Origin of the sequence: Mycobacterium sp. SMC-14 (assembly GCF_046250075.1) — a bacterium.
Classification (GTDB): domain Bacteria; phylum Actinomycetota; class Actinomycetes; order Mycobacteriales; family Mycobacteriaceae; genus Mycobacterium.
The window spans coordinates 3354316-3466639 of sequence record NZ_CP176429.1 but is presented as its reverse complement, the minus strand read 5'-3'; the positions used below and the strand labels follow the sequence as shown (position 1 = coordinate 3466639).

At 67.4% G+C, this 112324-nt stretch carries 118 protein-coding genes (2 of these 118 running past the window's edge); 75 read left to right on the top strand and 43 right to left on the bottom strand.

Going from position 1 to position 112324, the window contains the following annotated elements:
• Together ACKY0W_RS16470 and ACKY0W_RS16465 are read right to left on the bottom strand one after the other, a co-directional pair.
• Positions 1-506 carry the 5' portion of an LGFP repeat-containing protein gene (locus tag ACKY0W_RS16470; RefSeq protein ID WP_409434937.1) on the bottom strand. It extends 61 nt beyond the left edge of the window, so 506 of the gene's 567 nt are visible here — the first part of the coding sequence; the start codon lies at positions 504-506; its stop codon lies beyond the left edge, outside the window.
• A 183-nt stretch (positions 507-689) separates the two neighbouring features.
• Positions 690-1964 (bottom strand): primosomal protein, encoded by a 1275-nt coding sequence (locus ACKY0W_RS16465; protein WP_409434936.1) that lies wholly within the window; start codon positions 1962-1964, stop codon positions 690-692.
• 191 nt (positions 1965-2155) lie between these two features.
• Here ACKY0W_RS16465 and ACKY0W_RS16460 point away from each other — a divergent pair, with 191 nt between their 5' ends.
• The 5 genes from ACKY0W_RS16460 to ACKY0W_RS16440 all read left to right on the top strand — a co-directional run bounded on the left by ACKY0W_RS16460 (position 2156) and on the right by ACKY0W_RS16440 (position 8622).
• A complete protein-coding gene (locus ACKY0W_RS16460; RefSeq protein WP_409434935.1) occupies positions 2156-3634 on the top strand; it encodes a PE-PPE domain-containing protein in 1479 nt (492 codons plus the stop codon).
• A 166-nt stretch (positions 3635-3800) separates the two neighbouring features.
• Entirely contained in the window at positions 3801-5216 is a 1416-nt protein-coding gene (locus ACKY0W_RS16455; RefSeq protein WP_409434934.1) for a PE-PPE domain-containing protein, read from the top strand.
• Positions 5217-5220: 4 nt separating this feature from the next.
• Entirely contained in the window at positions 5221-6618 is a 1398-nt protein-coding gene (locus ACKY0W_RS16450) for a PE-PPE domain-containing protein (RefSeq protein WP_409434933.1), read from the top strand.
• Positions 6619-6635: 17 nt separating this feature from the next.
• Complete coding sequence (gene upp, locus ACKY0W_RS16445; protein WP_409434932.1) at positions 6636-7259, top strand: uracil phosphoribosyltransferase; 624 nt, start codon at positions 6636-6638, stop codon at positions 7257-7259.
• A gap of 292 nt (positions 7260-7551) precedes the next feature.
• On the top strand, positions 7552-8622 hold the full coding sequence (locus tag ACKY0W_RS16440) for an IS110 family transposase (RefSeq protein WP_409434931.1): 1071 nt from the start codon (positions 7552-7554) through the stop codon (positions 8620-8622).
• A 150-nt stretch (positions 8623-8772) separates the two neighbouring features.
• On the opposite strand, the gene ACKY0W_RS16435 is transcribed toward ACKY0W_RS16440, so the two are convergent.
• Positions 8773-10383: a phospho-sugar mutase gene (locus tag ACKY0W_RS16435; RefSeq protein ID WP_409434930.1), complete on the bottom strand. Its 1611-nt coding sequence runs from the start codon at positions 10381-10383 to the stop codon at positions 8773-8775.
• Positions 10384-10519: 136 nt separating this feature from the next.
• On the opposite strand from ACKY0W_RS16435, the gene ACKY0W_RS16430 reads away from it, so the two are divergent.
• Complete coding sequence (locus ACKY0W_RS16430; protein ID WP_409434929.1) at positions 10520-11974, top strand: glycosyltransferase family 39 protein; 1455 nt, start codon at positions 10520-10522, stop codon at positions 11972-11974.
• Here ACKY0W_RS16430 and ACKY0W_RS16425 read toward each other — a convergent pair.
• A complete protein-coding gene (locus tag ACKY0W_RS16425) occupies positions 11968-12780 on the bottom strand; it encodes a purine-nucleoside phosphorylase (protein WP_409434928.1) in 813 nt (270 codons plus the stop codon). The two genes, ACKY0W_RS16430 and ACKY0W_RS16425, sit on opposite strands and share 7 nt — an antisense overlap.
• Before the next feature lie 37 nt (positions 12781-12817).
• On the opposite strand from ACKY0W_RS16425, the gene ACKY0W_RS16420 reads away from it, so the two are divergent.
• Complete coding sequence (locus ACKY0W_RS16420) at positions 12818-13996, top strand: M20 family metallopeptidase (RefSeq protein WP_406782421.1); 1179 nt, start codon at positions 12818-12820, stop codon at positions 13994-13996.
• Between the two features lie 531 nt (positions 13997-14527).
• On the opposite strand, the gene ACKY0W_RS16415 is transcribed toward ACKY0W_RS16420, so the two are convergent.
• A complete protein-coding gene (locus ACKY0W_RS16415) occupies positions 14528-15019 on the bottom strand; it encodes a gamma-glutamylcyclotransferase (RefSeq protein WP_406758017.1) in 492 nt (163 codons plus the stop codon).
• Between the two features lie 42 nt (positions 15020-15061).
• On the opposite strand from ACKY0W_RS16415, the gene ACKY0W_RS16410 reads away from it, so the two are divergent.
• From ACKY0W_RS16410 to ACKY0W_RS16375, 8 genes are all read left to right on the top strand, one after another.
• Entirely contained in the window at positions 15062-16486 is a 1425-nt protein-coding gene (locus ACKY0W_RS16410) for an NAD(P)H-quinone dehydrogenase (protein WP_409434927.1), read from the top strand.
• A gap of 61 nt (positions 16487-16547) precedes the next feature.
• Positions 16548-18260, top strand: coding sequence for a glycerol-3-phosphate dehydrogenase/oxidase (locus tag ACKY0W_RS16405; protein WP_409434926.1), 1713 nt, complete (start codon positions 16548-16550; stop codon positions 18258-18260).
• Positions 18261-18420: 160 nt separating this feature from the next.
• The gene (locus ACKY0W_RS16400) at positions 18421-19503 is read left to right on the top strand and encodes a hypothetical protein (RefSeq protein ID WP_409434925.1); all 1083 of its coding nucleotides are present in this window, start codon (positions 18421-18423) and stop codon (positions 19501-19503) included.
• A gap of 502 nt (positions 19504-20005) precedes the next feature.
• Complete coding sequence (locus ACKY0W_RS16395; protein WP_409434924.1) at positions 20006-20902, top strand: hypothetical protein; 897 nt, start codon at positions 20006-20008, stop codon at positions 20900-20902.
• 153 nt (positions 20903-21055) lie between these two features.
• Positions 21056-21205 (top strand): hypothetical protein, encoded by a 150-nt coding sequence (locus ACKY0W_RS16390; RefSeq protein WP_409434923.1) that lies wholly within the window; start codon positions 21056-21058, stop codon positions 21203-21205.
• A gap of 69 nt (positions 21206-21274) precedes the next feature.
• Entirely contained in the window at positions 21275-22543 is a 1269-nt protein-coding gene (gene nhaA, locus ACKY0W_RS16385) for a Na+/H+ antiporter NhaA (protein WP_409434922.1), read from the top strand.
• Positions 22540-23412 (top strand): pseudouridine synthase, encoded by an 873-nt coding sequence (locus ACKY0W_RS16380; RefSeq protein ID WP_409434921.1) that lies wholly within the window; start codon positions 22540-22542, stop codon positions 23410-23412. The genes nhaA and ACKY0W_RS16380 overlap by 4 nt, the downstream gene beginning before the upstream one ends.
• A gap of 78 nt (positions 23413-23490) precedes the next feature.
• Entirely contained in the window at positions 23491-23925 is a 435-nt protein-coding gene (locus tag ACKY0W_RS16375) for a hypothetical protein (RefSeq protein WP_406758024.1), read from the top strand.
• A gap of 92 nt (positions 23926-24017) precedes the next feature.
• Here the strand turns inward: ACKY0W_RS16375 and nei2 are convergent, their stop codons facing one another.
• Together nei2 and ACKY0W_RS16365 are read right to left on the bottom strand one after the other, a co-directional pair.
• The gene (nei2, locus tag ACKY0W_RS16370) at positions 24018-24782 is read right to left on the bottom strand and encodes an endonuclease VIII Nei2 (RefSeq protein WP_409434920.1); all 765 of its coding nucleotides are present in this window, start codon (positions 24780-24782) and stop codon (positions 24018-24020) included.
• The gene (locus ACKY0W_RS16365) at positions 24782-29245 is read right to left on the bottom strand and encodes an ATP-dependent helicase (RefSeq protein ID WP_409434919.1); all 4464 of its coding nucleotides are present in this window, start codon (positions 29243-29245) and stop codon (positions 24782-24784) included. The genes nei2 and ACKY0W_RS16365 overlap by 1 nt, the downstream gene beginning before the upstream one ends.
• A 106-nt stretch (positions 29246-29351) precedes the next feature.
• Here ACKY0W_RS16365 and ACKY0W_RS16360 point away from each other — a divergent pair, with 106 nt between their 5' ends.
• Positions 29352-29747, top strand: coding sequence for a hypothetical protein (locus ACKY0W_RS16360; protein WP_406758027.1), 396 nt, complete (start codon positions 29352-29354; stop codon positions 29745-29747).
• A 35-nt stretch (positions 29748-29782) separates the two neighbouring features.
• Positions 29783-30118, top strand: a complete 336-nt coding sequence (locus tag ACKY0W_RS16355) for a hemophore-related protein (RefSeq protein ID WP_409434918.1) — start codon at positions 29783-29785, stop codon at positions 30116-30118.
• Positions 30119-30120: 2 nt separating this feature from the next.
• Here ACKY0W_RS16355 and ACKY0W_RS16350 read toward each other — a convergent pair whose 3' ends face one another.
• The 3 genes from ACKY0W_RS16350 to ACKY0W_RS16340 all read right to left on the bottom strand — a co-directional run bounded on the left by ACKY0W_RS16350 (position 30121) and on the right by ACKY0W_RS16340 (position 31493).
• Positions 30121-30435 carry a hypothetical protein gene (locus tag ACKY0W_RS16350; protein WP_409434917.1) on the bottom strand — a complete coding sequence of 105 codons (315 nt, stop codon included), beginning with the start codon at positions 30433-30435 and terminating at the stop codon, positions 30121-30123.
• A 14-nt stretch (positions 30436-30449) separates the two neighbouring features.
• Positions 30450-31124 carry a winged helix-turn-helix domain-containing protein gene (locus ACKY0W_RS16345; protein ID WP_409434916.1) on the bottom strand — a complete coding sequence of 225 codons (675 nt, stop codon included), beginning with the start codon at positions 31122-31124 and terminating at the stop codon, positions 30450-30452.
• Positions 31125-31253: 129 nt separating this feature from the next.
• Positions 31254-31493: a CsbD family protein gene (locus tag ACKY0W_RS16340; RefSeq protein WP_406758031.1), complete on the bottom strand. Its 240-nt coding sequence runs from the start codon at positions 31491-31493 to the stop codon at positions 31254-31256.
• 150 nt (positions 31494-31643) lie between these two features.
• On the opposite strand from ACKY0W_RS16340, the gene ACKY0W_RS16335 reads away from it, so the two are divergent.
• The 4 genes from ACKY0W_RS16335 to ACKY0W_RS16320 all read left to right on the top strand — a co-directional run bounded on the left by ACKY0W_RS16335 (position 31644) and on the right by ACKY0W_RS16320 (position 33976).
• Positions 31644-32024, top strand: coding sequence for a hypothetical protein (locus ACKY0W_RS16335; protein WP_409434915.1), 381 nt, complete (start codon positions 31644-31646; stop codon positions 32022-32024).
• Between the two features lie 171 nt (positions 32025-32195).
• Positions 32196-32507, top strand: a complete 312-nt coding sequence (usfY, locus tag ACKY0W_RS16330) for a protein UsfY (RefSeq protein WP_409434914.1) — start codon at positions 32196-32198, stop codon at positions 32505-32507.
• Positions 32508-32753: 246 nt separating this feature from the next.
• Positions 32754-33191, top strand: coding sequence for an ATP-binding protein (locus ACKY0W_RS16325; protein WP_409434913.1), 438 nt, complete (start codon positions 32754-32756; stop codon positions 33189-33191).
• Positions 33188-33976, top strand: coding sequence for an RNA polymerase sigma factor SigF (locus ACKY0W_RS16320; RefSeq protein WP_409434912.1), 789 nt, complete (start codon positions 33188-33190; stop codon positions 33974-33976). The genes ACKY0W_RS16325 and ACKY0W_RS16320 overlap by 4 nt, the downstream gene beginning before the upstream one ends.
• Before the next feature lie 6 nt (positions 33977-33982).
• Here ACKY0W_RS16320 and ACKY0W_RS16315 read toward each other — a convergent pair whose 3' ends face one another.
• Both ACKY0W_RS16315 and ACKY0W_RS16310 read right to left on the bottom strand, forming a co-directional pair.
• Positions 33983-34438 (bottom strand): pyridoxamine 5'-phosphate oxidase family protein, encoded by a 456-nt coding sequence (locus ACKY0W_RS16315; RefSeq protein ID WP_409434911.1) that lies wholly within the window; start codon positions 34436-34438, stop codon positions 33983-33985.
• Between the two features lie 88 nt (positions 34439-34526).
• On the bottom strand, positions 34527-36032 hold the full coding sequence (locus ACKY0W_RS16310; protein WP_409434910.1) for an FAD-dependent oxidoreductase: 1506 nt from the start codon (positions 36030-36032) through the stop codon (positions 34527-34529).
• 126 nt (positions 36033-36158) lie between these two features.
• On the opposite strand from ACKY0W_RS16310, the gene ACKY0W_RS16305 reads away from it, so the two are divergent.
• Positions 36159-37337, top strand: a complete 1179-nt coding sequence (locus ACKY0W_RS16305; protein WP_409434909.1) for an alcohol dehydrogenase catalytic domain-containing protein — start codon at positions 36159-36161, stop codon at positions 37335-37337.
• A gap of 1 nt (position 37338) precedes the next feature.
• Here the strand turns inward: ACKY0W_RS16305 and ACKY0W_RS16300 are convergent, their stop codons facing one another.
• A complete protein-coding gene (locus tag ACKY0W_RS16300; RefSeq protein ID WP_409434908.1) occupies positions 37339-39099 on the bottom strand; it encodes a glycoside hydrolase family 15 protein in 1761 nt (586 codons plus the stop codon).
• A gap of 43 nt (positions 39100-39142) precedes the next feature.
• Here ACKY0W_RS16300 and ACKY0W_RS16295 point away from each other — a divergent pair, with 43 nt between their 5' ends.
• The gene (locus tag ACKY0W_RS16295) at positions 39143-40255 is read left to right on the top strand and encodes an enolase C-terminal domain-like protein (RefSeq protein ID WP_409434907.1); all 1113 of its coding nucleotides are present in this window, start codon (positions 39143-39145) and stop codon (positions 40253-40255) included.
• Here the strand turns inward: ACKY0W_RS16295 and ACKY0W_RS16290 are convergent.
• Positions 40218-40862, bottom strand: coding sequence for a cutinase family protein (locus tag ACKY0W_RS16290; protein ID WP_409437823.1), 645 nt, complete (start codon positions 40860-40862; stop codon positions 40218-40220). The genes ACKY0W_RS16295 and ACKY0W_RS16290 overlap by 38 nt on opposite strands.
• 170 nt (positions 40863-41032) lie before the next feature.
• On the opposite strand from ACKY0W_RS16290, the gene ACKY0W_RS16285 reads away from it, so the two are divergent.
• The 5 genes from ACKY0W_RS16285 (at position 41033) to ACKY0W_RS16265 (ending at position 44287) form a co-directional block, all read left to right on the top strand.
• Positions 41033-41455, top strand: a complete 423-nt coding sequence (locus ACKY0W_RS16285; protein WP_409437822.1) for a hemophore-related protein — start codon at positions 41033-41035, stop codon at positions 41453-41455.
• A gap of 3 nt (positions 41456-41458) precedes the next feature.
• Positions 41459-41995 (top strand): DUF1360 domain-containing protein, encoded by a 537-nt coding sequence (locus ACKY0W_RS16280; protein WP_409434906.1) that lies wholly within the window; start codon positions 41459-41461, stop codon positions 41993-41995.
• Between the two features lie 108 nt (positions 41996-42103).
• Positions 42104-42532, top strand: coding sequence for an oxidoreductase (locus tag ACKY0W_RS16275; protein ID WP_409434905.1), 429 nt, complete (start codon positions 42104-42106; stop codon positions 42530-42532).
• Positions 42529-44019, top strand: coding sequence for a molybdopterin-dependent oxidoreductase (locus ACKY0W_RS16270; protein WP_409437821.1), 1491 nt, complete (start codon positions 42529-42531; stop codon positions 44017-44019). The genes ACKY0W_RS16275 and ACKY0W_RS16270 overlap by 4 nt, the downstream gene beginning before the upstream one ends.
• 1 nt (position 44020) lies before the next feature.
• Complete coding sequence (locus tag ACKY0W_RS16265) at positions 44021-44287, top strand: hypothetical protein (RefSeq protein WP_409434904.1); 267 nt, start codon at positions 44021-44023, stop codon at positions 44285-44287.
• Positions 44288-44356: 69 nt separating this feature from the next.
• Here ACKY0W_RS16265 and ACKY0W_RS16260 read toward each other — a convergent pair whose 3' ends face one another.
• Both ACKY0W_RS16260 and ACKY0W_RS16255 read right to left on the bottom strand, forming a co-directional pair.
• Complete coding sequence (locus ACKY0W_RS16260; RefSeq protein WP_409434903.1) at positions 44357-44641, bottom strand: hypothetical protein; 285 nt, start codon at positions 44639-44641, stop codon at positions 44357-44359.
• The gene (locus ACKY0W_RS16255; RefSeq protein ID WP_409434902.1) at positions 44638-45669 is read right to left on the bottom strand and encodes a hypothetical protein; all 1032 of its coding nucleotides are present in this window, start codon (positions 45667-45669) and stop codon (positions 44638-44640) included. The genes ACKY0W_RS16260 and ACKY0W_RS16255 overlap by 4 nt, the downstream gene beginning before the upstream one ends.
• Positions 45670-45803: 134 nt before the next feature.
• Here ACKY0W_RS16255 and ACKY0W_RS16250 point away from each other — a divergent pair, with 134 nt between their 5' ends.
• The 5 genes from ACKY0W_RS16250 to ACKY0W_RS16230 are packed head-to-tail and all read left to right on the top strand — an operon-like array spanning position 45804 to position 48963.
• Positions 45804-46373 carry a type 1 glutamine amidotransferase domain-containing protein gene (locus ACKY0W_RS16250; RefSeq protein ID WP_409434901.1) on the top strand — a complete coding sequence of 190 codons (570 nt, stop codon included), beginning with the start codon at positions 45804-45806 and terminating at the stop codon, positions 46371-46373.
• The gene (locus tag ACKY0W_RS16245; RefSeq protein ID WP_409434900.1) at positions 46373-46720 is read left to right on the top strand and encodes a hypothetical protein; all 348 of its coding nucleotides are present in this window, start codon (positions 46373-46375) and stop codon (positions 46718-46720) included. Before ACKY0W_RS16250 ends, ACKY0W_RS16245 begins: the two co-directional genes overlap by 1 nt.
• 18 nt (positions 46721-46738) lie before the next feature.
• Positions 46739-48199, top strand: a complete 1461-nt coding sequence (locus ACKY0W_RS16240) for an aminotransferase class I/II-fold pyridoxal phosphate-dependent enzyme (protein ID WP_409434899.1) — start codon at positions 46739-46741, stop codon at positions 48197-48199.
• 48 nt (positions 48200-48247) lie between these two features.
• A complete protein-coding gene (locus ACKY0W_RS16235) occupies positions 48248-48811 on the top strand; it encodes a hemerythrin domain-containing protein (protein ID WP_409434898.1) in 564 nt (187 codons plus the stop codon).
• Positions 48808-48963, top strand: coding sequence for a hypothetical protein (locus ACKY0W_RS16230; protein WP_409434897.1), 156 nt, complete (start codon positions 48808-48810; stop codon positions 48961-48963). Before ACKY0W_RS16235 ends, ACKY0W_RS16230 begins: the two co-directional genes overlap by 4 nt.
• Positions 48964-48998: 35 nt before the next feature.
• Here the strand turns inward: ACKY0W_RS16230 and ACKY0W_RS16225 are convergent, their stop codons facing one another.
• Positions 48999-49940 carry an esterase family protein gene (locus ACKY0W_RS16225; protein WP_409434896.1) on the bottom strand — a complete coding sequence of 314 codons (942 nt, stop codon included), beginning with the start codon at positions 49938-49940 and terminating at the stop codon, positions 48999-49001.
• Between the two features lie 275 nt (positions 49941-50215).
• Between ACKY0W_RS16225 and ACKY0W_RS16220 the strand changes: the two genes are divergently transcribed.
• On the top strand, positions 50216-50917 hold the full coding sequence (locus tag ACKY0W_RS16220; protein ID WP_409434895.1) for a cutinase family protein: 702 nt from the start codon (positions 50216-50218) through the stop codon (positions 50915-50917).
• Between the two features lie 112 nt (positions 50918-51029).
• Positions 51030-52316: an MFS transporter gene (locus tag ACKY0W_RS16215; RefSeq protein ID WP_409434894.1), complete on the top strand. Its 1287-nt coding sequence runs from the start codon at positions 51030-51032 to the stop codon at positions 52314-52316.
• Here the strand turns inward: ACKY0W_RS16215 and ACKY0W_RS16210 are convergent.
• Positions 52313-52615 (bottom strand): STAS domain-containing protein, encoded by a 303-nt coding sequence (locus ACKY0W_RS16210; RefSeq protein WP_409434893.1) that lies wholly within the window; start codon positions 52613-52615, stop codon positions 52313-52315. The two genes, ACKY0W_RS16215 and ACKY0W_RS16210, sit on opposite strands and share 4 nt — an antisense overlap.
• A gap of 411 nt (positions 52616-53026) precedes the next feature.
• Between ACKY0W_RS16210 and ACKY0W_RS16205 the strand changes: the two genes are divergently transcribed.
• The 4 genes from ACKY0W_RS16205 (at position 53027) to ACKY0W_RS16190 (ending at position 56108) form a co-directional block, all read left to right on the top strand.
• Positions 53027-54034, top strand: a complete 1008-nt coding sequence (locus ACKY0W_RS16205) for a glycosyltransferase (RefSeq protein ID WP_409434892.1) — start codon at positions 53027-53029, stop codon at positions 54032-54034.
• Complete coding sequence (locus tag ACKY0W_RS16200; RefSeq protein WP_409434891.1) at positions 54031-55257, top strand: glycosyltransferase; 1227 nt, start codon at positions 54031-54033, stop codon at positions 55255-55257. Before ACKY0W_RS16205 ends, ACKY0W_RS16200 begins: the two co-directional genes overlap by 4 nt.
• A 150-nt stretch (positions 55258-55407) precedes the next feature.
• On the top strand, positions 55408-55983 hold the full coding sequence (locus ACKY0W_RS16195) for a GAF domain-containing protein (protein WP_409434890.1): 576 nt from the start codon (positions 55408-55410) through the stop codon (positions 55981-55983).
• Complete coding sequence (locus tag ACKY0W_RS16190; RefSeq protein ID WP_409434889.1) at positions 55983-56108, top strand: ANTAR domain-containing protein; 126 nt, start codon at positions 55983-55985, stop codon at positions 56106-56108. Before ACKY0W_RS16195 ends, ACKY0W_RS16190 begins: the two co-directional genes overlap by 1 nt.
• Positions 56109-56117: 9 nt before the next feature.
• On the opposite strand, the gene ACKY0W_RS16185 is transcribed toward ACKY0W_RS16190, so the two are convergent.
• Positions 56118-56846 carry a sulfate transporter gene (locus ACKY0W_RS16185; RefSeq protein WP_409434888.1) on the bottom strand — a complete coding sequence of 243 codons (729 nt, stop codon included), beginning with the start codon at positions 56844-56846 and terminating at the stop codon, positions 56118-56120.
• Positions 56847-56972: 126 nt separating this feature from the next.
• Positions 56973-57641, bottom strand: coding sequence for a PAS and ANTAR domain-containing protein (locus ACKY0W_RS16180; RefSeq protein ID WP_409434887.1), 669 nt, complete (start codon positions 57639-57641; stop codon positions 56973-56975).
• 271 nt (positions 57642-57912) lie between these two features.
• Here ACKY0W_RS16180 and ACKY0W_RS16175 point away from each other — a divergent pair, with 271 nt between their 5' ends.
• The 5 genes from ACKY0W_RS16175 (at position 57913) to ACKY0W_RS16155 (ending at position 62085) form a co-directional block, all read left to right on the top strand.
• Positions 57913-58392, top strand: a complete 480-nt coding sequence (locus ACKY0W_RS16175; protein WP_409434886.1) for an MPT63 family protein — start codon at positions 57913-57915, stop codon at positions 58390-58392.
• 216 nt (positions 58393-58608) lie between these two features.
• The gene (locus tag ACKY0W_RS16170) at positions 58609-59292 is read left to right on the top strand and encodes a UdgX family uracil-DNA binding protein (RefSeq protein ID WP_409434885.1); all 684 of its coding nucleotides are present in this window, start codon (positions 58609-58611) and stop codon (positions 59290-59292) included.
• A 46-nt stretch (positions 59293-59338) separates the two neighbouring features.
• Positions 59339-61159 (top strand): thiamine pyrophosphate-requiring protein, encoded by a 1821-nt coding sequence (locus ACKY0W_RS16165; protein WP_409434884.1) that lies wholly within the window; start codon positions 59339-59341, stop codon positions 61157-61159.
• A 6-nt stretch (positions 61160-61165) separates the two neighbouring features.
• Positions 61166-61861, top strand: coding sequence for a HemK2/MTQ2 family protein methyltransferase (locus tag ACKY0W_RS16160; protein WP_409434883.1), 696 nt, complete (start codon positions 61166-61168; stop codon positions 61859-61861).
• Positions 61858-62085, top strand: a complete 228-nt coding sequence (locus tag ACKY0W_RS16155) for a CDGSH iron-sulfur domain-containing protein (RefSeq protein ID WP_409434882.1) — start codon at positions 61858-61860, stop codon at positions 62083-62085. Before ACKY0W_RS16160 ends, ACKY0W_RS16155 begins: the two co-directional genes overlap by 4 nt.
• Positions 62086-62101: 16 nt before the next feature.
• On the opposite strand, the gene ACKY0W_RS16150 is transcribed toward ACKY0W_RS16155, so the two are convergent.
• The gene (locus tag ACKY0W_RS16150; protein WP_409434881.1) at positions 62102-62290 is read right to left on the bottom strand and encodes a hypothetical protein; all 189 of its coding nucleotides are present in this window, start codon (positions 62288-62290) and stop codon (positions 62102-62104) included.
• On the bottom strand, positions 62290-62655 hold the full coding sequence (locus ACKY0W_RS16145) for a MerR family transcriptional regulator (RefSeq protein WP_409437820.1): 366 nt from the start codon (positions 62653-62655) through the stop codon (positions 62290-62292). Before ACKY0W_RS16145 ends, ACKY0W_RS16150 begins: the two co-directional genes overlap by 1 nt.
• A 134-nt stretch (positions 62656-62789) precedes the next feature.
• Between ACKY0W_RS16145 and ACKY0W_RS16140 the strand changes: the two genes are divergently transcribed.
• Together ACKY0W_RS16140 and ACKY0W_RS16135 are read left to right on the top strand one after the other, a co-directional pair.
• Positions 62790-63212, top strand: a complete 423-nt coding sequence (locus ACKY0W_RS16140) for an Hsp20/alpha crystallin family protein (RefSeq protein ID WP_308484012.1) — start codon at positions 62790-62792, stop codon at positions 63210-63212.
• Between the two features lie 50 nt (positions 63213-63262).
• On the top strand, positions 63263-63484 hold the full coding sequence (locus ACKY0W_RS16135; protein WP_409434880.1) for a hypothetical protein: 222 nt from the start codon (positions 63263-63265) through the stop codon (positions 63482-63484).
• Positions 63485-63702: 218 nt separating this feature from the next.
• Here ACKY0W_RS16135 and ACKY0W_RS16130 read toward each other — a convergent pair whose 3' ends face one another.
• The 4 genes from ACKY0W_RS16130 to ACKY0W_RS16115 all read right to left on the bottom strand — a co-directional run bounded on the left by ACKY0W_RS16130 (position 63703) and on the right by ACKY0W_RS16115 (position 65990).
• Positions 63703-64530, bottom strand: coding sequence for an MEDS domain-containing protein (locus ACKY0W_RS16130; RefSeq protein WP_409434879.1), 828 nt, complete (start codon positions 64528-64530; stop codon positions 63703-63705).
• Positions 64531-65487, bottom strand: a complete 957-nt coding sequence (locus tag ACKY0W_RS16125; protein ID WP_409434878.1) for an anti-sigma factor RsbA family regulatory protein — start codon at positions 65485-65487, stop codon at positions 64531-64533.
• 100 nt (positions 65488-65587) lie between these two features.
• Entirely contained in the window at positions 65588-65743 is a 156-nt protein-coding gene (locus ACKY0W_RS16120; RefSeq protein ID WP_096867489.1) for a DUF6131 family protein, read from the bottom strand.
• 13 nt (positions 65744-65756) lie between these two features.
• Positions 65757-65990 carry a hypothetical protein gene (locus ACKY0W_RS16115; RefSeq protein WP_409434877.1) on the bottom strand — a complete coding sequence of 78 codons (234 nt, stop codon included), beginning with the start codon at positions 65988-65990 and terminating at the stop codon, positions 65757-65759.
• 241 nt (positions 65991-66231) lie between these two features.
• On the opposite strand from ACKY0W_RS16115, the gene ACKY0W_RS16110 reads away from it, so the two are divergent.
• The 7 genes from ACKY0W_RS16110 to ACKY0W_RS16080 all read left to right on the top strand — a co-directional run bounded on the left by ACKY0W_RS16110 (position 66232) and on the right by ACKY0W_RS16080 (position 71451).
• Positions 66232-66642 carry a hypothetical protein gene (locus ACKY0W_RS16110; RefSeq protein WP_409437819.1) on the top strand — a complete coding sequence of 137 codons (411 nt, stop codon included), beginning with the start codon at positions 66232-66234 and terminating at the stop codon, positions 66640-66642.
• 13 nt (positions 66643-66655) lie between these two features.
• Positions 66656-67402, top strand: coding sequence for a gluconate 2-dehydrogenase subunit 3 family protein (locus ACKY0W_RS16105; RefSeq protein WP_409434876.1), 747 nt, complete (start codon positions 66656-66658; stop codon positions 67400-67402).
• The gene (locus tag ACKY0W_RS16100) at positions 67402-69075 is read left to right on the top strand and encodes a GMC family oxidoreductase (RefSeq protein WP_409434875.1); all 1674 of its coding nucleotides are present in this window, start codon (positions 67402-67404) and stop codon (positions 69073-69075) included. The genes ACKY0W_RS16105 and ACKY0W_RS16100 overlap by 1 nt, the downstream gene beginning before the upstream one ends.
• Entirely contained in the window at positions 69072-70079 is a 1008-nt protein-coding gene (locus tag ACKY0W_RS16095) for an SDR family oxidoreductase (RefSeq protein ID WP_409434874.1), read from the top strand. Before ACKY0W_RS16100 ends, ACKY0W_RS16095 begins: the two co-directional genes overlap by 4 nt.
• A gap of 39 nt (positions 70080-70118) precedes the next feature.
• Positions 70119-70289 carry a hypothetical protein gene (locus ACKY0W_RS16090; RefSeq protein ID WP_406758073.1) on the top strand — a complete coding sequence of 57 codons (171 nt, stop codon included), beginning with the start codon at positions 70119-70121 and terminating at the stop codon, positions 70287-70289.
• Positions 70290-70329: 40 nt separating this feature from the next.
• Positions 70330-70827 carry a universal stress protein gene (locus ACKY0W_RS16085; protein WP_409434873.1) on the top strand — a complete coding sequence of 166 codons (498 nt, stop codon included), beginning with the start codon at positions 70330-70332 and terminating at the stop codon, positions 70825-70827.
• Between the two features lie 210 nt (positions 70828-71037).
• Positions 71038-71451: a ChaB family protein gene (locus tag ACKY0W_RS16080; protein ID WP_409434872.1), complete on the top strand. Its 414-nt coding sequence runs from the start codon at positions 71038-71040 to the stop codon at positions 71449-71451.
• Between the two features lie 16 nt (positions 71452-71467).
• On the opposite strand, the gene ACKY0W_RS16075 is transcribed toward ACKY0W_RS16080, so the two are convergent.
• Positions 71468-72148 carry an HAD family hydrolase gene (locus tag ACKY0W_RS16075; RefSeq protein ID WP_409434871.1) on the bottom strand — a complete coding sequence of 227 codons (681 nt, stop codon included), beginning with the start codon at positions 72146-72148 and terminating at the stop codon, positions 71468-71470.
• Between the two features lie 107 nt (positions 72149-72255).
• Between ACKY0W_RS16075 and ACKY0W_RS16070 the strand changes: the two genes are divergently transcribed.
• Positions 72256-74376, top strand: coding sequence for a catalase (locus ACKY0W_RS16070; RefSeq protein ID WP_409437818.1), 2121 nt, complete (start codon positions 72256-72258; stop codon positions 74374-74376).
• Between the two features lie 9 nt (positions 74377-74385).
• On the opposite strand, the gene ACKY0W_RS16065 is transcribed toward ACKY0W_RS16070, so the two are convergent.
• The gene (locus ACKY0W_RS16065) at positions 74386-74823 is read right to left on the bottom strand and encodes an STAS domain-containing protein (protein ID WP_409434870.1); all 438 of its coding nucleotides are present in this window, start codon (positions 74821-74823) and stop codon (positions 74386-74388) included.
• Between the two features lie 193 nt (positions 74824-75016).
• On the bottom strand, positions 75017-76027 hold the full coding sequence (locus tag ACKY0W_RS16060) for an iron-containing redox enzyme family protein (protein ID WP_409434869.1): 1011 nt from the start codon (positions 76025-76027) through the stop codon (positions 75017-75019).
• Between the two features lie 78 nt (positions 76028-76105).
• Here ACKY0W_RS16060 and ACKY0W_RS16055 point away from each other — a divergent pair, with 78 nt between their 5' ends.
• Both ACKY0W_RS16055 and ACKY0W_RS16050 read left to right on the top strand, forming a co-directional pair.
• On the top strand, positions 76106-77089 hold the full coding sequence (locus ACKY0W_RS16055; protein WP_409434868.1) for a TIGR03557 family F420-dependent LLM class oxidoreductase: 984 nt from the start codon (positions 76106-76108) through the stop codon (positions 77087-77089).
• Positions 77090-77207: 118 nt separating this feature from the next.
• Positions 77208-77492 (top strand): hypothetical protein, encoded by a 285-nt coding sequence (locus ACKY0W_RS16050; protein WP_406758089.1) that lies wholly within the window; start codon positions 77208-77210, stop codon positions 77490-77492.
• Here the strand turns inward: ACKY0W_RS16050 and ACKY0W_RS16045 are convergent.
• The 9 genes from ACKY0W_RS16045 to ACKY0W_RS16005 form a co-directional block, all read right to left on the bottom strand.
• On the bottom strand, positions 77406-77801 hold the full coding sequence (locus tag ACKY0W_RS16045) for a hypothetical protein (RefSeq protein WP_409437817.1): 396 nt from the start codon (positions 77799-77801) through the stop codon (positions 77406-77408). The two genes, ACKY0W_RS16050 and ACKY0W_RS16045, sit on opposite strands and share 87 nt — an antisense overlap.
• A gap of 58 nt (positions 77802-77859) precedes the next feature.
• Entirely contained in the window at positions 77860-79656 is a 1797-nt protein-coding gene (locus ACKY0W_RS16040; RefSeq protein ID WP_409434867.1) for an acetyl/propionyl/methylcrotonyl-CoA carboxylase subunit alpha, read from the bottom strand.
• A gap of 91 nt (positions 79657-79747) precedes the next feature.
• The gene (locus ACKY0W_RS16035) at positions 79748-80164 is read right to left on the bottom strand and encodes a SufE family protein (protein ID WP_409434866.1); all 417 of its coding nucleotides are present in this window, start codon (positions 80162-80164) and stop codon (positions 79748-79750) included.
• Positions 80164-81075 carry a sulfurtransferase gene (locus ACKY0W_RS16030; RefSeq protein WP_409434865.1) on the bottom strand — a complete coding sequence of 304 codons (912 nt, stop codon included), beginning with the start codon at positions 81073-81075 and terminating at the stop codon, positions 80164-80166. The genes ACKY0W_RS16035 and ACKY0W_RS16030 overlap by 1 nt, the downstream gene beginning before the upstream one ends.
• 81 nt (positions 81076-81156) lie before the next feature.
• Positions 81157-81798, bottom strand: coding sequence for a Maf family protein (locus tag ACKY0W_RS16025; RefSeq protein ID WP_409434864.1), 642 nt, complete (start codon positions 81796-81798; stop codon positions 81157-81159).
• A gap of 18 nt (positions 81799-81816) precedes the next feature.
• Positions 81817-82077, bottom strand: coding sequence for an acyl-CoA carboxylase subunit epsilon (locus ACKY0W_RS16020; protein ID WP_406758094.1), 261 nt, complete (start codon positions 82075-82077; stop codon positions 81817-81819).
• 49 nt (positions 82078-82126) lie between these two features.
• Positions 82127-83779, bottom strand: coding sequence for an acyl-CoA carboxylase subunit beta (locus tag ACKY0W_RS16015; RefSeq protein ID WP_406758095.1), 1653 nt, complete (start codon positions 83777-83779; stop codon positions 82127-82129).
• Positions 83780-83827: 48 nt separating this feature from the next.
• The gene (locus ACKY0W_RS16010; RefSeq protein WP_409434863.1) at positions 83828-85195 is read right to left on the bottom strand and encodes an HNH endonuclease signature motif containing protein; all 1368 of its coding nucleotides are present in this window, start codon (positions 85193-85195) and stop codon (positions 83828-83830) included.
• Positions 85196-85292: 97 nt separating this feature from the next.
• Positions 85293-86249, bottom strand: a complete 957-nt coding sequence (locus tag ACKY0W_RS16005) for an alpha/beta hydrolase (RefSeq protein ID WP_409437816.1) — start codon at positions 86247-86249, stop codon at positions 85293-85295.
• Positions 86250-86337: 88 nt separating this feature from the next.
• Here ACKY0W_RS16005 and ACKY0W_RS16000 point away from each other — a divergent pair, with 88 nt between their 5' ends.
• Together ACKY0W_RS16000 and ACKY0W_RS15995 are read left to right on the top strand one after the other, a co-directional pair.
• Positions 86338-87159 carry a biotin--[acetyl-CoA-carboxylase] ligase gene (locus ACKY0W_RS16000; protein ID WP_409434862.1) on the top strand — a complete coding sequence of 274 codons (822 nt, stop codon included), beginning with the start codon at positions 86338-86340 and terminating at the stop codon, positions 87157-87159.
• Positions 87160-87167: 8 nt separating this feature from the next.
• Positions 87168-87725: a PH domain-containing protein gene (locus ACKY0W_RS15995; protein ID WP_409434861.1), complete on the top strand. Its 558-nt coding sequence runs from the start codon at positions 87168-87170 to the stop codon at positions 87723-87725.
• Here ACKY0W_RS15995 and ACKY0W_RS15990 read toward each other — a convergent pair.
• Positions 87689-88336 (bottom strand): GtrA family protein, encoded by a 648-nt coding sequence (locus ACKY0W_RS15990; protein WP_409434860.1) that lies wholly within the window; start codon positions 88334-88336, stop codon positions 87689-87691. The genes ACKY0W_RS15995 and ACKY0W_RS15990 overlap by 37 nt on opposite strands.
• Before the next feature lie 128 nt (positions 88337-88464).
• On the opposite strand from ACKY0W_RS15990, the gene ACKY0W_RS15985 reads away from it, so the two are divergent.
• The 14 genes from ACKY0W_RS15985 to ACKY0W_RS15920 all read left to right on the top strand — a co-directional run bounded on the left by ACKY0W_RS15985 (position 88465) and on the right by ACKY0W_RS15920 (position 105390).
• Positions 88465-89667, top strand: coding sequence for a 5-(carboxyamino)imidazole ribonucleotide synthase (locus tag ACKY0W_RS15985; protein WP_409437815.1), 1203 nt, complete (start codon positions 88465-88467; stop codon positions 89665-89667).
• Positions 89660-90175: a 5-(carboxyamino)imidazole ribonucleotide mutase gene (gene purE, locus ACKY0W_RS15980; protein WP_406758099.1), complete on the top strand. Its 516-nt coding sequence runs from the start codon at positions 89660-89662 to the stop codon at positions 90173-90175. Before ACKY0W_RS15985 ends, purE begins: the two co-directional genes overlap by 8 nt.
• A 14-nt stretch (positions 90176-90189) precedes the next feature.
• Positions 90190-91359, top strand: a complete 1170-nt coding sequence (locus ACKY0W_RS15975; RefSeq protein ID WP_409434859.1) for an acyl-CoA dehydrogenase — start codon at positions 90190-90192, stop codon at positions 91357-91359.
• Positions 91360-91369: 10 nt separating this feature from the next.
• On the top strand, positions 91370-91936 hold the full coding sequence (locus ACKY0W_RS15970) for a maleylpyruvate isomerase family mycothiol-dependent enzyme (protein WP_409434858.1): 567 nt from the start codon (positions 91370-91372) through the stop codon (positions 91934-91936).
• Positions 91937-92022: 86 nt separating this feature from the next.
• Entirely contained in the window at positions 92023-93156 is a 1134-nt protein-coding gene (locus tag ACKY0W_RS15965; protein WP_409434857.1) for an aminotransferase class V-fold PLP-dependent enzyme, read from the top strand.
• 4 nt (positions 93157-93160) lie between these two features.
• A complete protein-coding gene (gene pta / locus ACKY0W_RS15960) occupies positions 93161-95260 on the top strand; it encodes a phosphate acetyltransferase (protein WP_409434856.1) in 2100 nt (699 codons plus the stop codon).
• A complete protein-coding gene (locus tag ACKY0W_RS15955; RefSeq protein WP_409434855.1) occupies positions 95257-96411 on the top strand; it encodes an acetate kinase in 1155 nt (384 codons plus the stop codon). Before pta ends, ACKY0W_RS15955 begins: the two co-directional genes overlap by 4 nt.
• Positions 96408-97532 carry a MacS family sensor histidine kinase gene (gene macS / locus ACKY0W_RS15950; protein WP_409434854.1) on the top strand — a complete coding sequence of 375 codons (1125 nt, stop codon included), beginning with the start codon at positions 96408-96410 and terminating at the stop codon, positions 97530-97532. Before ACKY0W_RS15955 ends, macS begins: the two co-directional genes overlap by 4 nt.
• Entirely contained in the window at positions 97508-98161 is a 654-nt protein-coding gene (locus ACKY0W_RS15945; protein WP_409434853.1) for a response regulator, read from the top strand. Before macS ends, ACKY0W_RS15945 begins: the two co-directional genes overlap by 25 nt.
• A 62-nt stretch (positions 98162-98223) precedes the next feature.
• Positions 98224-99975 carry a DUF2339 domain-containing protein gene (locus ACKY0W_RS15940; RefSeq protein ID WP_409434852.1) on the top strand — a complete coding sequence of 584 codons (1752 nt, stop codon included), beginning with the start codon at positions 98224-98226 and terminating at the stop codon, positions 99973-99975.
• A 6-nt stretch (positions 99976-99981) separates the two neighbouring features.
• Positions 99982-101301: an acyltransferase family protein gene (locus tag ACKY0W_RS15935; protein WP_409434851.1), complete on the top strand. Its 1320-nt coding sequence runs from the start codon at positions 99982-99984 to the stop codon at positions 101299-101301.
• Positions 101302-101384: 83 nt separating this feature from the next.
• Positions 101385-102503, top strand: coding sequence for a phosphate ABC transporter substrate-binding protein PstS (pstS, locus tag ACKY0W_RS15930; protein ID WP_409434850.1), 1119 nt, complete (start codon positions 101385-101387; stop codon positions 102501-102503).
• A gap of 84 nt (positions 102504-102587) precedes the next feature.
• On the top strand, positions 102588-104588 hold the full coding sequence (locus ACKY0W_RS15925) for a serine/threonine-protein kinase PknD (RefSeq protein WP_409434849.1): 2001 nt from the start codon (positions 102588-102590) through the stop codon (positions 104586-104588).
• Positions 104589-104778: 190 nt separating this feature from the next.
• Positions 104779-105390: a cation transporter gene (locus tag ACKY0W_RS15920; RefSeq protein ID WP_409437814.1), complete on the top strand. Its 612-nt coding sequence runs from the start codon at positions 104779-104781 to the stop codon at positions 105388-105390.
• 94 nt (positions 105391-105484) lie between these two features.
• On the opposite strand, the gene ctpC is transcribed toward ACKY0W_RS15920, so the two are convergent.
• The 4 genes from ctpC to ACKY0W_RS15900 all read right to left on the bottom strand — a co-directional run bounded on the left by ctpC (position 105485) and on the right by ACKY0W_RS15900 (position 110341).
• A complete protein-coding gene (ctpC, locus tag ACKY0W_RS15915; RefSeq protein ID WP_409434848.1) occupies positions 105485-107686 on the bottom strand; it encodes a manganese-exporting P-type ATPase CtpC in 2202 nt (733 codons plus the stop codon).
• 30 nt (positions 107687-107716) lie between these two features.
• A complete protein-coding gene (locus tag ACKY0W_RS15910; RefSeq protein WP_046284995.1) occupies positions 107717-107998 on the bottom strand; it encodes a DUF1490 family protein in 282 nt (93 codons plus the stop codon).
• A gap of 131 nt (positions 107999-108129) precedes the next feature.
• On the bottom strand, positions 108130-108855 hold the full coding sequence (locus ACKY0W_RS15905; protein ID WP_409434847.1) for a TIGR03089 family protein: 726 nt from the start codon (positions 108853-108855) through the stop codon (positions 108130-108132).
• Positions 108856-108865: 10 nt separating this feature from the next.
• Positions 108866-110341, bottom strand: coding sequence for an LCP family protein (locus tag ACKY0W_RS15900; protein ID WP_409434846.1), 1476 nt, complete (start codon positions 110339-110341; stop codon positions 108866-108868).
• A 106-nt stretch (positions 110342-110447) separates the two neighbouring features.
• Between ACKY0W_RS15900 and rfbD the strand changes: the two genes are divergently transcribed.
• The 3 genes in view from rfbD to ACKY0W_RS15885 are tightly spaced (at most 28 nt apart) and all read left to right on the top strand, a layout consistent with a single transcriptional unit that may run on beyond the window.
• A complete protein-coding gene (rfbD, locus tag ACKY0W_RS15895) occupies positions 110448-111320 on the top strand; it encodes a dTDP-4-dehydrorhamnose reductase (protein WP_409437813.1) in 873 nt (290 codons plus the stop codon).
• A gap of 28 nt (positions 111321-111348) precedes the next feature.
• Positions 111349-112218, top strand: coding sequence for a glycosyltransferase family 2 protein (locus ACKY0W_RS15890; RefSeq protein WP_409437812.1), 870 nt, complete (start codon positions 111349-111351; stop codon positions 112216-112218).
• Positions 112215-112324 carry the beginning of a sugar phosphate nucleotidyltransferase gene (locus ACKY0W_RS15885; RefSeq protein ID WP_406758115.1) on the top strand. It continues 964 nt past the right edge of the window, so only the first 110 of its 1074 coding nucleotides appear in the window; its start codon is at positions 112215-112217; the stop codon falls past the right edge of the window. The genes ACKY0W_RS15890 and ACKY0W_RS15885 overlap by 4 nt, the downstream gene beginning before the upstream one ends.

Here is a 112324-nt window from a genome sequence, read left to right as displayed (position 1 = left end):
AAGGTGGTCTGCTTGGACCCGTCAGCATTGGTGGTCTCGTCGCTGGTCGGGTAGCCGAGCTTGCCCTGGGAACCGCCCAGCTCGTTCCACTTGTCGCGGATCTTGCCCCACACCACGTAGGACCGGGTGGTGTGAACGATCACGCCGCCGTCGAACTGCTGGTAGATGCCGCCGTCAGGGTTCTTCTGCTCCGCGCCGGTGGGCTCGCCCAGGTCCTGCTTGGCGGTCGCGTCCAGTGAGTCGAGCTTGGCCAGGATCGGTCCGGCGACGGTGTACTCCTTGCCGTCGGCGCCGGTGATCACGGTGGAGCTGGCGGCGCTCTCGTCCTCGGAGGGGGCGCTGACCGCGGACGAGATCACCGAGCTGGCCGAGGACGCGACCGAGCTGGCCGAGCTGAGCGCTTCGCTGGTCTTCTCCTTGGCGGTGCCATTGCAACCCGTGCCGATCAGCGCGACTCCCAAAACTGCTGCGGATACTGCTGCGGCCCGCTGTGTTGCCTTGCGCATGTGTAGTCCTTTCGAATTGGAAGGCCCCCGCAAACCGCACGGCTCGGCCCGAGTGTTATCGGGCCAGATGTTAGTCGTGAATATGACCACTCGGCAGTGAAATGAGGCAAATGATTGCCGCATTTCCAGTGAATTTCCGCAGTACCGCGCACGTCGCGGTAGGCGCGGCCGGGCGGAAAATCGTTATTCGCGCCGCAGTCGCGACTGCACGAACTGTTCGAGCTGTTCCCATTCCTTGACGGCGGGTGCGTACGGGCGTTGCGGTTCGTTCACCGATTCCCGGTCGAGCACGTAGCTGACCATGCGGCCCAGCGGACGGTCCGGCTTGAGGGTGTCGGCGACCACGCCGTCCTCGGCGTAGGTGCCAACGTCCTGCAGGAATTCGACGGCCAGGTCGAGCTGCTCGCGGTCCACCGCGTCCGGCCCGTCGGTGATGTCGTCGGACATCCCGGAGAGCACGTAGACATTGTCATCGGTGATGTCGATCGTCAGGGAACCATCGGTGGCGGCGGTCCGGATGTCGTCGTAGGTGCTCAGATCCGACAGGTCGTGGTCGTGCTCGTCGGCCAGGTATCGGGCCAGAGCGCGCTCGGAACCGAACACGCTGATCCGGCCGTTGCGGCCCAGGAACACCGGCTGGTCCCCGAGATAGCAGCGCAGCGTGAAGAACGTCCCGTTGTCGGTGATGATCCGGATCGGGTCGATGCCGACCTTGGTCCAGAAGTTCGCGTCGCCGCCAAGCACCACGCGGTCTCCCGAGGCCCGCTCGGTCGCCGCGGCGGCCGATTCGTCGTCGCCGTCCTGCTCGTCGGTGTCCTCGGTGTCCTCGGTGTCCTCCGCCGGCTCTGGTTCGGCCGGGGCGTCTGCGGCCAGCTCATCGGCCGCCCGCGAGGCCGCGGCGGCGTCGACGTCGGGCGTGCTGATGATCTCTTCAACGGCGGCCAACACACCGCCCCAGTTGCGGCCGATGATCTCGGCGATCGTCTCCCAGCGCTTGCGGCCGGCCCGACCGGCGAAGTTGTCGACGCCGCCGGCCAGCCACCCCAGGTTGGGGTTGCCGTTGAAGAACTTGGTCACCGCCGGAAGGTCGCACACCGATCCGATCGCCGAGACGATCTCCATCGCCTGGGCCAGCGACTGGACTGACTGCTTGGTCGGCTTCTCGGTCAGCAGTTCTTCGACCGCGATCAGGTCATACTGCCTGCCCCGGCCCGGGTCCAGCTTGTGGGCGTTGGCCTGGACAAGCTGCGGCCAGCTGGGGTGGTCGGCCAGGTCGTTGTTGACGTTGACCCGCACGAATGCCACCAGATCGGCCACGGTGGCGAAACCGTAGAGGTCTTCGTCCCTGCCCAGGAACGCCTGCCACTCGTCACCGGAGTCGCGCCAGCTCGGCGCCCACAGGGTGTAACGGTCACCATCGGTCACCGCGAGGCGGATCGGTACGAGGTCAGCTGCCATGGCGCACAGAATAACGATGCAGCCCGCGGGGCCTGAAGGCGGGATTGCGCCGGGATTGGCGCCGGGATCGGCGCCACGCCGGCCCGCATCGCGGATGAGAGAATCCTGAATATTGCGGTGATCGGGTTGGCGGCTTCCGCCGGATGGCTAGCGTCGCTGCTGTTGGAAATCCGGGGCCGGGGGAGGTCGCCATGACGACTGGTCGGTTGCGCCCGGCGGGCGCCATGCTGCTGGCGGTGCTGTGCGCCGCGGTACTGGGCCTGACATCGGCGTTGTCCTCGGCGGTGGCCTACGGCGTGGACCAGCTGGCGATCCGCTTGCGGCTGCTGGCCGACCAGGGCTGGATCATGAGCGGCACCGGTGTGCCCGATCCCAGCGTCGGCCCCTACCTGGGGCAGATCCTCGCCGGCTACCTGCAGCCGTCGTCGCCGCTTTTCTCCGGCCAGCCGACATTTCCCGGTTACACCTTCGCGGGCCTGACCACCCCGGAGCAGTTCTGCCCGTTCGTGTGCATCCCCGGGCAGCCGGCGCTCAACTTCGGGCAGTCGCTGAACGCCGGTGTGGGCTTGCTGAATCAGGGGATCCTGCCGCAGCTGCTGGCCGGCGACAACGTGGCGGTGTTCGGTTACTCGCAGAGCGCCGCCATCGCGACCATCGAGATGAACAATCTGATCGCGGGCGCCGGGACCGCCGGTTACCCGACCCTGGATCAGCTGGACAACATGCACGTCGTGCTGATCGGTGACCCGAACAATCCGATCGGTGGGATCCTCGATCGCTTCCAATTCCCCGACGACCAACACCTGCCGTTCGTCAACATTCCGCTCAGCCTGGGCGCCACCCCGACCGACCACATCGCGTCGGACATCTACACCGGTGAGTACGACGGCTGGGCCAACTTCCCGCAGGACCCGACCAACATCCTGGCCGTCATCAACGCCCTCATCGGCATCCGCACCGTGCACCCGTACTACCCGGACTACACCGCAGAGCAGTTGGCCAGCGCCATCAACGTCGGCACGATCGGCGACGCGAACTTCTACATGATTCCGCAGAACCTGCCGATCCTGCAGTTCATGTTCAACGGGGGGACTGCTGGGCAGTTCTTCGGCGACTTCTTCTCACCGTGGGCCAGGCTGGTCATCGACTGGGGCTATGGCAATGCCGGCGACCCGGCCGTCAACGGGCTTTACCAGATCCCGGCCGGTGACTTCATCAGCGGCAGCGCCTACCAGCAGGCGTTCGGGGTGGCCGGCGGCCCGTGGGCGATGACACCGACCGGTGAGCTGTACGACGGCTCCAGCGTGATGGGCCTGTTCGAGCGGATGGACCCGCTGCAGATGCTGGCCGGTGTCCAGAATGCGTTGATCCAGAGCCTCGTCGGCCCGTGGGCTGACGTCGCGGCTGCCGCCAACGGCGGTGCCCTCAGCGCCACTGACATCAGCACCATCACCGGCATCACCGACTTCCTGCAGACCATCACCGGCTACGACCTGATCAACTCCATCGATCAGTTCCTGATCAACGGGTGGAGCGACCTGGCCGCTTCGCTGGACCTGAGCGACGTCCTGGGCCCCGACGCCCTGCTGAGCGGGGCCGGGCTGCCCGGCGACGGGCTGCTGGATCTGATCGGTCTGGGCTTCAGCCTCTTTAACTTCTTCGGCGCGTAGACCGACCCGCCCGGAGCAAAAGCCAGGTCGATTGTCATCGATTTGACAACACGCGTTTTCTCAATGAAGGTCAACGCTGAAATCCACCTAATAGATTAATGTGATCTTGTCAGGTGGGGGAAATTGATCGCTGAGGACATATTCGATCCGGCCCGGGAGGTCTGCGATGACGATTAAGCGAGTGCATCCTTTCGGGACGGCGTTGTTGGCCGCGCTGTGCGCCGTTCTCCTGGGCGTGTCATCGCTGCTGAGTCCGGCGCTGGCGTCCCGGATCGAGAAGATGCTCGCCGACGTCACGCTGCTGGCCAGCGAGGGCTGGATCATGACCGGCACCGGTCAGTCCGACCCCACGGTGGGCAACTACATGGACGTGGTGCGGCACTTCTACCTGCAGCCCACGGCGCCGTGGTTCGCCGGGCAGTCGACGTTCGCCGGTTACAACTTTGAGGGGCTGGTCACCCCGGAGCAGTTCTGCCCGATCGTCTGCCAGCCGCTGCCGGTCCCGCAGCTGAACTTCGCGGACTCACTCGCACAGGGCGCGGCCAGCCTGGACGCTGCGATCCGCCCACAATTGGAGGCCGGCGACGACGTCACGGTGTTCGGCTACTCGCAGAGCGCGGTGGTCTCCACCCTGGCGATGCAGAAGCTGCTCGCCGACGTACCGGGCGGTGCCTACGACCCGGACAACCTGCACTTTGTGCTGATCGGCGACCCGAACAGCCCGATCGGCGGCATTCTGAGTCGGCTGCACTTCGCCGACGGACTGGACGGGGGAATGCAGCACATCCCGTTCCTGGGTATCCCGGTTGGCATCGGAGCGGGTCCGACGGACTTTTCGGCCAGCATCTACAGCACCGAGTACGACGGCTGGTCCAACTTCCCGCTGGACCCCACCAACCTGCTGGCCGTCCTCAACGCCATCATGGGGATCGGGGCGGTGCACGGTGCCTACTTCAACGACAACCTCGCCAACGTCATCGACCTCGGTTCGATCGGATCGAACGACTTCTACATGCTGCCCACTGAGCAGCTGCCGATCCTCGGCCCGCTCTACGGGCTCGGCGACATCGGCAAGTTCGCTGCTGACGCGCTGGCGCCCCTCCTGAAGACGTTCATCGACTGGTCCTACGGCAACCCCGGGGCCCCGGACGCCGGGATCACGGTGAACGGTGTCGACCCGATCGGCGCGGCCGGCGCTTGGGCGGTCACCGCGACCGGACAGCTGTCGGAGGACACCGGCGCCGCCGGGTTCCTGCTGCGGATGGACCCGCTGCAGATGCTGGCCGGCCTGCAATACGCCGGCGTGCAGAGCCTGACCAACACCATCAACAACCTGCTGGACTTCGCCGGGCAGGGCCCGCTGTCGGATTCGTTCGTCGACACGCTGCTGTCGGGCTACAACCTGACGCTCGGCCTGGACCAAGCCCTGCTCACCGGATGGCAAGACCTGGCCACCCAGTGGAACGTGCTCGACGTGCTGGGCCCCGACGCCATCTTCAACGGTGCGCCGCTGATCTCCGCTCAGCCGCTGCTGGACCTGGTCGGCGTGGGCTTCAGCTTGATCAACCTGCTCGACGCGTAACCCGATGCAGCACCGACGCTCGCTGGGAGCAGCACTGCTCGTGGCGGCGTCGGTGCTCTCGGTGACCTGCGGGCCGGGGTCGGCGCCCGGAATCGGCACGGCAGATCGGCGCGACGTCGCACTGCTGGGCAACGAAGGCTGGATCATGGGGCCGACCAGCATTCCCGACCCCACGGTCGGGGGCTACATGGACGCAGTGTTGGACCTGTTCCTGCAGCCGGCCACGCCGTGGTTTCCGGGGCAGCCGACGTTTCCCGGCTATCAGTTCGAGGGCCTGGTCACTCCCGAGCAGTTCTGTCCGCTGGTGTGCCTGCCGCCGCCGAACCCCTACCTGACGTTCGCCGAGTCAGTAGCCAGCGGCGTGCAGATCCTGCACGCCGCGCTGGCGCCACAGCTGGCCGACGGCGACCGCGTCACGGTTTTCGGCTACTCGCAGAGCGCCACCATCTCCACCCAGGAGATGATCAACCTGCTCGCGGCAGGACCCGGCGAGCTCGGTGGCGGGTATGACCCGGCCAACCTGCACTTCGTGCTGATCGGCAACCCGAACAACCCGCTCGGCGGTGTCCTGACCCGATTCCCGGCGTATCCGCTGTTGGGCGACCAGCCGGTGCACCTGCCGTTTCTGGGCATCCCGTTGAGCATCGGGCCGACTCCGACCAGCGGTTTCGACACCGACAGCTACACCGGCGAGTACGACGGCCTGGCCAACTTCCCGCAGGATCCCGCCAACCTGCTGGCCATGATCAACGCGCTGATCGGTACGGCGACCGTGCATTTCTCCTACGTCGACTTCGACAACCTGGCCGAGACCATCGATCTCGGCAGAATCGGGGACACCGACTTTTATCTGATTCCCCAGCAGTTGCCGATCCTGTGGCCGATCTACCAGCTCGGTGACGTGGGCAAGGTCATCGGGGATGCGCTGGCGCCGATGCTGAAACTGGTCATCGACTGGGGCTACGGCAATCCGGGCGACCCCTTCGTAGGGATCAACGGCACCGATGCCGTCGGGCCCTGGGCCGTCACCGCCGGCGGCCAGCTGGCCGACGGCTCCGATGTGGCCGGTTTCGTATTGCGAATGGACCCACTGCAGATGTTGGCCGGACTGCAGTATGCCGCCGTGCACAGCTTCGTCGACCCGGTCAATGACCTGCTGGGTTTCGCTGGGTTGTCCCCGCTGTCGGATTCGTTCGTTGACGCGCTGCTGACCGGCTATCACCTCACCAATGCCGTGGACGCCCATCTCCTCGACGCCTGGAACGAGCTGGCGGTGTCGCTGAACGTCGCCGATTGGCTGGGCCCCGACGCCGTCTTCAACGGCGAGCCGTTGATCTCGCTGGCGCCGATGTTGGAGATGGGTGCGGTGGCCTTCGAGATCCTCAACTTCCTCGGCGCATGACCCGTAGGGTCCCAGGCGTGGATGTGTGCGTCGTCGACCACCCGTTGGCCGCGGCGCGGTTGACCGCGCTGCGCGACGTGCGCAGCGACAACGCAGCGTTCCGGTCGGCGCTGCGCGAGCTGACCTGGATGCTGGTCTACGAAGCCACCCGTGACGTGCCCCGCGAGCACATCTCCGTGCGCACCCCGCTGACCGACACCGGCGGGGCGCGGCTGGCGCGACCGCCGCTGCTGGTGCCGGTGCTGCGCGCCGGGCTGGGAATGGTGGACGCGGCGCACGCCCTGATCCCCGAGGCCGACGTCGGTTTCGTCGGCGTGGCGCGCGACGAGGCCACCCACCAACCGGTGCCCTATCTGGCATCGCTGCCGACGGACCTGAGCACCACTCCGGTCATGGTCCTCGACCCGATGCTGGCCACCGGCGGCTCGCTGGTGCACACCCTGGGACTGCTGATCGACCGCGGCGCCACCGACATCACCGTGTTGTGCGTGGTGGCGGCACCGGAAGGCGTTGCGGCGCTGGCCCAAGCGGCTCCGGGGGTGCGGCTGTTCACCGCCACCGTTGACGACGGACTGAACGAGGACGCCTTTATCGTTCCGGGCCTCGGCGATGCCGGCGACCGCCAGTTCGGGCCGCGCTGAGATCCCCACCGTCACACCCGTAACCGGCGGGCGAGTATGTGAATGTTGCCCGTCTTTGAGCGACTGTGAAGATTTGAGTGGCTGTCGGGCGGGCTGACCCACTTGAGCGACTGACCCCGTCTTTGCGGGTGTCCTTGATTTGATCTGTCGCCTGCTCGGCAGTCGCGCCCCTGGTGCTGACCGGGCGGGCAGTGACCTCATAGGAGCCTGACCGGAATTCAGGTCCCATCACAGTCTTGTCCGGCCCGACCGGCCAGCGTCACAACCCTGCTGAAAGGTCGCGATACCAATCATGCCAACACAAGTCCCCGGTGGTCGAGTCATCGTCGGTGTCGACACCCATAAACACCTGCACGCCGCGGCGGTCCTCGATGAACGTGGCGCCCTATTGGCCACGGCCACCTTCGATGCGAACACCAGCGGATATCGCGCGTTGATCGACTGGGCCGGCACGTTCGGAACCGCATCGAGCTTCGGGATTGAAGGCACCGGCTCCTATGGCCGCGGCCTGGCCGCAGCGGTACGTCGCAGCGGCAGCGATGTGGTGGAGGTGATGCGACCCAACCGCCAAGACCGCCATCGCCGCGGCAAATCCGATCTGCTCGACGCCGAAAATGCCGCTCGCGCGGTGCTAGCCGGCCACACCGAGGCGATCCCCAAGACCGACGACGGCACGGTGGAGATGATCCGGCACATCAAAGTCGCCAAGAACGCCGCAGTCAAAGCCCGCACCACAGCCATGCAGTCACTCAAGGCCGTGCTGATCACCGCACCGGCCGAGTTACGCGAAACCCTCCAACCCCTGCCCAACATGGCCCTGCTGCGCCGCTGCGCCAGCCTCCGGCCGGGCCCGACCACCTCGGTGACCGCAGCAGCCAAATACAGTCTGCGGGCCATCGCCCAACGCTGGCTGGCCCTCAACGACGAAGTCACCGAGCACGAAAAGCTACTGGGCACCCTCATTAAACAGATCGCCCCGCAGCTGACCGCCGCGGTCGGGATCGGCCCCGACAACGCCTCAGAGCTGCTGATGGCACTCGGTGACAACGCCGAACGTATCCGCAACGAAGCCGCCTTGGCCAAACTCTGCGGCACCTGCCCGATCCCGGCCTCCAGCGGCAAAACCCTCCGCTACCGGCTCAACCGAGGCGGGCATCGCCGCGCCAACGCCGCACTGCACCGCATCGTCGTCGTCCGCATGAAATACCACGAACCCACCCGCGCCTACGTCGCCCGACGTATCACCGAAGGCAAAACCAAACCCGAAATCATGCGCTGCCTCAAACGCCACCTCATCCGAGAAATCTGGACCCTCACCAAACACCTACGCCAACAACCCACCACCCACCAAACCGCGGCTTGACGTCTATAGGAGCATCAAACGTTGTTGCGTTGGCGGAGTCAGCCCACTCGACGCCCGCTGTCGCTCAAAGGCGGGCAATCATCACACCCTGCCGAGCTGGTGGCGGCTGAGTCGGGTGCCGCGGCTGGTAACGAATGGGGCGAATGGGTGCTACCAGGAACGGACCGCATCGGCGACGGCCGCACACACCCGCTGCGCCTCGGCGCGGTCCCCGGCAAGGTCATCCGACGGCGGCCGAGCTACCTCGAGATAGCACTTGAGCTTCGGCTCGGTCCCCGACGGTCGCACCACCACCCGCACCGAGCTACCGGCGCGCTCGCCGGTGAACTCCAGCGCGTCGGTTACCGGTCCGCCGCGGTGCAGCAGATCGTTTGCGGTGACGGCGAATCCGGCCAGCGAACCCGGTGGGTCTGTACGTAGCCGGGCCATCACCGCGGCCGCCTCGGCGGGGCTGGCGACCCGGCGCGACACCGCGTCGGTGACGTGCACACCGTGCCGACGGGCCAGCACGTCGAGTGCTTCGGGAATCGAGCTGCCTCGATCCCGCAGCGCCGCTACCAGATCGCAGACCAGCACCGCGGTGCTGATGCCGTCTTTGTCGCGCACCGCTTCCGGGTCGACGCAGTAGCCGATCGCCTCCTCGTAGGCGTAAGCCAAAGTGGCGCCCGGCAGACCGTTATCGGCGCGTGCCAGCCACTTGAAGCCGGTCAGCGTCTCCACATGGCGGGCGCCGTAGCGCTGCGCGATCCGCACCAGCATCCGCGACGACACCACGCTGCTGGCCACCACGGTGCCGGCCGCCCGGCTCGCCGGCAGTCGTGACAGCAGGTAATCGCCCAACAGCCAACCGGTTTCGTTGCCGGTCAGCATCCGCCAGCCGCGCGGGCCGCAGATGCCGACCGCGCAGCGGTCGGCATCTGGGTCCAATGCGATCGCGACGTCGGCGTCGACCTCGGCGGCCAGCTTCAGCAGCGCGTCGGTTGCCCCCGGCTCTTCCGGGTTGGGGAACGCCACCGTGGGAAAATCCGGATCCGGATCGAACTGGGCTGCCACCGTATGGATATCGGCAATCCCCGCGGCGCGTAGGACCTCGACCGCCACCTTGCCGCCTACGCCGTGCAGCGGCGTCAGAGCTACCCGAACCCGACCGCCGTGCCGCCGCACCATGGCGGCCCGCCCGATGTAGCGCGTGACCAACTCATCTCCGGCCGGCGTAACGGGTCGGCGGGCAATTGCGTCGGCCGGAGGGGCGTCGGCCATCGCCGCCTCGATCTCGGTGTCGGTCGGCGAAACGATCTGCACGCCGCCGTGGAAGTACACCTTGTAGCCGTTGTCTGCGGCCGGGTTGTGTGAGGCGGTGATCTGGATGCCGGCCGCGGCGCCGGTGTTGCGCACCGCGAACGCCACCACCGGCGTTGGGCACGGCTGGGGGAGAACCAATACCGAGAATCCGGCCGCAGCAAACACTTCGGCTGTCGCGGTCGCGAATTCCGCAGAACCGTGACGTGCGTCGCCGCCGACTACCACCGTCGAGCCGCTGCGCCGATGTGCGGACAACACCCGGGCCACCGCCCAGCTGGCGCGCAGCACTACAGCCAGATTCATCGCGTCCGGTCCGCCTCGCACCGGCCCGCGCAGCCCGGCGGTGCCGAACCGCAACGGTGCGGCGAACCGGGCGGCCAGCTCGCTGGGGCTGCAGGCGCGGAGTTCCGCGGCGGTCGCGGGGTCGGGGTCGTGGGCGATCCAGTCCTCGGGGGTCACCCGTTGATTGTGGCAAGCGGTAACTCGACATGTGTCAACTACTTGCTACGATGCCGGGGTTTGTGCCCAACGTGACAATGGAGTGCCGGTGGCTGGTTCGACATCCTCGCTGGTGAGTCGTTCAACTGCCCCGTCGGTGAGTCGACGAACGCTGGTGCCGGTAGCCATCGTGGTTGCCGTAGCGGCGGCCGTCCACGGCGCCTTCGCCCTGAATTACGGCTGGCACCCCGACGAGTTCTACTACGTGATCTGCGGCCAACACCCGGCCTGGGGATACTTCGACCATCCTCCGCTGGTGCCGCTGCTGGCCCGGGTTGCCGCCTTGGGTGGCTTGTTGGGGCTTCGCTTGTTGGCCATCGCGGTTCACCTGGGCTGCATCGTGTTGGCGGCCCTGCTGGCCGCCGAATTCGGTGGACGGCGCATCGCCCAGGTCATCACGGCGGCGGCCGTCGCGGCCAGCCCGCTGTTCATGGGTGCGGCGATGTTTTTCGGCACCACTGTGGTCGACCAGCTGATCTGGATCGCGGTGTTGCTGCTGGTGACGCGGGCGTTGCGGATCGCAACGGTGCTGGCCTGGCTGCCGGCCGGTGTGGTGGCCGGTATCGGGCTGGAAACAAAGCAGACGGTCGCGTTGCTGCTCATCGGTATCGCCGTAGGTCTGGCGATGTTCCGCCGCGACGCGCTGCGCACGGCCGGACCCTGGCTGGCCGGCGCCGTGGCGGTGGCCCTGGCGGTCCCCAACCTGATCTGGCAGGCCGGGAATGGTTGGCCGAGTCTGACGTTCGCCCACGCGATGTCGGTGCGGATGGGTGGCCCGGCGGGATCGCTGACCCAGCTGCCGCTGCTGCTGCTGTTGTACGCGGGCCCGCTACTGGTGCTGCTGTGGGCGATCGGTGCCCACTGGCTGGCTTCCGACGAGGCCCGGAAGTACCGCTGGGTCCTGGTGGTGCCGGTGGTGGCATTGGTGCTGTGCATCGTCACCGGCGGTCGCTGTTACTACGCCGGGCCGGCGCTCGCGGCGCTGTTCGCCGCCGGGGCAGTGCGTATTGAATCCCAGGATCGTGACCGGCCTCCGCGAGGCTGGGCGATTGCACTGGTCGCACTGTTCGCCGGCGCGGTGGTGTTCTGCTTACCGGTGTTGCCGCCGGCGAACGCCACCACATTGCGCAAGGTCAATCCGATCCCGATGGAGACCTACGGATGGCCGCGATTCGTCGAGGATGTGGCGGCTGCCGCGGCTCCGCTGCCCGATGACGTGCCGATCTTCACCAGCAACTACGGCGAAGCCTCGGCGCTGCGCGTCCTCGGGCCGGCGGCCGGCATCAACCGTCCGGTGGTCAGCGGTGACAGCAGTTACGCCCAGTGGGGTCCGCCGGCCGGCAGCGCCGACACCGTGCTGTGCGTCGGGCGATTTCCCGTGGTGAAGTTGACCCAGTACTGGCGGCACGTCACCTACCTGACGTCGATCCGGTTCCCCACCGGGGTGCGCAACGGGGAGAGCGCCGCGAAGATCTACCTGTGCGAGCAGCCGGTGGGCAGCTGGGCAACCATGTGGCCGCGGATGCGGCACAGCTCGGGCGTGAGCTACTGACCTGAGGGCGCCGGCAGCAGGGTGATGACGTCGGCCAGCAGCGCGCCCATGCGGGCCGCCGACTCCCGACCCGCGGCCAGCACCTCGGCGTGGCTGAGCGGCTCACCGGTGATGCCGGCCGCCAGGTTGGTCACCAGCGACAGGCCCAGGACCTGGGCCCCGGCCGCCCGGGCGGCGATCGCCTCGTGCACGGTCGACATGCCCACCAGGTCAGCGCCCAGGGTGCGCAGCATCCGGATTTCGGCGGGGGTCTCGTACTGGGGGCCGGCCATCCCGGCATAGACGCCCTCGGCCAGCGACGGGTCGACTTGGTGAGCCAGCGCGCGCAGCGACGGGGTGTAGGCATCGACCATGTCGACGAAGTGTGCGCCCTCCAGGGGGGAGCGCCCGGTCATGTTCAGGTGGTCGCTGATCAGCACCGGTTGGCCGACGTGGTAGCTGGTCCGCAGGCCGCCGGCCGCGTTGGTCAGCACCACGGTGTTGGCCCCGGCCGCGACGGCCGTGCGTACCGGGCGCACGACGTCGACGAGCTGATGACCCTCATAGGCGTGGATCCGGCCGACCAGGACCAGCACCCGATGCGTGCCGATCTGCATGGACACCAGCTCGCCGGTGTGGCCCGCCGCGGTCGGCGTGCTGAACCCGGGCAGGTCGGCCATCGGCAGGCTCGCAGTCGCGGTGCCGAGGGCTGCCACCGCGGGCGCCCAACCGGAACCGAGCACGACCGCCACGTCATGCGTCTGCACGCCGGTGCGCCGGGCTACGACCGCGGCCGCCTGAGTTGCCAGCGGTACCGTCACAGCCACTGAGTTTAATAGCGCGCCGCGATGGGATACTGCCTGAATGTCTCCAACTCCCGTGTCGCACGCCGTCGAGGCGTGGCTGGCCGCCCATGCCGAGGAATTGGTGGCGTGGCGACGGCATCTGCACCGGCACCCGGAGCTGAGTCGCCAAGAGTTCGCCACCACTCAGTTCATCGCCGAACGCCTCGCCAGCGCCGGACTCAACCCCAAGGTGTTGCCCAGTGGAACCGGTCTGACCTGCGATTTTGGTCCAGAGGATGGGCCGCGCGTCGCATTGCGAGCCGATATCGACGCGTTGCCGATGACCGAACAGACCGGGGCGCCGTACGCCTCGCTGGTGCCGGGGGTGACGCACGCCTGCGGCCACGACGCGCATACCGCGATCCTGTTGGGTGCGGCGCTGGCGCTGGCTTCGGCGCCAGAATTACCGGTCGGTGTGCGGCTGGTGTTCCAGGCCGCGGAAGAACTGATGCCCGGTGGCGCGATCGATGCGATCGCCGCGGGCGTGTTGAGCGGGGTCAGCCGGATCTTCGCGCTGCACTGCGATCCGCGGCTGGAGGTCGGCCGGGTGGCCACGATTCCTGGGCCGATCACCTCGGCGGCCGACACCATCGAGATCACCGTCAGCGGTCCCGGCGGACACACCTCGCGACCGCATCTGACCGCAGACCTGGTCTACGGGTTGGGCACGCTGATCACCGGGCTGCCCGGTGTGTTGTCCCGGCGCATCGACCCGCGTAACAGCACGGTGATGGTCTGGGGCGCGGTGAATTCCGGCGCCGCGGCCAATGCCATACCGCAGTCGGGGCGCCTGGCCGGAACGGTGCGCACGGCCAGCCGGGACACCTGGGTGGCGATGGAGGGCATCGTCGAGGAGGCGGTCGCGTCCCTGCTGGAGCCGCTGAACATCGAGCACACGCTGAACTACCACCGCGGAGTGCCGCCGGTGGTCAACGAAGCGGTGTCGACGCGGATGCTGACCCACGCGATCGAGGCCATCGGGCCCGAGGTGCTGGCGGAGACCCAGCAGTCCGGCGGCGGGGAGGACTTCTCCTGGTATCTGGAGCAGGTGCCCGGTGCCATGGGCCGACTCGGCGTGTGGCCGGGCAGCGGGCCGCAGCTGGACCTGCACCAGCCGACGTTCGATCTCGACGAGCGGGCGCTGGCAGTCGGCGTGCGGGTGATGGCCGGCGTCGTCGACCAGACCGATCTGCTCTAGGCCTCCTTTGGCGCGCCCCCTTTTGGCGCGAGGGTGCGTGTTTGCACGCCGACACGCCGCAGATTGCGTACAACGATGCACCCTCGCGGGGTGGAGAAACTGCACAGTCCGGCCGTTGTCCACAGTTGGGGCCGGCCGGGCCGAATGGGGGAGCCGGCTTTCGTTGCCGGCGTCGACGATCGGCCGCATGGATCAACGACTGCACCAACTACTCGATCGCCAGGGCGGCGTGGTTACGTCCGCCCAGGCGCTGACCTTCCTGACCCGCCGCGGATTTGACGCAGAGCTGAGACACGGCCCTCTGCAAAAGATTTGGTACGGAATCTATGGCTAGGGACGAATCACGACCGAGCTCCGGTTACGTGGGCTGGACCTGGCGACAGGCACCCACGTTGCGGTCTGCTTGGGGACCGCGGTGGCGCGCTGCCGCCTGACCCGGGCTGCCGTGTGCGAGGGTGCACAGTTGGACAACCACGGCGGCGTGTCGCGGTACAAACACGCACACTCGCGCCAAAACCACATAGAGAGGCGCTAGGACCCGGGGCCGATGTTGCGGGCCGGACGGGTCCGCAGGTTTCGCACGTATTCGTCTGGGGCACCGGCGATCTGGGCGGCCTCGGCCACCACGCCCAGATATCTCGCCGACGGTAGCCCGCGCTCCCAGGCATCAACGACATACAGCCACGCCAACACGGGCGCGGGCTCGCTGTCGACCGGATCTGAGGTGATCCCGTCCACCCGGTCCACCCGGAGGCGGATCTTCTTGTGGATCCCGAACTCCGAGCCTTCCCAGCTGTCCATGTTCTTCTCGTCCTCGGGAGTCACGTCGTAGAGGACGACGAAAACACTCGAGTCCGGGTCCTCGACCACGGTCGCCAGGGCGCCCTCCCAGCCGATGTCTTCGCCGGCGAACGTCAGGCGCCAGCCGTGCAACCAGCCGGTGCCGGTCATCGGGGAGTGCGGAGCCCGCTGCAGCATCTGTTCGGGATGCATGTTCGACCCGTAGGCGGCGTAGAGCGGCACGGCAGAAATCTTAAACGCAGCGCTGCAGATAGGTTAGTCGCTGTGACTTCTCCCTCGACGCGCATCGTGATCGTCGGCGGTGGCCCGGCCGGCTACGAGGCGGCGCTGGTGGCGGCGGCCAAGGGGCCCGATGCGGTATCGGTGATGGTGGTCGACGCCGACGGCCTCGGCGGCGCCTGCGTGTTGTGGGACTGCGTGCCGTCCAAGACGTTCATCGCCTCGTCCGGGGTCCGTACCGAGCTGCGGCGCGCCCCGCACCTGGGTTTCGACATCCACTTCACCGATGCCGAGATCGAGCTGGACAAGATCCACGAGCGAGTGAAATCCCTGGCCGCGGCGCAGTCCGCCGACATCCGCACCCAGCTGCTCAACTCCGGCGTCGAGGTCATCGCCGGGCACGGGGAGCTGATCGACCCCGAACCCGGCCTGGCGCATCACCGAGTCCGGGTCACCGAGCACGACGGTGCGCAACGGGTGCTCGACGCCGACGTGGTGTTGATCGCCACCGGCGCCAGCCCGCGCATCGTGGCCGGTGCGGAGCCGGACGGCGAACGGATTCTGACCTGGCGCCAGCTCTATGACCTGCACACGCTGCCCGAGCACTTGGTGGTGGTGGGCTCGGGGGTCACCGGCGCGGAGTTCGCCAACGCCTATACCGAACTCGGGGTCAAGGTGACGGTGGTGGCCAGCCGCGACCGGGTGCTGCCGCACGAGGATCCCGACGCGGCGCGGGTGCTCGAGAGTGTGTTCGCCGAACGCGGCGTCACGCTGGTCAAGAACGCCCGGGCCGCCTCGGTGACCCGCTCCGGCGACGGCGTGCTGGTCACCATGACCGACGGCCGCACCGTGGCGGCAAGCCATGCGCTGATGACGGTCGGGTCGGTGCCCAACACCTCCGGACTGGGCCTGGAGCGGGTTGGGATCGAGCTCGGACCTGGTAACTACCTACAGGTGGACCGGGTGTCGCGCACGTCGGTGCCCGGCATCTACGCCGCCGGTGACTGCACCGGACTGCTGCCGCTGGCTTCCGTCGCGGCCATGCAGGGACGGATCGCGATGTATCACGCGCTGGGCGATGCGGTGGCCCCGATCCGGCTGCGCACGGTGGCCGCCGCGGTGTTCACCCGCCCCGAGATCGCCGCGGTGGGGGTGCCGCAGTCTCAGATCGATGACGGCACGGTGCCCGCCCGCACCGTCATGCTCCCGTTGCAGACCAACGCGCGGGCCAAGATGAGCCGGATGCGCTACGGGTTCCTCAAGCTGTTCTGCCGGCCGGCCACCGGCACGGTGATCGGTGGGGTGGTGGTGGCCCCGATCGCCTCGGAGCTGATCCTGCCGATCGCGCTGGCGGTGCAGAACCGGATCACCGTCGCCGACCTGGCCCAGACGCTGGCGGTGTATCCGTCGCTGTCGGGCTCGCTCACCGAAGCGGCCCGCCGGCTGATGACGCACGACGACCTCGACTGAGCGCGGTGCTGAAGCGAGCGTCACAGCGTGTTCGGCCGGGCAGCCACGTAGCCTGGCACACGTGAGCACGCTGGGACCGGACCAACGAGCACGAGCCTGGGAACGACTGGGCAGTGAGCAGTTCGACGTAGTGGTGATCGGCGCTGGTGTGGTGGGCGCCGGCTGCGCGCTCGATGCTGCTACGCGCGGCCTCAAGGTGGCGCTGGTCGAGGCGCGTGACTTCGCCGCCGGGACGTCGAGCCGAAGCTCCAAGATGTTCCACGGTGGCCTGCGCTACCTCGAGCAGCTGGAGTTCGGGCTGGTGCGCGAGGCGCTGCATGAACGCGAGCTGTCGCTGACCACCCTGGCACCACACCTGGTCAAGCCACTGCCGTTCCTGTATCCCCTGACCCGGCGGTGGTGGGAGCGGCCATACGTGGCCAGCGGGATCTTCCTCTACGACCAATTGGGCGGCGCGAAATCGGTTCCCGCTCAACGGCATCTGACTCGCGCTGGAGCCCTGCGCCTGTGCCCGGGACTCAAGCGCAGCGCCTTGATCGGCGGCATCCGCTACTACGACACCGTCGTCGACGACGCCCGCCACACCCTGACCGTCGCACGCACCGCGGCGCACTACGGGGCGGTCATCCGCACTTCCAGCCAAGTCGTCGCGCTGCTGCGCGAAGGCGACCGGGTGACCGGGGTGCGGGTCCGCGACTCCGAGGACGGCGCAGTCACCGAGGTCCGTGGACACGTCGTGGTCAACGCCACCGGGGTGTGGACCGATGAGATCCAGGCGCTCTCGCGCCAGCGTGGCCGGTTCCATGTCCGGGCCTCCAAGGGCGTGCACATCGTGGTGCCGCGGGACCGGATCGTGTCGGAAGCGGCGATCATTCTGCGGACCGAGAAGTCGGTGCTGTTCGTCATTCCGTGGGGCACCCACTGGATCATCGGCACCACCGACACCGACTGGAATCTGGACCTGGCCCATCCCGCGGCCACCAAGGCCGACATCGACTACATCCTGACCAACGTCAACACCGCGTTGGCCACGCCACTGACCCACGCCGACATCGAGGGTGTGTACGCCGGCCTGCGGCCGCTGCTGGCGGGGGAGAACGACGACACCTCGAAGCTGTCGCGCGAGCATGCGGTCGCCGTTCCCTCGCCGGGCCTGGTGGCCATCGCCGGCGGCAAGTACACCACCTACCGGGTGATGGCCGCCGACGCTATCGACGCCGCCGCTGAGTACATCCCGACGCGGGTGGCGCCCTCGATCACCGAGAAGGTGCCGCTGTTGGGCGCCGACGGCTACTTCGCGCTGGTCAACCAGGCCGAGCATGTGGGCGCCCACCAGGGTCTACACCCGTATCGAGTGCGGCATCTGCTGGACCGTTACGGCTCGCTGATCCACGACGTGCTGGCGGTGGCCGACGGTCAGCCGGATCTGCTGGACCCGATCGCCGAGGCGCCCACCTACCTGAAGGTGGAAGTCGCCTATGCGGCCGTCGCGGAGGGCGCTCTGCATCTGGAGGACGTGCTGGCCCGGCGGACCCGGATCTCCATCGAGTACGCCCACCGCGGGGTGAACTGTGCGCGCGAGGTCGCCGAGGTGATGGCGGCGGTGCTCGGCTGGGACGACGCTTACGTCGACCGCGAGGTGGCCAACTACACCGCACGGGTGGAAGCCGAGATCCTCTCGCAGGAGCAGCCCGACGACGCATCGGCGGATGCGCTGCGAGTAAGCGCCCCCGAGGCGAGGGCCGAAATACTGGAGCCGATTCCGCTTACCTGAACAGGACTTCATTACTGCGGGTATGATTCAGGGAATCTTTCCGATCATTTAGGCTGATATCAGCATTCACATGTGTTTGACACACATTTCTGGCGGGGTTACTTTCTGCCCATGAGCTGGATCACATGGGGGATCCGGGCGTGGGGAAGGGGGGCGGCTCATGTCGGGTGGGATCGGGGGGTGGCACTCGCGTGAGCTGTCCGTAAGGGGCGGCGCGCTAGTCGCTTCTGCCGTCGTCGCCGGGGCGGGGCTGCTCGGTGCCGGTGCACTCGGGCCGCGGCTCTCGAGCCTGCCGACCGCGTCGGCGCAGCACGATGTGGTGTTGACGGCCTATCCGACGTTCACGCAGAGTCTGCAGGCCTTGCTAGACACGATGTCGCTAGGGGACCTCAACCAGGTGCTGGCTGCACTGGGCGATGTGCCCGGGACCACCACTCCGCTGAGTGTCAGCTCGGACGTCTCGGCGCTGCTGGCCGCCTTCAACCCCGACGCCACCACCCTGGCGGGCATCGCGGACATCTTCGGGGTCTCGCTCACCGAGCCGCTCTACAGCTCCAACGCCGCCGTGCAGTCGCTGCTGGGCGCCGGCAGCCTGTTCCTGGTGGACGGCGTGCCGATCGGCAACGTGGACCTCGGTGAGCTGGTGGATGTCGTTCTGGGCGACGGCGCCGGAACGCATTCGCTGACGGACCTGGCCAACGCGGTGGGCCTGGGAACGCTGCTCGGTCAGTTCGCGAGCATGATCAACGCGCTGGGCTTGGAAAACCTGAACGTGGAGAACTGCACTTTGGCCTGCGGCGCACTCCTCAACATCACCAGCCATCCCGATCTGACGGTCAACAGCTCGCTGGTCGATTGGTTGAGCGCGATACTGACTGTTCCCACCGCCGACGTCACCCAACACGCGTATTCGGGTCTCGGCTCGACCACGGTGGTGGCGGGTAGCGCCTACACGCTGGGCGAATATCTGCACATCCTGCCCGTCAGCTCCACCAACAGCACCACCATGGACAACGCCACCCTGGCGCTGCTGTTCACCCTGAATCCCGCCCAGACCTGGGACAAGTACCTCGACGGCCTGCCGTTCGGCGGGACGCTACTCGACCCCTCCGGCGAAACGTGGGGTGAGCAGAGCCTGGGCACCTTCCTGGCCAGCTTCCTGCCCGACGGCAGCACCCTGGCGATCACCGGCGACACGCTGGTCACCGACTTCTTGGAAGCCTTCGGTCTGCTGGCCCCGTAGCGGCCCTGCCCTTCTCGCCACGCCCGGTCTGTCCCCGCGGACCGGACGTGGCTTTTTTGCCTGGAATCGACGCGCGATAAACGCACCTGTTAATTTGCTGGGGCGAAATATATCGCCCCGTGCGCATTTCGCTCCATGCCGCAAAATAGCTCAAGTATTTTTATCCCGTAAATTCCATACCGATTGTCTGTTACGAACGGATGTTAATGTCGGTTAGGTATTGGCTGGTTGTGCGCCGCGTTCGGCTGGGCTGAAAATGCCGAGAAAAGTCTGAGCTTCTTGCTGCCGGCGGGCGACTCTCTGGCCGGCGCTGCATTACCCGTGGTCGTTGCCCACCGTGGGCCGCCAACCGGATGAACTGGAAATTTGCTGTGAGCAAGCGTTGCTGGTTCGAGGGAATCGGCTAATGAAACCGTTGACACAAGCCTGAGCCCATAATAAGTTAATGATGATGTGGGAATCGCATCGTCTTAATGTTCGATCCCAGAAGGGGGACCTATTCATGTCTACTTGTTCCACTGTTGCCGCACCGATAGGGGCGCGCGGCTTTGTGGTCAAAGTCGGCGCCCTAGCGGCCGGAACTGTTTTTGCCGGTACGGCTCTGCTGGGCGGTACGGCTGTCGCTCCGACGATTACCGCCGGCCTTACCGCGTCGGTACAACACGAGGTCATGCTGACCGCCGCTTTCCCGACGTTCAGCGAGAGCCTGCAGAGCCTGCTGAACGCCCTCGACTTCGGCAACATGGGTCAGGTCCTGGGGATATTCGGCGACAACATCTCCACCACGTCGAGCCTGGCGGCCCTGCTGGCGGCGCTGAACCCGGACGGCATGACTCTGGACGCCGCCACCTTGGGCATGCTTTCCACCGACATCACCGCCCTGCTCAACGATGTCGATTTCGGCGGGGCTCCACTGGGCTCGATCCCGATCGACACGTTGATCGGCGGCTTCATCGGTGGCGACGGCGCCGCCACGGAACTCGGCACGCTGCTGGGCTACCTCGGTCTCGGTGAGTTCGCCGGCCTGCTGAACATCCCGTTCACCGATTTCTCGCCGGAGATGACGGTGGCGCAGCTGCTCGACGTCCTGATGGGAATCGACGGCACCACCACGCTGAACGGCCTTCTGGACCAGAACGGGATGCAAGACGCCACTATTGGCGGCCTGCTGGGAATCACCCCCGAGCAGCTCGACGCGGGCTGGGACAAGTTCGTCGACGGCATGGTTGTCGGCGGCACGCTCGCCGACCCGGACGGCAGCGGCGTCCTGGGCGACGAGACGCTGGGAGCCCTGTTGACCGCCCTGCTGGGCACGGGTGCCGACCCGGTGACCGATGCCACCACGCTGACCGCCTTCCTGGACGATCTGGGCATCTTTGCGATGCTCGGCGTCAGCTGAGCGGGTAGCGACCCCGCGTCACCAAGCCACATCGGCCACAGCCCCCGACGGTTGTGGCCGATGTGTCGTTGGGGCCTTTCAATGCTGCGTGCGATCCGGTCGCGACCCCGTTGACCTGGCGCAATGTGTGTCGGGCCCGGTAGGGTGAGCGGCATGCCCGAGCCGACGTACCGCACCGTCATGCGGGAAGTGCTGCTGCCGGCCGATCGGGATCTGCGGCATCGAGGCACCAACGGCTACACCACTTCCTGGGGCAACAATGCGCACGGCAAGCTTGCCGGCTGCCCACCGGCGCACCACTGAGCGACAACGCCTTTCAACTTTGAGGCTCTAGGCCTCTGACAATCTGTCACTCGAATCAAAGGCTCCCCCTTGACCTCTGGTCGCCCCCCGCTTTTCGGCCGCGGATCGTCTGCTGAAGCCAGTCGACTCGCCGACGTGCTCCGCAAGGAGACCGTGGGCGGGGCGCTGCTGCTTGTCGCGGCTACCCTCGCGATCGCGTGGGCCAATTCGCCGTGGTCGGCCGCCTATTACCGGCTCGGTGACATCACGTTCGGTCCCCGCGCCTGGGATCTGCATCTCTCGGTGTCGGCGTGGGCCGCAGACGCCCTGCTGGCGATCTTCTTCTTCGTGGTCGGGCTGGAGCTCAAGTACGAAGTGCTTGCCGGCGACCTGCGTGACCCGCGTCGCGCAGCGCTTCCGGTGGTCGCCGCGATCGGCGGAATGGTCATGCCCGCAGCGATATTCGTCGCCGTCAACGCTCACACCGGGGGTGGAGCGCTACGCGGGTGGGCCATTCCCACCGCCACCGACATCGCTTTCGCGCTGGCCGTACTGGCCGTGATCTCCTCACACCTGCCCTCGGCGTTGCGCACCTTCCTGCTCACCTTGGCCGTGGTCGACGACCTGTTGGCGGTCACCGTGATCGCGGTGTTCTACACCGATGACCTCAACTTCACCGCTCTTGCGCTCGCGCTCGTCCCATTGGCGTTGTTCGCGGTGGCGGCCCGGCGTCTCGACAACGCTGCGGTGCTGCTCCTGTTGGCCGCAGTCACCTGGTATCTGGTCCACGAATCCGGTGTGCACGCCACCATTGCCGGCGTGCTGCTCGGCCTGACCGTTCCGGTCCGGGAGGCGGGCAGGCGCGGCACGTCAGCGCGCCGCCGGCTGAACGCTAAGGACCTCGAACACCGCATTCGCCCGCTGTCCGCCGGCCTCGCGGTGCCGGTGTTCGCGTTCTTCGCGGCCGGTGTGACCTTTGGTGGGCTCCACGGATTGGCTGCCTCACTGCGCGATCCCGTCGCCATCGGGATCGCCGCCGGCCTGGTCATCGGAAAAGCTGTGGGCATCGCCGGCGCCGCGGTGTTGACCGCTGTGTTGACCCGAGCCGAACTCGATGCCTCGCTGAAGTGGATCGACGTGGTCGCTCTGGCCTTACTCGGTGGCATCGGGTTCACCGTCGCACTGTTCATCGGCGACCTCGCCTTCGGTGATCCTGTCCGCCAACAACACGTCAAGTTGGGCGTGCTGATCGGCACCCTGACCGCGGCCGCGCTGGCGACGGTACTGCTGACCATCCGCGACCGCGCCTATGCCCGCGACGCCGACAGCGCGCGGTCATTCGACCTCAAGATGCGATGACCCGCCGACGTCCCGCCCCGCTGCCGGTCCGCGACGGCCTGGGGCCGGCCCGGCTGCGCCTGCAAGGCGGTCTGGTCGCCGCCGAGCTGCGTGCCCGGTTCGGTGCGGCTGTTGCGGCGAAAGTGGCTGCCGGCGAAGTGGTTACCGCGGGCGGTGCGGTGGTCGACGACACCACGGCGTTGCCGGCCGGGGCGCACGTGTTCCTGTATCGGGACCTGCCCGATGAGGTACCGGTACCCTTCGACATCCCGGTGCTGCACCGCGACCAGGACTTGGTGGTGGTCGACAAGCCGCACTTCCTGGCGACCATGCCGCGCGGCAGCCATGTGGCTCAGACCGCGTTGGTACGGCTGCGGCGCGAGTTGGATCTGCCGGAGCTGAGTCCGGCGCACCGGTTGGACCGACTCACCGCCGGCGTGTTGTTGTTCACCACCCGTCGAGAGCTGCGCGGGGCCTATCAGACCCTGTTCGCCCGTGGCGCGGTGCGCAAGCACTACCTGGCGCGGTCCTCCGCCGAGCCGACCGTCGCGTTCCCTCAGCTGATACGCAGCCGGATCGTCAAAGAGCGCGGCTGCCTGCAGGCTCGCGAAGAGTCCGGCGAGCCGAACGCCGAGACCCTGGTCGAATCATTGGGCGCTGGCCGCTACCGGCTCACCCCCCGCACCGGCCGTACCCACCAGTTGCGGGTGCACCTGGCCTCACTCGGTCTGCCGATCGACGGAGACCCGCTGTATCCGCAGGTCATCGATGTTGCCCCCGACGACTTCTCGCAGCCGCTGCAACTGCTGGCCCACCGGCTGGAGTTCGACGACCCGTTCACCGGACGGCCCCGCGGTTTCGTGAGCGAACGCGTCCTCGACGCGAACTGACTTCGGCTGCCGGGGTTTCGGCTGTGACAGTCCTGGGTACAGGTAGGCACGACCAGAGCAGAGGGGAGTCTGATTCTGATGAAGGCACACAGCAAGATGACGATCGCAGTGCTCGGCAGTGCAGTCGCGCTGGTAGCAGCCGGTTGCAACGGCACCAAAGAAGAGGGGCCGAGCACCACCACGACGACGACCACAACGACCACCACCACCACGAGCGAGACCACCCTCGAACCGGTTCCAGGTGGGCCGGGACCAGAAAACCCGGGCGAACCGGGCGAGCCTGGTGGCCCGACCGGCGGTGGCGGGCCTGGCGGAGGCGGTGGTCAGATTCCCGGTGGCCCGACCGGTGGCGGTGGGCCCGGCGGTGGCGGCGGCCAGATCCCCGGCGGCCCGACCGGTGGTGGTGGTCCTGGCGGGGGTAGCGGCACGATCCCCGGCGGCCCCACCGGCTGGGGCGGACCCGGCGGCGGAGGGGGCTGCGTGCCCGGTGTGGGTTGCGGCGGGTGGCCGTGATCGACCAACGCTTCGAGTAGACACAGCCGAAAGTCGGCCAGCCTGATGGCTGGCCGACTTTTGTTGTGGTCAGTAGCCGGAAGGCCGCGGCGTTACCGCTGACATGACGGGCACCAGAAGCGAATCCGCTCGCCGTTGCGGTCGGACTCCACACCGGTACCGCATCGCCGACACGGCAGTTCGGCTCGGCCATACACCCACAACTGTCGGCCCGGCCGGGTGTCGCCGGTGGTGCAGCGCGACCACCGCAACCGATTCGCCCACAACATTTCGCGGGCCCGTGACATCAGCCGACCCGGATCAGTCAGTTCCGCGACGGGTGTAGTCGGCAGCCGGCCGACGACGAAGCACAACTCGTTGCAGTAAACATTGCCGATCCCGGCCAGCACCGTCTGGTCCAACAATGCCGATGCCAGCGGGCGCTGCGGATCGGCGACCAGCCGGGCGGCGGCCACAGCCGGATCCCAATCGGGGCCCAGCAGATCCGGGCCGAGGTGCGCGACGGCATCGCCGTCATGACGGCGTTCCAGCACCTCGAGAACACCCAGATCAATACCGGTGGCGCGAACGGAGCCGGCCTCTAAGATGATTCGTGCCCGATGATCGACTGGGCTGTGTCTGGCAAGACGTCGACCCACCCGCCAACTGCCCTCCATTTTCAGGTGCGAATGGATGCTGGCCGACCCGACTCGGATGAACAGATGCTTGCCGCGGCTGATCACCTCGTCAACGCGTTGTCCGCTCAGATCCACACCGGCATATCGGGGGACCCGGATATCGCAGCGAGTCAAGGTCTTTCCCGCCAACGCGGTGGCCAGCACCGTCGCGGTGTGAAAAACCGTGTCCCCCTCGGGCATCAGCGCATTCGCAATCCGCGCGGCGTGCGGGAGAACCCGGCATCGGTCAACGCGTCCAGCGTCGGCGAATCGTGAAGCTCCAGCACCGGAACGCCGTCCACCCGCTCGACCAGAATCCCGTCAACCCGCCGGTCGGCGATCAGCCGAGCCAGTGCCCCGGCGGCGGCACGCTGCGCCTCGGCGGCATCGGCGAAGTTCAGCAGCGTCCGGCCGCCCCGCTCGACAAACCAGGCCAGTTCACCGTCGACCAGGACCACCAGCGCTCCTGCCTTGCGGCCCGGACGGGCCGTCCCCGAGTGTGCCGGCCAGCTCAGCGCCGCGCCATACGGGTTAGCCGGGTCGGCGGCGGCCAGTGCCACCGCGTGGTACTCGGGCCTGGTCGGGTCCACACTGTCGAGGTAGCCGCGCAGCCGGTCCACGGTGGAGGCCAGCGCGAACTGCGCGGCCCCCAACGACTCGATGAAATAGCCACGCTGGCATCGCCCGGCCTCCTCGAACGCGGTCAGCACCTTGTAGACGGTGGCGAAACCGCCGGGTACGGCCTCGGCGGCAACCGCGCCCCGAGTCAGCACGCCATAGCGGTGCAGCAGTAATTCGGCGGTGTGGTGCGCCCGAAGGGTGGAATCGGATTGCGGGGCAGGCAAAGCCGACCAGCGACCGGACACCGCTGGGTCGGCGGCGCGGGCGCTGGCGTGCACCACACTGTAACGACTGAGCCGGGGCGGGCGTCTGCTGCGGTGCGCCGGGGTGGCGCGACGGGTGCCGGCCAGCACCGCGCGCACCGGAGCGAAGGTATCGCCGGTGACCCATCCCGCCCAGATCAGCTCCCACAGTGCGGCTTTGCGTTCTGCCTCGCTCGCGTCACCGCACAGGTGGCGGAAGAAGAACGCACCGCCACCGCCGAGGGCATCCAGAATCGCCCGGTGCGCGTGGCCGAATTCGATCGGTGTTCCGGGCGTCAACGTCAGCGGTGCCGAATCCGCGGTGTGAAAGCTGATCCAGCCGTCGGTCGCCGGGGCGCTGCCGGCTGGGGCTCCCGCGCCCGACCACAGCACCTCTCCGGAGGCCAGCAGTTCGTCGAGCATGGCCGGTGCGTAGTCGCGCACCCTCGGGCCGAAGATCAGCGGTTCGACCGCCGACGCGGGCAGCGCCACTCCGGCCAGTTGCTCGATCACCCCGGCCAACCCGTCGACGCCGGTCGCGGCAACGTCGGAAGTGCCGATCTGCTGCCAGGCCGGCAGGAAGCGCCCGTAGGCGGCCGGCGACACCGGCTCGATCGCCGAGCGCAGCGCGGCCAGTGACCGGCGCCGCAGGATCCGCAGCACCTCGGTGTCGCACCACTGTTCACCGGGAGAGTCCGGGAAGTCGGTGAATTCGCCGCGCACCACCCGTCCGTCGGCGGCCAGTCGGCCCAGCGCATCGGCCGCCACCCGCACTCCCAGCCCGAACCGGTCCGCGGCGTGCCCGGTGGTGAACGGCCCCCGGGTGCGGGCGAATCGGCCCAGCAGCTCGCCCAACGGGTCGGCGACCGGTTCGGTGAAGCCCGTCGGCACACCGGGCGGCACCGCAACCCCGAGGCCGTCGCGCAGCCGACCGATGTCCTCGATCGCCACCCACCAGCGGTGCCCGCCGAACGCCACCGTCAGCACCCGCCGAGCGGCCAGCAGATGTTCCAGCCACCCGCCCACGTCAGCCCCCGCGGCCCGGGCGCTGATCTCTTCGGTGGTGAGCGGACCGAGCAACCGCAGCAGGTCGGCCACCCCCTCCGCGTCACGGGCGGCCTTCTCTGGCGTCAGGTGCTGCAGCTGCGCGGTGAGACCGGTGATCACCTCGGTGTCGAGCAGCTCGCGCAGCTCGACCCGGCCCAGCAGTTGCGCCAGCAGTGTGGGGTCCAGTGCCAAGGCCGCCGCGCGGCGCTCCGCCAGCGGGCTGTCGCCTTCGTACATGAACGCCCCGACGTAGCCGAACAGCAGCGACGCCGCGAACGGCGACGGGGTGGCGGTCTCGACCTGGGACACCCGCACCCGGCGTTGGGCGATCTGCGCCATCAGTGTTGTCAGCGCCGGGACGTCGTAGACGTCCTGCAGGCATTCGCGCACGGTCTCCAGCACGATCGGGAACGTCGGGTATTTGCGGGCCACGTCGAGCAATTGGGCCGCCCGCTGGCGTTGCTGCCATAACGGGGTGCGGCGGCCGGGGTGCCGGCGCGGCAACAGCAGGGCGCGCGCTGCGCATTCCCGGAACCGAGAGGCGAACAACGCTGAGCCGCCGACTTCGGCGGTGACGACCGGCTCGATCTCGTCCGGGTCGAACACGAAGAGTTCGGCGCCGGGCGCTTCCGCACCGGCGTCGGTGTCGGGCAGCCGGACCACGATGCCGTCGTCGGAGGCCGTCGGCTTCTCGTCGATGCCGTAGCGGTCGCGCAGTCGTTTGCCTACTGCCAGCGCCAAAGGCCCGTGCACGCGCAGCCCGTACGGTGAGTGCAGCACCACCCGCCAGTCCCCGAGCTCGTCACGAAACCGCTCCACCACCAGCGTGGTGTCGGTGGGCACTATTGCCGTTGCGGTGCGCTGATCGTCGAGTAGCCGCCTCAGGTTGTCGATCGCGTAGTCGTCGAAACCCAGCCCCGTGCAGCGCTTGTCGAACGCCTTAGGGGCAAGGGCGGCCAATTCGCCGGTGAATGCGCCGAGCGCGGCACCCAGCTCGGCTGGCCGCCCGACACCGTCGCCGTGCCAGAACGGCAGTCGGCCCGGCTGGCCGGGCGCCGGTGCGACCAGTACTCGGTCGTGGGTGATCTCGGTGATCCGCCACGTGGTGGCGCCCAGTGAGATCACGTCCCCGGGACGCGACTCGTACACCATCTCCTCGTCGAGTTCGCCGACGCGGGAAGGCTTCCGCGTTTCGTCAGTGCCGGCCAGATATACCGCGAACAGTCCGCGGTCCGGGATGGCGCCGCCGGAGGTGACGGCCAGCCGCTGCGCGCCGGGCCGGCCGGTCAGGGTCCCGTCGTCGCGGTCGTAGACCAAACGCGGCCGCAGCTCGGCGAATTCGGTCGACGGATACTTGCCGGAGAGCAGGTCCAGCGTTGCCTCGAAAACACCGCGCGACAAGGTCGCGAACGGAGCGCTGCGGCGTACGGTGTCGAACCAGGCTTCGGCATCCAATGGCTCCAGCGCGGCCGCGGCTACCGTGTGTTGGGCCAGGATGTCCAGCGGATTGGCCGGTACCGTCAGGGTTTCGATCTGGCCGGCGAGCATCCGTTCTACTGCGACGGCGCACCCGATCAGGTCGGTCCGGTGCTTGGGAATCAGTACGCCGGAGGAGATCTCGCCGACCTGATGACCGGCCCGACCGACGCGCTGCAGGCCGCTGGCCACCGACGGCGGCGCCTCGATCTGGATGACCAGATCTACCGCACCCATATCGATGCCCAGTTCCAGGCTGGAGGTCGCCACCACCGCGCGCAGCCGCCCGCTCTTGAGGTCCTCCTCGACGTCGGCTCGGGTCTGCAGGGAGACCGAGCCGTGGTGGGCTCGTGCCAGCGGCGCCGGCGCCTGCTCCCCGTCAACGTAGCGTTCCGCGTGAATCTCGTTGAGCCGCCCCGTCAGGCGCTCGGCGAGCCGCCGTGAGTTGGCGAACACGATCGAGGACCGGTGGGCTTCGATCAGGTCGACGATGCGTTCTTCGACCTCGGGCCAGACGGTGCCTTCGGCCGGATTGGCCATGTCGGGCACCGGAACCTGAACGGTCAGCTCGAACGTCTTGGATGCCGGGGGAGCCACGATTGTGGTGGGGGACTGCCCGGACAGAAACCGGGCTACCTCTTCGGCGGGGCGCACGGTGGCGCTCAACCCGATCCGCTGGGCGGGCCGGGTGAGCATCGCGTCGAGGCGCTCCAAAGACAGTGCCAGGTGGGCACCCCGTTTGGTTCCCGCCACCGCGTGCACCTCGTCGACGATCACCGTGCGCACCCCGGTCAAGGTCTCGCGCGCTGCCGAGGTCAGCATCAGAAACAACGACTCCGGTGTGGTGATCAGGATGTCGGGCGGCTTGGCGACCAGCTCGCGGCGCCGCGCCGGGGACGTGTCGCCGGAGCGCACTCCCACGGTGATGCCGGGAGCGGGCAGCTCGCGCTGTGCGGCCATTCGGGCGATGCCGGCCAACGGGGTACGCAGGTTTCGCTCGACGTCGATAGCCAGTGCCTTGAGCGGCGAGATGTACAGCACCCGGGTGCCGCTACCGGGCTGTGCTGCGGCCAGTTGGTCCAGTGCCCACAGGAATGCCGCCAGCGTCTTGCCGGAGCCGGTCGGAGCGACCACGAGTGTGTTGTGGCCGTCGGCGATCGCCGCCCAGGCCTGCTCCTGCGCCGGGGTCGGTGCGGTGAAGGTGCCGGCGAACCAGTCCCGGGTCAGCGCCGAGAACCGCGCCAGCGGGGCTGGGGTTGCTCGGTCGGGTGGGCTCACCCAGCCATGGTGCCAAGTTCGGAGCCGGAATGCTCCCGCGCTGCGGTTTTGTGCCCGCCGTCGCCGGGTATCCGCCAACGGTGATTTCGGTGAGCGGAGGCGGGGGATGACCATTCTGGATGACGGGGCGACGGCGGTCCGGCCGATATTCGCCGACGCCCGCCCGCGTGCGGCGGGGACGTCGGCGCCGGAAGCTTTGCCCCGCGATTGGACGTGGGCCAACTGGGCGCTGTCCCTGCTGACCGCGCCGGCTGCCGCGCTGCTGATGGCATTCGCGCTGACCAGGGTGTCCGGCTCCGCGTTGTGCAACAGGGTGGCGTGCCCGGAGCTCAAGGTGCACGGGTCCCTGTTCGGTGTGCTCTATCACGGAGCGGCCGGCGTAGCGGCTCTGACGCTGTTTCTGGCCTTTTTCCTGGCGACGCACCGCGGCGGGATCGCGGTCTGGGCGTGCGGGTGGGCCCTGCTGTTCGCTGATCTGGCGGTCTTGGTCCTGATGTTTTGACCTACCTGCGGCGGATCTACAGAGGGGAACGCGAGATGTTTGGCCTGATCAGATTGTCTGCAGCGGTGGGGGTTGCCGCCGTGGCGCTGACCGCTGGACAGGTAGTGGCTTCGGCCGACCCGGACACCGATCCGGTGGTCAACACGACCTGCACTTACGCGCAGGTGGTGTCGGCGATGAACGATCAGTCACCTGGAGACGCCGAGCAGTTCAACGCGACACCGGGGGCGCGATCCTGGTTGCAGAACTTTCTGGCTGCCCCGCCCCCACAGCGCCAGCAGATAGTCGACCGGGCGCAGGACACCCCCGATGCCGCGCACTACGTTGCGCTCCTTAGCCCGTTGGCAAACGCCTGCGACAACTACTACTGAGCTCACTCCTCGACGGCGAAGAACGAGTCGCCGTCTTCGGGACTTCCGGACACCTGCGCGCGGTGGCGCCCGCCCCCGACGGCTTCGTCGGGATCATGCTGAGGGCCGGCCACGTCGGGTTGCTCGGCGGCCAGCTTGTCATCCAATGACTCATGGGCCGTCTCGTCGTCGGCGGCCTGCCAGTGGTCCGGTGCGGTGCCTGCCGCGTCGCCGTCGTCGTTGCGCAGCTCGTCGGAGTCGGTGGCCTCACTCGGCGGTAGCGTGTCGTCGCCGGTGGTGTCGGTGGCCGCTGAATCGAAATCGGGTTGTCCAGTCATGGCATGTGACCCTCTCAGTTGGCGATGGCCCATTGCGACCGCGGCGTTTCCGGCGTCATGTACCCGACACCGCGGACCGTGTCGACGATCGAGTCATGGCCGGCGCCGAGCTTCGCGCGCAAGCGCTGCACGTGAACGTCGACTTTGCGACGGCCGCCCTCGCCGTCCCAGATCTCACGCAGCAGCCGGGCCCGGGTGAATGCTTGACCGGCGTGCTGCACCAGATAGCTGAGCAGTTTGAATTCGGTGAGTGTGAGGTCGAGATCGCGATCCGACAGTGACGCCGTGAAGCTGTCCGGGTGGATCGCCAGGGCGCCGAACTGCAACGTGTGGGGGGCGGATTCGTCCCGCCGCGCCAGGGCCAGTCGCAGCCGCGCGTTCGCCTCGGCGGGGCTTGCGGTGGCGATCAGGACATCGTCGACGTGCCAGTCGAGGCCGACCGCGGCGAGGTCTTCGGCGGCAACCACGGCGAGCACGGCAGCCGACGGCTCCCAGGCTCCGAGCTTGCGGCAGCTCTCCCGCGCTACCGGCACATCAGAACAGCCATCGACCAGAACGGCTTTCGCCCCGTGGCAGTCGGCCCGCACGGTGAGGGTGAGCGGACTACGGACGACCGAATGCCCGAAGGCAGCGACCCCCGACAATGACCGTGCGAACTCGTCGCGGTCGGTCAGTAACAGGATCTTCATCGTGTGGCTCCAACCCATGGATGCTATGCCGCCTCAAGGCTTTTACTACCCGTTGCTCCCTGGAAATAACCCGATCACGTAGCGACGGGCCCGGCCCGCCAAGCGGACCGGGCCTGCCCTCCCCTCGGGCTACTGGTGGGACTGCTCGCGCGCCTCGGCCGCCTTCGCACCCGCCCGGGCCGATTCGGCCTCGGCTTGGTGTTTGGCGGCGTCGCGCTGCGCTTCGCCCTTGTCCTGCTGCGCCCGGCCCTCGCGGGCCAGCTCGTCGTTGCCGGTCACGGCCCCCAACGCTTCCTTGGCCTTGCCCTTGACGCCCTCCACGGTGCCGCGGATGCCGTCTTCGGTCGCGCTGCTCTTGTCGTCCGACATGAGCCCTCCCTTCGTGTTCTTGTGGCAGCCCCACACGGTGTAGAGGCCCGCCACAACGGCAAGGCTTCCCGGGCTGCCGCGCGCCCAAACGTTGACGCAAATGAATGAATCGCCTTGACGCAGCGCTCATCAGCGCGGACGGTGGGAGATGTGGAATCGCGCACACCGTCGCGCTCTACTGCCGGTGGCGATCGGCTGGGTCAGGAGGACCGGGAGGTCCGCGCGGCCGCTCGGTTCGCCGGGTTGATCGTTGCCACCGCACTGGCGTTTGTCGTCATAGCCATGTTGTGGGTGGGTTCGTGCGACCCCCAGTCGGCCACGGCGGGGTGCGGACGGCCCTACCGGACCGTACTTGCCGTTGGAGCCCCGCTGATTCTGGCCGCTGGTGGGCTGCGGGCATTTGTGCGCACGTACCGGGTGTGGCGCGCCCGGGGCACCTGGTGGGGTTGGCAGGGCGCCGGGTGGTTCTTGTTGACGCTGATGCTGGTGGTCTTGCTCATGACCGCCGTGCCGATCATGGGTAGCGGCTGATCTCCCGCCGCGGCATGGGCATCGCTGTTGTATGACTGTGAACATCCTGTTAAGGAGGCGTCGTCTTCAACCTATCGGCATACGATAGTTTTGGGTCGCGGACGGGTCCACCTCATACCGGTCGACTGCTTGGGGCGGCTTCAAAATTGCTGTTCAGGAGGAGGGATTGCAATGGGTGACACTTTTCATGACCCGGTCGACCATGTCCGGACGACCCGGCCCCACGCGGGTCGCGCCATGATCGACGTCATGGGCTGGCCGGGCTATTCCTTGCTGGTGGTGGGCATGGTGGCCGGGATCGGCTGCCTCGCCGCATTCGGCACCGGGCACGATCGCCAGGGCGTGGAAGTCGCGGTCGTCGCAGTGCTCGCCGCCGCCCTGGGCACCGTGTGGCTCCTGCTCGAGCATCGCCGGATCGGCAAGGTGAACCATCAGTGGCACTTGGCGCACGCCGAGATGCGGCAGCAGCCCTCCACGAGTTAACCCGAGGGGTCAAGTCGGCCCGGCCGGTATGCCGGCCGGGCCGCGCTACGACTACGTGCCGAAATCGATGATTGAGTTCCCCGCCGATCGGGTACAGACTTCCCATGACTGATCTCCGGGCAGCCGGCGTGCGATGGTGACGGTGCCGGCTGAGGGCGAAATGCACGAGGGTGCCTGCAGGCGAGGGTGGTGAGCAGTCGATTGACACGCAGCAGTAGTCTCGGTCCGATTTCGCCGGGAGGCCTCATGACCGACATTGACAGTGACCGGGCTCAGCGATCGTGCAGCGAACGGGCCGTCGAACTGCGGGTTACGCCCAGGCTGGAAAGCCTAGCGGTGGTACGCATGTTGGTCGGTGCGATCGCCACCTACGAGGATCTTGACGTCGACACCGTCGCTGATCTGCGGCTGGCGATCGACGAGCTGTGCACCCAGCTGATCCGTAGTGCCGCGCCCGACGCGATGCTGACTGTCGTCATCGACCCACACGACGACTATGTGACGATTCAGGCGTCGGCTGCCGGCGACGGGGCCGGCGTGCTGACCCCGGGAAGCTTCAGCTGGCACGTGCTCACGTCGCTGGTCGATGACGTCCAGGCATTCCGCGATGGGCATGAATCCAACGGCGCGGGTGAGGTATTCGGGGTCACGTTGACAACCCGCCGGGCGGGCTCCGGGCGGTGAGTCCGCGTGCCGCCGGCAGCGGCTCACAGTCCGGATCCGAGTACGCCGACGTCGGCGACATGTTTCGTGAGCTCGCCCAATACGATGCCGACTCGCCTGACTTCCGTAACCGCAAAGACAAGATCGTGGAGCGGTGTCTGCCGCTGGCGGACCATATCGCTCGTCGGTTCGAGGGCCGCGGAGAGTTGCGGGACGATCTGGTCCAAGTCGCCCGGGTGGGTCTGGTCAACGCCGTAACACGCTTCGACGTCGAAACCGGCTCGGACTTCGTCTCGTTCGCGGTTCCGACGATCATGGGCGAGGTCCGTCGCCATTTCCGCGACAACAGCTGGTCGGTCAAGGTGCCCCGCCGGCTCAAAGAGCTACACCTTCGGTTGGGGGTAGCCACAGCCGAGCTGTCGCAACGCCTGGGTCGAGCGCCGACCGCCTCCGAGCTCGCGGCCGAACTCGAGTTGAGTCGCGACGAGGTGGTCGAAGGGTTGGTCGCGGGCAGCTCGTACAACACGCTATCGATTGACGGCGGCGGCAGTTCGGATGAAGACGACGTCCGTTCGATCGCTGACACCCTCGGCGAGGCCGACGCCCGGATGGACCGGATCGAGGACCGAGAGGCGTTGCGGCCCTTGCTGGATGCACTCCCGGAGCGGGAACGCACCGTGCTGGTGCTGCGGTTCTTCGAATCGATGACCCAGACTCAGATCGCTGAGCGGGTCGGCATCTCGCAGATGCACGTGTCCCGCCTGCTGGCCAAGTCGCTGGCGAAGCTACGTGATCAGCTGCAGTAGCCCTGCTCAGTGCAGCCCGTAGATGTCCGACCACAATCGGCTGAGTTCTGCTTCGTGGGCGTCGCCGAACATATAGTCCGGTGAGGCGATCGGCAGCACACGTTCGACCCGTACCAGTACGGCTTCACGACACGGAAACTGTGGTCCGTGGGTGTCGATGACCCACTGCCGCAGCCACTCGTAGACCTCGTCGCCGGGCTGTCGCAGCTGTGCGGTGCCTTTGAAGCGGTAACCGCGCCGTTTGAGGAAGTCCACCACGTTGACCTCGATGCGCGGGTCACGGCGCAGATCGGCCACCGTCGTCGGCGACGCCATGTGCATGAACACCAGGTGTTCGTCGCCGTAGACCAGCAGGGACTCCTTCGGTGACAGGTTCGGCGAGCCGTCCTCGCAGACGGTGGCCACGAACGCCAGCTTTGCGCTCTCGACGATCTGGCGCATGTCATGGTCGATGATGCACACCGCTCACCCCGTCGTTTCGCAGCCGTCCTCCACCGCCCAGCGGTCGATTACCCGCCCCGGCGTGCGGTAAACGACGGCCGCCGGCTCGTCAGCCGCCGGCGGACAGGCCGCGGGTGGCCGGGCCTTCCAGAAGGGTGCCGTCAGGGGCGAAGCGTGAGCCGTGCAGCGGGCACTCCCAAGCCCGGTCGGCGTCGTTCCAGGTGACAACGCCGCCAAGGTGAGGGCAGACCGGGGAGAGGCGATGTTCGACGCCGTCCACCCGGCACTGGGCCTGCAGGTGCCAGGGGGGTCCGCTGACCACGCCGGCGTCTTTCCCCAGATACTGCTGGCCGATGTGGGCAGTCGGAGTGATCCAGCCTTTCGCCAGATTGACGCCGACCGCAAGATTCGCCGTCAGAGCCGCCGGCAGGCCGCGAAGCTCGCGGGGACTCCAACTGGCGAACGCCCGCTCCCACCCCGGTCGCTCACCGAGTAGCCGGCCCGACAACGCCAATGCGGCGGCCGCCCCGTTGGTCATGCCCCACTTGTTGAAACCCGTTGCCACGTAGATGGCGTCGTTCTCCGGCAGGATGGGCCCGACATAGGGCAGCGCGTCGGCCGGCGCGTAGTCCTGCGCTGACCAGAGATGGGTGCGGGTTGCGCCCGGGTAATGCCTGACCGTCCATGTCTCGAGCTCGGCCAACGCATCGATGGGGTGCTTTTCGCGGCCGACGGTGTGCCCGGCTCCGCCGACCAGCAGCAGCTGCGAGCCGTTGACCGGGGCGTAGCGCAGCGATCGCGTCGGTGAATCGGTAGAGATCATCATGGGGCGGGTGATCTCGCCGGGCACGTCGAACGCCATGCAATATGACCGGCTGGGTTTGACGCGGGCGAAGTATCCGCCGCGGTCCAAGATCGGGATACCGGTCGCCAGCACCAGCTGGGTGGCCCGGAGTTCTGCATGCCTGCGCGGACCGCCTACTTCCAGTCGAAGGCCGTGACGACTGCTGGAAACACGCTGTACCCGTGTGTGTTCCAGCAGTTGTCCGCCGGTGGCGAGCAACTCGGCGCGCAGCGCGTCGAGAAACGGCATCGGGTCGAACTGCGCTTGATCACCCAGCCGTGCGCCGCCGTGGTAGGAGAACGGCACGTCGGCCTCCGCCTCCCACGTTGCCGGCAGGCCCAGGGCGCGGCAGGCCTGGTACTCGGCGCGCGCCGCCGCCACGCCACGCTCGGACTGGGCGAAGCTGTAGGCGTCCTCGCGCTGGACCGGCACCCCGGTAGCCGCGCAGAACGACAGCAACCAGTCCTGTCCGGCGCGGTTGCCGTCCACGTATGCAGCCGCCAGACTCTTGCCCTGCTTCGCCGAAATCGTCGACAGCTGAGTGCCCTGCAGCAGACTGATCTTGGCGGTGGTGTTTCCCGTCGCGCAGGCGCCGACCGTCCTGGCCTCCAGTACCAGCACTTGGCGGCCGGCGCGGGTCAGCAGCACCGCGGCCATCAGTCCGGTGATGCCGGCGCCCGCCACCACCACGTCGGCGATATCGGGCAGATCGTCGGCGGTGCCCGAGGCCGGTGATGTCGTGATCCGGTCGGCAAGCCACAACGAGGTCATGGTCGATCAGGTACCCCGCGGTACGGCCGTGAAACGTACGAGATTCGCCAGCATGCCTAAGGCGTTTGCACCGGGCTGCGGGCGGGTAGCCGGGCGGTGTTCGCGAGACACGACGGAGGCGACCCGATGCGGGCAGTCACATGGCAGGGCAAGCGCAAAGTTCAGGTCGACACGGTGCCTGATCCGGTGATCCAGAATCCGACCGACGCCGTCATCGAAGTGACGACCACCAACATCTGTGGATCCGATCTGCATCTCTACGAGGTGCTCGGTCCGTTCATGGACCCCGGCGACATCCTGGGGCACGAGCCGATCGGCATTGTGGCCGAAGTCGGTCGTTCGGTCAGCAATCTCAAACCGGGCGACCGAGTGGTCATCCCGTTCCAGATTGCCTGCGGTCATTGCTGCATGTGCCGACAGGGTCTGCCGACCCAGTGCGACACCACCCGGGTGCGCGAGCAGGACACCGGAGCCGCATTGTTTGGTTACTCCAAGCTCTACGGCCAGGTCCCGGGCGCGCAAGCGCAGTACCTGCGGGTGCCGCAGGCGCAATACACTCACATCAAAGTGCCTGAGGGCCCGCCGGATTCGCGCTTCGTGTATCTGTCCGATGTGCTACCGACCGCAATGCAGGCAGTTGACTATGCCGCGATACCCGACGGCGGGTCGGTGACCGTGCTGGGACTCGGACCGATCGGAGACATGGCGGCCCGGATCGCCACCCACCAGGGGGCCCGGGTTATCGGCGTAGATCTGGTGCCCGAGCGGCTGGGCCGGTTGGCGCGGCGAGGGATTGAAATCGTCGACCTGAGTGAGGTATCCGATATTGGCGAGGTGATTCGTGACCGCACCGACGGCCGCGGAACCGATGCGGTGATCGATGCCGTCGGCATGGAGGCCCACGGCTCCGGCGGCGCCAAGGCCGTGCAGCAGCTCAGTTCGCTGCTGCCGGACGCCGTGGCCGGACCGCTGATCAGTAAGGCTGGCATCGACCGGCTCGCCGCGCTGTACTCCGCGATCGACATCGTGCGCCGCGGCGGCACCCTGTCGATCGTCGGTGTCTACGGCGGCAAACTCGACCCGTTGCCGATGTTCACCTTGTTCGACAAGCAGATCACCCTGCGGATGGGGCAGGCCAACGTCAAACCGCGCGTCGAGCGGCTGATGCCGCTGCTGACCGACGACGACCCGCTGGGGGTCGACGCCTTCGCCACTCACGAGCTGTCGTTGGAACAGGCACCAGGGGCCTACGCGATGTTCCAGGAGAAGCGCGACGGCGCGGTGAAGATCACCCTCAGGCCGTAACTCAATCCGTGTCGGGGCGGGCCAACACGTGCGCGGCTTCGAACAGCAGCGCGTGTGCGAAGGCCTGCGGCAGATTGCCGCGCAACTGACGTTGTCCCACGTCGTATTCCTCCGAAAGCAGGCCCGGCGGTCCGCACGCGGTGCGGCCTCGCTCAAACCATTGAAGCGCGGCAAGGTCATTGCCCTGCTGGTGATCGGAGAGCGCCATGACGAAGTTGCACAACAGGAACGCCCCCTCGGCCTGGCCGAGGGCGCGCTGGTCGGGCCGGTATCGGTAGACGAAGCCGTCCTGGGTGAGGTCCCGGCGCACGGCGGCCAAGGTGGCCAGGGTGCGTGCGTCATCGGTCGCGACGGCTCCGCGCAGACCGGGCAGCAACAGAGCCGCGTCGATACCCGGGTCATCGGGTGCGCGCTGCCATCTGCCGTCTCGGTGCAGACAGTCGGCGCTGGTATCGCTGACGACCTTGTCGGCCAGCTGTTGCCAGCGTGCCCCTTCAGCCAGCGACGCCACGCCGGCGATGCGGCGCAGCCCGGCTGCGCACATCAAACGGGAATGGGCCCAGCGTTGGTCGTCGAGTTCCCAGATGCCCGCGTCCGGTTCGGTGCAACGTTTTTCGATCGCATCCACCAGGGTGTGCACCGCACCCCAATGGGTGCCGTCCAGCCGGTCAAGCCGGCCGGCGGCGGCCAGCAGCAGCAGCGCCTCGCCGAAGGTGTCGAGCTGGAACTGGTCACCCACCCAGTTGCCCGTCTTGGCCCTTGCTCCCGGGTACCCGGGCAGCGGCAGGTCGTGTTCGGGCGGTGGCGTCGTGGCATCGACGCGGTAGGCCGGTCGCAGGTCAGGTCCATCGGCCAGCACCCGCTCGGTGACGAAGCGGACGGCGTCATCGAGCAGCGGATGCGGGCCGGCCGCCGCGATCGCCTGTCCGGTGTAGCACTGGTCGCGAATCCAGCAGTAGCGGTAGTCGTAGTTGCGCCCCTCCTTGGCCCGCTCCGGCAGCGACATCGTCGCCGCTGCGACCATGCCACCGCCGGTGCTGGTCAGGCCGCGCAATACCGCATAAGACAGTTGTGCATCGACATCGGCCAGGGTGCCGTTGACTTCGGGAACTGCTTGCTTCCAAGCGCTTTCGGTGGCAGACCAGGCCTGCGCCGCGCCGGCCGGCTGCGCGGGCAGCTCGCGATCGGACAACTCCAACACCAGATCGTGGTCGCTTCCCGGTGCGACGTCGAGCACCAGACGCAGCGATCCGTCGGCGGCGGGGCGGGCCTTGGCCGCGCCCGCCCAGCGGAATCGGTGCGGCCCCGACCGGCCGGTCCAGACCCCACCTTCGCAGGAGAGTCCCGACATGGCGGTGGCGCCGAAGTCGGCGCGAACGTCGAGTGCGATCTGCATCCGCATCGGCCGATCGAGCGCGCGGATGCGACGTAGCACCACGGCGGTGTGCATGTCACCGGGGAAGGCCAGCGCCTCGCGGCACTCCACGATCCCGTCGGTGGTGACCCAGCGGGAACGCCAGATCAGCGATCGCTCCTCGTAGTGCCCGCCCCACACGTAGCGCAGCTCAGGGGTGACGGCATAGACCCCGGAACCGCCGAGCAGTGAACTGAAGACCGCTGGACTGTCCCAGCGGGGCAGGCACATCCAGCAGAAGTCGCCGCGCGGTCCGACCAGGATCCCGCGTTCGCCGTCGGCGATCAGCGTGTACTGGCGTAGCACCTGCGGAGGAAAGCGTTCAAGCAGCGAAGATCCCTCGTCCATGGCGGATGCATACCCGCGGCACAGCGCGGGTAGTCACCGGCTCATGAGCCTGCCCCGCGGCATGCCGGTTCCGGTCGACTCGGTGGAGGTCGCCGCCTACTCGATTCCCACGGACGCGCCGGAATCCGACGGCACCGCAAGGTGGGATTCCACCACGATGGTGCTGGTGAGGGTGCACGCCGCCGGACATATCGGCACCGGCTACACCTACGCCGGTACGGCGGCGGCCACGGTGGTGCGTGACGAGCTGACTGAGGTTATTACCGGTGGCGACGCCACCGTCCCGCCGGCTCGCTGGGCCGACATGGTGCACGCGGTGCGCAACCTGGGCCGGCCCGGAGTGGTGGCCGAGGCGATCGCCGCCGTCGACATCGCGCTGTGGGATCTGCGGGCCCGTCTGCTCGACGAACCGCTGACCGTCGCGCTGGGGGCGATGCACGAGGCCACCCCGATCTACGGCAGCGGGGGCTTCACCTCCTACGACGACGACGCGTTGTGCCGCCAGCTCGCCGGATGGGTGGAAGAGGGCATCGGCCGGGTCAAGATGAAAGTCGGCCGCGACCCCGCCGTGGACGCCGCACGGGTGGCGGCGGCCCGCCGCGCGATCGGCACCAGCACCGAGTTGTTCGTCGACGCCAACGGCGCCTATCAGCGCAAGCAGGCACTGGGCTGGGCGCAGCGCTTCGCCGAACATCAGGTGAGCTGGTTCGAGGAACCGGTCAGCTCCGACGACCTGGAAGGCCTGCATCTACTGCGCGACCGCAGTCCGGCGGGCATGGATATCGCCGCCGGCGAATACGGCTACGACGTTCCGTATTTCCAGCGCATGCTCGACGCTGGTGCCGTCGACTGTCTGCAGGCCGACGTCACCCGTTGCTTGGGCATCACCGGAGTGCTCAAGGTGGGAGCGCTGTGCGATGCCCGCGGTTTGGATCTGTCGTTGCATTGCGCACCCCAGATCAGCGCGCACGTCGGCACCGCACTGTGGCATCTGCGTCATTTGGAGTATTTCCACGACCATGTGCGGATCGAGCAGATGGCCTTCGACGGTGTTCTGCTCCCACAAGCGGGCGGCGTGCTGCGTCCCGACCGCAGCTCTGCCGGGCACGGACTTGCGGTCAAAGCGACTGACCTGGAACGCTTTCGGGTGGTTTGAGGCGTTCGACGGCGAAGTCCGCCGCTTGCGCGGTCATGCCGTTGGCCGCGTACGCGGCGTGCGCGGCACCGTCCCCGCCCACCGAGCAGACCGGATCGCCGGGCGCGCACAGGTCGATCGTCTTGGCTGCATAGCCTGGCCCGACCGTCACCGGCGGCGCGCCGATGGAGGTCAGGAACGCCGCTGACGGCTTTCCCAGCAGCGCCACGGCGGCGACATGCCCGGCCGCCTCGGGCGGCAGTGCGGCCCCGAGCCCACCGGCCGTCGGCTCGGTGACGTACCCCATCAGTGCAGCACCACGCGAGTATCCGCCGAGGACCAGTTGGGTGCTCGGACAACCGGTTGCCATATCGCGGATGTGGCCGGCTGCGTCGGTGACGCCGGTGGCGGACGGGCCGAATTCGGGTACTGCCGGAAAGTCGACCGGGTAGACATCCACGTTGCGGCCCCAGGTGCGCCACCGTAGTGCGTCGATGAACTGCTGGCCGATCCATCCGACCCCGGGCGCTTCGCCGGTGCCGCGCGCGAACACCACCTGGACATCGGGGCAACCGGCGGCAACCGCGTCGCCAACGGCCGGCGAACACAACAGCGTGCAGCCAGACAGGGTCGCCACGGTGAGGATCCGAGTAATCACAGCAATTCGTCCGATACCCACTACAACCGGTGGGCAAACCGTGGTTTAGCTCGGGCAAAAACGGCAAGCCTAATTCGGTGCCGTCGTCGACGGAGCATGTGTCAAACATGAATTCAAGGATTGAAGGGGAGAAACCCATGATGACAACGTCTTTGACCAGGCTTGCCGCTGCCGGCGGCATGGCGCTGGCGTTGGCGAGTGGCACCGGACTGGCAAACGCCGCCCCGGCCCAGCCGACTCAGCCGGGGCAGCCGGCCCAACCCAGCCAGCCAGCCCAGCCGGGCCAGCCGGCCCAACCGGGCCAATCAAACCAATGGTCACAGAATCCCGCGGTGAACACGACATGCAGCTATTCCCAGGTTGTGGCGGCGATGAATGCGCAATCACCTGACACCGCGGCACAATTCAACGCAACACCCATGGCGCAGTCGTTCCTGCAGAACTTCCTGGCTTCGCCGGCGCCGCAGCGTGAGCAGATGCTCGAGCAGGCCCAGGGGGTGCCGGAGGCGGCGCCGTTCGTCAACATGGTCGGCCCCATCGCCAAGACCTGTGACAAGTACTGAGTGATGGCTCAATCGACCGGGGCCGGCAGCGCTATCGCGGACGCGGCCACACGGGAAGCCGACGCGTACCGCGGCGACAACCCGCGTCCGCTGGGGGGATACGTGATGGTGCTGCTGGTTTACGGCGGGTTGGTCGCGGCGGTAACCGTGGCCGCCGCGGCCACCGGCCGCCGTCTGCCGCAGGGCTGGGCGACCGCAGATCTGCTGACGGTGACTCTCGGGGCCCACAAACTGTCCAGGACGTTGGCTAAGGACGCGGTGACCAGCCCGCTGCGCGCGCCCTTCGCCCACTACACGGGCACCGGCGGCCCCGCCGAGGTGATGGAGGAGACCAGGCATTCCAGCGCGTTGCGCCACAGCTTGGGGGAGCTGTTGACGTGTCCGTTCTGCCTGGACATGTGGGTGGTCACCGCGTTCGCCGCCGGGCTGGTATTGGCCCCGCGGCCGACCCGGCTGGTCGCGGGTACGTTCACTGCGCTCGCGGGTGCTGATTTTCTGCAGCTGGCTTACGCGAAAGCCCAGCAGATGACCCAGGAGTGAGATCGGAGATTCCTCGATGCCGAAGCAAGCTTTGGAGCGTTCCGGACGCCTTGGATCGCCCAGCGCCGCGAGGTCGCCGGTCGCATCGAAGCGCGCAGGTTAACCCCCATGACCAGCATCGCCTTCAACCTGCCGCGGACGGTGACGCTGGCCGCCGATGCTGCCCTGCTGGGTTTGGCGGCCACGCACGCCTACGTGTTGGCCACCGCCGTGCACCGTCCCGGGTACTTCGCGGTGTATTGCGTCGCGGTGATCATCGGCTGTGTCGTCGCCGCCGCGACTACCTGGATTGACGTCGCCGACGTTGTGCCGGCCGCGGGGTGGGTGGCGGGCGGCCTCCTGTGCGCGGCTTTCCTGATCGGCTATCCGATCAGCCGGTTGGTGAGTCTGCCGGGACTGTCGGCGCTGACCGGGCGATGGGATCTGGCTCCGGGAAACCTCGCGCTGGCCTGCGCGGCGGCCTTCCTGGGGCTGTATCTGACGGTGCTGTCCGGGGTCAATGTGGCGTTCGGACAGCGCAGGGGCTGGTATGACTGATGCTGCTCGACTATCCGGCCTGGCTGCGGATTGACCACTGGCTCAACGTCTTATTCCTGACCCTGCTGCTGCGCAGCGGCGTCGAGATCCTCTCCACCCATCCCAAGCTGTACTGGCACGCGGACAGCGCTCCAGGAACGGAGTGGGCTCGCTTCACCCGCAAGGTGATGCCCACCGACAAGCTTTACGACACCCTGGATGAGGAAGAGGACTACTCGCCGCTGATCGCGCTGCCTGGCCACAAGGCACTGGGCATGGGCCGGCACTGGCACTTCGCCGCGGTCATCGGCTGGATTCTGCTCGGAACCTCGTACTACATACTGCTTTTCGTGACCGGACAGTGGCACCGGTACTGGCCGTATTCCTGGTCGATCTTCGCCGAGGCCTGGAACGACATTGTCACCTATGCCAGTTTCAACCTGCCGCCGCTGCTGCCAGGCGAACCGCTGGACGCCATCCAGAAGCTGACCTATGCTGCGGTGATCTTCGTGCTGGCGCCATTTCAGATCCTCACCGGGGCCGCGCAGTCACCGGCGATCGAGGCTCGGTTCCCGCGGTATGTGCGGTTGTTCGGCGGCCGGCAGGCTGCCCGCAGCCTGCACTTCCTCGGCCTGGTCGCGTTCGTGGTGTTCATCGCGATCCACCTGGCGATGGTCTTCTGCTGGGGGTGGGGTCGGCTCACGGCGTTGATGATCTTTGGTTCGGTTCGCAACGCTGACTGGGCGACCGGGCTGTCCTTGCTCATCATCGCGGCGATCGTCGCGGTCCACATTGCGGCCACCGTGTGGAGTCGGCGCAGCCCCTCCTCGGTGCGGCGGGTACTCGGCGCACTGATCAGCGTGCCCCGTGAAGATCTGCTGCGTCGCTTGGACTCTCGGCAGAACTACCCGGTGCGCATGCTGTCGACCGAGCACCGTGTCAATGGCAAGCCGCCGACCGCCGAGTACTACAAGGTGATGGCGGTGCACAACTTCGTCGATTGGCGACTGCGGGTCGGCGGGCTGGTGGAGCAACCGACGACGCTGGACCTGGCCGGGGTGCGGGCGCTGGCCAAGCCACAGACTCAGCGGGTACTGCACAACTGCGTGCAGGGCTGGACATCGATCGGCGAGTGGTCCGGAATTCCGCTGGGATCCCTGGTGGACCTGGTGAAGCCGTTGCCGCAGGCCCGCTACATCTGCTTTATGAGCATGCAGGACAACAGCACCGACGAGCCGAGCGCGGAGGGCGGTGGGCAGTTCTACGAGGTACTCGATCTCAAGCTGGCCCATAAACCGCAGATGCTATTGGCCTATGCGATGAACGGCCGGCCGCTGCCCATCAAGCACGGGGCGCCGCTGCGACTTCGGGCCGAGACGCAGGTCGGATTCAAAATGGCCAAGTGGATCAACCAGATCGAGTTCGTCGACGACTATGCCCATATCGGGAAGGGGCGCGGGGGCTGGCGCGAGGACAACGTCTACTACGGCATGGACGGAGAGATCTGACGTGACCGCAACCGTCGATGCGCGCCCGGAACTGATCGATCTGAGCCAGGTCGCCAGCGGTCGGGTATCGGACCTGGTCACTGTGCGCGGCGGACACTGCGCAGCTTGCGGTGGAACCGATTTCGCAGTGGGGCAGGCGCTGTACCTGGGCTTCTTGTTCCACGATGAAGACGACGACGCCTTTCTCGTCGCATTGACCTGCCGTAATTCCTCTTGCCCCCAGCCGCGCGCCGCGATCCGGCTTCGGTACAAGGAATTCCTCGGCTAGCTCCCCGGCGTTGACTCTGCGTCCACGGCGGGGTGCACTCGCACTTTTGCGCCGTGGACGCAGAGTCATTCAGCGGGGCAGGTCCGGCTGCGCCAGATCGAATCGCTCCACCAGATCGGTCACGGCGCGCAGCTCGTCGCAGACCGCGGCAAAGCGACGCTCGGCGTCGTCGTCGAGCAGGCCACGGCTGTGGTAGTACACCAGTCGGCGCAGCCGCCCGGCCAGCGCGGTTCCCCACCGGATGCTCAGGTCGTAGATCCGTTCGTCGTCCACTTCGCTGCACCGCCCCAGTTCCCGTAGCGCGTGCAGCTGCTCGGTGAGCACCGCAACGTCGTCGTCGATGCTGATTGTCATAGCGGCGGCTTGGTGACACTGACCAAGACCGGCTGGCCCCGAAGGGTCAGGTATATCCGGTCGGTGCCGATCGCCATGCCGGACAGGGGAGCGGACCGGGCCGGCCCGGACGGTAGACCGGCCCGGTAGTCAAGGACGCGTAGCACCGGAATGCTGGCGTGGGGATAGCCGGTGAAAGTCGCCGACTCGAAAACGGTTACGCCGGTGTCGGTGGCGGCGTACACCCGGGTGTCGTCGGAGCCTAGGTAGCGGATCGGTGAGGAGACCGGCGAGCGGCCGATGACCTGTAGACCGTGCCCGCCGCGTGCGGGCTCGACGGCGTAGAGCGTGTCGCCGCGAGCGTCGGCCAGATAGACCCGGTCTGCCGCGGTTCCGTCACCCGTCGCCACGAAAACTCTTGCGTCGTAATGGCCGTGTTGCTCCGGCGGCGACGATTGGCCTTTGTAATACGAGAGCCCACCCGGCCCATAGACGTGGTATTCGATGGTGCGCCCGCGGTTGGCGCCGTCGATGGCACCGGTGGGGCCGGCGGACACCCGAGCGCCGGGCAGTTTCCGCAGGCCGAACTCCTCGACCGGGGTTACCGTCGCTCCGTCGGCGGACAACGCGAGCAGCACCCGCATCCCCGAGTCTTCGGCCAGGGTGGTCGGCGCCGGCCCGGCATCGATGTCACCGACTTGCCGCAGGCCGGTCAACTCGACCGCTGCTACACGCGCGCGTGCCGGCTGCGGCACGAACACGGTCCGATCATCGGCGCGGCTGATCTGCACGTTGTTCCCGGCGTCCAGCGGTTCGGACAATCGGGTGGCGACTGCATCGGGGCGGTCGGGGTGATCGACCGCCGCCAACCGCCCGTCGTCGGTAAGTGCGAGCAGCGCCCCCGTGGCATACGACCACACGGGGGCGCGCAGCGGCATCCGCACCGGCACTGAGACGGCGTCCGGCGTGTTCTGCAAGTTCGGCGTCGAGCAGCCGGCGCACGCGAATATGGCGGCCCACGCCAGCCTGCACCCGGTCCGCCACTTCATTATGGCGGGGTACCCCCGCAATTGCCTTGCTACACCGCTTCGTTTGTGTGCCCGGGCGCTCGGGTATGCGGGTCGATATTGGGGGAGCTATCCGCAGCCTGCAAAGGCCGGATTAGGACTGGAAAGGAGAGGTCATGCCCGGATCGCTGGAAGGACGACGGGTCGCATTTCTGGTGGCGAAAGAGGGTGTCGAACAGGTCGAGCTGACCGAACCGTGGCGCGCGGTCGCCGAGGCCGGTGCGCATCCGACGCTGGTGTCCACAGTCGATGGCCCGGTTCAGGCCTTCAACCATCTGGACCGTGCCGACAAATTCGACGTGGACCGGCAAGTCAAGGATGCCTCGGCGGATGACTTCGATGCGCTGGTCCTGCCCGGCGGGGTGGCCAACCCCGACCAGTTGCGCACCGACGAACGCGCGGTGTCGTTCGTGCGGGAGTTCTTCGACGTCGGCAAGCCGGTCGCTGTCATCTGCCATGGCCCGTGGACGCTGGTGGAAGCCGGAGTCATTGCCGGAAGGCGGATTACGTCGTGGCCGAGCTTGCGTACCGACATCATCAACGCGGGCGGCGATTGGGTCGACGAGGAGTTGGTGCGCTGCGACTGTGGCCCGTCGATCCTGTTGTCGAGCCGCAAACCCGACGACCTGCCGGCCTTCTGCGATGCGCTGGTGGAGGAGTTCGCGGCGCGCGGGGCGAGGTTGTGATGGCAGAGCCGATGCCCATACCGGTCGAGTCCGACAACCGCCGCGCCCGACTCTGGGTCAACTGGGCCGCTGCTCTGCTCACCGCCGCTGGGGCCGCCCTGGTGATGGTGGTCGCAACGGGCGCGGTGATGAGCACCGCAGCCTGCAGCACGGCCGAGTGCCCAGACCTCGGGCCCAGCGGAGTGGTGTTCGGGCTGCTGTATTACGGCGCGCCGGCCATTGCCGCACTGACCATCCTGGCCTCCTTCTTCACAGCGGGGCGCCGTCGTGGGTTCCTGGTGCCGATGGCCGGGTGGGGGCTGCTGGGGCTCGATCTGTTGGCGCTGGTGATCGCCTTCCGGCGCTGAAGGACAGGCGGTTGATCCATGGATCAGCGTCGAGCACCTGTGCTGGAAGCCCTGGCCGACTACCACCGCAAGGACCGGTACGGGTTCAGTCCGCCCGGACACCGCCGCGGCCGTGGCGCCGACAAGTCGGTGCTCGACGTGCTGGGGGCTGATCTGTTCGGCGCCGATGTGCTCGCCCGGGGCGGTTTGGATGACTGGGCAGCACGTGGGGAGATCCTGGCCGACGCCGAGCAGTTGATGGCTGACGCTGTCGGTGCCTCGAGGGCATTCTTCTCCACCTGTGGCAGTTCGCTTTCCGTTCGCGCCGCGATGATGGCGGTGGCCGGCGGAGCCGGCGGCGGGTTGCTGCTACCGCGCGACAGCCACAAATCGGTGGTGGGGGGCTTGATCTTCTCCGGTATCGAGCCACGCTGGATCACTCCACGCTGGGACGCCGAACGGCATCTGTGCCACCCGCCCTCACCGGAACGGGTTGCCGGTGCGTGGGAGGAGAATCCCGACGCCGCGGGTGCACTGGTGGTCAGCCCGTCTCCGTACGGGACTTGCGCGGACCTGGCCGCCATCGCCGAGATCTGTCACGAACGGGGCAAGCCGCTGATCGTCGATGAGGCCTGGGGTGCGCACCTGCCCTTCCACGAAGACCTGCCGACCTGGGCGATGGACGCCGGCGCCGATGTCTGTGTGGTGAGCGTGCACAAGATGGGAGCGGGCTTCGAACAGGGCTCGGTCTACCACATCCAGGGCGATCTCATCGATCGAGAACGACTGACAGCATGCGCCGATCTGTTGATGACCACCAGCCCCAGCGTGCCGATCTACGCGGCACTGGACGGCTGGCGTCGCCAGATGGTGCACCACGGGCATGAACTACTGGACTCCGCAATCAAATTGGCGCACGATGTGCGCGGGCGCATCGATCAGATTGCGGGAGTCGAAGTGCTCGAGCATGCGCTGTTCGGTGCGGAGGCCTCCCACGATCTGGACCGGCTGCAGGTGCTGGTCGACGTGTCGGCAACCGGGACGTCGGGCTACCAGGCCAGAGACTGGCTACGCGAACAGCGCTGCCTCGATGTGGGATTGGCCGATCACCGGCGCATCCTGATTACCATGTCCTTCGCCGATGACCACCGAACGGCTGACCGGCTGCTGGAGGCGCTGCGCGGGTGGCGCGACGCCGCAACGTCCTTCCAGCGACCGCCTGAGATCCGATTGCCTTCCCCGCAGGAATTGCAGCTGGAGACCGTGCAGTTGCCCCGAGACGCGTTCTTCGGCGCTACCGAGATGATCGCCGCGTCGAGCGCCGCCGGACGAATCGCAGCAGAGCAGCTCACGCCGTATCCGCCGGGCGTGCCGGCAGTGGTGCCCGGCGAGCGCCTCGACACCGCCGTCATTGACTATCTTCGGTCCGGGCTGGCCGCCGGGATGGCGTTGCCCGACGCCGCCGACTCGTCACTTGAGCACATCCGAGTGGTGGCCTAGGGCGGGCGCGCGGGTTTTGCCCCAACTGCGTCGGGGTAGCCCATAGCCATGGCACAGACGACTTTGCACAACCGGACCGACGTAGTCGATTTCCTCACCGAGCAGCACCAGCGCATCAAGGCGCTGTTCGACGAGACGTTGCTGGCCGCCGGAGCGGAGCGCGACGAGTCGTTCGTCCGGCTTCGCCGGCTGCTGGCGGTGCACGAAACGGCCGAAGAGGAGATCGTGCATCCTCGGGCCGCACGCGAACTCGACCACGGCGGGGAGGTGATCGGCGCGCGGCTGGAAGAGGAGAAGCAAGCCAAGACGGTGCTTGCTCATCTGGAGGACGTCGACGTCGATTCGGAGTTCTTCACCGAGAAGTTGAGGGAGCTGCGGGACGACGTGGTCGATCACGCCGAACATGAGGAACGCGAGGAATTCTCGGGTTTGCGGGCCGAACTCAGCGACGATGAGCTACAGCGCTTGGAACGGGCGGTAAGGCTCGCCGAGGCGATCGCCCCAACCAGGCCGCACGCCGGGGTGGAGGGTGCACTGGCCAATGCGTTGGTCGGGCCTTTTGCCTCGATGATGGACCGGGCAAGGGACGCGATCCTGGGGTATGACTCATGATCGGCCTCGGTTTGCTGCTGCTGATCCTGGGCCTGGTGTTCAACGTCTACGTGCTGTGGGCGATCGGGATCGTCCTGCTCGTCGTCGGTGCGGTGTTCTGGCTGTTGGGGACGGTGGGCCGGCCGGTAGCCGGCAGGCGCTACTGGTACTGATCGCCGTCGCTGGTCTTCACCGCTGGGTGCCCGCGTCAGACGCGCCCTCCGGCGCCCAGCGTGCCCTGCATGTCCGGCCTCATGGCCACCAGTTGGGCGTTCCAGTAGCCCCAGCTGTGCACCCCGTTGCTGTCGATGTTGAATGTCGCGTTGTGGCCGCCCGCACCGGTGTAGGCGTCGCGGAAGGCGACGTTGCTCTGCATGACGATCTGCTCGATCACCTGGCCGGGCAGGCTTCCCTCGCCGATCTCCGATGGGCTGCCGTTGCCGCTGTAGATCCACAGCCGGGTGCCGTTGCCCGCCAGGCGCCCGGCTTGGACTGTCGGGTCGTTGCGCTGCCAGCCCGCACTGCCCGAGGGACCCCACATGTCTTGGGGGTTGAACCCGCCCTCATCGTTCATCGCCATCCCGATGAGCGTTGGCCCGTTACCGCTGGACGGCGTCAGCAACGCCGAAAGTGATGCGGCATAAGCAAATTGCTGCGGATGATAGGCGGCCAGGGTCAGCGCCGACGACCCGGACATGGAGACGCCCACCACCGCGTTGCGGGTGGAGCGCACGCCCTTCCCGGCCAGGAAGTTCGGTAGTTCACTGGTGAGGAACGTCTCCCATTTGTAGGTCTGCCCGTTGGCCGAGCCGTACCAGTCGGTGTAGAAGCTGGAACGTCCGCCGACCGGCGCCACCACCGAAATCCCGGAACCGGCGTACTCGCTGAACGCCGGCGTCTCGATGTCCCAGCCGCTGCGATCGTCGCGAGCGCGCAACCCGTCCAATAGGTAGACAGCCGGCGCGCCGCCGCCTTGGAATTCAACGGTGATGTTGTGGCCCATGCTCGGCGACGGCACAGACAGGAATTCGGGCCCGGCGGCGCCGGCGGGCGGGGCCGATGCGCCCAGGCCGATCAATGCCGGCAGCAACGTTGCCGCCGCCGCGACCGCGCTGACCCGGCGCGGCCGGTGCGTTGCGTTGTTCCACATCGTTCTCCCCTTTCGCGCAGACCCGAGCGCCAAGGCCCGTCGGCCGGGTGTGCGAGAGGGGAGAGATCGACACAGGTCCCGAAGGCTTTGGATCCACCCATCGGTATTTGCGAGAATCCGCGGATGGCTGCCCTGCAGTCTGAAGACAGATATCTGACCTACTTGTCTTAACAAAGTGGGGCACCGTTGTCCAGAGTGTTCGTCGAAGCACTGCCGCGACAAAAATTTCCGCGCAGGCGGTTTGAGCCGAGGGCGCGGTGGGCACCTACACCGACATGTCCGCGCGTACCATCCTCGATTCCATTGGCCCGCTGACAATCGCGGTATCGGTCGCCGGTACCGCGATGCTTCTGGCCTCCGGCGCTCCCACGGCTAGGGCTGCGCCGTGTCCTGACACCGAGGTGGTCTTCGCGCGGGGAACCGGTGAGCCGCCGGGAGTGGGGCCGACCGGTCAAGCGTTCCTCAATGCGGTGAACGCTCGCTTGGGAACAAGCCCAGCCGTTTACGCGGTCAATTACCCGGCCAACGACCACTGGGACACCGGCGTCGACGGCATTCGGGACGCGGGTGCTCACGTCGTCTCCCGGGCGACCACCTGTCCCAGAACCAAGATGGTGCTGGGCGGTTACTCCCAGGGCGCGGCGGTGATGGGTTTCGTCACGTCGGCCCAAGTGCCCGACGGTGTCGATCCGGCGACCGTGCCCAAGCCGCTGGACCCCGACGTCGCCGACCACGTCGCCGCGGTCGTGTTGTTCGCCATGCCCAACGAACGGGCGATGAACTTCCTCAAAGAGCCCACGATCGCGATCGGGCCCCTGTACCAGGCCAAGACCCTGCAGGTGTGTGCCGTCGAGGATGCGGTGTGCTCCGACGGAATGAACTTCGCGGCGCACGACAGCTACGCCGGCGACGACGCGACGATGGTCCAACAGGGGGCCGACTTTGCCGCCCGCCAGCTCCAGGGCCGGGTGGGATAGCCCACTGGGCGGTCGCAGACATCGGCGCCGAGGTTGGCGGCGCGAGCAGATCCGGGTCACCGATGCTGACCAGGTCCGCCGCTCCATCCGAGGTACCGCTATCGGCAACTTCATGGAGTGGTATGACTTTGGGGTCTACGGCTACCTGGTCACCACCATCGCGCGGGTGTTCTACCCGGGTTCTGGCACCAGCAGCCTGATCGGCGCCTTCGGCACCCTGGCCGCGGCGTTCGCGGCGCGCCCGATCGGCGGATTGGTCTTCGGCCCACTCGGTGACCGGATCGGGCGGAAGCGGGTGCTGGTCACCACCCTGCTGCTGATGACGCTCGGCACCACCGTCACCGGGCTGCTTCCGAGCTACAGCGCTATCGGTGTCGCAGCACCCATCCTGCTCGTCGCGACGCGAATGGTGCAGGGCTTCTCCGCCGGCGGTGAATACGTCGGCGCGATGGTCTACGTCGGCGAACAGGCCCCGGACAACAAGCGCGGCATGATGGCCGGATTTCTGCCGCTCAGTTCGCAGGCCGGTTACGTCGCCGCCGGTGTGTTGGTCACGGTACTGCAGAGTCGGTTGACTGACGAGGCAATGCTCAGTTGGGGGTGGCGAATTCCGTTGTTGCTCAGTGCTCCGCTGGGGCTGGCCGCCCTCTACCTGCGGTTGCGGCTGGAGGAATCGCCGGCTTATGAACAGGCAGGCCGCCAGCAGGAGAGTTCCGACGACTCCGCCGTGCGGCAACTGCGGCGTACCGCCAGACAGTGGCAGCCCCTGCTGTTGTGTATCGCACTGGTGCTGACCTACAACGTCACCGACTATCTGCTCACCGGTTATCTGCCTACTTACCTCCAGACGACCGCGCAGATTCCACACACCGCCGGGCTTCTGGTGATCGTGCTGACGCTGTTGGCGTTGATGGCAACCGTGGTTCTGGTTGCTCGGTTGTCCGATCGCATCGGGGTCAAACCGGTGCTGTGGACGGGATGCGCTATGTTGCTGGCTTTTTCGATTCCGGCGTTCAGTCTGATCAGCGCCGCCCGCAACTATCCGACGGCATTCGCCGGAGTTCTGTTGATCGGGCTGATGCTGTTGTGCTTCGATGCGACATTGCCGGCGACCCTGCCCGCGTTGTTTCCCACCCCGGTGCGTTACGGGGCGCTGGCGATCGGGTTCAACCTGTCGGTCTCGGCGTTCGGAGGTACCACACCGCTGATAGCCGAGACACTGGTCTCCAGCACCGGCAATCCGATCGCCCCGGCCTACCTTTTGGTCGTAGCCGGGGCCATCGGTGCGCTCGCGCTGGTCTTCACCCCCGAGGTCGCTGGAAGGCGGCTACCCGGGTCGGGGCCGGCGGTGGAGAGCGAAGCACGGGCACGCGAGCTCGCCGGGGGATGTGAGGGCTAGTGGACGTGCCGAAACCCCTGCACGCCGGCCAGCGCGTCGGCCACCGACGCCGTCGTCGGGAAAGCGTTGCCCGGGTCGCAGATTCGCAGCAGGCGTGACACCGCGACGCCGGGCACCGTCGTGCAGTAGACCAGGGTTTCAGCGCACCGGTCGGCGATGGTCTTTAGCGCCGAAAAGCCAGCGGTACCAATGAATTCCAGGTCATTGAGGTCGAGAACCAACCACTCGCAGTAGCTCGCGCAGCGTTGCACGTAGTCGGCCAGTTGGCCGGCGTTGGCGGCATCGAGTTCCCCACCCACGCTGATCACCGCTCCGGAGCGTCCCCAGCGGGTGACGGAACGAGCGGTGCGGCTGGCCCAGGTATCGGATGGGGGAAGTGAGTGTATTCGGGTAGCCGGGAACACCGATCCGGCGGCTTTCAAAGCGGGCATTGAACTACTCCATCAGTCGAAACTCGTACTGTGGATCGCGTCGATGCGAGTTACACCTTCACGGATGAGATGCAGGGAGTGGGCCTCCCTGGCTAGCGTGGGTGACGCGTCTTCCGGGTGGCTGTGAACTCAACCTGCTATCGAACCTACGCCGATCCTCGCGGCTCTGCAACGATTCGGTAACGGTAGTTTTAGCGTCGCAGTTGAATCCCCTTGCAGCAAACCGGTTCGGGGACTTTTTCCACGTTTAGGCGCCGGTGTCGCGGGTAACAACCGATTATGGCATTTCCGCAGACCACCCCGCGTTCGCTGCTTGCCTGGCATGTGCACGGTTCGTGGATGGACTCCTTCGTCGCCGGCGAACACCGCTACCTCATTCCGGTGAACTCTCCGCGTGATCCCGATGGACGTGGTTTGGGCGGCCGGGACTGGCCGCGGGCGCGCGAAGTGCCGCTGACCGAATTGCGTGACCAAGAGATCGACCTGGTGGTGCTGCAGCGGCCACATGAATTGGAGCTGGCTGCACGCCTGCTGGGCCGCCGGCCCGGGATCGATGTTCCCGCGGTGTACGTCGAGCACAACCCCCCGCGGCCGTTCGTGGTGGAGAGCCTGCACCCGATCGCGGACCGCGGTGACATCCCGCTGATCCACGTCACCGCGTTCAACCAGCTGATGTGGGACAACGGCCGAGCGCCGACCATGGTGATCGACCACGGGATCGCCGACCCCGGCCATCTGTACACCGGGGACATCGCGGCCGCCGGCGCCCTGATCAACGAACCGCTGCGCCGGTGGCGCACCGTCGGCGCCGACCTGCTGGGCTCGTTGGGGCGATCGGTGCCGGTCGACGTCTGGGGGATCGGCACCCAGAACCTCAACGATCCGCCACATCGGTGCGCAGGTGTGGTCGGCCACGGCGACGTGCGCACCGACCAACTGCTGAAGGAACTGGCGCACCGCCGGGTCTACCTGCACACCGCCCGCTGGACATCGCTGGGCATGTCGCTGTTGGAAGCCATGTTCCTGGGCATGCCGGTGGTGGCGGTGGCCGCCACGATGGCACCGATGGTGGTACCACCGGAGGCGGGCGTCGTCAGCGCGGACGTCGACACCTTGCGGGATGCGCTGGGTGGGCTGGTCGCCGACCGCTACCTGGCCGAGGTGGTAGGTAAGGCGGCCCGCAACTACGCCACCGAGCACTTCGGCCTCGACCGATTCCTGCGCCAGTGGGACCAGGTCATCGAGGCGCAGTGCAGCGCTGGGAGCAGCGGGGGAGAATCGCTGTGAAAATCGCAATGATTTCTGAACATGCCAGTCCACTCGTCGTGCAGAGCGGAGCCGAAGTCGGCGGCCAGCACGTCCACGTGGCTGAGCTGTCCGCGGCGTTGGCCCACCGCGGCCACGATGTCGACGTCTACACCCGTCGGGATAACCCCGACCTACCGGAACGGGTGCGCACCGATCAGGGCTACACGGTGGTCCATGTACCCGTGGGACCGCCGCGCCAGGTACCCAAAGATGAGCTCTTGCAGTACATGGTCGCCTTCGGGCGCTACCTGGACGCGCAGTGGGACCGCGAGCGGCCCGACATCGCCCACGCACATTTCTGGATGTCAGGGATCGCCGCACAGCTGGCCGCCAAACGCCGACGGGTGCCCACGGTCCAGACTTTTCATGCGTTGGGCGTGGTCAAGCAACGACACCAGGGGCATCGAGACACCAGTCCCGCCGAAAGGCTGCGGCTGGAGGCCCGCGTCGCGCATGAGGCGACGTGGATGACGGCCGGCTGCAGTGATGAGGTTTTCGAGTTGCTGCGGCTAGGTCGCGACCGATTGCGAATCTCGGTGGTGCCGTGCGGCGTCGACGTGGAGCGGTTTACCCCGCACGGTCCGGTCGCCGCTCACTCCGGCCGGCGGCGCATCGTTGCGGTCGGCCGGTTCGTTCCCCGAAAGGGATTCGACACCGTGATAGAGGCATTGACCACGGTGCCCAGCGCTGAGCTGGTGATCGTCGGCGGACCGCGGCGGGCCGAACTCGACACCGTTCCAGAAGCCTCTCGGCTGCTCAAGCTGGCTGCCGATCTCGGTGTGGCGGAACGGGTATCGCTGTACGGCTCCATCGACCACGCCGATATGCCGGCGTTGCTGCGGTCTGCCGATGTCGTTGCATGTACGCCCTGGTACGAACCGTTCGGCATGGTGCCGCTGGAAGCGATGGCGTGTGGGGTGCCGGTGGTGGCGTCGGCGGTGGGCGGCATCCTCGACACCGTCGTCCACGACGTGACGGGACTGCTGATACCGCCGAAGGACCCGCGTGCCTGTGCGAATGCCATCAACGCCGTCCTGCGGAATCGTCGAGCCGCGTCCGGCTTCGGCAAGGCCGGCCGAGAGCGGGCACGTTCGAGGTACTCCTGGGACCGGGTCGCCACTGACACCCTGCGGGTGTACGACCGGCTCTTGCCCGCGGCGGCGCCGGGACGTATCGCTGCCCGGGCGTCGGGGGCCGGGTGATGGACTGGCCCCCGTGTAACGCCTGAGCGTTATTTGACAAACCTTTGGTTCCCGCAGAGATCGTTGACTGGGACGTTGAAGTAGTTGCTGCGGCTGGATGATCGGAGGAACATGGGTGCATCTAGCGGGGGACCTGGGCGGAGCGAAGACATGGCGGTGACGAGCCGCAACGACATGATGCGCGACGTGGCGGATCTGGTGCACACGCTGAATCAGAGGACTCGTTCCGACGCTGATGGTGCGCTAGACGAACTGGGCGCCAATCTTCTCGGGCATATGTCCTGCGCCCAGCATGCCGGTGTCACGGTCACGACGTCGAGCGGTGAGGTGCAGACACTCACCGCGACAGATCGATACCCGGTTGCGCTGGATGACATTCAGCGTCGACTTGGCGAGGGGCCCTGTCTGGCCGCGGCGTGGAAGCATCACGTCGTTCGCCTGGACGATGTCTGCGGCGAGGAGCGCTGGCCGTTGTACTGCCGGGAGGTCGCAGCCACGACGCCGATCCGTTCCGTTCTGGCATTCGAAATATTCACCGGCGATGGCACCACCGGCGCCCTGAACTTCTACGCCCAAACCGCCAGCGCCTTCGACGACGACGCAGTGGAACTGGGTTTGATCCTGGCCACTCACGCCGCGCTGGCCTGGCACATGGTTCGTCGCGACGAGCAGTTCCGCAGTGCGCTCGCCTCCCGCGACATAATCGGCCAAGCCAAGGCGTGCTGATGGAGCGGTTCGACATCGACGCGGTGCAAGCCTTTGAGCTGCTCAAGCGGCTGTCGCAGAACTCCAACACCCCGCTGACCGGGGTCGCCCTGCAATTGGTGAGACGCGTCGGCCGGGTGCCGTGAACTCATGCGCTAGAGACGGCTTTCCGGCCTGATCACCGCCCAGACGGTCTTGCCGCGAGGGGTGGGGGTAGTGCCCCACGCGCGACACACCGCACCGACTACCGCCAAGCCCGACGCGCGGGCAGGCAAGCCGTCGGGGCCTTCGTGGAGCACAGCCGGCGCGGCGTCGGCGTCTTGGACCGCGATGGTGACCGTGGAGCCTGCGCTTTCCAGCAGGACTGTGGGTGAGCTGTCGGTATGGCGTAGGACGTTTTCCACCAGTACGTCCATGATCACCTTGGCTGTCGGTATCAACTGATCCTGCGACCAGCTGGACAGCCACTCCGCGACGAAGTCACGGGAGCGGCGCAAGCTGCTCAAGCGGCGTGGCAATTCTGCGCTGACCCTGCGGCGGGTGCGTTTGAGGCGTGGCAGGGAACCCAACGCAGTCTCAAGGTCCGGGTGTGCCGGGACGTAGCGCGTCACGCCGGTTTCGGCGAGCCGTGCCATTGTTTCGAGTCGGTCGCAGACCAACAAGATTGGGATATCGGGCCAGACCCTCACATGCCAACGCGCGCTGGTGAACACAGACCATGCCGAGAGCGCCGGGACGTACAGTCCGCCGACGTCAACCAGCACCGCCGGCGGTTCGTCGAGCGCTGCCTTGATCACGCTGTCGCGCAGTTGGAGGTAGTTGCTGCCGTCCAGCGTGCCGACGGCGGTCAGCAGGCAGAGCCCGCCCACATCAGTTGCCGACACGGTGAGTTGACCTGGCGCCCTAGTCATGGCCGCTCCCGGTCTGCAGTCCGTCATTGAACTCGTACACCACTAAGGGGCTAATTACCCGCCTGTGGCGACAAGTTCACCTGTCGTGCCGCCGCAATTTCAGCTCACAGTCAACAGGGTGTGGTCCAGATCGGAAAGCACCCCGGGCGGCAGCTTGCCGGTGAAAGCAGCCAGGAAGCGGGCCGCCAGGTCGCGCACCTTGACGTTGGTCTCCTGGGAACGCCAAACCAGGATGTCGAACGCCCGTTCCGCAGAGATGCCGTAGGCGACCATCAGTACACCCTTGGCCTGCTCGATCACCGCACGCGCCTCGGCGACCTCGGAAACTACGGCGCTGACGTCGGCCTGCAACACATCGGTGACGTCAACGTAGAACCCGGCCGTACCGGTCACCGTGCCCGCATCGTCGAGCATGCGATCGCCGACCACAATCACCCAGTGCTCTTGCCCGCTGGTGTCGATGATGCGGTGCCGGCTGCTGAAGGGCTCGCCCTCGACGACCCGCTCCAGCACCTCGGCGACCTGGGCGCGGTCCTCGGGATGCTTGTGCTGCAGCAGCAGCTCGGTGCTGGGTGTCACCGTGCCCGGCTCGTAGCCGTGCATGCGGGCCACCGTGTCCGACCACTCCCAGCGCTGCTCGCCGAGCCAGTACCGGAACCGGCCAACCCGCTGCGGCTCGCCATGCCCGACTACCCGGTCGAGATCACTCTGGACCTCGGTTGCGTCGTCCGCCGGCGTCACAAATGACGCGTTTACATCCCCGACCACCGCATACCCGCCTTCTCGTACCCCAACAGTATGAGCTGATTCCAACGGCCGGCGGGGCAAACCGCGGCCTGGAATCGCAGGAATGTGTGCACGGACAATCCAGACCGGCGCTGCCTGCTGAACGCCCGAGCGACGTAACTATCCACAATTTCCCGACGCTGCGCAACTGCCCCAGTGTTTCCTGCTCGGCCGTGCCGGGTACGCGCCGTGACAGGTGTGTTCCAGCAAAGTGGACCGCCGCGAAGTATCGACTCGATGGAAGGAGTCAGAAGTGAAGCTCTCCACGACTGCGGCCAAGACGGCCGCCGGCGCGGCCGGAATCGCGGCGCTGAGTGTTTTCTCCGCGACCACCGCCATGGCCGAGCCGGCGATCCAACCGTTCGGCACGCCCGAACAGCTCAACGACGGGGCAATGGCTACGTCCTACACGGTCAGCAACCTGGGCCCGGCCCAGGTCACCATTCCGGGCTACCAGCCCCACGGCAAGCTGTATCAGGCTGACGTGACCGCTCGTGCGGACCGCGGCACGGTGACCCCGGTGGTCACCGACTTCAACGCCAGAGCGGCCAACAGCGACACGTACCGGGTGATCAACACGGTGCCCACGCCGGGCGGTATCAATCCCGGGCCGATCACTCAGGGTGCTGCCGCCAACGGAAAGATCTACTTCGATGTCACCGGCCCGCCGCCGGACGGAGTCGTCTACAACGACGGTGTCCAGGACGTGCTGATCTGGACCAGCAAGGCCTGACGCCGCGTTTGAGCTGGGCCCGATCTTCGGATCGGGCCCAGTTTCGCTCGGGCTGCCCAACGGCCCACCGCTAGCCACGGTTGACCACGGCCACGACGGGTATGTCTGACTCATGACGTCCCTGAATTGCGTGTTGTCGGGGGTGGAGTTCCGCACCCCGGTACTGATTCGCCCGGAGGTCAGGGCGACGTCGCCCGAGCTGACGGAATCGGCGTAGTGGCAGCGACCAAAGAGCCTGGGGCGCAGCGGTACCTGCCAGAGCGGCGAACGCTTAGCGCACTGCGCGAGGCGGCTGCTCAGTGCCGTGGCTGCACGCTGTACCGCGACGCGACGCAGACGGTGTTCGGCGAAGGACGGCGGGGCGCGCGGCTGATGCTGGTCGGTGAACAGCCCGGCGATCACGAGGATCTCGAGGGCCACCCGTTCGTCGGCCCGGCCGGGCGGTTGTTGGACCGTGCGATGCGCGACGCACGCATTGATCCGTCGTTGGCGTATGTGACCAACGCGGTCAAGCATTTCAAGTTCACCCGGCGCGAGGGCAAACGCCGGATCCACCAGAAGCCGGGCCGCACCGAGGTGGTGGCGTGCCGGCCGTGGTTGATCGCCGAGATCGACTCGGTGCGGCCAGAAGTGGTGATCTGTCTGGGCGCCACGGCCGCGCAGTCACTGCTGGGTGCGTCGTTTCGCATCTCCACCGGGCGCGGGGAGCTGCTGTGCCTGCCTGGCCTGGCGGGGTCCAACGGCCGGCCGCGGGTCCTGGCCACCGTTCATCCCTCGGCGGTGTTGCGGGACCGCAGTGACCAGCGTGCCCAGGCATACGAAGCATTCGTCGATGACCTGCGGATAGCCCGCAACGCGGTGACCGGAGGGAGCGCACCACGGGTGCACCCCGCCGTTTGACAAAGCCGGTGGCGGGTAACCGTGTGCGTGTTGAAGGGAGCAACCAATGCCGAAAACCGCGGACTTCATCCTCGATAGGCTCCGTCAATGGGGGGTGCACCGGATCTTCGGCTACCCCGGCGATGGCATTCTGTCGATGGTCGGCGCCCTGGACCGGGCCGGTGGAGACCCGGAACTCATCCAGCCGCGCCACGAAGAGATGGCGGCGTTCATGGCCACCGGCCACGCCAAATTCACCGGGGAGATCGGTTGCTGTCTGGCCACGTCCGGCGGCGGGGCGATCCATCTGCTCAACGGGCTCTACGACGCCAAGCTTGACCACCAGCCGGTGGTCGCGATCATCGGTCAGCAGAAGCGGATGTCGCTGGGCGCGGCCTTCCAACAGGAGATCGACCCCAACTCGTTGTACAAGGACGTCTCTTCGGACTTCGTCCAGACCTGCATGGCGCCGGTCCAGGCACGCCACCTGGTGGACCGGGCCTGCAAGGTGGCGCTGACCAATCGAACCGTGGCAACCATCATCCTTCCCGAGGACGTTGCCGAGGAGGAGGCGGTCCCTTCGCCGCCGCGCCAGCATGGGGCCGTCTTCAGCAGTGTCGGGTGGACCAAACCGCGAATGATCCCGCCGCAGAACGAGCTGCGCAAAGCCGCCGAGATCCTCAATGAGGGTGAGAAGGTGGCGATCCTGGTGGGTGCGGGAGCCGCCGATGCCGCCGACGAAGTGGTGGAGGCCGCCGATCTGCTCGGCGCCGGTGTCGCCAAGACGTCATTGGGACGCGCCGCACTACCCGATGAACTGCCGTATGTGACCGGGCCGATTGGCCTGCTGGGCTCCACGGCCAGCGAGGCAATGATGTCGGGTGCCGACACCTTGCTCATGATCGGGACCAGTTTTCCCTACGCCGAGTGGCTGCCCAAGGAAGGGCAGGCCCGCGGGGTGGAGATCAACCACGACGGCCGGATGATCGGGGTGCGCTACCCGGTACAGGCCAACCTGATCGGCGACTCGAAAGACACCCTGTCCGAACTGATCCCATTGCTGAACCGCAAGAAGGATCGGTCCTGGCGGCACAAGATCGAAAGCGAAGTGGAGACCTGGTGGCGGGTTCTCGACGACCGGGCGCACGACAAGGCCAGTCCGCTCAATCCCGAACTGGTGGTCCACGAGCTCTCCAAGCGCCTGCCTGACAACGCCGTCGTCACCACCGACGCGGGCTCGGTCGCCAACTGGTGGGCGCGGCATCTGCGGCTGCGGCGCGGCATGGCGGCCTCACTTGCTGGAAACCTCGCGACCATGGGCCCCGGCACGCCGTATGCGATCAGCGCCAAGCTCGCTCACCCGGACCGGCCGGTGATCGCCGTCGTCGGCGATGGTGTCTTCCAGATGAACGGCATGGCCGAGATGATCACCGTGAAGCGCTACCTGGACCGGCTGTCTGACGGGCCGCTGATCTTCTGTGTATTCAACAACCAGGACCTCAACCAGGTGACCTGGGAGCAGCGGGCCATGGGCGGTGAGCCCAAGTTCGAAGACTCGCAGATGATCCCGGACGTGCCCTACGCTGAATTCGCCAAACTTCTCGGGCTGACCGGAATTCGGTGTGACAGCCCGGACACCATCGGACAGGCCTGGGACCAAGCGCTCTCTGCGCCCGGGCCGGTGGTGCTGGAAGTCGTGGTGGACCCCGACATCCCGCCGGTGCCGCCACATATCGAAAAGATGATCGCCAAGAACACCGCTAAAGCGATCATCAAGGACCCGGACCGAGTAAGCGTGGTCACCAAGGGTGCAAAGCAGAAGATGCACGAGTTCACCGAATCGGCTAAGCAGTCGGTGCGCGACATCCGCAGCAAGAACGGCGGGTAATCGCCGATGACCACTTTGGGGGTGCCCGGCGCCCTGCGTCGTCGGCCGCCGAACTTAGGCGGGGTCTATGTGCCGCAAGAGGATTCGCATCTTCTCATCGAGACCATGGTAAGCACAGGGTTGGCCCTCCGGGCCAGGGTGCTGGACCTGTGCACCGGCAGTGGGGTAGCGGCCATCGCGGCGGCGGAGCTGGGCGCGGACAGTGTCACCGCGTTCGACATCTGCTCGCGCGCGGTGCGGTGTGCCCGGGACAACGCGCGTGCCGCCGGCGTGGGCGTAGCGGTGCGGCGGGGGCCGTGGAGTGACGCGTTGCGCTGCCCCCCCTTCGATCTGGTGGTGGCCAACCCGCCCTATGTGCCTTCGCCGCGGGACGGCGGGCCCATTCCGTCGGCGGGCGGTCCGGAGCGGTCGTGGAACGGTGGTGTTGACGGGCGGGTCGTGTTGGATCCGCTCTGCTGGTCGGCGGCGACGCTGTTGCGCCGCGGCGGTTCCCTGCTGCTGGTGCAGTCCGCCCTCGCCGACGTCGCGCACTCACTGGGGCAGTTGCGGGCGTCGGGACTGTCAGCCGAGATTGCCGCGGTCAAGAACATTCCGTTCGGTCCGGTGCTCTCGGCGCGTGCCGGCTGGCTGGAATCCACCGGCCGGGTGTCGCACGGCTGCCGCATGGAACAACTGGTGGTGATCCGGGCGGACAAGCCATGACGACGCCGGAGAGAAGAGTGGTACAGCCGGTCCGCAACGGCCCAGTCCTGATCGCCGGTCCGGTCCGGATCGAGACGCCCGAGGGCGTCGTCGAATCCGACCGCTTCATGGTGGCTATCTGCACCTGTGGGCGCAGCCGCAACTATCCACTGTGCGACACCAGCCATCGGCGCCGGAAAACGTCACACCGTCGTACCGACGCGGATGGTGTCAAAACCGAATAAATACCGGGCGGTTGGCTCATCGGTCGGCGTCGTAGTCGTCGTCGGGCAGTGGAACGCTGATGGCCTGATCGATCAGGTCGGCCGGGTTGGCATCTGTGTCGTCGGCGTTCTCCAGAAGGGCGGGATCCAGTCCGTCGTCGTCGCTCGCGTCGGCGGGGATACGCTGTTCGGCGAGATCTGCCTCTGGAACATCAGGGTTGGTCATCATGACCCCTTTCGTCTCCGCGTTCGGGGCGGGTCGGCACGTTTGGCGGCGAGCAGCGCATAGTCCGTTTTCAGTTGGGAGTTGTCCGACCTCAGCTGGGTGTTGTCGGACTCCAATCGGGCGTTACGTGCTTCCAGGCCGAGGATCTGCCCGATACCTGCCACATTGATGCCGATCTCTACCAGCTCCGTGATCCGTCGAAGCCGCGCAAGATCATCATCGCTGTAGCGACGCGTACCGCCCGCGGTGCGCGCCGGGGTGAGCAGGCCGCGGCTCTCGTAGAGCCGCAAGGTCTGCGGACCGATACCGGATAACTCGGCTGCCACCGAGATGCCGTATACCCCAAGCCCGGAGCGGGCATTCATCTCGTCGGCCACCGCGCTTCTCTTCCACTCGCCGAAAATCTCTGGTGCTCCTCTTGCGTGAACCTACCACCGGTGCTATATAAAAATCTATGTCGGTAGACATAGATGATCTACCGCAGACCGAGGAGGTGGAGATGATGTTGATGCGTACCGACCCGTTCCGTGATCTCGACCGCTGGACCCAGCAGGTGCTGGGCACCGCGGCGCGACCGGCGGTCATGCCGATGGACGCCTGGCGTGACGGCGACCAGTTCATCGTCGAGTTCGATCTGCCTGGTGTGGCAGAGGATTCCCTGGATCTCGATGTCGAACGCAATGTGCTGACGGTGCATGCCGAACGTCCGGGCCTGGATCAAAGCCGCGAGATGGTGTCCGCGGAACGGCCACGCGGTGTGTTCAGCCGCCAGCTGTTCCTCGGTGACAATCTGGACGCCGGGCAGATCCAGGCCAGCTATCAAGACGGCGTGCTGCGGTTGACCATTCCGGTCGCCGAGAAGGCAAAGCCACGGCGGATCAAGATCGCCAGCAGCCACGGCGAGCGAGCCATCAACGCCTGATTGCGAGGGGCCGGGCGGCGGCCTGCTACCCGGTGTAGGAGGTGAGCGCAATGACCACCGACACTCTGGCCGCGGAGGTACTCGACGAGGCGGAGTACATCGTGCGCGCCGAATGGCTGCGCGTGTTGACCGCCGCAGTACCCGGGCACTGGACCGCGGTTCCCACCGAAATGCCCGTCGCCCGGCCTCGCTCCCCGGCCAGCCACCAACACCGGTCGGCCACGCGGCGGCGAAACATGAGAGTGTGGCCCACGCAGCGGTCCCCTCCGTGACGCCCCGGCGGTGACTCGTGCGTTGCTCACCGATGTCCGACCATTCGAGCGCCTTCGACGCAGACCGGAACTGCGCGCGCATCGCCACCGATGTGGCAGCGAAACAGGCTGGGCTGCGCGCGAGGTCACCGCAGGGCCTGACGGGGTCACGCTGCCGCCACCGCTCTCCCCGGCAGCAGCGTGCCTCGTCGTCCTCACAGAAGTCGATCAGCAGGGCGTCACACCGTCGCCTCAATGCCGACATTGGCGAAGTCCAGTAAGTTGACCAGCCGGTGCACGACTGCTCGATCGCTGCGCAGTAAGGCCGTTCGGCCGTGGGCGGCGCAGAGGCGGTCGAGCAGGCAGAGCTGCCGGTGCCCGACGAACTCCAATTCCCGCGCGTCGATCTCGAGGGTGTCGCGCGACAGCAGCGGCAGGACCCGCTGCAGGGTGGTGAGGAACAGCGGCTCGCTGGCGGCGTCGAGAGTGCCGGCCAGCGCGATGGCGTTGCGCCCGGCGGGCTGGGCATACAGCTGGAACGGCACCGAACTCGGTCCGGCCGCCGGGTGCAGGCACAACAAACCGGCCGCGGCCGCACCGAGTTCGGCGACGTTGTAGCCGCACATCGCCGCGACCGGCAGGGTGGAGATTCGCCGGTCTCCGAGGAATTCCAGAGCCGCCTGGGCGTCGCGCTGCGCGGGTGTGCGCACTACCGGCGTGACATCGATGACGATCCGAAGGCCGCTGTAGCCGTCGGCGACCGCAGCGACCGCGGCCGCCGCATAGTGCTCTGTCATACGCTCGGCGTCGACGACGTCACCCCGGAACACGAAGTGCTCCGGCACGGTCTTGACATGTACCTCGCGGGCATCTGTTCCGAGTCCGGCCGCCGCCAAGGCTGCCCGCATCGTGGCGGGATCGTCCGCGCCGACGTAGGCGACTCGCTGGTCGAGGTTCAGACCGTCCGCGACGTACTCCGCCGCGTGGTGCAGGAACTCCGCAGGATCCCGGTATTCCCAACCGATGTGGCCGAATTCGCCCGACCGATCTGCCCGATATGCACCCATTCACGCCGACTTTCTCATCCGCAGATGCGCCTGCACCGTGGTTCCACTCGCCGCGGTGTGAATGCGTACCAGGTCGGCTGTCGCGTTGACCACGAAAAGCCCGCACCCGTGGTCGTAGTCGCTGATGATCGGCCGCCGGCCAGCCAACCGGTCAGTCAATCGGCCGGAATCGTTGACCTGACATATCAATTGGTCGTCCGCCGCCCACAGCAGCAGGGTGCACGGGCCCCTGCCATGCTGCAGGCTGTTGGAAGCCAGCTCGTTGACGATCAGCTGCAGGTCTGCGATATCGGCGCCCGCGAAGCCGAACCAGCGGGCGTACTTGGCGGAGAACTGCCGGGCGCCGGCCAGATCGGTAAGTCGATGCAGGGTGTAGCTCGCCGCCGTGGGGCTGCTGGGCAGTGGCTCGTTGTAGCGCGCCCACGCGGCGTCGGGAGCAAAGCCGGAGCTGGCGCGTACCGGGTGCCCGGAAAGGCCCAGGCTCGGGTGGGTGATCTCGGCGTCGACGAGAATATCGGAGCCCAGAGTTGTTGCGTCGTAAGGGCAAATAATCGTGAGATCCCGTCCGATGAACGCCTCGTTGACCAGAGCCTCATGCTGCACGCAGGCCGGATACTCCAGCTTCGAGCGGCCGCTCCAGACCGGCTCGCCTACCATCCGTACCGGATCCGACGGGTGTCGGGCAGCGAAAGCTCCCTGCACGCCGCCCAGAATGTGGGTGGGATTGCGTCCGACCTGGCTCATATCCGACAGGCTCGCCGACTCCAGTACGCCTGCAGGCAGGGCATTGCGCAGCAGTGAGAGATTTGGCTCAGGTACCGCCACCAAGATCGGGAGATGGGCGGCCACCGCGTCGGCGATATACGGCACCAGGCAATCAAGATATTCCTGCGGGGAACGGTAGAACAGCGCGATATGCTTGAAGGAACCGCGATCAGCGTCGGCAGCGACGGTCATCGCATGTGCCCCTGTCATCCAACGTCAACGGGCCGCGGAGCAACCTCAGGCTTGACTGTGCGAAGCATGCCCGGCTGATTGCGACATGTCGCGAGTGGCATCAGTACCAGTAGCGCCGACCCGCGACAGGGCGACCGACTGCGCCCAGAATCCACAGTGCCGCTCCGACAACCAGCAGAATGACGCCGATCGTCCACAGCACATTGATCTTGAAAATGAGCGCCAGAATAAGCAGCACCACTCCGAGGGCAATCATCGCCAATCCCTTCTCAAACAATCAAACCGACCGCACCCAGCGACGAGGGCTGCGGTACATGGCAATCGGATACAACCGGGTTGAACCCGAGGTAGTTCAACGGACCCGCCAACGTAGTGACAGCGATGGTTCCGGCATTTGCACAGCTGGTTTGGTAGCCGTGGAAATAGTCGCGCTGCCATGCGGCGAAGACGCCGATCAGCAGCCAGCTCAGCACAATGGTCCCGGCCAATCCACCGATTCGCATCCGTCCTCCATTCATCTGTACCCGATCAGTTCCCCGTTGGACGGCTATCGAAACCTGGCAAATCATGGCGGGATCTGGGCGATGTTTGACCGCGGTCCTAGGCGGGGTACTGCCGGGATTCGGGGTACATCGGCGAACGGAACGGGGTGCGTAGATGATGCTGCTGGAAACAGCTGAATCCGGTGTGCGGGTGGGCAGTCACGCGGAATGGATCGGTGAGGCCGGCGATATTGTCGATCGGATGCTGCGCGACGTCGCGCATGGCCGCTTCGAACGGTCTTTGTCGGCGATGACGGCGTTCGCCGCGATGGTCACGACGGCCGAAATCTATCTCGAGCATTACAAGGCCGGCTTCGGCAACAAATGGATGTGGAGCCCGGTTCTGGTCACGCCGCCGGTGGTGGTCGCCGGGATCGGTGGGGTGTTCTCCCGCCGCTGGGCCAAGCGCTGGCTGCCGTTGACCGCAGGGGTGTACGCCGCTAACGGCCTACTGGGGGAGTACCTGCACGCTCGCGGGGTTGCCCGAAAGCCCGGAGGCTGGAAGATGGCGTCCTACAACGTTCCGATGGGGCCGCCGATCGCAGCGCCCGGCCTGATGGCGATGGTCGGCGGGATGGGCTTGCTGGCGGCGGTGCTGCGCCGCGAACGCTGAGGTGCCGGCAGCCATGGCCGACACTTCCCGTCCCGACCACCTGCCGAACCTACGTGCCGACCGTCAACCGCCGCACCCGTCCTGGCTGCCCCGGCAACGCCGCGGCGTCACGCCGCAGATGATCGGGCGCTATCCGGATTTCGACGTGCTGGCGTCGAAGGACAGCTGGGACGACGCCACCAGACAGGTGGTGCTGGCCCGGCTGGAACCGCCGGGGCCGCTGCGGTTCTTCACCGCAGCGGAGGAGCCTACGCTGCGGGCGTTCTGTGACATTGTGCTGGCGCAAGATGCCGAGCCTCGGGTGCCGGTCGCCGAATTCGTCGATGCCAAGCTGGCCGACGGTCAGCTCGACGGTTTCCAGTACGCCGACATGCCCGACGATCGGGACGCGTGGCGTCTGGTGTTGCGCGGCTTGGACGAGGCCGCAGGCCAGCGGTACGGCAAGGCGTCATTCGCGCAGGCCGAGGTGCCCACCCAGCTGGCTCTGGTCGATCAGTTCTCCCGTGGCCGGTTGCAGGGTGGCTCCTGGTCGCAGCTGAACCAGACTCGAGCCTGGTCGGTGTGTATGCGAATGACCCTGTCGGCGTTCTACTCCCATCCCTGGGCGTGGAACGAGATCGGCTTCGGCGGCCCGGCCTACCCGCGCGGATTCATGCGGCTCGGCGGCCCGAGCGGTCCGGCGGCGGCGCGTGAACCATTCGAAACTCGCGGTGCCATCGACAAGGACCCGGTGGAGCTGGTGCTGGAAGAGGACTCGTAGTGGGCGATTTCTGGCGCGGTCTGCTCAAGGGATCGTTGGGCCCACCAGCCAATGACTCGCGGTTCCTCCTGGATGTGCAGTCGCGAGGGCTGCCCGGCGAGAAGACGATGCGCCGGTATGGCGTCGATGACGAGGTCGACCTCGTGGTCGTAGGCGCTGGTGCCGGGGGATCGGTGCTGGCGCAACGACTGGCGCGGGCCGGCTGGCGTGCAGTGATCATCGAGGCTGGACCGTTCTGGCATCCCGACAGCGACTGGGTCTCCGACGAAGCCGGATCGCATCCGTTGTACTGGACGCAGAAGCGCATTATCGGCGGGGACGATCCGATCGAACTGGGTAAGAATAATTCCGGCCGCGGCGTCGGCGGCTCGATGGTGCACTACGCCGGCTACTGTCCGCGATTTCATCCGAGCGACTTGCGCACATTCAGTCTCGACGGGGTGGGGGCGGATTGGCCGATCGACTATGAGGACATCCGCCGTCACTACGAAGTGCTGGAGGCTGAACTGCCAGTCGCCGGGCAGAACTGGCCATGGGGATATCCGCACCGCTACCCGTCGTCGCCACACCCGATCTCTGCTCCCGCATCCAGGCTGTGGGAAGGAGCCCGCAATCTGGGTATCGAGATGCGGGTGGGCCCGGTCGGAATTGTCAACGGCACCTTCGGAAACCGGCCGCATTGTATCTACCGCGGCTACTGCCTGCAGGGCTGCAAGGTCAACGCCAAGGCAAGCCCGTACGTCACCCATCTGCCCGACGCGCTGGCACACGGCGTGGAGATCCGGGCGGACTGCATGGCTTCCCGTATCGAACTCGACGACGCCGGCGCGGCTATTGGTGTCGTCTACTACGACGTCGACGGTGCCGAGCACCTGCAGCGTGCCAAGGTCGTCGCGGTCGCGGGGTACTCGATCGAAACCCCACGGCTGTTACTCAATTCGACCAGCACCCGGTTTCGGCACGGCCTGGGAAACAACTCCGATCAGGTCGGCCGCTATGTCATGGTCCAAGGGGCGGCGCAGACCGCGGGCCGTTGGTCCGAGGAACTGCGGATGTACAAGGCGCCGCCGCCGCAGGTGTCCAGCGAACAGTTCTACGAGACCGACACCGCTCGGGGATTCGCCCGTGGGTTCTCGATTCAGACCGTGTCGCCGCTGCCGATCGGCTGGTCGGAGCACGTGCTTGCCGACGGTCACTGGGGCCGAGCGATGCGCGAATACATGCGCGACTACAACCACTGGAGCACGATCGGCGTGCTCAACGAACTGCTGCCCCTGCCCGACAACAGGATCACCCTGGCTGACGAAGTCGATGGCTACGGGATCCCGGTGGCCCGAATGGACTACACCCGCTGCGAGAACGACAAAGCGAACATGGCCTACTCGACCCGGGTGATCACCGAGATCCTGCACGCGGCGGGCGCCCAGGACGTTTTGACCATCCAGCGCTACGCCCACCTGATCGGTGGCGCTCGGATGGGTACCGCGCCGGAGAACTCGGTCGTCGATGCTGACCACCGCGTGTGGGGTGTGCCGAACCTGTTCATCTCCGACGGCTCGGTCTGCCCCACACAGGGGTCGGCCAACCCCGCGCTGACCATCATGGCGTTGGCCTCGAGGCTCGCCGAACGTCTTGCCGGAAAGCGCATCTCGCAGAAGGGAGTCCGGCCATGACCCAAACAGTGGTCGTCACCGGAGCCAGTGCCGGAATCGGCCGTGCCGTCGCACAGTTGTACGGCAAGCGGGGCGCCTGTGTCGCCCTGCTCGCGCGCGGTGAAGCAGGGCTGCGGGGCGCGGCGCGCGATGTCGAAGAGGCGGGGGGCACCGCGCTGCCCATTCCTACCGACGTCGCCGACCCCGACGCGGTGGCTGCCGCCGCCGATCGTGTCGAGGCCGAGTTCGGGCCGATCGACACGTGGATCAACGTCGCGTTCGCGTCGGTTTTCGCGCCGTTCACCGAGATCGGGCCCGCGGAGTTCAAACGGGTTACCGAGGTCTGCTATCTCGGCTTCGTCTACGGCACCATGGTTGCGTTGGCCCGGATGAAGCCCCGCGACCGCGGCACGGTTGTGCAGGTGGGATCGGCATTGGGGGAGCGTTCGATCCCGCTGCAATCGGCCTATTGCGGGGCAAAACACGCCGTCAACGGCTTTACCGAATCGGTACGCTGCGAGCTGCTGCACGACGGCTCGAAGGTGAACATCACCCTCGTTCAGATGCCGGCGGTCAACACCCCACAGTTCTCCTGGGTGCTGTCCCGGCTTCCCCGCCACCCGCAGCCGGTGCCGCCGATCTACCAACCGCAGCTGGTGGCCAAGGCGGTGCTACGGGCCGCCGACCATCCCCGGCGCAAGCAATACTGGGTGGGCGAAAGCACCGTAGCCACCTTGCTGGCTCAGCGATTCGCCGCGCCATTGCTCGATCGCTATTTGGCCCGTACTGGCTACGACTCGCAGCAGACCGGCGAGCGCGTCGACGGCGACAAGCCGTACAACCTCTGGGAACCGCTCGACGAACGGCCGGGCAGCGACCACGGAGCGCGCGGGGCGTTCGACGACTCCTCGCACGCACACAGCCCGCAGATCTGGGCGGCCCGACACGCCGGACTGGTCGCCGGGGCCGCCACCGCGCTGGGGGCGGCCGGGGCTGGGGTACTGGCCGCACGTCGGCCGCGTTGAGCCCGACAAAGAGACGAAGACGAGGAAAGGAATCCGGCAATGGCTGGAAAGAAAGGCCAGAAGGCCGAGGCAGACGTCGAACCCGACGCCCACCAGGCATGGTCGCGTGCCGGCAAGGGTGAAGACGGCAGCTATGTGGGGCGGACAAGTCCCGATGATGCCTTCGATGCCGGCGAAACCGGCGCCGAAGCCAGAAGCGACGACACGTAGAGGTTTGACCCGAAGGTGCAATGGCTAACCTGCGCCCATTATGGCTTCGAATACCGCAGGAATCGTAGTCGGCGTCGATGGGTCGCCGGCGTCGCAGGACGCTGTGCGCTGGGGCGCCCAGGAAGCTGAACGCCGCGCAGTACCCCTGACTCTGGTCCATGCGGCGTCAACCCAGCTGTCACCTCTGATGGCCCGCTGGATGGTGTTCGGTCAACATGAACTGCCGCACCGGCGCGTGCAACGGATCGTCGATGACGCCGTCGGAGTCGCGACCGGCAGCGCCTCAGACGGCGCGCCCGCGCAGCTGAACACCAAGGTGGAGTTCGCGGACCCGGTTGACGCGCTCGAAGAGTTGTCGCGACAAGCCGATCTGGTCGTCGTCGGATCGAGCAGCCGGCGACGGTTGCGGCATCTGTTCTTCGGCTCGGTCGGCTCGGCGCTGTCGCCGCGCTGTCACTGCCCACTGGCCGTTTTGCAGGATGACGACCTAGCGGCGCCCTCGGACGCTGCGGTGCAGGCCGACCCGACGGGTTGGTGATCGGCACCGCTCAGGACGGGGCTGCCGGCTGCGGGTAGAACACCGAGATGAATAGGGCACGGCCGGTGAGCAATTGATGGAATGATTCGGCGTACACACGTGTCCGGTTTGCCCGATCGGCGTGCCGACAATCGCGAACGCTCCCGAAATGGTTGCTGGGCCAGCTCATGGGGTAACCAACCCCGATTGCATTCGCTGATTGGAGGTCTCATGCCCAAGACGACGAAGAGCGGCGCCGTCAAACGCGGCGAGCTGCCCAGTACACTGCAGCGCTCCGGGGCCAAGGCCCAGCGCACTTTCGCTAAGGCGCACGACGCTGCCGCCAAGGAGTACGGCAGCGAGCAACGTGCGCACCGGGTCGCATATGCCGCGCTCAAGCACAGTTTCGAAAAGGTCGGGGATCACTGGGAACCCAAGAAGAAGCCCGGCCCGTCGGACAAGCGCGCGGCCGGCGGCGGCCCGAACAACTCCGGACCGTCCGCAGAGGGCGTCGACGCCAATGCCAGCAAGCAGCATCTTCTGGGCGTCGCCCGCCGGCTGGACATTCACGGACGATCGACGATGCGGAAATCCGAACTGGTCACGGCGATCAAGAAGCACAATCGCCGGGTCCGCGGCAAGTAGCCTGCTGACGGCAGTTCTAGCCCCGCCCGTCGGCCAGGCCGGCGATCGGCGTCTGATCCAAGTGCTCCAGAAGATCCTCGGCGTTGTCGAAAACTACCGCCGCACCGGCCGTTTCCAATTCGGCACGCGAGACGCCGCCGCTGAGCAGACCGATGGTGGGCACCCCGGCACGCACGCACGCCTTGGCATCCCAGACCGCGTCGCCCACAAAGACGGCGCGCTCCGCCGTTGCGCCGACCCGGTCGAGTGCTATCCCGATGATGTCCGGATTCGGCTTCGCGACGTCGACATCGGCCGAAGAGGTGACCGCCGCGACAAGGTCGTCACAGCCGAGCACCTTGCGCAGCATCGCCAACTCGTTCTCGGGTGCCGAGGTGGCCAGCACCACCGGAAGATCAAGAGCGACTATGTGTTCCAACAGCTTGCGGGCGCCCGGTAGCGGCGACAGCAAGTCCGATGACTGGAGATAGTACTGCGAGTGCAGGTCTTCCAGGCGCCAGCGGACGTCGTCGGGTGCGTTATCGGACAGCAGGCGCACCAACTCCGATCCGTCCATTCCGATGGCGCGGTGGATCCGCCACGACTCCACCTCGTGGTGTAGCTCGGCGAACGCACGCCGCCAGGCGTGCACGTGCAGGTAGTTCGAATCGACCAGGGTGCCGTCGACGTCGAACAACACAGCCGATTGTGCGCTCACGCTCTTCCCCTCCCGTTCGCGAATGGTCCTGGCCGTTTGCGGATGACCTGGCTGGGATACCCACCCACGGACTTCCCAAATACCGACGAGGAGGAGAAGCGGTGGCTATCGAGGACCGTGATGGCAAGCAGCGACAGCTCGACGACTACCGGGTCGACCGGCAGTCGGGATACCTCACGACGCAGCAGGGCGTACGAGTCGACCACACCGATGACGCGCTGACGGTCGGCGAGCGTGGCCCGACTCTGCTTGAGGACTTCCACGCCCGAGAGAAGATCACCCACTTCGACCACGAGCGGATCCCCGAGCGGGTGGTGCATGCCCGCGGCTCGGGTGCCTACGGCTACTTCGAGCCCTATGACGACTCGCTTGCGCAGTACACCGCGGCGCGTTTTCTGACCACACCGGGCACCAAGACCCCGGTGTTCGTGCGGTTCTCCACCGTGGCAGGTTTCCGCGGCTCGGCCGACACCGTGCGCGACGTGCGCGGATTCGCGACCAAGTTCTACACCGAGGCGGGCAACTACGATCTGGTGGGCAATAACTTTCCGGTGTTCTTCATCCAGGACGGCATCAAGTTCCCGGACTTCGTGCACGCGGTGAAACCCGAGCCGGACAACGAGATTCCGCAGGCACAGTCGGCTCACGACACGCTGTGGGATTTTGTGTCGCTGCAGCCGGAGACCCTGCACGCCATCATGTGGCTGATGTCGGACCGCGCCCTGCCGCGCAGTTACCGGATGATGCAGGGATTCGGCGTGCACACCTTCCGTTTTGTGAACGCCAATGGCGAGGGGACGTTCGTGAAGTTCCACTGGAAGCCGAAGCTGGGTGTGCATTCGCTGATCTGGGACGAATGCCAGAAGATCGCCGGCAAGGACCCCGACTTCAACCGCCGCGATCTGTGGGACGCCATCGAGGCGGGTCAATTCCCGGAATGGGAACTCGGTGTCCAGTTAGTTGCGGAAAGCGATGAGTTCAAGTTCGACTTCGACCTGTTGGACGCCACCAAAATCATTCCCGAAGAACAGGTTCCGGTGCGCCCGGTGGGCAGGATGGTGCTCAATCGCAACCCGGAGAACTTCTTCGCCGAAACCGAGCAGGTGGCGTTCTGCACCGCCAACGTCGTGCCGGGAATCGACTTCACCAACGACCCGTTGCTGCAGTTCCGCAACTTCTCCTACCTGGACACGCAGTTGATCCGGCTCGGCGGACCGAACTTCGCTCAGCTGCCGATAAATCGGCCGGTGGCTCAGGTGCGCAATAACCAGCACGACGGCTACGGCCAACACGCGATTCCGCAGGGCAAGTCCAGCTACTACAAGAACTCGTTGGGTGGTGGCTGCCCAGCCTTGGCTGACGAGGGCGTGTTCCGGCACTACACCGAGAAGCTGGACGGGGCCAAGATCCGCAAGCGCGCCGCCAGCTTCGAGAACCATTACAGCCAGGCGCGGATGTTCTATCGAAGCATGTCCGCCCCCGAGGCGAAGCACATTGTCGCCGCTTACGCCTTTGAACTGGGGAAATGCGAAACCGTTGAGATCCGGCTGCGCGCCGTCGAACAGCTCAACCGCATCGACCACGACCTGGCGCGGCAGGTGGCCGAGAAACTGGGCCTGGCCACCCCTGATGAGCAGCCCGTCGAGGAGGTGGTGCGCTCACCTGCGCTCTCGCAGCTGACCCATGCCGGTACCCCCGCAGGTGAGGAAGCGCCCGGCATCGAAAGCCGCAAGATCGCGGTGCTGGCCGCCGACGGCGTGGACGTGGTGGGCGTCGAACGGTTCGTCGCGGCGATGCGGGAACGCGGCGCGATCGCCGAAGTGCTGGCGCCGGTCGCCGGTGGCGAGCTCGCCGGTGGCTCTGGCGGCCGGCTGAGTGTCGACCGGGCCTTCACGACCATGGCGTCGGTGCTCTACGACGCGGTGGTTGTGCCGTGTGGGCCGGACGCCGTGGAGGCGCTGTCCGGCGACGGATATGCGGTCCACTTCGTGACGGAGGCCTACAAACACCTCAAGGTGATCGGGGCATTCGGGGCGGGGGTGGAGCTGCTGCCCAAGGCCGGCATCTCCGAGCGGCCGGCCGAGGACACCACGGTCGCCGTCGCCACCGGGGTAGTGACTACCACGGCCGCGGCGAAGGACCTGAACGACGAGTTCTTCGACGCGTTCGCCGCGGCGCTCGCCGAGCACCGCGTCTGGAGCCGCTCGGCCGACGCGGTGCCCGCCTAGATCACTAGATCACGGCACCAGGCGAAGCGGCCGACCCGACCGCTGTACTTCGCTCAATGCGTCCGCCAGCGAGTTCACCAGCGGGAGTCGAGAGTGCGGGTCGCAGATTCGCAGCAAGGTGGACAGTGCCGGGCTCGAAACCACCTTCAGCTTGGTCTGGGCGCTGCAACATTGCGCGCTGATCGACTGAAGAGCTGAAAACCCGTTGGTCCCAATAAAAGTCAGTTCAGATAGATCCACCACCAGCCATTCGCAGCAGTCGGCGCAGCGTTTGGCGTAATCGGCGAATGGGCCGGCATTCGCCGCGTCGATCTCGCCGTTCACGGCGACGACGGCTCCGGTGCGACCCCAATGGACAGTGAATTTGGCGGTGTGATTCCGCCAAACCTGGGTGGCTTCCGTTGCGGGAGTGGCGAATGCGTTCTGAGTAACTTTGCTGATCGTCATGCTGTGGCTCCATCAGTCGACGAATCGTGCTGTTGGATCACGTCAACGTAATCACTTCCGGGGCTGCGCTTACGCGGTGACGTTTCACTGCGGCTGTGAACTCAACCGGAGGAATCAGACGTTACCGAGAACCGATCCGATTGGCAAAGAGGTGCCCGACAATTTCTGGAAAATCCCAGTGAAACCTTAATTTTCACCTTGCGAGCAGGGACGAACGTCCCGCTGACCAGGCCGTGGTCATAAGGTCGGCAAGCCGATTTTCCACAGTGTCGAGAGCTCGCATGCCGAATACGACATCCGTCTCCAAATGCGGATTGTGGTCCAACAGGCTGCCGATCACGTCGGTGCGTACCACTTGTTCGTGTACCGCGTCGGCCTCGACGTGCTCGGCGTAGAACGCCACGCACGGCTCCGGCGCGCCCATTCGGTGCAGGGCTGCGACCAGACGGCTCGAGCCGGGAGGGGAGGTGATCTCGGTGGCGGCGAAGTGCCCGGCGGCCGCCCCCCGCCAGCGGCGATGCAACCCGAACAGTGACATCAGGTTCACCACCGCCAGCGACTCGGCCGGCACAACATCGAGGTAGGCGAGGTAACCGGCATCCAGCCCGGCGGCGGTGAGCAGGTCGGCGAAGAGCTGCTGGTGCACCCGCGGACCCCGCCCGGCGCCGTACTCGTCGAACTCGATCGCGACGAACGACGCCTTGGCCTGGCCGGTCAGGCGCGGGATGATCCAGGCGTGCGGATCGCCCTCCTTGAGGTGGTACAGCGATCTGTGGACGAAGTACTCGCGCGCCTGCTCCCAGGTGCCCTGATCACGCAGATACCACGAAGGCCCGCTGCCGTGCACGGGCTCGGTTGCCGCAGCATCCATTTCGGCACGAGCCGTCGTGTGCGGCGGGATCACCCCGACGTCTTGGCGGACGGCATCGAGGAACGCGTGTTCGAGCTGGGCACGCAGTTCCAGCAGGGTGGCGTCCCACTCCCAGCCTGGGTCCACCCCGGCGAACCCGCGGTAATGCAACTCGTAGCAGACGTAGAGCGCCAGGTGCAGGTCGCGGCCGTAGGGATCGATGTCGGCGGTCGGGAGGTGGTTGAACGCATGGGACGCGCGGGCAGGCCGACGAAGGAGGTCGCACACCGCCGCCGACAACGGCCCGCTTGCGACGGGCAGACGCGGTTCGGTGTGGGTGGCTGCGATAGGCACGCTTGCGGGTACCCCTGATCCGGACCGCGTCAAACGGCGCGCCGTTTCGGCGGTCGGCGGTTGGGTATCCGGAGCAGCATGACACGCTTCGGCTACACCCTGATGACCGAGCAGAGCGGGCCCGCGGACCTGGTCGGCTACGCCGTTGCCGCCGAGGAACGCGGTTTCGACTTCGCGGTGTGCAGCGATCATTTCTCGCCGTGGCTGGCTTCGCAGGGCCACGCCCCCAACGCGTGGGCGCTGCTGGGCGCGGTCGCGCAGGCCACTCAAGACATAGGCCTGTACAGCTACGTGACCTGTCCGACGATGCGCTATCACCCGGCGATCGTGGCCCAGCAGGCTGCCACCGTGCAGATTTTGGCCGAGGGCCGGTTCACCCTGGGGCTGGGCAGCGGGGAGAACCTCAACGAGCACATCGTGACGGGAGCGGGGTGGCCGAACGTAGCGCGCAGGCAGGCCATGCTCGCCGAAGCCATCAAAATCATCCGTGAGCTGCTGATGGGGGAGACGGTCGACCACCACGGCGACTATTTCCAAGTCGACCAGGCGCGGCTGTGGGACCTGCCGGACATCCCGGTCGCGTTAGCCGTGGCCATGTCGGGCCCCAAAGGTGTCGACCGATTCGCCGCAGCTGCCGATCACCTGATCGCAGTGCAGCCCGACCGCGATCTGGTCCACTCCTGGCACACCGCACGGCAGGCGGCCGGATTGGCGGGCGGGCGAATCATCGGGCAGCTGCCAGTGTGCTGGGATCTCGACCGGGATCAGGCAATACAGCGCGCCCACCGGCAGTTCCGCTGGTTCGGCGGCGGCTGGTCGGTCAATTCCGAGCTGCCGACACCGGCGGCGTTCGCGGCCGCGACCCGCTACGTGCAGCCGCGCGACGTCGCCGGGGCCATACCCTGCGGGCCGGAACTGGATCCAATTGTCGACGCCGTCGGCGCCTACCGAGACGCCGGTTTCACCGACATCGCGCTGATCCAGATCGGCGGGGAGACCCAGGAGGCCTTCCTCAAGGAGGCCGCAGAGCCGCTGCTGGCTGCACTGCGCGACGCCCCGTAGCGGCGACTGCGAGAGCGGCGGAGCCGGGTGAATGGGGGCACCTCCCGCTTGCGGGGGAAGGTCGCCGCCATCAGCGCAGCGGGTTTCGGGTGCGAGCGCCGAGGGTACAAGGGGCCTCATGAGCGACATCAGCGACACCGATGAGGGAATCGATCAGAGGCGTACGACCCAGCCGCGGGCCGGACTGGTGTTCAAGGACCGCCGGGAGTTGCCGGGATTGGCCATGCTGCTGATGGCGGCGCTGGCATTGGTGGGCTTCATGAGCGCCGCCGCCCAGCACGACGCCGGGTGGACGCTGGGCTTCGGAATCGCGGTCCTAGCGTTGGCGATCGGCGGTTTGGCCTGGGTCTTCATCGGGCGAAACCGCACCACCCACGCCGGTCATCACCGGCGTCAGACCTAACGCGCCGGCCGCGAACCGGGACACCGCCTGTGCCCCGGTCATTGAGGCCTGCCCATAACCTGGCCGGTGCCGACTGCCGATCTCACCCGAGGCGGGATTCAGCGTCACCTCGGCCAACAGTTCTCCCGTCGTCGGCTCGCAGACTGCCCAGATATAGCGCGAGTCGTCGGCCCAGCCTGATTCCGCCTTCGCGACGTAGTCCGGGTCGGTCTCACCGAGGTCGGCCAGGGGCACACGGTCGTCTATACGATCGTCGGCCCGTGGTATCCGCAGATACCACGGGCCGGCGTTGATCTCGACAGCTTCTATGAGTCCGACTCCTCCTCATCGCTGGCGCTCTGCATCGTCGTCGGACGCTCGATGTCGGTTACTTGATCTCGCAGAGCACGGTGCCCTGCGTGATGGCCGATCCGGCCTCCGCCGACAGGCCGGTGATGACGCCGTCCTTGTGCGCGGTGACCGGGTTCTCCATCTTCATGGCCTCCAGGACGACGACCAGGTCGCCGGCGGCGACCTCCTGGCCCTCCTCGACGGCCACCTTCACCACGGTGCCTTGCATCGGTGCGGTCACTGCGTCACCGGACGCCGCCGCGCCGCCGTGCGCGCCACGCTTGCGGGCCTTGGGCTTCTTCCGGATGGCTCCCGCGGCGCCGCCGGCTCCGCCGCCGCCCAGCGCCAGGTCGCCGGGCAGCGAGACCTCCAGGCGACGGCCGCCGACCTCGACGACCACCTTCTGCCGCGGCTGCGCGTCCTCGTCGTCGAGGGGCTCACCGCCGGTGAAGGGCTCGATGTTGTTCTCGAACTCGGTCTCGATCCAGCGGGTGTGAACAGTGAAGCCGTTCTCGTCGCCGACGAACGCCGGGTCACGAACCACCACACGGTCGAACGGGATGACCGTGGCCAGACCCTCGACGTGGAACTCGTCCAGGGCGCGCCGGGCGCGCTCCAGGGCTTCGGTGCGGGTCGCGCCGGTGACGATCAGCTTGGCCAGCATCGAGTCGAACTGTCCGCCGATCACCGAACCGGTCTCCACTCCGGAGTCCATCCGGATGCCCGGGCCGGTCGGCGGGTCGAAGCGGGTGACCGGGCCGGGGGCGGGCAGGAAGCCGCGACCGGCGTCCTCGCCGTTGATGCGGAACTCGATCGAGTGGCCGCGCGGCTCGGGGTCCTCGGTGAGGTCGAGCGTCTCGCCGTTGGCGATCCGGAACTGCTCACGCACCAGGTCGATGCCCGAGGTCTCCTCGGTGACCGGGTGTTCCACCTGCAGTCGGGTGTTGACCTCCAGGAAGCTGATCAGGCCGTCCTGGCCGACCAGGTACTCCACGGTCCCGGCGCCGTAATAGCCGGCCTCCTTGCAGATCCGCTTGGCGGACTCGTGGATCTCCTTGCGCTGTGCGTCGGTCAGGAACGGCGCGGGGGCCTCCTCGACCAGCTTCTGGAAGCGGCGCTGCAGCGAGCAGTCGCGGGTGCCCGCGACGACGACGTTGCCGTGCTGGTCGGCGATCACCTGGGCCTCGACGTGGCGCGGCTTGTCCAGGTAGCGCTCCACGAAGCACTCGCCGCGACCGAAGGCCGCAATCGCCTCGCGGGTGGCCGACTCGAACAGCTCGGGAATCTCCTCGAGGGTGCGCGCCACCTTCATGCCGCGACCGCCGCCACCGAACGCGGCCTTGATCGCCACCGGCACACCGAACTCCTTGGCGAAGGCCACCACCTCGTCGGCGTCCTTGACCGGGTCCGGGGTGCCGGGAACCAGGGGAGCCTTGGCGCGGGCGGCGATGTGGCGCGCGGTGACCTTGTCGCCGAGGTCGCGGATCGACTGCGGGCTCGGCCCGATCCAGATCAGCCCGGCGTCGATCACGGCCTGAGCGAAGTCGGCGTTCTCCGAGAGGAAGCCGTAGCCGGGGTGGATGGCGTTGGCGCCGGACTGGGCCGCGGCGTCGAGGATCTTCTCGAACACCAGGTACGACTCGGCCGAGGTCTGCCCACCCAGGGCGAACGCCTCATCGGCAAGCCGGACGTGGGGTGCGTCGGCGTCTGGTTCGGCGTACACGGCCACGCTGGCCAATCCGGCGTCCCGCGCGGCGCGGATCACCCGGACTGCGATCTCCCCGCGGTTGGCGACGAGCACCTTGGAGATCTTCGAGCTGGCATGGTTCGCCACTGGCCCTCCTGATGGCATGTTTAAGAAATGTCTTTAAGAATCTAGCTTCAGGCAGTGTAAAGCGCGACCGCTGAACCTGTTCCAGTGCCCCTTATGCGGCGCGTAAATGCCGCTTGATGCGGGTCAACATGGCCGACATACCCCGCAGGCGCAACGGGCTGATCAGGGCGGCCAGCCCCAGCCGAGACGCGAAATCCTCCGGCACGCCCAGGATGACGTCGGCCGGCTGGCCGTCGAGGCCGGCGGCCCAGATCGATGCGAAGCCGCGTGTCGTCGGCGCCTCTGCCGGCGCGCTGAAATACAGCCGCACCCGCTGCGGGTCGGCGGCATCGACATGCAGGAACAATGGCGACTGGCACTCCGGCACCGGTTCCATGGCGGATTCGGTCAGCTCATCGGGCAGGTCGGGCAGTTCGTCGGCGAATTCGATCAGCAGCCTGAGCTTGTCCTGGCCTTCGACTTCGGCGAAGTCGGACACCACCTGCGCCAATCCCTCCGGCAGGCTCATCAGCTGGCTGGACTCCCTGGGGCTCCGGGCAGCTGTCCGGGTTCGGGGCCGTCGACGATCGGCACGCGCACGGTGTTGCCCCACTCGGTCCAGGAGCCGTCGTAGTTGCGAACATCGGCGAGGCCGAGCAGGTGGGTCAGAACGAACCAGGTGTGGCTGGAGCGTTCCCCGATGCGGCAGTAGGCGATCGGATGGTCCCCGGGCTCTAGAAAATCGTAGAGGCGTTCCAATTCCTCGCGCTTGCGGAACCGGCCGGCGTCGTCGGCCGCCTTGCTCCATGGGATCGACACCGCGGTGGGGATGTGGCCGCCGCGCAGCACGCCCTCCTCCGGGTATTCCGGCATGTGCGTGCGTTCGCCGGTGTACTCCTGCGGCGAGCGGACGTCGATCAGCGGCACCTGGCCGATGTTGGCCAGTACGTCGTCCTTGTAGGCCCGAATGGGGGCGTCGTTGCGTTTGACGACGGGGTAACCGGCTGTGGTCTTCGACGGCACGTCCAGAGTGGTCTCGCGGCCCGAGGACACCCACAGGTCGCGTCCGCCGTCGAGCAGCCGCACGTCCTCGTGGCCGAACAGAGTGAACACCCACAGCGCGTAGGCTGCCCACCAGTTGGACTTGTCGCCGTAGATCACCACGGTGTCGTCGCGGGAGATGCCCTTGCGGTTCATCAGGTCGGCGAACTGCTCACCGGTGATGTAGTCGCGGACTGGGGAATCGTTGAGATCGGTGACCCAGTCGATCTTGACCGCAGTGGGAATGTGGCCGATGTCGTAGAGCAAGACGTCCTCGTCGGACTCCACCACGACGAGGCCGGGCGTGCCCAGATTGCCCGCGAGCCAGTCGGCTGTCACCAACCGTTCCGGGTGAGCGTAGGACTGCAGGGCGGGGCTGGGGTCGGCAGGAACTGGCACGATGCCGAGCCTACCGGTCGGTAACCGCTGTGCCACTTTCTTGCCTGGAAATCTCTGCGACGTCAGGCGGGCGTGATCTGGTCAGGCGAGGGGGTTGGCCGCCCACAGGGCAGCGACCGAGAGCCCGGCCGGGCGCAGCAGCCGACGCAGCATCGGCAGGCTGATGCCGATGACGCTGGAGGGATCGCCGTCGACGCCGTCGACGAACCAGCCGCCCAGGCCATCCAGAGTGAATCCGCCGGCGACCCGCAGTGGCTCGCCGCTGGCCAGGTAGGCCTCCAGGTCGTCATCATGGGGGCGACCGAAACGCACTGTGGTGACAGCGGTTTCGGTGATCTGATGAGTGATCTCGTTGTTGCGCAACCGGATCAGGCTGTGGCCGGTGTGGAGCTGGCCGGAATTGCCGGCCATGCCACGCCAGCGGTTGCGGGCTTCATCGACGGTCGGCGGCTTGCCGCACAGCTTGCCGTCGATGTAGAGCATCGAATCACAGCCGATCACAACGCAATCGGAACTCACCGGAGGATGCAGAGTGGACGCGACCTGCTCAGCCTTTGCGGCAGCCAGGGCGCCGGTCACGTCATCCGGGGAAGCAGTGGCGGGCAGGCCGGCCATCACGGCGTCCTCGTCGACACCGGATACCACCACCAGCGGGTCGATCCCTGCGCCGCGCAGGACGGCCAGCCGGCCTGCGGATGCCGAGCCGAGGACCAGCCTCGTCAAAGGTTCGTCACCGTCGGGTCATCGGCGCATGTGGGTGCGTTCCCGCAGCGTGATCAGCTGCCAGCTGAACACCGGAATCCGCAGCTTGTCGACCGGATGGCCCCACAGATTGCGGTCCCGCGCACCGGCTTCGGCGCCCGCGCCGCCTGCCGTGCCGAGCACCGCGACCAACGCCGCGATCTCCGCGTCGGTGGGGTTGCCCCGCAGCACCTTGATGTGCGGTTCGGCCGTCGCAGCAGTCTCTTCGACGGCCGTGGTCGCTTCGTTCTCTTCGCTCACAAGCTCACTCCGCTCTCGTGGCTCACCGGAGCTGTACTGCTCGCGTCACTCACAGGGGAATATTTCCGTGCTTCTTGGGCAGCGGCTGGACGATCTTGCGTTCCAGCAGCCGCAGCGACGCCGCGATGTAGCCGCGGGTGTGCGACGGCGGGATCACCGCGTCGACGTAGCCCCGCTCGGCGGCGACGTAGGGGTTTACCAGCGTGTCCTCGTACTCCTGCTGCAGTTGGAGACGCAGCGCGTCGACGTCGTCGCCGTTCTTCGAGGCCTCGGTGAGCTGCTGGCGGTAGACGAACCCGACCGCGCCCGAGGCGCCCATCACCGCGATCTGAGCCGTCGGCCAGGCCACGTTGACGTCGGCGCCCATCTCCTTGGACCCCATCACGCAGTACGCGCCGCCGTAGGCCTTGCGGGTGATGACGGTGATCTTGGCGACGGTGGCCTCACCGTAGGCGTAGAGCAGCTTGGCGCCGCGCCGGATGATGCCGTTGTACTCCTGCTCGGTACCGGGCAGGAAGCCGGGCACGTCGACCAGCAGCACGATCGGGATGTTGAAGCAGTCGCAGGTCCGGATGAACCGGGCGGCCTTCTCCGAGGCGTTGATGTCCAGGCAGCCGGCGAACTGGGTGGGCTGATTGGCCACAATGCCGACCGTGCGCCCCTCGATACGGCCGAAGCCGACGATGATGTTCTGCGCGTAACCGGACTGGACCTCCAGGAACTCGTCGTCGTCGAGGATCCGGGTGATGACCTCGTGCATGTCATACGGCTGGTTCGGCGAGTCCGGGATCAGCGTGTCGAGCTCGATGTCCTCGGCGGTGAGGTTGTCCTCGATGGCACCCTCGGGCGCCGGCACCGGGAAGTGCGGCGGGTCGGCGTAGTTGTTCGGGGGTAGGTAGCTGAGCAGGTCCCGGACATATTCGAACGCGTCCTGCTCGCCGGAGGCGACGTAGTGCGCGGTACCCGACTTGCCCATATGGGTGTGGGCGCCGCCCAGCTCTTCCTGCGTGACGTCCTCACCGGTGACGGTCTTGATCACGTCCGGGCCGGTGATGAACATCTGGCTGGTCTGGTCGACCATCACGATGAAGTCGGTCAGGGCGGGGGAGTACACGTGACCACCGGCAGCCGCGCCCATGATCAGCGAGATCTGCGGGATCACGCCCGAGGCCCGGATGTTGTTGTGGAAGATCTTGCTGTAGAGGCCCAGCGAGACCACGCCCTCCTGGATGCGGGCGCCGGCGCCGTCGTTGATCCCGATGAGAGGCCGGCCGGTCTTCATGGCCAGCTCCTGGACCTTGACGATCTTCTCGCCGTAGACCTCGCCGAGGCTGCCGCCGAACACCGTGGCGTCCTGGCTGAAGATGCAGACCTCGCGGCCGTCGATGGTGCCGTAGCCGGTCACCACACCGTCGCCGAGCGGCCGCTTGTCGGCCAGGCCGAAGTTTGTGCTGCGGTGCTTGGCCAGCGCGTCGAGCTCCACGAACGAACCCTCGTCGAGCAGTGCGTAGACCCGCTCACGAGCGGTCAGCTTGCCCTTGGCATGCACCTTCTCGACCGCGGCCTCACCGACCGGGTGCAGGGTCTCCTCGGTCCGACGCTTGAGGTCGGCGAGCTTGCCCGCAGTGGTGTGGATGTCGACGACGTGCTCGGCTTGCGCCTCTACGTGGGCCTCGCCGGAGTGCTCAGTAACACTGGTCATAAGAAACGATCTTAAAGTGTGGGCGATCGGACCGCCCGACCGGACCGGTTAGGGAATGTCGCCGTCGTCTTCGTTTTCCCGCCGCAGCCGCTCGGGGTGGTGGTAGTGGTTGCTGCGGGGTTGACCTGTGTCTAGGTGGGGTGGGGGCAGGGTTTGGGTGGTGCCGTCGTGGCGTTTGCGGGTTTTCCAGCCGCCGGTGGTGATGAGTTGGTGGTGGGGGCCGCAACGCAGGGTCAGGTCGGTGATCTCTGTACGACCTGTCTTGGCGTAGTCGTGGTCGTGGTGGACTTCGCACAGGTAGCCGGATATAGGGCAGCCCGGGTGGGAGCAGCCGCGTTCTTTGGCGTAGAGCACGATGCGTTGTCCGGGTGAGGCCAGCCGTTTGGTGTGAAACAGAGTCAACTCTTTGGCGCCCTGGTAGATCCGCAGGTAATGGTGGGCGTGGCTGGCCATGACGATCACGTCGCGCATCGGTAGCCAGGTGCCGCCGCCGGTGTGGGCTTTGCCGGTGCCGTTCTCCAGGTTGGCCAGGGTGGTCGAGACGATGATGGTGGCCGGTAGGCCGTTGTGCTGGCCGAGGTCTCCCGACGCCAGTAGGGCGCGGCCCAGGGCGGTCAGGGCGTCGTGGTTGCGTTGCGGCGCACTGCGCCCATCGGCCTCGATGGCGGCTTGCGAGGGGGTGCCGGCGGTGCAGGGGGTGGGATCGTTGGGGTTGCACATGCCGGGGGCGGCCCAGCGGGCTAAGACGGCGTCGAGGGTGGCGCGGGCTTGGGGGTCGAGATGGCCCTTGATGGGGGTCATGCCGTCGCGGTCTTGGGGGCCGAGCACGATGCCGCGGCGTTTGGCGCGCTGGTCTTCGGTGTAGTTGCCGTCGGGGTGTAGGTAGTCGGCGAGGCGTTGGGCCAGTTTGGCCAGCTCGTCGGGGCGACACCCGGTGGCCAGGCCGGACAGCTGCGCTTCGGCCTGGGTCACAGTGCCCGCGTCGACATCGGCGGGTAGATAGGTGAAAAAGGAACGGATCACCGCGATATGGGCGGCCCCGATCTTGCCCGAACGTTGGGCGGCGGCCACGCTCGGCAGGACGGGTTCCAACGGTTCGCCGGTCAGGCTGCGGCGGGCACCAAGTTCGGCAGCCTCAGCGATACGCCGTCCCGCCTCAGCCCGGGTCAGGTGCAACTCGTCGGCCAGCACCCAGCGGGGTTTGCCGCCGATCTCGGCAGGGTCGGTGGCGGCGAGTTGGTTGACCAGCGGATGCTCCACTGCGGGCAGGCGCCGCCGCAGCCGCTCGCAGCGCCGCAGCAGTGCCAGGCATTCCCGCGGAGTCAGGGCGTCGAAGTCCAGATCCTGCGCCCGATCCAGATCAGCCGACAGGGCGTCGAACACCTCGACGACCTGTTCCCGGCTACTCGAACGCATGTGCTAATAGTAACTCCGGGGTCTGACAGGTCGCAGAAACGCATCCATCGCCAAAACCACTGTGACACAAGTGAATGCAGTGATAACCCGGGCGAAGTCAGGCGGCTGCGGTACCGGGCTTGGTGGGCTCGGTGACTTCCTTGACGAACTCACCGATGTAGCGGATCGCCCGCCGCCCCTCGGGCAGCACGTCGGCCGCCAAGGGGAAGTCGTGCACCTGGCCCTCCCATAGATGCAGATCGCAGCGGACCCCGGCGGCATCCAGGCGTTGCGCCATGGACTCGGCGTCGGGCAGCAGCAGCTCGTCAGTGCTTGCGTGGATCGCGACAGGGGGCAGCAACGACAGGTCGGCGTCCTTCGGCGATGCGGCTCGGGCGCGTAGCAGGTATCGGGTGAACGCCATGAGTGCCTCGCACGGGAACATCGCACACCGCCGGGCATTGCAGTGCTGAAGTTTTGCGGTGGGGTCCGCATCGGTGAACGGTGAAACCGTAGCAATCCCAGCAGGTTTCATCAGATCCGATTGCGCCGACGCCAGAGCGGTCATGAAAGCCAGGTATCCGCCGGCAGAGTCGCCCGCGATCACGATCTGCTCGGGGGCGTAGCCCTGACGGAGCAGCCAGCGCAATCCGCTCAGCCCGTCCTCGATCGCGTCGGCCATCCGGTATTCAGGCAACATCCGATAGTCGATGTTGAGGACGCTGGCGTCGGCAGCGCGGGACAATCGAGTCACCAGTGAGCGATGAGTGTTGAGCCCGCAGGTCAGGAACGCCCCGCCGTGCAGATAGAGAATGGCCCGCTGCGCCGAGGCTTCTGCGTCCTGAACCCGTTCTGCGACACTGGAACCCAGTCGGAAGCGTTCGACATGTGCGGTGTGCCGGTGCGGCACCATGCCGGCCAGCCGGTCGACCGATGCGAGCGGCCACGCCAAGTCCGGCCGGACCGCCCACGCGCGCACCAGGTTCTTCACCACGAGCCTGCTGGCCAGCCCCACCGCAACTGATTGTGCGCTGTGGCGGCGGTGAATTCGCCTCGTCAATCCCCTGGTGACCATGTTGATCACCTCCTCCACCAGTCCGATTACCCGCGCGTCGGGCGTTTCAACCGGCGTGGCTGCAGTGCCGGTTGAGTAAGCTGGCGCAATGAGTCCTGTGCCACGGCCGCCGCTGGATGTGACCGCTCTTCGGGACGGGCTGGCCGGACCGGGTGGGCCGTGGCGCACCGTGGATGTCGTCGACGACACCGGTTCCACCAATGCCGATCTGTTGGCCCGCGCCGCAGCGGGGGAGGACATCGACGGCGCCGTGCTGCTGGCTGAACATCAGACGGCCGGCCGTGGGCGTCACGGTCGACACTGGAGCGCCCCGACGCGCAGCCAGCTCGCGCTGTCGGTGGGAGTCGCCGCCGCGACGGTGCCGACATCGGGTTGGGGTTGGCTGACGCTGGCCACCGGGGTCGCAGTCGCCGATGCGATTGCCGAAGTTTCGGGCCTGCAGGTCGGCCTGAAGTGGCCCAACGACGTTATCGCCGGCGACGGCAAGCTGGCCGGCATCCTCGCCGAGGTAGCCGCCCCGAAGCAGCTGATCGTGGTGGGGCTCGGGCTCAACGTGACGATGACCGCCGAGGAGGCTCCGGATCCCGTAGCGGTCTCGCTGGCCATGCTCGGGGCTTCGGTACTTGATCGAAACACCCTCGCCGACAAGGTTCTTCGCCACCTCGCGGCTCGGATCGCGGCCTGGCGCGCGGCCGGTGGGGCGGACGACGCCCTGGTGTCGGACTATCGGCGGCACAGCTGCACGCTGGGAGCCCAGGTGCGCGCCGACATCCCCGGCGACCAACGAGTGGAGGGACTGGCCGAGGCCATCGATGACACCGGCCGCCTGGTGATCAACACCGGGAACGGCACCGTCACGGTGTCGGCAGGCGACGTCACCCGGCTGCGGCCGAACAAAGGCAGCGGTTAGGGCCGGCCATGGGCTATCCGGAGAACGTGCTGGCCGAGGACGAGCAGGTGGTGTTGCATCGCCACCCCCACGTCAAACGTCTGATCCTGCCGGTGCTGGTCCTGTTTCTGGCCACCGCCCTCGCCGCGTTCGCCGCCGGGTTCGTCAGCCCGCGGGCCTGGGATCCGGTCGCCAAGAACGTCGTCTTCGGGGTGATCTGGGCGATCTGGCTGGTAGTGGTCGGCTGGCTCACGCTGTGGCCGTTCCTGAGTTGGCTGACGACGCATTTCGTCGTCACCGACCGGCGCGTGATGTTCCGGCACGGATTGCTGACCCGCAGGGGCATCGATATAGCTCTGGCGCGGATCAACAGTGTGGAGTTCGTCCATGGGTTCATTGACCGGATCTTGCGAACCGGGACGCTGATCATCGAGTCGGCGTCACAGGAACCGTTGGAATTCTACGACATCCCGCGCGTGGAGCAGGTCCACACGCTGCTCTATCACGAGGTCTTCGACGGCTCCGATCGGAAACTCTTCGGCGGCTCCGGTCAGGACGTCTTCGACAGACCGTCCGCCGGCGGTTGATGACGGGCCGGACGCCGGAAAAGCGTCACGACGCCGGTATCAGGGCCGCCCTCCAGTGAATCCTCGATCGCCTCGGCGAGCGCGCCGGTCTCGATCGTCGCGTCCAGCGCGGCGTCGGTACTGCGAGCGAACTCATCCGGAAAGACCCAGCGGCGGAACGCCCAGAACCGGAACGCCATCTGCAGCAGGTTGCCGATGATGTAGGCCGAGACGAAGTCCGACAGGTTCTCGACGGTCAACGACACCATGGGCGCCCGCAGCCCAAGCACGTAGCTGGAGAACCACAACGGCGCCATGGACAACACCACGCCGACGCCGCTGACCCCGAAGAACAGCAGCGCTTCGTGGTGACGCTCCCGGCCGCCCCGATCCTTGAAGCTCCACTCCCGGTTGAGGATGTAGGAGGCGATCACAGCGACGATTCCCGAGATGACCTTGGCCGTGACGGGCTTGGGCGACAGGATGGTCAGCTTGAGGGTGTAGAACAGCGCCGAGTCGATGAGGAAGGTGGTCGCGCCGACGATGGCGAACTTGATCAGCTCATGATGGCGTTCGGCCAGCGGACGGATCACCCGCGGCAGGCGGGCGATCGTGGCGTCGGTAAAAGACACAAGTTGCCAGTGTACGGACTCGGCCCCCTCCGCGCCTAACGACTGCGTAACGACCTCGCTGCGCAGCACTTGCGATCGCCGCGCACCGGCGTGACACGATATTGGCCGTGCCGAACCCCCCAATCACGATGCCGCCTGCGAGCGGACGCAGCCCGCTTGTCGCCATGGTGGGCGGCGGCCAGCTGGCGCGGATGACCCATCAGGCCGCGATCGCGCTCGGACAGCGGCTGCGGGTGCTGGCCGCCGCGGCCGACGAGCCGGCCGCCCAGGTCACCCCGGACTTGGTGATCGGATCCCACACCAACCTCGATGACCTGCGCCGGGCCGCCGCCGGAGCCACCGTACTCACCTTCGACCATGAGCACGTCCCGGGCGAGCTGCTGGACCAACTGATCGCCGAGGGTGTCAACGTCGCGCCGCCGCCGGCGGCGCTGCTGCACGCCCAGGACAAGCTCGTGATGCGCCGCAAGCTGTCGGAGCTGGGAGCGCCGGTGCCGCGGTTCGCCGCGATCGAGACGTCTGAAGATCTCGACGACTTCGCCGCCCTGACCGGCGGCCCGATGGTGGTGAAGGCGGCCCGAGGCGGTTACGACGGGCGCGGGGTGTCCATCGTCGACGACGTGGACCAGGCCAGGGCGGTCGTTGCCGACTATCTGGCCGCTGGAGTACCGGTACTGGCCGAAGAGCGGGTCGCGATGCGCCGGGAACTCTCGGCGCTGGTAGCACGGTCACCTTTCGGTCAGGGCGCGGCGTGGCCAGTGGTCGAGACCGTTCAAGAAGACGGAATCTGCGTGACGGTGATCGCTCCCGCTCCCGACCTTCCGGACGAATCCGCTGCTGCTGCACAACAATTGGCGCTGCGGTTGGCCGATGAGCTGGGCGTGGTCGGGGTACTGGCCGTCGAACTGTTCGAAACCGTCGATGGCCAGGTGTTGGTCAACGAGCTGGCGATGCGACCGCACAACTCCGGGCACTGGACCATGGACGGTGCCGCCACCAGCCAGTTCGAACAGCATCTGCGCGCGGTGCTGGACTATCCGCTCGGCGCAACCACACCGGTGGCGGCCGTGACCGTGATGGCCAATGTCCTCGGTGCCCCGCAAACGCCGGCGATGACGATGGACGAGCGGTTGCACCACCTGTTCGCCCGCTATCCCGACGCCCGAGTCCACCTCTACGGCAAGGACGAACGGCCGGGCCGCAAGATCGGCCACATCAACCTCTTGGGTGCGGACACAAAGGACTCGGCGAACCTGCGCGAGCGGGCCGAAAGCGCGGCACACTGGTTGTCGCACGGGGAATGGAGCGATGGATGGGATCCGCATGACTGAGCACAAGCCCGGACCCCGGGTCGGCGTGATCATGGGTAGCGACAGCGACTGGTCGGTGATGGAAGAGGCAGCGCTCGCGTTGGCGGAGTTCGAGATCCCGTTCGAGGTCGGGGTGGTCTCGGCGCACCGCACCCCGCAACGGATGTTCGACTACGCCCGCGACGCCGCCGGCCGCGGCATCGAGGTGATCATCGCCGGGGCGGGCGGAGCCGCGCACCTGCCCGGGATGGTGGCTTCGGCCACACCGCTGCCGGTGATCGGGGTGCCCGTCCCGCTGGCCCGCCTGGACGGCATGGACTCTTTGCTGTCGATCGTGCAGATGCCGGCCGGAGTGCCTGTGGCCACTGTTTCTATCGGCGGCGCACGCAACGCGGGTTTGCTTGCAGTGCGTATTCTGGGCTCAGCCGACGCCGCGCTGCGGGCCCGCATGGCGGCATTTCAAGACCAGCTGGCCGCGAGCGTGCTTGCGAAGGACGCGATGCTTCAAGGTAAAGTTACCGGCGAGTAGCTTAGGAGGCTGTGATGGCTGGGTGGGCCGGGAATCCCTCGTTTGATCTGTTCAAGTTGCCCGAGGAGCATGATGAGTTGCGGGCGGCGATTCGGGCGTTGGCGGAGAAGGAGATCGCTCCGTACGCCAAGGATGTCGACGAGCAGGCCCGGTTTCCCGAAGAGGCTTTGGCTGCGTTGAATGCGTCGGGTTTCAACGCTGTGCACGTCCCGGAGGAGTACGGCGGGCAGGGTGCGGATTCGGTGGCGGCGTGCATTGTGATCGAAGAGGTCGCGCGGGTGTGTGCGTCGTCGTCGTTGATTCCGGCGGTGAACAAGCTGGGCACGATGGGTTTGATCTTGTCGGGTTCTGATGAGCTCAAGGCGCAGGTGTTGCCGGGTTTGGCTTCTGGTGAGGTGATGGCCTCGTACGCCTTGAGTGAGCGTGAGGCGGGCAGTGATGCCGCGGCGATGCGGACGCGGGCCAAGGCTGATGGGGATGACTGGATCCTCAACGGGTCTAAGTGCTGGATCACCAATGGTGGCAAGTCCAGTTGGTACACGGTGATGGCGGTGACGGACCCTGACTTGGATGCCAATGGGATCTCGGCGTTCATGGTCCACATCGACGACGAGGGCTTCACCATCGGGCCTAAGGAGCACAAGCTGGGGATCAAGGGTTCGCCCACGACCGAGCTGTATTTCGAGAACTGCCGTATTCCGGGTGATCGGATCATCGGTGAGCCGGGGACGGGTTTTAAGACGGCGTTGCGGACGTTGGATCACACGCGTCCGACGATCGGTGCGCAGGCGGTCGGTATCGCGCAGGGTGCTTTGGACGCGGCGATCGAATACACCAAGGACCGTAAGCAGTTCGGGAAGAACATCAGCACGTTTCAGGGTGTGCAGTTCATGTTGGCCGATATGGCGATGAAGCTCGAGGCTGCTCGGTTGATGGTGTATTCGGCGGCGGCGCGGGCCGAGCGTGGTGAGACGGGGTTGGGTTTCATCTCGGCGGCGTCGAAGTGTTTTGCCTCGGATGTGGCGATGGAGGTCACCACCGATGCGGTGCAGTTGTTCGGTGGGGCGGGTTACACCACGGATTTCCCGGTGGAGCGGATGATGCGCGACGCCAAGATCACCCAGATCTATGAGGGCACCAACCAGATCCAGCGCGTCGTCATGAGCCGACACCTACTGCGCTGACACCGCGGCGATGACAAACCGGATCGACATCGTCCGCGCGGCGCGGCATGCCTTCGTCGACACAGTCGACGGGCTCACCGACGACGAATTCGACCGCGGCGCCACCCTGTGCGCGCAATGGTCGCCGCGTGACGTGCTGGCCCATCTGCTCGGTACCTCCGAGATCGGCCGATACCTGCGTGCTCCGTGGCGGTTGCACAAGATCAACGCCGAGGTCGTCGTGGAGGGACGTGGTCGCGACCGGGCCGAGTTGATCGCCGATGCCCGGCGCTGGGCGCAGGTACCCGATCGCGCGGTGGCCGGGCTCCTGCTGGGCGACCTGGCGATGCATCACCAGGATGTGCTGCGCGGGCTGGGCCGTAGCCGGGAGATCCCGCCGGTTGACGAGGCCGCGATCCTGGCCGAGGGAGTGAGCCTGACCGTGCAGAAGCTGCAGCCGACGCTGCTGCGGTATCGGGTCGAGCCCACCAACGGGATCGGCCGGCCCCGTGGCCGTGGCACCGTTGTGCGCGGCACCGCAGAAGCGCTGGGCCTGTGGCTCGGCGGCCGCAACATATCCGATGTCGAGATCGGCTGAGGCGTTCGCGCGCATCGGTGAACGAAGGAATCCGACCGCCCTAAGATTGGCAGTCGGCGCTGTCCGTCCCACCTAGGAGAGGCTTCATGCCAGGACTTCTTCCCGAGGTCGACCCCGACGGTTTGCTGGAGTACTCCGTCGTCTACACCGACCGGGCACTCAACCACATGTCCGCACGCTTCCAGGACGTCATGAACGACGTCTCGGCCATGCTGCGCGAGGTCTACCACGCCGACGCGGCAGTCATCGTGCCCGGCAACGGGACGTGCGGCATGGAGGCGGTCGCGCGGCAGTTCGCCAACGACGCGCAGGTGCTCGTCGTCCGGAACGGGTTCTTCAGCTACCGCTGGAGCCAGATCCTTGCGGCCGGCCGCATCACCGACAGCGTCACCGTGCTCAAGGCCCGTCCGACCGGTGACGGCGACCAGGCGCCCTTCGCTCCCGCGCCCATTGACGAAGTCGAGGAGGCGATCGCGCGGATCCGGCCGGCGGTGGTCTGCGTTCCGCACGTGGAAACCGCCAGTGGAATCCTGCTGCCGGACGACTACCTGGCGCGCATCGGCGCGGCGACGGCCGCGGTGGGCGGCCTGTTCGTCCTGGACTGCATCGCCGCCGGCGTGGTCTGGGCTGACATGGCGGCCCTCGGGGTGGACGTCTTGGTGACCGCGCCACAGAAGGACTGGAGTGCCGAGCCGGGCTGTGCCATGGTCGGCCTGTCGGGCCGGGCGCTGGAGGTCATGGAGCGCACCCAGAGCACCAGCTTCGCGCTGGACCTGAAGAAATGGCGCGAGATCATGCTGGCCTACGAGAACGGTGGCCACGCCTACCACGCGACCATGCCGACCGGCGTGATCAGCGGCCTTCGCGACGCCATGGCCGAGACCCGCGAACGCGGGTTTGATGCCGTGCGCGATCAGCAGTTCACCCTGGGGCGCAAGGTGCGTGCGCTGCTGGCCGAACGGGGCTTCCCCAGCGTGGCCGCACCGGGATTCGAAGCGCCCGGCGTGGTGGTCAGCTACACCACCGACCCCGACATCCGCACCGGCAGAAAGTTTCTGGCCCAGGGCCTGCAGACCGCGGCCGGAGTGCCGCTGCAGTGCGATGAGCCGGCGACGTTCAGCACCTTCCGGCTGGGGCTGTTCGGTCTGGACAAGTTGGCCGATATCGAGGGCACGGTGGCGCGACTGGGCTCCGCGATCGACCGGATCGCCTCGGCCTGATCCGATGCCAGAAGGTAACGCCGGCACGTCGAGCATCTACCTCGCTGCCGCCGAGGGCGGCACGGGCAAGTCCGTGCTCGCGCTGGGCCTGCTGCACCTTCTGGCCGCGTCGTCGACGCGGGTCGGCGTGTTCCGCCCGGTCGTGCGGTCGTTGGACGAGCCGGACGGGCAACTCGAACTGCTGCTCGCGCATGCCACCGCCACCATTGACGACCACGGTGCCTGCCGTGGCGTGACGTACCAGGACGTCTTCGCCGACCGGGAGGCGGCGCTGGGGGAGATCGTCGCGCGGTTCCACGAAGTCGCCCGGCACTGCGACACCGTGCTGGTAGTCGGCAGCGACTACACCGACGTCGTCAACCCGAGTGAGTTGAGCTTCAACGCCCGGGTCGCGGTGAACCTCGGCGCGCCACTGGTGCTGGCGGTCAACGGGCACAACCGCGACGCGGAGGCCGTCGCGGAGATCACCGAGCGTTGCCTGGCCGAAGTGGCCGCGGTACACGCCCATCCGGCAGCGGTGATCGCCAACCGTTGCGACCCGGACCGGCTGGCCGATGTCACCCAGGCGATCTCGGTACGCCTGGCCGGCGCCGACATTCCGGCGTTCGCGCTTCCCGAGGTTGCGTTGCTGTCGGCCCCGACGATGGCCGAACTCTGCACTGCGCTGGAGGGCACCGTCTACAGCGGCGACCCGGAATTGCTGCGCCGCGAAGCGCTCAGCGTCATGGTCGGTGGCATGACCGCTGAGAACATTCTCGATCGGCTGTCCGAGGGCCAGGTGGTGATCGTGCCGGCCGACCGCTCCGACGTGCTGCTGGCGCTGGTGAACGCCCATGAAGCACAGGGCTTCCCATCGCTGGCGGGCATCATTCTCAACGGTGGTCTGCTGCCACACCCGGCGATCGACAAATTGGTGAAGGGACTGCGGCCCACGCTGCCGTTGATCGCCACCAGTCACCGCACCTACGACACCGCCGAAAAGGTGTCGCACACCGGCTCGAGGATCACCGTCGGTGCATTGCGCAAGATCGACACCGCCCTTGCCCTGGTCGCCGCGCACATCGACGGCGCCGAGCTGGCCGAGCGGATCCGGGTGCCGGCGTCCACCGTGATCACCCCGCAGATGTTCGAGTATCGGCTGCTGGAACGGGCCCGGGCCGACCGTCGCCACATCGTGCTGCCGGAAGCAACTGATGACCGGATCTTGTTGGCGGCCGGACGGTTACTGTCCCGCGGAATCGTGGATCTGACCCTGCTCGGTGTGGAAGGCGCGGTGCGCCAGCGCGGTGCCGAGCTGGGCGTGGACCTGGACGCGGCGCGGGTGATCGACCCCGAGACCAGTGACCTGCGCGATACCTTCGGCGCCGAATACACCCGGTTGCGTGCGCACAAAGGCGTGACCGAAGACCGTGCCCGCGAGATCATGCGCGACATCTCCTATTTCGGCACCATGATGGTGCACTCCGGGATCGCCGACGGGATGGTGTCGGGCGCCGTGCACACCACGGCCCACACGATCCGGCCGGCGTTCGAGATCATCCGGACCGCGCCGGGGGTGTCCACGGTGTCCAGTGTGTTCCTGATGTGCCTGTCCGACCGGGTGCTGGCCTACGGGGACTGCGCGGTGGTGCCCGATCCGACCGTCGACCAACTCGCCGACATCGCGATCTCCTCGGCGGCCACCGCGGCGGCATTCGGAATCGAACCCCGAGTCGCACTGCTGTCCTACTCGACCGGCGAATCCGGTTCCGGCGCGGGCGTGGACAAAGTCCGTGCCGCAACGCAATTGGTACACGAGCGCCGCCCCGATCTGCTCGCCGACGGCCCCATCCAATATGACGCCGCGGTCGACGAAGGAGTGGCCGCGGCCAAGATGCCGGACTCGCCGGTCGCGGGACGAGCCACCGTGCTGGTTTTCCCGGACCTCAACACCGGCAACAACACCTACAAGGCGGTGCAGCGCAGCGCCGGTGCGATCGCGATCGGCCCGGTGCTGCAGGGACTGGCCAAGCCCGTCAACGACTTGTCCCGTGGTGCGCTGGTCGACGACATCGTCTACACCGTCGCCATCACCGCGATCCAGGCGCAGGGGGTGGCTCCGTGACCGACACCGCGTCCGGTCTGGTGCTGGTGCTCAACTCCGGCTCGTCGTCGATCAAATTCCAGTTGGTCGACCCGGTGGCCGGGACCGCGCTGCTGTCCGGACTGGTGGAGCAGATCGGCGAGGCGGACAGTCCGGTGGCCGACCACGCCGCCGGGCTGCGGCTGATCCATCGGCAGCTCGTCGACTCCGGCATCGACCTGGCCGCCGTCCGTGCCGTGGGGCACCGGGTGGTGCACGGGGGCAACCTGTTCCACACACCCACCCTGATCACCGATGAGGTGGTGGCGGAGGTGGCGCGGCTGGCCGAGCTCGCCCCGTTGCACAATCCGGCCAACGTGATCGGGATCGAAGTGGCTCGCCACGACTTTCCCGACGTACCGCATGTGGCGGTGTTCGACACCGGCTTCTTCCACTCCTTGCCGGCGGCCGCCGCCAGCTATGCCATCGACCACGACGTCGCAACCCGATACGGTATCCGCCGCTACGGATTCCACGGCACCTCACACGAATACGTCGCCGGTGAAGTCGCCGCCGTGCTGGGCCGCGACCCCGGCGAGCTGAACATCATCGTGCTGCACCTGGGCAACGGCGCCTCGGCCTCGGCGGTGCGCGGCGGGGTGGCCGTCGAGACCTCGATGGGACTGACCCCGCTGGAGGGCCTGGTGATGGGGACCCGCAGCGGTGACGTCGACCCGGGCGTGCTTTTCCATCTCAACCGCACCGCTGAGATGGGCGTCGACGAGCTCGACGAGCTGTTGAACCGCCGCTCCGGTCTCAAAGGTCTGTGCGGGGTCAACGACTTTCGGGAGCTGCTGGAGCAGCGGGAGGCCGGCGGCGCGCTCGGCGAGGCCGCCGGGCTGGCCTACGACGTCTACATTCACCGACTGCGCAAATACGTGGGCGCCTACCTGGCGGTGCTGGGCCGGGTCGACGCCATCGCCTTCACGGCCGGGGTGGGGGAGAACGCGCCCAGCGTGCGCGAGGACGCGCTGGCCGGCCTGGACGGGCTGGGCATCGTGGTGGACCCCGCACGCAACCGCGCCGGCAAGGGCGCCCGGATCATCTCAACCGACGGATCACCCACCACCGTCTTGGTGATTCCCACCAACGAAGAGCTGGCGATAGCCAGGGCTGCCTGGCAGTTCGTGTGAGCCTCGCCCGCGATCTGGACCCGGTGGCCCCGCTCTGGCGGGCCGCGCAGGTGTTCCGACTGCTGAGTTGCCTGTACGCGCTGGGATTTCAGCTTGCGATCAACGACGACCTGCGCCGGCCCGGGCTGGCCTGGGCACTGTTCGCGGTCCTGATCGGTTTCAGTGGCCTCTGCGCGGTCGGCTATCTGCGCGGCTTCGCCCGTCGCCCGGCGTGGGTGATCGCCGAGATCGTCGTTGTTGTAGCCCTCATGCTCTCCACCGAGGTGGTCGCCTCCCGACAGTGGGAACTCGACAATCAGACCTGGCCGACGACACTGTGGGCCAGCAACGCCACCATTTCGGCTGCCCTGCAGTTCGGTTCGACCGGCGGCATGGCGACTGCGGCCGTGGTCACCGCGGCCAGCGCCTTCGTCAAGGGCTACGTGAGCCTCAACTTCGGCCGCAACGCCACCATGATCGTCGAGCTGGCCCTCGGCCTGGCGGTCGGCATGGCAGCGCAGACGGCGCGGCGAGCCCACGACGACCTGCAGCGGGCAACCCGGCTGGCCGCCGCCACCGAGGAGCGCGAGCGGCTTTCCCGACACGTCCACGACGGCGTCATCCAGGTGCTGGCACTGGTCACTCGAAAGGGGCGCGAAATCGGTGGCGCCACAGCCGAGTTAGCTGAGCTGGCCGGCGAGCAGGAACGTGCGCTGCGCCGGCTGGTGAGTTCCGCGGACTTCACCACGGACGTCGGCGCCACCGATCTTCGGGCACTGCTGAGCCGCCGCGCGGACGATCGGGTGTCGCTGAGCCTGCCCGGCACACCGGTGCTGCTGGAACAACGCGCGGCCGCCGAACTCGATGCCGCCGTCGGCAATGCCCTGGACAACGTGCGGGCCCACGCCGGTGCGCATGCCCGTGCCTTCGTGCTCTGCGAAGACCTGGGTGAGACGGTGACCGTCAGCGTGCGCGACGACGGCGTGGGCATCGCCGCCGGCCGGTTGGAAGAGGCCGCTCGCCAGGGCCACGTCGGAGTATCGAAGTCGATCGTCGACCGATTGGCCGCACTGGGTGGCAGCGCGGTCTTGCACACCGAGGTCGGGGAGGGAACCGAATGGGAACTGTCCATCCGACGGTGATGGTGGTCGACGACCATCCGATCTGGCGCGACGCCGTTGCCCGCGACCTGGCCGATTCCGGCTTCATCGTGGTCGCCACCGCCGAGGGGGTGGACGCGGCGCGCCGCCGGGCCGCAGCGGTGAAACCCGACGTGGTGCTGATGGATATGCGGCTGGCAGACGGCGACGGAGTCGCCGCGACCTCCGCGGTGCTCGAGGTCTCCCCGGCATCGCGGGTGCTGGTGTTGTCGGCCTCCGACGAACGTGAGGACGTGCTGCAGGCGGTCAAAGCCGGCGCGATCGGCTATCTGGTCAAAAGTGCCTCGCGGGAGGAATTGACCGATGCGGTGCACGCCACCGCAGCCGGCCGCGCGGTGTTCACTCCGGGACTGGCCGGGCTGGTGCTGGGCGAATACCGGCGCCTGGAACGCAGCCCCGACGCCGGGCCCGCCACTCCAGCACTGACCGAGCGGGAGACCGAGGTGCTGCGTCACGTGGCCAAGGGCCTGTCCGCCAAGCAGATTGCCGAGCGGCTCTGCCTGAGCCACCGCACCGTGGAAAACCATGTCCAGGCGACATTCCGCAAGTTACAGGTCGCCAACCGGGTGGAGCTGACCCGCTACGCGATCGAACACGGCCTGGACAGCTGACCGGCGAAGTCGAGTAGTCCTACTCATCCGATTGCCGCCCCCGATGCGGCATCGTTGCCTGCGTGACCGAACCACATGCCGTGCTGCACCGGCTTACCGCGGAATGCCACGCCTTGTCCTGGCAGCTCTACCGGGTCTCGACTGAACTCGCCGACCTGGATCGGCAACTGCACACCGCGCCTGCCCCGGTGTTGCCACCCGTACCGATGGAGCCGGCGGCTCCAGCGGCCATGCCGGTGAACCCAGCGTCTGGAGAGGCGGCGGCAAAACAGAAATCTGCTACCGCAGTGGGTGACTCGAGCTGGATCGGCAAGGTGCTGGCCGTCGCGGGTGTCGCGGTGACGTTGGTCGGCGTGGTGCTGCTGCTGGTGCTGGCCGCCCAGGCCGGCATTCTGCGTCCGCAGATCCGGGTGGCCGGTGGCTTCGCGCTCTCGGCCGTGCTGGTCGGTGCGGCGCGCCGGCTGCGCAGCCGACCGGGCGGACGGACCGGCTCTATTGCGTTGGCCGCCACCGGGATTGCCGCGGCCTATCTGGACGTCATTGCGGTCACCGCCTACTACCAATGGGTGCCGGCGGCCGTCGGGTTGGTGGTCGCGGCAACGGTCGGCGGCGTCGGCCTGCTACTGGCGCGGCGCTGGGACTCCGAACACCTCGGGGTGCTGGTGCTGGTCCCGCTGATCGGTCTGGCCCCGATCATCACCGGCGACGTCGACCTGCTGTTGATCGGTTTCCTGCTAGCGCTGTCGGCGGCGGCCTTGCCGGTGCAGCTGGGCAAGGACTGGACGGCGATGTTCGCCGCCCGCATCGCAGCCGCGACGTTGCCCCTGCTGGTGGCGCTGGTCGCAGTCAGTGGCGATGACCACCGGTGGCTGGTCGGCGGCGCCAGCGCCGTGGGCGCGGTGCTGGCCGTGGTCAGTGGGCTGTTGGTGCTGCCCACCAGCACCCGGCCGGGTGCACTCGCGCTGCTGACCGCCGCCGGAACCCTCCCGGTTTTGGTGGCCGGCGCCGCGCTCGACACGGTGCCGGCCACCGTACTGGCGGCGGCACTGTCGGTCGTCATGCTCGCGATCGTCCTTGCACATCGGGCACTGCCGCCGGTCGCCGTGCAGGTCTTTTCGGCGCTGTCCGCGGTCGCCGCACTGATCGCGGTGACCACGGCTGTGCACGGCTCGGTGCTGGCCCCGGTGCTGCTGGCCATGGCCGTCGTCGTCGCGGCCGCCGGACCACGCAGCGATGTGGCCCGTTGGGTCGCAGCGGGATTCGGATTCGCCGGCGCGGTCGTCTACCTCGGCCACGCGGCGCCGGACACCCTGATCACCGCGACGGCGATGCCGACCGCAGACACGGTGGCCACGCTGATCGCCAGCCTGCTGCTGATCGCGCTGGTGGTCGTCATGGCCCGCGCATACGCCGGCGCCGACGGGGCGAGTCCGGCGAATGCGCCGATCCTGGCGGTGGCCGGCGGGGCGTCGATCGGCTACGCCGTCACCGCGTTCACCGTCACCGCCGGCGTCGCGATCGGTGGTACCGAAGGCGGGTTCTTGGCAGGCCACATGACGGCCACCCTCTGCTGGATCGCGATGGCGGCCGGGCTGCTGCGCTACGCGTTGCGCTTGGCTGACCGCGAGGCCCGCACCTGGGCGATCACCGCTGGCCTGGCGCTCACCGGCGCCGCCACCGCAAAGCTGTTCCTGTTCGATCTGGACACCCTCGACGGCATGTTCCGGGTCGCGGCGTTCATCGTCGCGGGCCTGCTGCTGCTGGCGATGGGCACCGGCTACGCCCGCAGCCTGGCGCAGCAGGACGAGAGGTAACCGGCGATGACAACCCTGCTGGGCTTCCCCGACCCCACCGAGCTGGCCGCGGCCACGCCCGCCGGGCGCGATCGCGCCCTGGACGTCATGCGCATCACCGCGCTGCTCGGCGTCGTCATCGGCCACACCGTGATGGCCACCAGCGTCATCCGCGACGGTGTGCTGATCTGGGACAACCTCCTGACGGCCTCGCCCGCGCTGGCGGGCTTGACCTGGGTGTTCCAGATCATGCCGCTGTTCTTCTTCGCCGGCGCCGCCGCCTGCCTGACCACGTGGCGGCCCGGCGAACAGTGGGGCGGCTGGCTGATGAAACGCTGCACCCGATTGTTCCGGCCGGTCTTCTTCTACCTGGGGTTCTGGGCCGCCGCCCTGGCGGTGCTGCGCCCGGTGCTGCCGCAACACGTCTACGAACCGGTTGCCGGCGTCAGCATTCAGCTGCTGTGGTTTCTCGGCGCCTACGTGCTGGTGCTGGCCGCGATGCCGCTGCTGTACCGGATCACCACCACCGGAACGCTTTTCGTCGGTGTCGCCGTGGTCTACGCAGCGATCGCGGTCGTCGACGTACTGCGACTGCAACACCCGGCGCTGGCGCCGGTCGGCTATCTCAACCTCGCCGTCTGGCTCATCCCGGCGATGTTCGGTGTCGGCTACCGGCGCGCACTGCTGCGGCGGCGCGCGGCGCTGGCAATCGCGGTAATCATGGTGGCGATCGATGTCGCGCTGGTTCGGTTCGGGCCCTACCAACTGAGCATGGTGGGCACCGGTGACCACCAGTTGTCCAACACCAGCCCGCCGTCGCTGCTGCTGGCCGGGCACGCGATCGCGATGAGCGCGCTGGCGATCTGCGTCGCGCCGGCGATCACCCGATGGGCGCAGCGGCCCCGGGTGTGGTGGCTGACCGCGGTCGGAAACTCCGGGGCCATGACGCTGTACCTGTGGCATATCCCGGTGCTGCTGGGTGTGCACCTGCTCTTCGACCAACTGGGCTGGGCCCGCTACCCGGGTCTGCCGCATTTCGTTGCCGTCAGCGTCGCGCAGTTGATCATCGTGGCCGCCGTGGTGGCGCTGTTGTTCATGGTGTTGCGGCCACTGGAGAACAACCCGCTGCCCGGTTGGGACGGCCGGATCTCGGCGGGGCCGGGCCGTGGCACCGCCGCGGGCCTGCTGCTCATGGCGGCCGGCGCCGCAACATTGGTCGCGGTCAAGTGGGGCCTCAAAGACGACGGACTGATCTGCGTCGCGGTCATGCTGGCCGCGCTGACCGGTGCGCGGCTGCTGGTCTCTAGGGTCAGCACGCCAGCGTCCAAGACCCCGTCCGGCTACTGACCGGGCAGCGGGGGAGGGCCGGCCCCGATCGCATCCGGCGGTACCAGGCCCGCTCGCGGCGCGTCGCGGTACAGTTTCGTCCTGTGAAATTCGGCCGATCGACCGTGCTGCCGGCCTTGCTGGTTGTTGGCGCACTGACGGTTTCGGCCTGTGGCGACGACTCTGCCCAACTGGGGTCCGCCGAGGACCCGGCGGCGGGCGTGGACTGCGGGGGCAAGCAGGCACTGCATGCCGGCGGCTCGACCGCCCAGGCACGGGCGATCGAACAGTTCGCTTACGCCTATTCCCGGGCCTGCCCCGGACGGGGGCTGGACTACAACGCCAACGGTTCCTCCGCCGGAGTCGATGACTTCATCGCCAACGAGATCGACCTGGCCGGCTCCGAGGTAGCGCTGGACCCCACCAAGACGCAGCCGGAACGGGCCGCGGAGCGGTGCGGTTCGCCGGCCTGGGACCTGCCGGTGGTGTTCGGCCCGATCGCCGTCACCTATCACCTCAACGGGGTGAACAGCCTCAGCCTGGATGGGCCCACCCTGGCGAAGATCTTCAACGGCACCATCGGGAGCTGGGACAATCCCGCGATCAAGGCGCTCAACGCCGGTGTTGCGCTGCCCGCGCTGCCCATCCATGTGGTGTATCGCAGCGACCGGTCGCCGAGCACCGCCAGTTTCCAGAAATACCTCGAGGTCGCCTCTGACGGCGGGTGGTTCGCCGGCGGCGGCGACATGTTCAACGGCGGCATCGGCGAGGCCGCCACCGGCAACAACGGTGTCGCGGCGGCGCTGCAGAGCACCGACGGATCCATCACGTACAACGAATGGTCGTTCGCGGTCGGCAGGCAGCTGCCCATGGCGCAGATCAGCACCGCGGGTGGCTCGGCACCGGTGGCGATCTCCACCGAATCGGTCGGCAAGACGATCGCTGGGGCGAAATTCGTGTCCGACGCGAACCCGAACAACGACCTGGTGCTGGATACGGCGTCGCTCTATCGGCCCGCCGAACACGGTGCCTATCCGATCGTGTCGGCGACCTACCAGACGGTCTGCTCGAAATACCCCGACGCCGCCACCGGCACGGCGGTCAAGGCGTTCCTGCAGGCTGCGATCGGTCCAGGCCAGGACGGGCTGGACCAGTACGGCTTCATTCCACTGCCGGCGTCCTTCAAATCCAGGCTCCTGACTACGGTCAACGCGATCTCGTGACCGTTTACGGCGTCGGCGCCGGTTAGTCTGGTAGCCAATCTTTCGCCGCAGTGCGCGGCACTGTGGTCGAAGGGAGCGTCGTCGGTGAACAATCCCGAGCCGGGTTCGCGGACCGGGTCGCGATTCGGCCCCTATCAATTGGGGCGGTTGCTCGGCCACGGAGTCGTGGGTGATGTCTACCGGGCCGAGGACACCCGCAACGACGAGACGGTGGCGCTGAAGCTTCTCTCTGAGTCGCTCTCCGCCGACGAGGCGTTTCGCAGCCGGCTGGAGGACGAGGCCGAAGCCGCCGGTCAGCTGACCGAGCCGCATGTGGTGCCGATCCGCGCCTACGGCGAGATCGACGAGGTGCTCTACCTGGAGACGGGCCTGATCGACGGCACGAATCTGGCCACCGTCTTGGCCGACGGAGGTCCGCTGAGCCCGCCGCGCGCGGTGGCCATCGTGCGGCAGGTCGCCGCGGCCCTGGACGCGGCACACAATGCCTATGTCGTCCATCGTGACGTCAAACCCGACAACATCTTGGTCACTCAGGACGATCTGGCGTATCTGATGGACTTCGGGGTGGCCGCGGCGATCGCCGAACCGGGCGCCCGGGCCAAACCGTCCGTCGGCACCCTCACCTACATGGCTCCCGAGCGTCTGACCGGCGAGCAGGTCACGCACCTGGCCGACATCTACTCGCTGGCCGCTGTGTTGGCCGAGGCGCTCAGTGGGGTGCCCCCGTTCTCAGCCGACAGCGTCGACGAGGCGATCGAGGAACGTCGCACCGCCGAGCCACCGCAGCCGAGCAAGCTGCGCCCGGGGCGGGTTCCGGCGGCCATCGACACGGTGCTGGCCCGCGGGCTGGCTCGCAAACCCGAGGAGCGCTACAGTAGCGCCGGTGAGCTCGCCGCCGCTGCCTACCAGGCGCTGACCGAGCCCGAACGCCACCAGGTGCTCCGGTTCCTGCGGCGCGGCGAGCCCGCACTGCACCTGCCCGGCGGCCTGGAACCCGAGCCCCGGCCCGAGAGGCGGGGCAGCACTGCTCTGCCGGCCGGCGTGAGCCGAGCAGGATGGGCGCCGTCGGACATCGGATTGGCTACGGCATTGGGCACCGGTCTGGGCGGACCGCCCCCGGCTCCGTTCCCGATGTCGCCCCTGCTGCGTAACGATCTGCAGACTCCGATCTCGGCGATGCCCACTCCGTCCCGGCGGTGGCGGTTGCCCCGCAAGCCGGTGCTGGTGGCGGCCGGTGCGATCGCCGCGGTCACCGTCGTCGCCGGTATTACGCACCTGGTGTCGGAGCCCTCGTCGGCGACGCCGGTCGCGGCACCCCCACAGGACGTATTGCCGTTCACCGACCTGGGCTACCGGCTCTCACCGGGTGGGGTGGCGTTGGACGGCGACGGCAATGTCTACGTCACCAGTGAGGGCATGCACGGGCGGGTGGTGCGCCTGGCCGCCGACTCGACTGCCTCGACGGTGGTGCCCTTCAGCGACCAGTATCAGCCGCGCGGCGTGGTGGTCGACAACATCGGCAACGTGTACTTCTCCGATGTCAACGACCGGGTGGTCAAGGTCGGGGCGGAAGCCGACACTCACACGGTGCTGCCGTTCGTCGGCCTGGACGACCCCGACGGGGTGGCGGTGGATGCCGACGGCGGCAACGTCTATGTCGCCGACCGCGGCAACGACGTGGTGCTGCGGCTGGACACCGCCACCAACACCCAGACCACGGTGCCGTTCGTCGGCCTCAACAAGCCCGATGGGGTGGCGGTGGACTCCGCCGGCAATGTCTACGTCACCGACACCGGCAACAACCGGGTGCTCAAGCTGGTGGCAGCCTCGGGCGAGCAGGTGGTGCTGCCCTTCACCGGGATCATCGCGCCGTGGGGTATCGCGGTGGACGAGGCCGGCGACGTCTACGTCACCGAGCACAACCGCAACAAGGTGGTGAAATTGGCAGCCGGCGCCGCGATCCCGGTAGTGCTGCCGTTCACCGGCCTCAACGCTCCGTTGGACGTTGCGGTCGACAAACACGGCAATGTCTACGTCGCCGACCGCGGCAACGACCGCGTCGTCAAGGTGGACGCGGACAGCTGAGGACCGCCTGAGGCGCCGGTGCTGTGACGGCTGCCTCACCGAAACGCCAGGTAACATTTTTTGCGTGGACAGTAGCGTCGTGGGCCCCGCAGCGGCCGTCACCGATCCGGTGACCGACGCCCCGGGCACGACCATCGGACACCACGACCACGATCACGATCACTCCGGGCATGCCCATGGCGTTCGGGTCGTGCGCGATGGGGGCTGGCACCGCGCAGCGACCTGGGCTCGACGGCTTGCCTGGGTCAGCCTGGTCCTGGTGGGAATCGAAGGCGTGGTGGGTCTGTGGCAGGGCCTGGCCGCCGGTTCGATCGCCCTGACCGGCTGGGCACTGGGAGCCATTCCTGAGGCGATGGCCGGGGCCGTGGTGATCTGGCGATTCACCGGTGCCCGCACCCTGTCCGAGACGGCCGAGCGGCGCGCTCAGATCGGCGTGGCGATCTCGTTCTGGATCAACGCCCCCTATATCGCCGCGGAATCGGTACGCCACCTCTTCGGCGACCACCGCAGTGAAGGCAGCGCCATCGGCATCGCGGTCACCGCCGCGGCCGTTCTGGTGATGCCGGTGCTGGGTCGGGCCCAGCGACGGCTCGGCACGCGGCTCGGCTCGGCGGCGACCGTCGGTGAGGGAGTGCAGAACTATCTGTGTGCGATCCAGGCCGCCGCGGTGCTGGTCGGTCTGACCCTCACCGCGCAGTGGACCGGCGGTTGGTGGCTGGACCCGCTGATCGGTCTGGGGGTGGCCGCCGTTTCGGTGTGGCAGGGCTTCCGTTCCTGGCGCGGCGAAGGCTGCGGCTGCTGAACGCCGCTGAGGCGGTGCGTCTACCGACGCAAAGTCCCGACTGCCCTGGAGCTGGTGGTGGTGCTCGACAGGAACAGTCGGGACGGGAGCCAGATTACGGCACCGCGGGGTCGGACGCCAACGCTTCGGAGCCCAGCCGGTAGCGAATCAACCGTGAGCTGTTGGCGACCACGGCCACCGACGACGCATTGTGCAGGATCGCCGCGAGCACCGGTGACAGCGCTCCGCCGGCGCCGATCAACAGGCCGACGGCGTTGACCGCGATCGACATGCCGTAGTTCTGCCGGATCACCTCGACAGCACGTCCGCCCAGGTCCCGGACGTCGAGCAGTCGGCGCAGGTCGTCGTTGGCCAGGGCGACATCGGCGGTCTCCACCGCAACGTCGGTACCGGCCAGACCCATCGCGATCCCGATATCCGCGGCGGCCAATGCCGGTGCGTCGTTGACGCCGTCACCGACCATGCCCACCACATAGCCTTCGTCCTGCAGTCCGCGTACCACCTGCAGCTTGTCCTCCGGCAGCACCTCGGCTCGCCATTCGTCGATGCCGAGTTCGGTCGCCACCGCTGCCGCGGTCTCCGGGTGATCGCCCGTGAGCATGACGATGCGGCGAACACCTTTGGCGCGCAACGCCTCAAGCACCTCGCGCGACTCTGGGCGCACCTCGTCGCGCAGACTGATCAACCCGACCAGGGTGCCGTCGACCGCCAGCAGCAGCGGGGTCTCGGCCTGTGCGCGCAGCTTGGCGACCCAGTCGGCCGCCTTCTTGGAGATACGGACCTTCTCCGAGCGCAGCAGGTTCGGGCTGCCCAGCAGCAGGGTGCGGCCGTCGGCCCAGGTGCGGATGCCCAGCCCCACCAGGACTTCGCATTCCTCGTGCGGCGGGATGCTGATGTGGCGTTCCTCGGTGGAGCGGATCACCGCTTCGGCCAGCGGGTGACGCGAGTGCAACTCCGAGCTGGCGGCATAGGCGAGCACCTGTTCGGGCTGCCAATCCTTGTGTATGGCAACGATATTGGTCACCACCGGGCGGCCCACCGTCAACGTGCCGGTCTTGTCGAACACGATAGCGTCCACCCGGCCGGCCTGCTCCAGATGCGAGCCGCCCTTGATCAGGATGCCGCGCCGCGCACCGTTGCCGATCGCCGCGCTGATCGCGGTCGGCGTGGCCAGTCCCACCGCGCAGGGGCAGGCGATCAGCAGCATCGTCATTGCCCGACGGACATCGCCGGTGAGCACCAAGGTGATCGCCGACAGGATGAACGAGGCCGGCACGAAGCGCCGTGAGAAGTTCTCGCCGACGGTCTGAATCGGTGCCCGGTCGTGCTGTGCCTCCTCGACGCGGCTGATGATGCGGCCGATCACGGTCTGGTTTCCCACCGCGGTGGCCCGGACCACCACCCGGCCGCGCACCACCACGGAACCGGCGTGCACCCTCGCCCCGGCGATCACGCTGACCGGCAGCGTCTCGCCGGTGATCGCGGACTGGTCGACGATGGCCTCCCCGTCGACGACTTCGCCGTCGACCGGGATCGCCACGTGGTCGTGGATGATCACCTCGTCGCCGATCTGCACCGTGTCGATCGGCACCTGCACTTCAGTACCGTCGGCCAGCCGGATCCATGCGGTGTCCTGGTTGCCGCGCAAGAGATCCGAGATGGCGCGGCGGGTGCGGCGTAGCGTCAGATCCTGCAGGTACTCACCGATATTGAGCAACCAGAGCACGGTCAGTGCGACCACGTTCTCCCGGAGCACCAGGCTGGCCACGGTCGCGGCGGTCACCAGTGCGTCGGTGCCGGCCCTGCCGGACCGGATCGAGCGCAGTGCGCCCCGCAGGAAGGGGTAACCCATGAAGACCGTGGCGCCGGTCGCGACGAGTTGACCGCTGGGCCCCAGCAGCGGCGGCCGGGCGAAGACGTAGCGGCGCACCCCCAGCACCGCCAGCGCCGCGCCGCCGATCACCATGCGCAGCACGTCGGTGTTGCGGATATCGGCCGAGCGTGGGGTGCGGGCGGGGATCAGCTCGGCTGCGACGGTTGCCGCCGCCGCGATGGCCGCCAGGATCTCCGCGGTGTCGCTCCGCTTGGGGGAGTACCAGACCACGACCGAGCCGGTACGCGGATAGGCGTGCACGGTACGTACCCCGTTGACCCGGCCGGCGGCCTCCTCGGCGGCCACCGCACGCCGGGAGTCGCCACGGACCCACGAGACCTGCACCCGCATCCGGCCGGCCGCGTCGGAAATGACGCTCAGCTGATCGTCGGCGGGCACGGTTGCTACGGCGCTGCTGATCATCGCTGCGCTCCCCATCCTCGGCGCCGTCGGTCAGTGGTCGTGGTCGTGCTCGACGGCCGCGGCCGGCGGGGTGGCCTCCTCGCCGATGCGCTCGCGGGCCTCGGCGACGACGTCGGCCACCTTCAGTCGCGCCGACTCGGCGACCTCTTCGGCCCTGCGGGTTCCGCGCAGACTCCACTCGGTGGCCGTCACCGCTGCCTCGTGCAGCGGAGCTTTCGCCAGTGCCCGGCGTGCCACCTCATAGGCGCTCACGCCAACCAGTCCGGTGAACACCGTCGACGCCGCTTTCACCAGCAATCCCTGCACTGCCATAAGTCATCTCCTCTTCGTACGGCGAGTTCTTGCGGGCAAGCGTATCAGCATATAAGCATTTATGCATATGTTTACCGGTGATTTCGGCGCGGTATCGCCCGCCCAGCGGGACAAACCGCGCCGAAATCGCGTCAGCTCAGATTTCGGGTGACCTTCTCGCTGGCCCTGCGGCGCTCCTGCAGGTCGGGATCGGGGTTGGCGACCTGGACCAGGGACCCGCCGAGGGCGAACACCGTCAACATGTTGTCGATCAGCTCGGTCGGGTTGTCCCAGCTATTGGTCGACCACACCCGATCCGACGACGTCAAACCCAGTGCTGCCGCGCACTTCTCGCACGATGCCAGCACATCGTCGGCGGACGATCCGGCCAGGGCGGGGCCGGGCGCTCGCTCGGCGTCGATCTGGTCGCCGTGCACCCGCACGGCGGTCGCATAGTCGGTGACGCCCACCGGCAGGTCCGGGGCGGGCCGGCCGAACGGATCCAGGGACAGCACCACCACCTCGCCGCCGGTGGCGGCCACCGCCGCGTCGGCCTCGGCGAGCCGGTCGGCGGTGCACAGCGCGACGTCGGCATCGCCGTCCGGCGCGTCCAGCAGCACCTCGGCCCCGATCCACCAGGCGCCGAAGAGCACCGCCGCCGTCTGCCAGTGCGCTGGCAGCAACACCGCGATGCGACTGCCGGCTGCGGCGCCGAGCTCGTCGCGCAACAGGTTGCCGGTCTTGGCGGCCCAGTTCGCCAGCGTCGCCGCGGACAGCTCGATACGTTCCCCGGTGGCGTCGTCGTAATAGGTGATCCGTGGCCCCACCGGGTCGGCGCGCATGATCGGGTCAAGGATCGCCGAGCTGAGGTTGGTCACCGCAGCGACGTTAGTTCACGCACTGGGGATCGTTGGAACCCGCGGTCAGAATCGGTGACGCAACGGGGATTTGGGGTGCCTCGCCGTCGTCGTAGCTGGAGATGCCGGCCGCCTGCGCGCTGGCGCCCCCGGAGCCCATGCCGGATCCGGGCCCGGTGTAGTCGCCTGCCAGCACGACGCGCACGGCGCCGGTCGGGAGCGACTCATTGGACACCACCGGCAATCCGCCCAGGTCCCTGGCCACCGCCCGTGCGCCGGGGTCGTCGGCCGAGGCGGCCTGCACCTGACTGGTGGGCACATGCCCGGACTCGTTGTTTCCCACGGCTCCGGTGCCGAACCCCTTGGCGTTGAGCACGCCGGAAACCGCGGCGGCCAGGCCGTTGATGTCGGTGTCGTTGAGCACGCTGGCGGTGGTCTGTTCCGGGTTGTAGGCCAGTTGTTCGGTCTTGCCCTCGTCCTGATCGTGCAGCAGCCCCGCGACCCAGTCGGCCACCTGGTCGGGGTCGACGCGCACCACGCTCTGCATACCGTCGTCGCTCCAGCCCGACTCCTCGAGCACCGGGATGGTGGCGAACGCCACCTTGCCCGCGGCCAGGTCCTGGGCCTTCGTGACGAAGTCGATCACGTCCCACCCGGCCGACAGCACCACCGACCGCTGTACCGCCGCCTGCAGCCGCGACAGGGTGCCGGGGCTGGACAGCGTCTTTCCGGAGATCACCTGGTGTGCCAGCGACGCCATCACCGTCTGCTGGCGCCGGACCCGGTCCAGGTCGCCGTGTGGCAGTTCGTGGCGCTGTCGCACGAAGCTGAGCGCCTGGGCGCCGCCGAGGCGCTGCCAGCCGGCCGGGAAGTCCGCGCCGGAGAGCTCTTCGTACACCGGCTCCTTCAGGCAGACGTCGACGCCGCCCAGGGCATCGGTGATCAGGGCGAACCCGAGCAGTCCGATCTCGGCGTAGTGGTCGACGGTGACTCCGGTCAGGTCGGCCACCGTCTTGATCAGGGCCTCTCGGCCGGCCTCGGTACCGCGCGCCTGGGCCTGGAGCGGATCCATTCCGGATGCGACGAGCGCATCGGCGGTCTCCAGCCGGGTGGCCCCGTACACGCCGTTGATCTTGGTCTTGTCCAGGCCGGGCGCCGCCACGTAGGAGTCGCGGGGGATCGAGATCGCGGTGGCCGACTTCCCGTTGTTGGGGATCCGGACCAGGATGATCGTGTCGGTGTTGGTGGCTTCGTCATCCCCGACGCGCAGTGCGGACAGCTCTTCGGGGGTCAGCGGATTGCCGTGGGCGTCGGTGCGGCTGTCCATACCGACCAGCAGGATGTCGACCGCGCCATCGGATCCGCCGTTGCCCAGGGCTAGCGACGAGACGTGGAAGATGCCGTCCTCGAACGACCGGACTTGGCTCCAGGCCACTCCGGTACCCAAGACGACGGCGACGGCTGCCACCGTGGCAATCACACGAATCACACGTTGCGCAGGCATCACTTCAGATTACTTGCGTAACTGCTGTATCGCCGGTAGCCGAGTGCGGCGTGCCAGACCGGTGGTTTAGCGAGCCTCGACGGAGGAGAGGCGAAGCTGGAACCGCCGCATAAGCTCGACGGTCATGCGGATTGTGATCACCGGCGCCGGCGGCCAAGTCGGCACTTTCCTGGCCAAACGCGCCGCCGAGACCGGCCGGGACGTGCTGGCACTGACATCGGCCCAATGCGACATCACCAATGCCACCGCGGTGGACGCCGTGGACCTGCGGCCCGGTGACGTGCTGATCAACTGCGCGGCCTACACCAACGTGGACGCCGCCGAGGAGGATGCCGAGCGGGCGCATGCCGTCAACGCCACGGGACCGGGTCACCTGGCCGCTGCGAGCGCGCGAGCCGGTGCTCGCTTGATCCACATCTCCACCGACTACGTCTTCGACGGTGACTTCGGCGGCGCCGCGCCCCACCCGTACGAGCCGGGGGATGCCACCCGGCCGCTGTCGGTGTACGGCAGCACCAAATTGGCTGGTGAGAACGCGGTGCTGGCAGCTTCGCCGGATGCCCTGGTGGTGCGTACCGCCTGGGTTTACACCGGCGCTGCCGGCGGCTCCGACTTCGTCGCGGTGATGCGCGAGCGGGCCGCGGGCGATGCGGGCGTGGAGATGGTTGACGACCAGATCGGATCCCCGACCTATGTCGGCGATCTCGTCGATGCGCTGCTGGCGCTGGCGGCCGCACCGCCGAGTGCCCGGGTGTTGCATGCCGCCAACGCCGGTGCCGCGAGCCGGTACGAACAGGCCCGTGCGGTGTTCGCCGCCGTCGGCGCCGATCCGGACCGGGTGCGGCCGGTCAGCAGTGCAGCGCATCCGCGCCCGGCCGCCCGGCCCGCCTACTCCGCGTTGTCGGGGGCCGAGTCGGCGCGCGCCGGCCTGACACCGCTGCGCCGGTGGAGCGATGCACTGTCCGCCGCTGTGGCCAGATAACCTCTACGCCGTGAGTGAGGCGCTACCGGTGGTGACGGTGACCTATTCGCCGGGTTGGCACCTGGACCGCTTCCTGGCATCGCTGTCGCTGGCGACCGATCGCCCGGTGCGGGTGGTGATGGCCGACAACGGATCTACCGACGGTTCGCCGGAGGAAGCCGCGCAGCGCTATCCCAACGTGCAATTGCTGCATACCGGGGCCAACCTGGGCTACGGCGGAGCGGTCAATGCCGGGGTGGCGCTGCTCGACGCCGAGGACGGCGAACGCAGCGAATTTCTCATCGTGGCCAACCCCGACGTGCAGTGGGGTCCGGGCAGCATCGAGGCCCTGTTGGACGCGGCCGCCCGATGGCCCCGGGCGGCGACGCTGGGCCCGCTGATCCGGGAACCGGACGGCTCGGTGTATCCCTCGGCGCGTCACCTGCCCAGCCTGATCCGCGGCGGGATGCACGCTGTGGTCGGCCCGGTGTGGCCCAACAATCCGTGGACCCGCGCTTACCGGCAGGAGCGGCTGGAGCCCAGCGAGCGGGCGGTGGGGTGGCTCTCGGGCGCCTGCCTTCTGGTGCGCCGCGCCGCGTTCGACGCCATCGGCGGCTTCGATGAGCGCTACTTCCTCTATATGGAGGACGTCGACCTGGGGGACCGCCTGGCCAAGGCCGGCTGGCTCAACGTCTACGTGCCCGAGGCCGAGGTGCTGCACCAGAAGGGCCACGCCACCGGCAAGGACCCGGCACGCAACCTGGCCGCTCACCACCGCAGCACCTACACCTACCTTGCCGACCGGCACCCCGGCTGGTGGCGGGCGCCGCTGCGCTGGAGCATGCGGGGCGCGTTGGCGGTGCGCTCACAATTGGCGGTGCGTAACGCCCGCCGCAAACTGACGAAGGGGCACCCGTGACACTGAGCCAAGTCGACGCGGTCGTCCTGGTGGGCGGCAAGGGGACTCGGCTGCGGCCGCTCACCCTGTCGGCGCCCAAGCCGATGCTGCCCACCGCGGGTCTGCC

Bases quoted from the DNA above. Each gene is read 5' to 3' on its own strand.
- ACKY0W_RS16355 (WP_409434918.1), top strand. From the start codon at position 29,783: ATGTTTGGCCTGATCAGATTGTCTGCAGCGGTGGGGGTTGCCGCCGTG.
- ACKY0W_RS16115 (WP_409434877.1), bottom strand. From the start codon at position 65,990: ATGCGAATCGGTGGATTGGCCGGGACCATTGTGCTGAGCTGGCTGCTG.
- ACKY0W_RS16195 (WP_409434890.1), top strand. From the start codon at position 55,408: ATGGCGGTGACGAGCCGCAACGACATGATGCGCGACGTGGCGGATCTG.
- ACKY0W_RS15910 (WP_046284995.1), bottom strand. From the start codon at position 107,998: ATGGCAGTGCAGGGATTGCTGGTGAAAGCGGCGTCGACGGTGTTCACC.
- ACKY0W_RS16260 (WP_409434903.1), bottom strand. From the start codon at position 44,641: ATGACAATCAGCATCGACGACGACGTTGCGGTGCTCACCGAGCAGCTG.
- ACKY0W_RS16420 (WP_406782421.1), top strand. From the start codon at position 12,818: ATGTCTCCAACTCCCGTGTCGCACGCCGTCGAGGCGTGGCTGGCCGCC.
- ACKY0W_RS16460 (WP_409434935.1), top strand. From the start codon at position 2,156: ATGACGACTGGTCGGTTGCGCCCGGCGGGCGCCATGCTGCTGGCGGTG.
- ACKY0W_RS16150 (WP_409434881.1), bottom strand. From the start codon at position 62,290: ATGACCAACCCTGATGTTCCAGAGGCAGATCTCGCCGAACAGCGTATC.
- ACKY0W_RS16050 (WP_406758089.1), top strand. From the start codon at position 77,208: ATGAGCGACATCAGCGACACCGATGAGGGAATCGATCAGAGGCGTACG.
- ACKY0W_RS16340 (WP_406758031.1), bottom strand. From the start codon at position 31,493: ATGTCGGACGACAAGAGCAGCGCGACCGAAGACGGCATCCGCGGCACC.
- ACKY0W_RS16155 (WP_409434882.1), top strand. From the start codon at position 61,858: ATGACGACGCCGGAGAGAAGAGTGGTACAGCCGGTCCGCAACGGCCCA.
- ACKY0W_RS16375 (WP_406758024.1), top strand. From the start codon at position 23,491: ATGAAGGCACACAGCAAGATGACGATCGCAGTGCTCGGCAGTGCAGTC.
- ACKY0W_RS16055 (WP_409434868.1), top strand. From the start codon at position 76,106: ATGACACGCTTCGGCTACACCCTGATGACCGAGCAGAGCGGGCCCGCG.
- ACKY0W_RS16035 (WP_409434866.1), bottom strand. From the start codon at position 80,164: ATGAGCCTGCCGGAGGGATTGGCGCAGGTGGTGTCCGACTTCGCCGAA.
- ACKY0W_RS16190 (WP_409434889.1), top strand. From the start codon at position 55,983: ATGGAGCGGTTCGACATCGACGCGGTGCAAGCCTTTGAGCTGCTCAAG.
- ACKY0W_RS16215 (WP_409434894.1), top strand. From the start codon at position 51,030: ATGGAGTGGTATGACTTTGGGGTCTACGGCTACCTGGTCACCACCATC.
- ACKY0W_RS15945 (WP_409434853.1), top strand. From the start codon at position 97,508: ATGGGAACTGTCCATCCGACGGTGATGGTGGTCGACGACCATCCGATC.
- ACKY0W_RS16275 (WP_409434905.1), top strand. From the start codon at position 42,104: ATGACCAGCATCGCCTTCAACCTGCCGCGGACGGTGACGCTGGCCGCC.
- ACKY0W_RS15975 (WP_409434859.1), top strand. From the start codon at position 90,190: ATGGCTGGGTGGGCCGGGAATCCCTCGTTTGATCTGTTCAAGTTGCCC.
- purE (WP_406758099.1), top strand. From the start codon at position 89,660: ATGACTGAGCACAAGCCCGGACCCCGGGTCGGCGTGATCATGGGTAGC.
- ACKY0W_RS16400 (WP_409434925.1), top strand. From the start codon at position 18,421: ATGTCGGGTGGGATCGGGGGGTGGCACTCGCGTGAGCTGTCCGTAAGG.
- ACKY0W_RS16250 (WP_409434901.1), top strand. From the start codon at position 45,804: ATGCCCGGATCGCTGGAAGGACGACGGGTCGCATTTCTGGTGGCGAAA.
- ACKY0W_RS16395 (WP_409434924.1), top strand. From the start codon at position 20,006: ATGTCTACTTGTTCCACTGTTGCCGCACCGATAGGGGCGCGCGGCTTT.
- ACKY0W_RS15995 (WP_409434861.1), top strand. From the start codon at position 87,168: ATGGGCTATCCGGAGAACGTGCTGGCCGAGGACGAGCAGGTGGTGTTG.
- ACKY0W_RS16120 (WP_096867489.1), bottom strand. From the start codon at position 65,743: ATGATTGCCCTCGGAGTGGTGCTGCTTATTCTGGCGCTCATTTTCAAG.
- ACKY0W_RS16065 (WP_409434870.1), bottom strand. From the start codon at position 74,823: ATGACGATCAGCAAAGTTACTCAGAACGCATTCGCCACTCCCGCAACG.
- ACKY0W_RS16230 (WP_409434897.1), top strand. From the start codon at position 48,808: ATGATCGGCCTCGGTTTGCTGCTGCTGATCCTGGGCCTGGTGTTCAAC.
- ACKY0W_RS16455 (WP_409434934.1), top strand. From the start codon at position 3,801: ATGACGATTAAGCGAGTGCATCCTTTCGGGACGGCGTTGTTGGCCGCG.
- ACKY0W_RS16465 (WP_409434936.1), bottom strand. From the start codon at position 1,964: ATGGCAGCTGACCTCGTACCGATCCGCCTCGCGGTGACCGATGGTGAC.
- ACKY0W_RS16240 (WP_409434899.1), top strand. From the start codon at position 46,739: ATGGATCAGCGTCGAGCACCTGTGCTGGAAGCCCTGGCCGACTACCAC.
- ACKY0W_RS16125 (WP_409434878.1), bottom strand. From the start codon at position 65,487: ATGACCGTCGCTGCCGACGCTGATCGCGGTTCCTTCAAGCATATCGCG.
- ACKY0W_RS16080 (WP_409434872.1), top strand. From the start codon at position 71,038: ATGCCCAAGACGACGAAGAGCGGCGCCGTCAAACGCGGCGAGCTGCCC.
- ACKY0W_RS16015 (WP_406758095.1), bottom strand. From the start codon at position 83,779: ATGACCAGTGTTACTGAGCACTCCGGCGAGGCCCACGTAGAGGCGCAA.
- ACKY0W_RS15985 (WP_409437815.1), top strand. From the start codon at position 88,465: ATGCCGCCTGCGAGCGGACGCAGCCCGCTTGTCGCCATGGTGGGCGGC.
- ACKY0W_RS16380 (WP_409434921.1), top strand. From the start codon at position 22,540: ATGACCCGCCGACGTCCCGCCCCGCTGCCGGTCCGCGACGGCCTGGGG.
- pta (WP_409434856.1), top strand. From the start codon at position 93,161: ATGCCAGAAGGTAACGCCGGCACGTCGAGCATCTACCTCGCTGCCGCC.
- ACKY0W_RS16000 (WP_409434862.1), top strand. From the start codon at position 86,338: ATGAGTCCTGTGCCACGGCCGCCGCTGGATGTGACCGCTCTTCGGGAC.
- ACKY0W_RS16300 (WP_409434908.1), bottom strand. From the start codon at position 39,099: ATGGACGAGGGATCTTCGCTGCTTGAACGCTTTCCTCCGCAGGTGCTA.
- ACKY0W_RS16095 (WP_409434874.1), top strand. From the start codon at position 69,072: ATGACCCAAACAGTGGTCGTCACCGGAGCCAGTGCCGGAATCGGCCGT.
- ACKY0W_RS16135 (WP_409434880.1), top strand. From the start codon at position 63,263: ATGACCACCGACACTCTGGCCGCGGAGGTACTCGACGAGGCGGAGTAC.
- ACKY0W_RS16145 (WP_409437820.1), bottom strand. From the start codon at position 62,655: ATGAATGCCCGCTCCGGGCTTGGGGTATACGGCATCTCGGTGGCAGCC.
- ACKY0W_RS16345 (WP_409434916.1), bottom strand. From the start codon at position 31,124: ATGAAGATCCTGTTACTGACCGACCGCGACGAGTTCGCACGGTCATTG.
- ACKY0W_RS16085 (WP_409434873.1), top strand. From the start codon at position 70,330: ATGGCTTCGAATACCGCAGGAATCGTAGTCGGCGTCGATGGGTCGCCG.
- ACKY0W_RS16350 (WP_409434917.1), bottom strand. From the start codon at position 30,435: ATGACTGGACAACCCGATTTCGATTCAGCGGCCACCGACACCACCGGC.
- ctpC (WP_409434848.1), bottom strand. From the start codon at position 107,686: ATGATCAGCAGCGCCGTAGCAACCGTGCCCGCCGACGATCAGCTGAGC.
- ACKY0W_RS16130 (WP_409434879.1), bottom strand. From the start codon at position 64,530: ATGGGTGCATATCGGGCAGATCGGTCGGGCGAATTCGGCCACATCGGT.
- ACKY0W_RS16360 (WP_406758027.1), top strand. From the start codon at position 29,352: ATGACCATTCTGGATGACGGGGCGACGGCGGTCCGGCCGATATTCGCC.
- ACKY0W_RS16390 (WP_409434923.1), top strand. From the start codon at position 21,056: ATGCCCGAGCCGACGTACCGCACCGTCATGCGGGAAGTGCTGCTGCCG.
- ACKY0W_RS16090 (WP_406758073.1), top strand. From the start codon at position 70,119: ATGGCTGGAAAGAAAGGCCAGAAGGCCGAGGCAGACGTCGAACCCGAC.
- ACKY0W_RS15970 (WP_409434858.1), top strand. From the start codon at position 91,370: ATGACAAACCGGATCGACATCGTCCGCGCGGCGCGGCATGCCTTCGTC.
- ACKY0W_RS15965 (WP_409434857.1), top strand. From the start codon at position 92,023: ATGCCAGGACTTCTTCCCGAGGTCGACCCCGACGGTTTGCTGGAGTAC.
- ACKY0W_RS16165 (WP_409434884.1), top strand. From the start codon at position 59,339: ATGCCGAAAACCGCGGACTTCATCCTCGATAGGCTCCGTCAATGGGGG.
- ACKY0W_RS16295 (WP_409434907.1), top strand. From the start codon at position 39,143: ATGAGCCTGCCCCGCGGCATGCCGGTTCCGGTCGACTCGGTGGAGGTC.
- nei2 (WP_409434920.1), bottom strand. From the start codon at position 24,782: ATGCCCGAGGGGGACACGGTTTTTCACACCGCGACGGTGCTGGCCACC.
- ACKY0W_RS16245 (WP_409434900.1), top strand. From the start codon at position 46,373: ATGGCAGAGCCGATGCCCATACCGGTCGAGTCCGACAACCGCCGCGCC.
- ACKY0W_RS16305 (WP_409434909.1), top strand. From the start codon at position 36,159: ATGCGGGCAGTCACATGGCAGGGCAAGCGCAAAGTTCAGGTCGACACG.
- ACKY0W_RS16440 (WP_409434931.1), top strand. From the start codon at position 7,552: ATGCCAACACAAGTCCCCGGTGGTCGAGTCATCGTCGGTGTCGACACC.
- ACKY0W_RS16105 (WP_409434876.1), top strand. From the start codon at position 66,656: ATGGCCGACACTTCCCGTCCCGACCACCTGCCGAACCTACGTGCCGAC.
- ACKY0W_RS16225 (WP_409434896.1), bottom strand. From the start codon at position 49,940: ATGTGGAACAACGCAACGCACCGGCCGCGCCGGGTCAGCGCGGTCGCG.
- ACKY0W_RS16255 (WP_409434902.1), bottom strand. From the start codon at position 45,669: ATGAAGTGGCGGACCGGGTGCAGGCTGGCGTGGGCCGCCATATTCGCG.
- ACKY0W_RS16205 (WP_409434892.1), top strand. From the start codon at position 53,027: ATGGCATTTCCGCAGACCACCCCGCGTTCGCTGCTTGCCTGGCATGTG.
- ACKY0W_RS16140 (WP_308484012.1), top strand. From the start codon at position 62,790: ATGATGTTGATGCGTACCGACCCGTTCCGTGATCTCGACCGCTGGACC.
- ACKY0W_RS16010 (WP_409434863.1), bottom strand. From the start codon at position 85,195: ATGCGTTCGAGTAGCCGGGAACAGGTCGTCGAGGTGTTCGACGCCCTG.
- ACKY0W_RS15935 (WP_409434851.1), top strand. From the start codon at position 99,982: ATGACAACCCTGCTGGGCTTCCCCGACCCCACCGAGCTGGCCGCGGCC.
- ACKY0W_RS16325 (WP_409434913.1), top strand. From the start codon at position 32,754: ATGACCGACATTGACAGTGACCGGGCTCAGCGATCGTGCAGCGAACGG.
- ACKY0W_RS16110 (WP_409437819.1), top strand. From the start codon at position 66,232: ATGCTGCGCGACGTCGCGCATGGCCGCTTCGAACGGTCTTTGTCGGCG.
- ACKY0W_RS16005 (WP_409437816.1), bottom strand. From the start codon at position 86,249: ATGGTCACCAGGGGATTGACGAGGCGAATTCACCGCCGCCACAGCGCA.
- ACKY0W_RS16450 (WP_409434933.1), top strand. From the start codon at position 5,221: ATGCAGCACCGACGCTCGCTGGGAGCAGCACTGCTCGTGGCGGCGTCG.
- usfY (WP_409434914.1), top strand. From the start codon at position 32,196: ATGGGTGACACTTTTCATGACCCGGTCGACCATGTCCGGACGACCCGG.
- ACKY0W_RS16160 (WP_409434883.1), top strand. From the start codon at position 61,166: ATGACCACTTTGGGGGTGCCCGGCGCCCTGCGTCGTCGGCCGCCGAAC.
- ACKY0W_RS16220 (WP_409434895.1), top strand. From the start codon at position 50,216: ATGTCCGCGCGTACCATCCTCGATTCCATTGGCCCGCTGACAATCGCG.
- ACKY0W_RS16285 (WP_409437822.1), top strand. From the start codon at position 41,033: ATGACAACGTCTTTGACCAGGCTTGCCGCTGCCGGCGGCATGGCGCTG.
- ACKY0W_RS16280 (WP_409434906.1), top strand. From the start codon at position 41,459: ATGGCTCAATCGACCGGGGCCGGCAGCGCTATCGCGGACGCGGCCACA.
- ACKY0W_RS16310 (WP_409434910.1), bottom strand. From the start codon at position 36,032: ATGACCTCGTTGTGGCTTGCCGACCGGATCACGACATCACCGGCCTCG.
- ACKY0W_RS16235 (WP_409434898.1), top strand. From the start codon at position 48,248: ATGGCACAGACGACTTTGCACAACCGGACCGACGTAGTCGATTTCCTC.